At 65.8% G+C, this 115343-nt stretch carries 90 protein-coding genes (1 of these 90 running past the window's edge); 46 read left to right on the top strand and 44 right to left on the bottom strand.

Features of this window, described 5'->3' with window-relative positions; translation table 11 throughout:
* From rseP to pyrH, 6 genes are all read right to left on the bottom strand, one after another.
* On the bottom strand, positions 1–919 hold the 5' portion of the coding sequence (rseP, locus tag DESPIGER_RS10640; protein WP_072336615.1) for an RIP metalloprotease RseP. It extends 239 nt beyond the left edge of the window; 919 of the gene's 1158 nt are visible here — the first part of the coding sequence; its start codon is at positions 917–919; its stop codon lies off the left edge, out of view.
* Positions 913–2232, bottom strand: coding sequence for a 1-deoxy-D-xylulose-5-phosphate reductoisomerase (gene dxr, locus DESPIGER_RS10635; RefSeq protein ID WP_072336612.1), 1320 nt, complete (start codon positions 2230–2232; stop codon positions 913–915). The genes rseP and dxr overlap by 7 nt, the downstream gene beginning before the upstream one ends.
* Positions 2233–2827: 595 nt before the next feature.
* Positions 2828–3640, bottom strand: a complete 813-nt coding sequence (locus tag DESPIGER_RS10630) for a phosphatidate cytidylyltransferase (protein ID WP_072336609.1) — start codon at positions 3638–3640, stop codon at positions 2828–2830.
* Positions 3630–4352, bottom strand: coding sequence for an isoprenyl transferase (locus tag DESPIGER_RS10625; protein WP_072336606.1), 723 nt, complete (start codon positions 4350–4352; stop codon positions 3630–3632). The genes DESPIGER_RS10630 and DESPIGER_RS10625 overlap by 11 nt, the downstream gene beginning before the upstream one ends.
* A 137-nt stretch (positions 4353–4489) precedes the next feature.
* On the bottom strand, positions 4490–5050 hold the full coding sequence (frr, locus tag DESPIGER_RS10620; protein ID WP_072336603.1) for a ribosome recycling factor: 561 nt from the start codon (positions 5048–5050) through the stop codon (positions 4490–4492).
* A 40-nt stretch (positions 5051–5090) separates the two neighbouring features.
* Positions 5091–5807 (bottom strand): UMP kinase, encoded by a 717-nt coding sequence (gene pyrH / locus DESPIGER_RS10615; RefSeq protein WP_006007843.1) that lies wholly within the window; start codon positions 5805–5807, stop codon positions 5091–5093.
* A gap of 411 nt (positions 5808–6218) precedes the next feature.
* Between pyrH and DESPIGER_RS10610 the strand changes: the two genes are divergently transcribed.
* Positions 6219–7325, top strand: a complete 1107-nt coding sequence (locus DESPIGER_RS10610) for an AI-2E family transporter (RefSeq protein ID WP_072336600.1) — start codon at positions 6219–6221, stop codon at positions 7323–7325.
* A 297-nt stretch (positions 7326–7622) separates the two neighbouring features.
* On the opposite strand, the gene DESPIGER_RS10605 is transcribed toward DESPIGER_RS10610, so the two are convergent.
* The 3 genes from DESPIGER_RS10605 to rpsB all read right to left on the bottom strand — a co-directional run bounded on the left by DESPIGER_RS10605 (position 7623) and on the right by rpsB (position 11279).
* Entirely contained in the window at positions 7623–9236 is a 1614-nt protein-coding gene (locus tag DESPIGER_RS10605; RefSeq protein ID WP_072336597.1) for a TerC family protein, read from the bottom strand.
* Between the two features lie 188 nt (positions 9237–9424).
* Positions 9425–10279, bottom strand: a complete 855-nt coding sequence (gene tsf, locus DESPIGER_RS10600) for a translation elongation factor Ts (protein WP_072336594.1) — start codon at positions 10277–10279, stop codon at positions 9425–9427.
* A 238-nt stretch (positions 10280–10517) separates the two neighbouring features.
* Positions 10518–11279: a 30S ribosomal protein S2 gene (gene rpsB, locus DESPIGER_RS10595; protein WP_072336591.1), complete on the bottom strand. Its 762-nt coding sequence runs from the start codon at positions 11277–11279 to the stop codon at positions 10518–10520.
* Positions 11280–12686: 1407 nt separating this feature from the next.
* On the opposite strand from rpsB, the gene DESPIGER_RS10590 reads away from it, so the two are divergent.
* The 9 genes from DESPIGER_RS10590 to DESPIGER_RS10550 all read left to right on the top strand — a co-directional run bounded on the left by DESPIGER_RS10590 (position 12687) and on the right by DESPIGER_RS10550 (position 24502).
* Complete coding sequence (locus DESPIGER_RS10590; RefSeq protein ID WP_072336588.1) at positions 12687–15602, top strand: insulinase family protein; 2916 nt, start codon at positions 12687–12689, stop codon at positions 15600–15602.
* A gap of 493 nt (positions 15603–16095) precedes the next feature.
* Positions 16096–16902: a cobamide remodeling phosphodiesterase CbiR gene (gene cbiR / locus DESPIGER_RS10585; RefSeq protein ID WP_072336585.1), complete on the top strand. Its 807-nt coding sequence runs from the start codon at positions 16096–16098 to the stop codon at positions 16900–16902.
* A 7-nt stretch (positions 16903–16909) separates the two neighbouring features.
* Positions 16910–17989, top strand: a complete 1080-nt coding sequence (locus tag DESPIGER_RS10580) for a DHH family phosphoesterase (RefSeq protein ID WP_072336583.1) — start codon at positions 16910–16912, stop codon at positions 17987–17989.
* Between the two features lie 516 nt (positions 17990–18505).
* Entirely contained in the window at positions 18506–19303 is a 798-nt protein-coding gene (locus DESPIGER_RS10575) for a 2-amino-3,7-dideoxy-D-threo-hept-6-ulosonate synthase (protein ID WP_072336580.1), read from the top strand.
* Position 19304: 1 nt separating this feature from the next.
* A complete protein-coding gene (locus tag DESPIGER_RS10570) occupies positions 19305–20288 on the top strand; it encodes a 3-dehydroquinate synthase II family protein (protein WP_072336576.1) in 984 nt (327 codons plus the stop codon).
* Position 20289: 1 nt separating this feature from the next.
* Positions 20290–21471 (top strand): prephenate dehydratase, encoded by a 1182-nt coding sequence (gene pheA / locus DESPIGER_RS10565; protein ID WP_072336572.1) that lies wholly within the window; start codon positions 20290–20292, stop codon positions 21469–21471.
* Complete coding sequence (locus DESPIGER_RS10560) at positions 21464–22834, top strand: 3-phosphoshikimate 1-carboxyvinyltransferase (RefSeq protein ID WP_072336569.1); 1371 nt, start codon at positions 21464–21466, stop codon at positions 22832–22834. The genes pheA and DESPIGER_RS10560 overlap by 8 nt, the downstream gene beginning before the upstream one ends.
* A 95-nt stretch (positions 22835–22929) precedes the next feature.
* On the top strand, positions 22930–23640 hold the full coding sequence (locus tag DESPIGER_RS10555) for a prephenate dehydrogenase (protein ID WP_173783311.1): 711 nt from the start codon (positions 22930–22932) through the stop codon (positions 23638–23640).
* 358 nt (positions 23641–23998) lie between these two features.
* Positions 23999–24502, top strand: a complete 504-nt coding sequence (locus tag DESPIGER_RS10550) for an AbrB family transcriptional regulator (RefSeq protein ID WP_072336566.1) — start codon at positions 23999–24001, stop codon at positions 24500–24502.
* Positions 24503–24752: 250 nt separating this feature from the next.
* Here the strand turns inward: DESPIGER_RS10550 and DESPIGER_RS10545 are convergent, their stop codons facing one another.
* The 16 genes from DESPIGER_RS10545 to DESPIGER_RS10470 all read right to left on the bottom strand — a co-directional run bounded on the left by DESPIGER_RS10545 (position 24753) and on the right by DESPIGER_RS10470 (position 42347).
* Positions 24753–25637 carry a PHP domain-containing protein gene (locus DESPIGER_RS10545; RefSeq protein ID WP_072336563.1) on the bottom strand — a complete coding sequence of 295 codons (885 nt, stop codon included), beginning with the start codon at positions 25635–25637 and terminating at the stop codon, positions 24753–24755.
* A gap of 44 nt (positions 25638–25681) precedes the next feature.
* On the bottom strand, positions 25682–26383 hold the full coding sequence (locus DESPIGER_RS10540; RefSeq protein ID WP_072336560.1) for a Crp/Fnr family transcriptional regulator: 702 nt from the start codon (positions 26381–26383) through the stop codon (positions 25682–25684).
* Positions 26384–26518: 135 nt separating this feature from the next.
* Complete coding sequence (locus DESPIGER_RS10535; RefSeq protein WP_072336557.1) at positions 26519–26845, bottom strand: 4Fe-4S dicluster domain-containing protein; 327 nt, start codon at positions 26843–26845, stop codon at positions 26519–26521.
* Between the two features lie 14 nt (positions 26846–26859).
* The gene (locus DESPIGER_RS10530; RefSeq protein WP_072336554.1) at positions 26860–28632 is read right to left on the bottom strand and encodes an adenylyl-sulfate reductase subunit alpha; all 1773 of its coding nucleotides are present in this window, start codon (positions 28630–28632) and stop codon (positions 26860–26862) included.
* 63 nt (positions 28633–28695) lie between these two features.
* The gene (locus DESPIGER_RS10525) at positions 28696–30243 is read right to left on the bottom strand and encodes an SLC13 family permease (protein ID WP_072336551.1); all 1548 of its coding nucleotides are present in this window, start codon (positions 30241–30243) and stop codon (positions 28696–28698) included.
* Between the two features lie 332 nt (positions 30244–30575).
* Entirely contained in the window at positions 30576–31697 is a 1122-nt protein-coding gene (locus tag DESPIGER_RS10520; RefSeq protein ID WP_072336548.1) for an ABC transporter substrate-binding protein, read from the bottom strand.
* A 69-nt stretch (positions 31698–31766) separates the two neighbouring features.
* Complete coding sequence (locus tag DESPIGER_RS10515; protein WP_072336545.1) at positions 31767–32483, bottom strand: ABC transporter ATP-binding protein; 717 nt, start codon at positions 32481–32483, stop codon at positions 31767–31769.
* Positions 32470–34287: an ABC transporter permease subunit gene (locus DESPIGER_RS13455; RefSeq protein ID WP_072336542.1), complete on the bottom strand. Its 1818-nt coding sequence runs from the start codon at positions 34285–34287 to the stop codon at positions 32470–32472. The genes DESPIGER_RS10515 and DESPIGER_RS13455 overlap by 14 nt, the downstream gene beginning before the upstream one ends.
* A gap of 10 nt (positions 34288–34297) precedes the next feature.
* A complete protein-coding gene (locus tag DESPIGER_RS10505) occupies positions 34298–35179 on the bottom strand; it encodes a branched-chain amino acid ABC transporter permease (RefSeq protein WP_072336539.1) in 882 nt (293 codons plus the stop codon).
* 1 nt (position 35180) lies between these two features.
* On the bottom strand, positions 35181–35999 hold the full coding sequence (locus DESPIGER_RS10500) for a phosphosulfolactate synthase (RefSeq protein WP_083575381.1): 819 nt from the start codon (positions 35997–35999) through the stop codon (positions 35181–35183).
* On the bottom strand, positions 35996–36967 hold the full coding sequence (locus DESPIGER_RS10495) for a hypothetical protein (protein ID WP_072336537.1): 972 nt from the start codon (positions 36965–36967) through the stop codon (positions 35996–35998). Before DESPIGER_RS10495 ends, DESPIGER_RS10500 begins: the two co-directional genes overlap by 4 nt.
* A 37-nt stretch (positions 36968–37004) precedes the next feature.
* The gene (locus DESPIGER_RS10490) at positions 37005–37667 is read right to left on the bottom strand and encodes a GntR family transcriptional regulator (protein ID WP_072336535.1); all 663 of its coding nucleotides are present in this window, start codon (positions 37665–37667) and stop codon (positions 37005–37007) included.
* Positions 37664–38962 carry a DUF362 domain-containing protein gene (locus DESPIGER_RS12995; RefSeq protein WP_072336532.1) on the bottom strand — a complete coding sequence of 433 codons (1299 nt, stop codon included), beginning with the start codon at positions 38960–38962 and terminating at the stop codon, positions 37664–37666. Before DESPIGER_RS12995 ends, DESPIGER_RS10490 begins: the two co-directional genes overlap by 4 nt.
* A gap of 265 nt (positions 38963–39227) precedes the next feature.
* Complete coding sequence (locus DESPIGER_RS10480; protein WP_072336530.1) at positions 39228–40139, bottom strand: bifunctional riboflavin kinase/FAD synthetase; 912 nt, start codon at positions 40137–40139, stop codon at positions 39228–39230.
* Between the two features lie 64 nt (positions 40140–40203).
* A complete protein-coding gene (locus DESPIGER_RS10475; protein ID WP_231927569.1) occupies positions 40204–40620 on the bottom strand; it encodes a hypothetical protein in 417 nt (138 codons plus the stop codon).
* Positions 40617–42347: a DEAD/DEAH box helicase gene (locus DESPIGER_RS10470; RefSeq protein ID WP_072336527.1), complete on the bottom strand. Its 1731-nt coding sequence runs from the start codon at positions 42345–42347 to the stop codon at positions 40617–40619. The genes DESPIGER_RS10475 and DESPIGER_RS10470 overlap by 4 nt, the downstream gene beginning before the upstream one ends.
* Positions 42348–42806: 459 nt before the next feature.
* On the opposite strand from DESPIGER_RS10470, the gene hisI reads away from it, so the two are divergent.
* The 9 genes from hisI (at position 42807) to DESPIGER_RS10425 (ending at position 52121) form a co-directional block, all read left to right on the top strand.
* On the top strand, positions 42807–43199 hold the full coding sequence (gene hisI, locus DESPIGER_RS10465; RefSeq protein ID WP_072336524.1) for a phosphoribosyl-AMP cyclohydrolase: 393 nt from the start codon (positions 42807–42809) through the stop codon (positions 43197–43199).
* A gap of 114 nt (positions 43200–43313) precedes the next feature.
* Positions 43314–44207, top strand: coding sequence for an ATP phosphoribosyltransferase (gene hisG, locus DESPIGER_RS10460; RefSeq protein WP_072336521.1), 894 nt, complete (start codon positions 43314–43316; stop codon positions 44205–44207).
* Between the two features lie 378 nt (positions 44208–44585).
* Positions 44586–44909 carry a hypothetical protein gene (locus DESPIGER_RS10455; RefSeq protein WP_072336518.1) on the top strand — a complete coding sequence of 108 codons (324 nt, stop codon included), beginning with the start codon at positions 44586–44588 and terminating at the stop codon, positions 44907–44909.
* A 358-nt stretch (positions 44910–45267) separates the two neighbouring features.
* Positions 45268–46032 (top strand): YkgJ family cysteine cluster protein, encoded by a 765-nt coding sequence (locus DESPIGER_RS10450; RefSeq protein ID WP_072336515.1) that lies wholly within the window; start codon positions 45268–45270, stop codon positions 46030–46032.
* A 177-nt stretch (positions 46033–46209) separates the two neighbouring features.
* Positions 46210–47472: a sulfite exporter TauE/SafE family protein gene (locus DESPIGER_RS10445; protein ID WP_072336511.1), complete on the top strand. Its 1263-nt coding sequence runs from the start codon at positions 46210–46212 to the stop codon at positions 47470–47472.
* Positions 47473–47474: 2 nt separating this feature from the next.
* Positions 47475–48203: a hypothetical protein gene (locus tag DESPIGER_RS10440; protein WP_072336508.1), complete on the top strand. Its 729-nt coding sequence runs from the start codon at positions 47475–47477 to the stop codon at positions 48201–48203.
* Between the two features lie 498 nt (positions 48204–48701).
* Positions 48702–49901 carry a tyrosine--tRNA ligase gene (gene tyrS / locus DESPIGER_RS10435; RefSeq protein ID WP_072336506.1) on the top strand — a complete coding sequence of 400 codons (1200 nt, stop codon included), beginning with the start codon at positions 48702–48704 and terminating at the stop codon, positions 49899–49901.
* 244 nt (positions 49902–50145) lie between these two features.
* Positions 50146–50838, top strand: a complete 693-nt coding sequence (locus DESPIGER_RS10430; RefSeq protein WP_072336503.1) for a hypothetical protein — start codon at positions 50146–50148, stop codon at positions 50836–50838.
* An 80-nt stretch (positions 50839–50918) separates the two neighbouring features.
* The gene (locus DESPIGER_RS10425) at positions 50919–52121 is read left to right on the top strand and encodes a bifunctional nucleoside/nucleotide kinase/histidine phosphatase family protein (RefSeq protein WP_072336500.1); all 1203 of its coding nucleotides are present in this window, start codon (positions 50919–50921) and stop codon (positions 52119–52121) included.
* 187 nt (positions 52122–52308) lie between these two features.
* Here DESPIGER_RS10425 and DESPIGER_RS10420 read toward each other — a convergent pair whose 3' ends face one another.
* Positions 52309–52740 carry a MarR family winged helix-turn-helix transcriptional regulator gene (locus tag DESPIGER_RS10420; RefSeq protein WP_072336497.1) on the bottom strand — a complete coding sequence of 144 codons (432 nt, stop codon included), beginning with the start codon at positions 52738–52740 and terminating at the stop codon, positions 52309–52311.
* A gap of 181 nt (positions 52741–52921) precedes the next feature.
* Here DESPIGER_RS10420 and DESPIGER_RS10415 point away from each other — a divergent pair, with 181 nt between their 5' ends.
* The gene (locus tag DESPIGER_RS10415) at positions 52922–54145 is read left to right on the top strand and encodes an MFS transporter (RefSeq protein ID WP_231927568.1); all 1224 of its coding nucleotides are present in this window, start codon (positions 52922–52924) and stop codon (positions 54143–54145) included.
* 140 nt (positions 54146–54285) lie between these two features.
* Here the strand turns inward: DESPIGER_RS10415 and DESPIGER_RS10410 are convergent, their stop codons facing one another.
* A complete protein-coding gene (locus DESPIGER_RS10410) occupies positions 54286–58638 on the bottom strand; it encodes a translocation/assembly module TamB domain-containing protein (RefSeq protein WP_072336491.1) in 4353 nt (1450 codons plus the stop codon).
* A complete protein-coding gene (locus DESPIGER_RS10405; RefSeq protein ID WP_231927567.1) occupies positions 58638–60779 on the bottom strand; it encodes an autotransporter assembly complex protein TamA in 2142 nt (713 codons plus the stop codon). Before DESPIGER_RS10405 ends, DESPIGER_RS10410 begins: the two co-directional genes overlap by 1 nt.
* Before the next feature lie 94 nt (positions 60780–60873).
* On the opposite strand from DESPIGER_RS10405, the gene DESPIGER_RS10400 reads away from it, so the two are divergent.
* Positions 60874–61221, top strand: a complete 348-nt coding sequence (locus DESPIGER_RS10400) for a DsrE family protein (RefSeq protein WP_072336485.1) — start codon at positions 60874–60876, stop codon at positions 61219–61221.
* Between the two features lie 286 nt (positions 61222–61507).
* Here DESPIGER_RS10400 and typA read toward each other — a convergent pair whose 3' ends face one another.
* Both typA and DESPIGER_RS10390 read right to left on the bottom strand, forming a co-directional pair.
* Positions 61508–63337 carry a translational GTPase TypA gene (gene typA, locus DESPIGER_RS10395; RefSeq protein WP_072336482.1) on the bottom strand — a complete coding sequence of 610 codons (1830 nt, stop codon included), beginning with the start codon at positions 63335–63337 and terminating at the stop codon, positions 61508–61510.
* Between the two features lie 66 nt (positions 63338–63403).
* Positions 63404–64234, bottom strand: a complete 831-nt coding sequence (locus DESPIGER_RS10390; RefSeq protein WP_072336479.1) for a purine-nucleoside phosphorylase — start codon at positions 64232–64234, stop codon at positions 63404–63406.
* A gap of 140 nt (positions 64235–64374) precedes the next feature.
* Between DESPIGER_RS10390 and DESPIGER_RS10385 the strand changes: the two genes are divergently transcribed.
* From DESPIGER_RS10385 to rlmN, 16 genes are all read left to right on the top strand, one after another.
* Positions 64375–65814 (top strand): biotin carboxylase N-terminal domain-containing protein, encoded by a 1440-nt coding sequence (locus DESPIGER_RS10385; protein ID WP_269456890.1) that lies wholly within the window; start codon positions 64375–64377, stop codon positions 65812–65814.
* A 55-nt stretch (positions 65815–65869) separates the two neighbouring features.
* Positions 65870–68113: an acetyl-CoA carboxylase carboxyl transferase subunit alpha/beta gene (locus DESPIGER_RS10380; RefSeq protein ID WP_072336476.1), complete on the top strand. Its 2244-nt coding sequence runs from the start codon at positions 65870–65872 to the stop codon at positions 68111–68113.
* 90 nt (positions 68114–68203) lie between these two features.
* Complete coding sequence (locus tag DESPIGER_RS10375) at positions 68204–68854, top strand: biotin attachment protein (RefSeq protein ID WP_072336473.1); 651 nt, start codon at positions 68204–68206, stop codon at positions 68852–68854.
* A 6-nt stretch (positions 68855–68860) separates the two neighbouring features.
* Positions 68861–69646 (top strand): hypothetical protein, encoded by a 786-nt coding sequence (locus DESPIGER_RS10370; RefSeq protein ID WP_072336470.1) that lies wholly within the window; start codon positions 68861–68863, stop codon positions 69644–69646.
* A gap of 37 nt (positions 69647–69683) precedes the next feature.
* Entirely contained in the window at positions 69684–70205 is a 522-nt protein-coding gene (locus tag DESPIGER_RS10365; protein ID WP_072336467.1) for a single-stranded DNA-binding protein, read from the top strand.
* A gap of 432 nt (positions 70206–70637) precedes the next feature.
* Positions 70638–71999, top strand: coding sequence for a cytochrome c peroxidase (locus tag DESPIGER_RS10360; RefSeq protein ID WP_072336464.1), 1362 nt, complete (start codon positions 70638–70640; stop codon positions 71997–71999).
* A 496-nt stretch (positions 72000–72495) separates the two neighbouring features.
* Positions 72496–73767 carry a sulfate adenylyltransferase gene (sat, locus tag DESPIGER_RS10355; RefSeq protein ID WP_072336461.1) on the top strand — a complete coding sequence of 424 codons (1272 nt, stop codon included), beginning with the start codon at positions 72496–72498 and terminating at the stop codon, positions 73765–73767.
* A gap of 471 nt (positions 73768–74238) precedes the next feature.
* Positions 74239–75216 (top strand): hypothetical protein, encoded by a 978-nt coding sequence (locus tag DESPIGER_RS10350; RefSeq protein ID WP_072336458.1) that lies wholly within the window; start codon positions 74239–74241, stop codon positions 75214–75216.
* 86 nt (positions 75217–75302) lie between these two features.
* Entirely contained in the window at positions 75303–75830 is a 528-nt protein-coding gene (locus tag DESPIGER_RS10345) for an RsbRD N-terminal domain-containing protein (protein WP_072336455.1), read from the top strand.
* 23 nt (positions 75831–75853) lie between these two features.
* Complete coding sequence (gene dsrM, locus DESPIGER_RS10340) at positions 75854–76876, top strand: sulfate reduction electron transfer complex DsrMKJOP subunit DsrM (protein WP_072336452.1); 1023 nt, start codon at positions 75854–75856, stop codon at positions 76874–76876.
* Positions 76877–76888: 12 nt separating this feature from the next.
* Positions 76889–78514 (top strand): sulfate reduction electron transfer complex DsrMKJOP subunit DsrK, encoded by a 1626-nt coding sequence (gene dsrK, locus DESPIGER_RS10335; RefSeq protein WP_072336449.1) that lies wholly within the window; start codon positions 76889–76891, stop codon positions 78512–78514.
* A gap of 4 nt (positions 78515–78518) precedes the next feature.
* Entirely contained in the window at positions 78519–78902 is a 384-nt protein-coding gene (gene dsrJ, locus DESPIGER_RS10330; protein WP_072336446.1) for a sulfate reduction electron transfer complex DsrMKJOP subunit DsrJ, read from the top strand.
* Positions 78902–79684, top strand: a complete 783-nt coding sequence (dsrO, locus tag DESPIGER_RS10325) for a sulfate reduction electron transfer complex DsrMKJOP subunit DsrO (protein ID WP_072336443.1) — start codon at positions 78902–78904, stop codon at positions 79682–79684. The genes dsrJ and dsrO overlap by 1 nt, the downstream gene beginning before the upstream one ends.
* Before the next feature lie 12 nt (positions 79685–79696).
* Positions 79697–80863, top strand: coding sequence for a sulfate reduction electron transfer complex DsrMKJOP subunit DsrP (dsrP, locus tag DESPIGER_RS10320; RefSeq protein WP_072336440.1), 1167 nt, complete (start codon positions 79697–79699; stop codon positions 80861–80863).
* Between the two features lie 523 nt (positions 80864–81386).
* Positions 81387–82721 (top strand): HD domain-containing protein, encoded by a 1335-nt coding sequence (locus DESPIGER_RS10315; protein WP_072336437.1) that lies wholly within the window; start codon positions 81387–81389, stop codon positions 82719–82721.
* A gap of 223 nt (positions 82722–82944) precedes the next feature.
* Complete coding sequence (gene rlmN / locus DESPIGER_RS10310; protein WP_072336434.1) at positions 82945–84018, top strand: 23S rRNA (adenine(2503)-C(2))-methyltransferase RlmN; 1074 nt, start codon at positions 82945–82947, stop codon at positions 84016–84018.
* A 308-nt stretch (positions 84019–84326) separates the two neighbouring features.
* Here rlmN and DESPIGER_RS10305 read toward each other — a convergent pair whose 3' ends face one another.
* The 6 genes from DESPIGER_RS10305 to DESPIGER_RS10280 are packed head-to-tail and all read right to left on the bottom strand — an operon-like array spanning position 84327 to position 93044.
* The gene (locus DESPIGER_RS10305; protein WP_072336431.1) at positions 84327–84815 is read right to left on the bottom strand and encodes a hypothetical protein; all 489 of its coding nucleotides are present in this window, start codon (positions 84813–84815) and stop codon (positions 84327–84329) included.
* Positions 84805–85779: a 4Fe-4S dicluster domain-containing protein gene (locus DESPIGER_RS10300; RefSeq protein ID WP_072336428.1), complete on the bottom strand. Its 975-nt coding sequence runs from the start codon at positions 85777–85779 to the stop codon at positions 84805–84807. Before DESPIGER_RS10300 ends, DESPIGER_RS10305 begins: the two co-directional genes overlap by 11 nt.
* A gap of 2 nt (positions 85780–85781) precedes the next feature.
* A complete protein-coding gene (locus DESPIGER_RS10295) occupies positions 85782–87203 on the bottom strand; it encodes an oligosaccharide flippase family protein (RefSeq protein ID WP_072336426.1) in 1422 nt (473 codons plus the stop codon).
* Between the two features lie 3 nt (positions 87204–87206).
* Entirely contained in the window at positions 87207–88100 is an 894-nt protein-coding gene (locus tag DESPIGER_RS10290) for an HlyD family secretion protein (protein ID WP_072336423.1), read from the bottom strand.
* A complete protein-coding gene (locus DESPIGER_RS10285; RefSeq protein WP_231927566.1) occupies positions 88100–89563 on the bottom strand; it encodes a TolC family protein in 1464 nt (487 codons plus the stop codon). The genes DESPIGER_RS10290 and DESPIGER_RS10285 overlap by 1 nt, the downstream gene beginning before the upstream one ends.
* 22 nt (positions 89564–89585) lie before the next feature.
* Positions 89586–93044: an acyltransferase domain-containing protein gene (locus DESPIGER_RS10280; RefSeq protein WP_072336417.1), complete on the bottom strand. Its 3459-nt coding sequence runs from the start codon at positions 93042–93044 to the stop codon at positions 89586–89588.
* Between the two features lie 495 nt (positions 93045–93539).
* Between DESPIGER_RS10280 and DESPIGER_RS10275 the strand changes: the two genes are divergently transcribed.
* From DESPIGER_RS10275 to asnB, 3 genes are all read left to right on the top strand, one after another.
* The gene (locus tag DESPIGER_RS10275; RefSeq protein ID WP_072336414.1) at positions 93540–94829 is read left to right on the top strand and encodes an aminotransferase class I/II-fold pyridoxal phosphate-dependent enzyme; all 1290 of its coding nucleotides are present in this window, start codon (positions 93540–93542) and stop codon (positions 94827–94829) included.
* Positions 94830–94907: 78 nt separating this feature from the next.
* A complete protein-coding gene (locus DESPIGER_RS10270; protein WP_072336411.1) occupies positions 94908–96161 on the top strand; it encodes a glycosyltransferase family 4 protein in 1254 nt (417 codons plus the stop codon).
* Positions 96162–96585: 424 nt separating this feature from the next.
* Positions 96586–98487 (top strand): asparagine synthase (glutamine-hydrolyzing), encoded by a 1902-nt coding sequence (gene asnB / locus DESPIGER_RS10265; protein ID WP_072336408.1) that lies wholly within the window; start codon positions 96586–96588, stop codon positions 98485–98487.
* A gap of 357 nt (positions 98488–98844) precedes the next feature.
* On the opposite strand, the gene DESPIGER_RS10260 is transcribed toward asnB, so the two are convergent.
* From DESPIGER_RS10260 to DESPIGER_RS10250, 3 genes are all read right to left on the bottom strand, one after another.
* Positions 98845–101097: an inositol phosphate phosphatase SopB gene (locus tag DESPIGER_RS10260; RefSeq protein WP_072336405.1), complete on the bottom strand. Its 2253-nt coding sequence runs from the start codon at positions 101095–101097 to the stop codon at positions 98845–98847.
* 9 nt (positions 101098–101106) lie between these two features.
* The gene (locus DESPIGER_RS10255) at positions 101107–101562 is read right to left on the bottom strand and encodes a type III secretion system chaperone (RefSeq protein ID WP_072336403.1); all 456 of its coding nucleotides are present in this window, start codon (positions 101560–101562) and stop codon (positions 101107–101109) included.
* A 499-nt stretch (positions 101563–102061) separates the two neighbouring features.
* Positions 102062–103141: an alpha/beta hydrolase gene (locus tag DESPIGER_RS10250; protein WP_083575378.1), complete on the bottom strand. Its 1080-nt coding sequence runs from the start codon at positions 103139–103141 to the stop codon at positions 102062–102064.
* A 404-nt stretch (positions 103142–103545) separates the two neighbouring features.
* On the opposite strand from DESPIGER_RS10250, the gene DESPIGER_RS10245 reads away from it, so the two are divergent.
* Complete coding sequence (locus DESPIGER_RS10245) at positions 103546–104331, top strand: MBL fold metallo-hydrolase (protein WP_072336399.1); 786 nt, start codon at positions 103546–103548, stop codon at positions 104329–104331.
* Positions 104332–104411: 80 nt separating this feature from the next.
* Here DESPIGER_RS10245 and DESPIGER_RS13095 read toward each other — a convergent pair whose 3' ends face one another.
* From DESPIGER_RS13095 to DESPIGER_RS10230, 3 genes are all read right to left on the bottom strand, one after another.
* On the bottom strand, positions 104412–104849 hold the full coding sequence (locus DESPIGER_RS13095; RefSeq protein WP_072336396.1) for an Lrp/AsnC family transcriptional regulator: 438 nt from the start codon (positions 104847–104849) through the stop codon (positions 104412–104414).
* A gap of 282 nt (positions 104850–105131) precedes the next feature.
* Positions 105132–106166, bottom strand: coding sequence for a cytochrome d ubiquinol oxidase subunit II (gene cydB / locus DESPIGER_RS10235; protein WP_072336393.1), 1035 nt, complete (start codon positions 106164–106166; stop codon positions 105132–105134).
* 3 nt (positions 106167–106169) lie between these two features.
* Positions 106170–107483 carry a cytochrome ubiquinol oxidase subunit I gene (locus DESPIGER_RS10230; RefSeq protein WP_072336390.1) on the bottom strand — a complete coding sequence of 438 codons (1314 nt, stop codon included), beginning with the start codon at positions 107481–107483 and terminating at the stop codon, positions 106170–106172.
* Between the two features lie 123 nt (positions 107484–107606).
* Here DESPIGER_RS10230 and htpG point away from each other — a divergent pair, with 123 nt between their 5' ends.
* The gene (gene htpG, locus DESPIGER_RS10225; protein ID WP_156831691.1) at positions 107607–109553 is read left to right on the top strand and encodes a molecular chaperone HtpG; all 1947 of its coding nucleotides are present in this window, start codon (positions 107607–107609) and stop codon (positions 109551–109553) included.
* Positions 109554–109691: 138 nt separating this feature from the next.
* Here htpG and DESPIGER_RS10220 read toward each other — a convergent pair whose 3' ends face one another.
* Complete coding sequence (locus DESPIGER_RS10220; protein ID WP_072336387.1) at positions 109692–110075, bottom strand: cupin domain-containing protein; 384 nt, start codon at positions 110073–110075, stop codon at positions 109692–109694.
* A gap of 157 nt (positions 110076–110232) precedes the next feature.
* Positions 110233–110652, bottom strand: coding sequence for a MarR family winged helix-turn-helix transcriptional regulator (locus tag DESPIGER_RS10215; protein ID WP_072336384.1), 420 nt, complete (start codon positions 110650–110652; stop codon positions 110233–110235).
* A 166-nt stretch (positions 110653–110818) separates the two neighbouring features.
* Between DESPIGER_RS10215 and rpsL the strand changes: the two genes are divergently transcribed.
* The 4 genes from rpsL (at position 110819) to argJ (ending at position 115273) form a co-directional block, all read left to right on the top strand.
* Positions 110819–111190, top strand: coding sequence for a 30S ribosomal protein S12 (rpsL, locus tag DESPIGER_RS10210; RefSeq protein WP_006007654.1), 372 nt, complete (start codon positions 110819–110821; stop codon positions 111188–111190).
* Between the two features lie 118 nt (positions 111191–111308).
* On the top strand, positions 111309–111779 hold the full coding sequence (rpsG, locus tag DESPIGER_RS10205; protein WP_006007647.1) for a 30S ribosomal protein S7: 471 nt from the start codon (positions 111309–111311) through the stop codon (positions 111777–111779).
* Positions 111780–111863: 84 nt separating this feature from the next.
* A complete protein-coding gene (fusA, locus tag DESPIGER_RS10200) occupies positions 111864–113942 on the top strand; it encodes an elongation factor G (protein ID WP_072336381.1) in 2079 nt (692 codons plus the stop codon).
* 137 nt (positions 113943–114079) lie between these two features.
* Positions 114080–115273: a bifunctional glutamate N-acetyltransferase/amino-acid acetyltransferase ArgJ gene (argJ, locus tag DESPIGER_RS10195; protein ID WP_072336378.1), complete on the top strand. Its 1194-nt coding sequence runs from the start codon at positions 114080–114082 to the stop codon at positions 115271–115273.
* Positions 115274–115343: the final 70 nt, after the last annotated feature.

Here is a 115343-nt window from a genome sequence, read left to right as displayed (position 1 = left end):
GCAGCAGGTTGAGGATGGCCAGGTTGATGCTGATGAGCGCCGCCAGGCCGAGCACGCCCACAAGGCCCTGCTCCGCCTGCTGGCCCACCATCTGGGCGATCATGATGGGGCCGCCCACCTGGTCGGCGGGCACCACGCGCTGGGCCAGCTTGACGAAGCTCTGCCAGGTCAGGTCCACCAGACGCCAGGTCTGGACGAGGCCCGTCCTCAGCGCCTCGGCAAAGCCCAGTTCCTCCACGCGTACCGAGCCCAGCGGCCCGATGCCGATGAGCCAGGCTTTCTCATCCTCGCCGAAGATGGTCTTGCGCGTGCTCCACTGCGGCGTCAGGGTCAGTTCCAGTTCCGTGCCCTGGGTCATGCCCTCGGCGGGCTGCCGGGCCACGGTCAGGGTCAGGGGACGGCCGTTGGCCGCGGCCACGGTGGGGGATATCTCGTCCCACGAGCCGAGGGGGCGGCCGTCGATGCCCAGGATCAGGTCGCCTTTCTGCAGGCCGGCCTGTGCCGCCGCGCTCCGGGGCATGACGGTGCCCACCTGCGGCAGCATGACGGCATTGCCCCAGCCCCAGGCCACCACCCAGCACAGGATGCAGGCCAGCAGGATGTTGGCGAAGGGCCCGGCCGCGATCACGAGGAAGCGCTGCCACGCGGGCCGCAGGGAAAAGCATTCCTCCCGGGTGAAGCCGCTGGGGATGTCGTTCTCGTCGTTCTCGCCCACCAGGGCCACATAGCCGCCCAGAGGCACCAGCGACAGGGCGTATTCCGTCTTGCCGTGGCGGTACTTGAGCAGTTTGGGGCCAAAGCCCAGGGAAAAGGTGGACACGCCCATGCCCAGACAGCGGGCCACGGTGAAATGTCCCAGTTCATGGAAGAAGATCAGGCCGCCAAGGACAATGATGGCGGCAACGATGGTCGTCAGCACTCGTCAACTCCGGCGCGGGCCAGCTGCTTCACCAGCTCGCGAGTTTTCAGGTCAAGGCGCGACATGCGCTCTGTCAAGATAGTCACTTCCCGTTCAAGGGCAAGACTGTCATGGCCGCTGCAGGACAGCGGCGGGCAGAACGGCTCGTGTCCCGGTCCGCCGGCGGCATGGGCGTCCATGGCGGCCGCGACCAGCTCCGCGATGTCGGCAAAGGCGCACTTGCCGGACAGGAACAGCTCCACGGCGGCCTCGTTGGCGGCGTTCATCACCACCGACATGCCGCCGCGCTCCCGCAGGGCGCGACGCGCCAGCTTCAGGGCCGGGAAGGCCTCGTCGTCGGGGGCGAAGAACTGCAGGGTGCCGGCCCTGACCAGATCCAGCGGCGGCACGCCCGTATCCACACAGCGGGGCCAGAACAGGCAGGCCGCGATGGGGATGCGCATGTCCGGCGTGCCCAGCTGCGCCAGCTGGCTGCCGTCCGTGAACTGCACCAGCGAATGCACCAGCGACTGCGGATGCACCAGCACCGTGATCTTTTCCAGCGGCACGCCGTACAGGTGGAAGGCTTCCACCACTTCCAGCGCCTTGTTCATCATGGTGGCCGAGTCGATGCTGATCTTGGCGCCCATCTTCCAGTTGGGATGATCCAGGGCCTGCGCGCGGGTCACGTTGCGCAGCTCCTCGCGGCTGCGGCCGCGGAACGGGCCGCCGGAAGCCGTCAGCAGCAGGCGGTCCACCTCCTGCCCGCGTCCGGCCAGGCACTGGAAGATGGCGTTGTGTTCGGAGTCCACCGGCAGGATGCTGGCATGGGTGCGGGCGCAGACCTGGCGCAGCATGTCACCGGCCAGCACCAGCGATTCCTTGTTGGCCAGGCAGATGACCTTGCCCGCCAGCGCGGCCGCCAGCGTCCCGGCCAGTCCCGCCGCGCCCACCTGCGCCGAAAGCACGGTGTCCGCTTCGGGCAGGGCCGCCAGCCGGGCATAGCCTTGGCTTCCCACCAGGATCTCGGGCGTGTAGCCCGTGGGCAGCAATTTGCGCAGGCCCGCGGCCGAAGCCTCGTCCAGCACGGCCAGGTACGGGGGCCGGAACTCCTGCGCCTGCCCGGCCAGGGTCTTGATGTTGCGCGCGCAGGAAAGGCCCAGCACCTCGCATTCACGCCGCCGCGAACGGATGGCCGCCAGGGTGTTCCCGCCGATGGAACCGGTGGAGCCCAAAAGGACAAGCCGGCGCACGCCGTGCCGCCACGCCTCGGAAGGCGCTTCCGAAATATACCGAATCGCAGGGCCGTCCAGCCCGGGCCACAGATCTGACATGTGTTTCTCCTTTGTCTCCGGGACAAAATCGTCCACAGCATGCCAAAAATCCCTTGCCGCGTCGAGAGCGGGCCGGAAGGAGGAAGAAGGGGAAGCAGGCATGTTGCGGAGGAAAGGAGGCGCAAGATGCCGCGGCCATATCTCCCGGGAGAGTATGGGCTATCTGCCGCCCCTCCGCTCTTTCCTTCCCGGTCAACGGTCTTCGTCCCGACCGGATACCCCCTCTCCACATATCCGGGCCCTCTCCCACCCATTGCGCGCGCCGTTTGACGGCGTGCGCCGAAGGCGCGGTGCCGTCCGTCCCGGCGCGCCCCGCACAGGGCCGGGGACCAGAGGCGGGGCAGGGGGCCTGGGGCTGCCCAGGCCCCGGCCCCTTGCCGCCTCGCCGCGCAGGCGACCACGCCCGGAGGCCGGGCAGCGGCCGTCATCCGGCGGCTCACCGGAAAGCGCCAGCGCCCTCCCCATTTTCCGCGCGGGGGCCCCTTCCCTCCCCAAAAACGCCAAAGGGGCCGGTCTCCCGAAGAAGACCGGCCCCTTTGCGCAATCAGGCTCGGCACAGGCAGCCGATGCGTCCGTCAGCTGCCCGGCACAAGGGCTAAAAGAAGAAGAACCACTGGTCCACCACGGCGAACATGGGCATGGCGAACAGGATGCTGTCCGCACGGTCCAGGATGCCGCCGTGCCCGGGCAGCAGGTTGCTGGAGTCCTTCACATGCACCGCGCGCTTGAGGGCGGATTCGAACAGGTCGCCCAGCTGGGCGAAGGCATTGATGGCGATCCCCAGCAGGGCGAAGGCCCACCAGCTGGCGCTGCCCAGGCAGGCGCCGTAGATGGTGCAGAAGATGACGCAGCCCACCAGGCTGCCCACCGCGCCTTCGGAGCTCTTGTTGGGACTCACGCGGGGCCAGAGCTTGTGGTGCCCGAAACGGGTGCCCACGAAATAGGCGGACGTGTCGGAAATGGCCACGGCCGCCAGCACGAAGAGGAGCTTGGTGGTGGAAAGATAGGTGGCGGGCAGCAGCAGCAGCGGGATATAGGCCAGACCGGCCATGAAGATGCCGCTGGAGGCAAAGGCCGGCACGCCTTCTTCTTCCACTTCGTTCCAGCGGAAAAGGAAGCTCATGGCGGCCAGCACGAAGCCCGCCCCCAGGCAGACCAGGGCGTCCTGCGTGCGATGGGCCCAGGTCAGCGTCAGCATGCCCCAGCCCAGGGCGATGGCGCAGATGCGGCTGGGGATGCGCTTGTTGCCCCAGAACAGGGAAAAGAATTCCCACAGGCCCAGCGCCGCCACCAGCAGGATGATGGCAAGCAGCACCCAGCCCCGCAGGACCAGGGCAAGGATGACGATGGCGGCCAGAATGAGGCCGGTGATGGTGCGGCGGATGTCGGTGGCGTGATCAACGGCCATTGATTTGCTCCTGGGTTTTCCCGAATCGGCGCGAGCGTCCGGCATAGGCGGCCAGGGCCTCGTGCAGGGCCTCCACGCCGAAGTCGGGCCAGGGCGTGGGAGTGAAATAGAATTCGCTGTAGGCGCACTGGTAGAGCAGGTAATTGCTCAGGCGCTGTTCTCCGCTGGTGCGGATGAGGAAATCGGGGTCGGGCTGTCCGGCGGTGTACAGATGGTCGGCCAGGCTCTGTTCGGTGACGTCCCCGGGGCGCAGGCCCTCGGCCATCATGCTGCGCACGGCGCGCACCAGCTCGGCGCGGCCGCCGTAGTTGAGGGCCAGGTTGAGCACCATGTCCGTATTGGCGGCCGTGCGGCGCAGGCCGTGGCGCAGGGCCGTGCGGGCGGCCAGGGGCAGGGCCTCCATGTCGCCCAGGATGTTCAGGCGGATGCCCTCGCGCTCCATGCGGGGCACTTCCTGGCCCAGGAATTCCAGCAGCAGGGAGAACAGGGCCGAGACTTCGGCCTTGGGCCGCGACCAGTTCTCGCTGGAAAAGGTGTACAGGGTCAGGTGGCGGATGGCCAGACGGCGGCATTCGGTCACGATGGTGCGCACGGTCTCGGCCCCGGCGCGGTGCCCCGCCTCGCGCGGCAGACCGCGGGCCTGGGCCCAGCGGCCGTTGCCGTCCATGATGATGGCCAGATGTACGGGAAGATGGGTAAGCGTGTCGCTCATGGTACCTCTCTGAACCGGGGACGGCAGGCCCGGAAAAAACGGCGCCGTGCCGAAAAAAACACGGCCCGGTGCCCCTGGGGCCGGCCGGGCTGCGGAAAACGTCCGGGAGCGGCAGGGCCGCTCCCGGAAGGCGGACGCTAGATGTCCATGATTTCCTTTTCTTTGGCCTGGCTGCGCTTGTCGGCATCGGCCACGAACTTGTCGGTCAGCTTCTGCACTTCGGCTTCGGCCTTTTTCTGTTCGTCTTCGGTGATGGCCTTTTCCTTCTCCAGCTTCTTCAGGGAGTCGTTGGCATCACGGCGCACGTTGCGCACGGCCACCTTGGCGTCTTCGGTGTACTTGCGGGCCACCTTGACCAGCTCCTTGCGGCGCTCTTCGGTCAGCGGCGGGATGTTGATACGGATGATGCGGCCGTCATTGACCGGGGTCAGGCCCAGATCGGACTTGAGGATGGCCTTTTCCACCACGGAGATGCCGCCCTTGTCCCAGGGCTGGATGGTGATGGTGCGGCTGTCGGGCACGGCCACGGAAGCCATCTGGGAGATGGGGGTGGGGGTGCCGTAGTAATCGGCCTTGATGCCGTCCACCAGGGCGGTGGTGGCACGGCCGGTGCGCAGTTTCTGGAAGTCGCGTTCCAGGGCGGCCAGGGCTTTTTCCATGCGCTCTTCGGTATCCAGAAGGATGGTATCGATATCCATAAAATCTCCTTGCGGACTGTAGGGTTCGAAACGTTCGCGGCTAGCAGTCGTGCACGATGGTGCCCACCTGCTCGCCCAGGATGGCACGGCGGATGTCGCCGCCCAGCATGCGGCAGACGATGATGGGCACGTTGTTGTCGCGCACCAGGGCGAAGGCCGCCGCGTCCATGACGCCCAGATGGCGGGACAGGGTCTCGTCATAGCTCAGGCTGTCGTACTTGACGGCATCGGGGAACTTGGCGGGGTCCTTGTCGTAGATGCCGTCCACCTTGGTGGCCTTGATGATGGCATCGCACTGCAGCTCCATGCCGCGCAGGGCCGCGGTGGTGTCGGTGGTGAAATAGGGGTTGCCGGTGCCGGCGGCGCAGATGACCACACGGCCCTTTTCCAGATGGCGCATGGCACGGCGGCGGATGAAGGGCTCGCAGACTTCCTGCATGTCGATGGCTGACAGCACGCGGGTGGGGTAGCCGAATTTTTCCAGCATGTCCTGCACGGCCAGGGCATTGAGCACCGTGGCCAGCATGCCCATGTAGTCGGCGGAGGAACGCTCCATGCCCTTGGCGGAACCGGAAAGGCCGCGGAAGATGTTGCCGCCGCCGATGACCAGGGCAAGCTCCACGCCCATGTCGAGCAATCCGCCGATCTCCTTGCAGATGGTGCCCACGGTTTCGGGGTCGATACCGGTTTTCTGCTCTCCGGCCAGGGCCTCGCCGCTCAGCTTGAGCAGCACGCGCTTGTACTTGAGTTCAGCCATATGTTCCGCCTTGGTTGAAGCCGGCCACGCCGGCTGTTGCTTTCCTGTATCATCCGGTACCGCAGAGCGGGCATTCGGACGCGCTTTTTTCAGCATAGCAAAAAACATCGCCATCTCAAAGTACTTTTCCCGCGGCCGCCCCGCAGGCACACGGGCCGGGCCCCCGGACAAAAAACATGGCGCGGGCCGGGCGGCAGGACGGGACAAAAGCCGCCGGCACGCGGGGCCGGCACGGGAGGCACGCCGCCCCCCGCATCCTGGCGGCCTGCCCCGGCCGCCGCAAGCCCCCCCGGCCCGTGCGCGGTGCGCCGTCCGTGCCCGGCGGAGGGCCGCATTTGCCTGGCCCCGGCTTTTGCGGTATCGGAAAGAGTCCCGAACCGAAGCCGTGCGCAGACCCGGCAAGGAGTCCCCATGCTCGAATGCACCAACCGTTTTGAGGATCGCGCCTTCCTCCTGCTGCTGGCCGGCGTTTCGCTGGCCTTCCTCTGGATGCTGCGCCCCTTCTTCGACGTCATTTTCTGGGGCATCGTCATCGCCCTGCTCTCCACGCCCGTCTATGAGGCCCTGCAGCGCCGGAGCATGGGCCGCAACCTGGCGGCGCTGACCTGCGTGATCCTGAGCCTGGTGCTCATCATCGTGCCCTGCGCGTACATCTTCTATACCTTCATCAACGAGGTGGCCAACCTCTACGGCCGCCTGACGTCCGGCGGGCACGACATCCGCGAGACGCTGGACAGGCTGCGCGAGGTGGCGCCCGGCGTGCAGGACTGGCTCACCCGCTACGGCTACGGCCCGGAGGCCATCACCCAGAAACTTTCCGAGCTGGCGGTCAAGGTCAGCGGGCTGGTGGCGCGCAACACCGTGGCCCTGGGCGGCAGTACGGTGAACTTTCTCGTGGACCTCTGCATCATGCTCTATCTGGCCTTCTTCCTGGTGCGCGACGGCAGGCAGCTGCGCGTGCTGCTCATCCGGGCCCTGCCCTTTGGCGACCACCGCGAGGACCTGCTCTTCGCCAAGTTCGCCGAAGTGCTGCGGGCCACGGTCAAGGGCAGCCTGCTGGTGGCCATGGCCCAGGGCGCGCTGGGCGGCCTCATCTTCTGGATACTGGGCATCAAGGCCCCGGTGCTCTGGGGCGTGGTCATGACCCTGCTCTCGCTCATCCCTGTGGTGGGTGCGGGCGTGGTCTGGGCGCCGGTGGCCGGCTATCTGCTGCTCACGGGCGATTATGTGTCCGGCGTGGTGCTGCTGGCCTACGGGGTCTTCGTCATCGGCCTGGCGGACAACATCCTCCGCCCCGTCCTGGTGGGGCGCGATACCAAACTGCCGGACTTCATGGTCCTGCTCTCCACGCTGGGCGGCTTCTCGCTGTTCGGCATGGACGGCTTCGTGACCGGCCCCATGCTGGCCGTGCTCTTCGTGACGGTCTGGAAGATCTTCATGGACGAGTTCAAGCCGCCCCTGCCCCTGGACGGCAGCGGCCCCACGCGGGCTGCGGACGGGGACGGCCCCGCGGCGTGACGCAAAAGGCCACCCGCACGGGGTGGCCTTCCATACTCCTGCCCCCGGGGCAGGCAAAAAATGGGGGACGGGATCCACGGCACCCGTCCCCCGTATGCGGCAGCCTCCCACAGCTGCCGCGCCGGAAGCAAGGAAGAGGGGAAAGGAGGAGAACCTGATCCCTTGCTTCCGGTCGATCCTGCTGTCCCGGCGGGGCATGCTCCCATCCCCGGCGTCCTGCCGCGGCCCGGGACACACGGGCCGGCCGGCATGCCCTCTTTCCGGGCACCGGCGGCAGACGCCGCCCCGCCGGGACAGCTAATGTTCCAGACGGCGGACCAGCACCTCGTCGATGCGGTTGCCGTCCATCTTCACGATCTTCATCCGCCAGCCCTGGATGCGCACCCGCTCGCCTTCGTGCGGGATGTGGCCCAGGGCCTCCAGCAGCAGCCCCGCCAGCGTGGCCGAGGAACTGCGCGGCGGCAAATGGATGCCCAGCCAGGAGGTCACGGCATCCACGGTCAGGCGGCCGGGCATGAGCCACGAGCCGTCAGGCTGGCGGCAGGCTTCGGGCCCGGCGGGCATGTCGCCCATCTGGCCCGCCAGCACGCTCACCAGATCCGTGGGCGTGATGCAGCCCACCACGCTGCCGTATTCGTCACGCACGAAGGCCAGGGGCGTGGGCTCCTCACGGAACGCTTCCAGCATCTCCGTCAGGGACGCGTGCTCGAACACCGTCGGCGCGGAGCGCAGCAGGGGCCGCACGCTCCAGGCCCGCCCGCTGCCGTCGTCCTGCGGGGCCGCCGCACCGGGATGCTCCGTGCCCGTCACGGGCCCCCGGGGCGTCACGGCCGCCAGGTCCCCGGTATGGATCACGCCCAGCACTTCGTCCCTGTCCGGGTCCAGCACCGGCAGCCAGGGCGAAAGGCTCTCGCTGGCGAAGCGGCAGGCCGTGGCATAATCGGCATCGCTGTCCAGCCAGCGCACCCGGTGGCGCGGGGTCATGATGAAGCGGGCCGTGCGGCCGCTCAGGCGGATGACGCGGGCCACCATGTCGCGCTCTTCCGGCTCGAACAGGGGCTGGGCGTCGCTCTCGCTGGCCAGGGCCGCGGCGTCGCGCCGCGCTTCTTCCTCGCCGGGGCGCCCGCCGCCCAGCAGGCCCAGCACGGCCATGGCCATGGATTCACGCATGTCGCGCATGCTGATGCGCTTGCGGCGGTTGCGCAGGGCCACCTGGTTGCAGATCTCCACCAGCACCGAAAAACAGATGGCCGCGTAAAGATAGCCCTTGGGGATGTGGTAGCCCAGGCCGTCCATGAGCAGGCTCAGGCCGATCATCATCAAAAAGCCCAGGCAGAGGATGATGACCGTGGGGTGACGCTCCACAAAGCTGGTCAGCGGCGCGGCGGCCATGACCATGACCAGCATGGCCGCGATGACGGCCAGCATCATCACCGGGATATGGTCCACCATGCCCACCGAGGTGATGATGGAATCCAGCGAGAACACGGCATCCAGCACCACGATCTGGACGATGACCTGCCAGAAGCCCGAGCGTGTGGGCGCCGAGGAATATTCGGCCATGCCGCCTTCCAGGCGTTCGTGCAGTTCCATGGTCCCCTTGAGCAGCAAAAAGATGCCGCCGCCCATGAGGATGAAGTCCCTCCAGGAAAAAGCCTTGCCGAAGATCGTGACCAGGGGCTCGGTCAGACTGACGATCCAGGCGATGGCGGAAAGCAGCACCAGGCGCATGGCGAGCGCGAGGCCGAGGCCGGTGAAGAAGGCCCGGCGGCGCTGCTCCTGCGTGGACAGGCGCGAGGTGAGGATGGAGATGAAAACGAGGTTGTCGATGCCCAGCACGACCTCGAGCACGATCAGGGTGCCCAGTCCGGCCCAGGCCGAGGGATCGGCGATCCACGAGAAATCCCACATGGGAGCTTTCCGCCTCCTTGCGGCAGTGATGCTGACGTGATGTCCGGCCCTCCCGCTCCGCTGCGGAGCGCCGGACAGGATGGAAACAGCGTACGGCAGCGTCCGTCAGGAAAGCGTCGGCATATGCGGAAAAGGGCCAAAAAAAAGGAGGGGCCGGGGCCCCTCCTCGGATCATCGGAACGGACAGCTTATTCAGCGGCCAGCTGGATGCGGCTGAAGCCGGCGACCTTGATGTCGCCGCCCACGGCCTTGGCCACTTCGCGCACCACTTCGGTCATGTTCTTCTTGTCGTCGCGGATGTAGGGCTGTTCCATCAGGCAGACTTCCTTCTGGAACTTCTTCACGGCGCCCTCGGCGATCTTTTCCACGATCTGTTCGGGCTTGCCTTCTTCGCGGGCCTTCTGGCGGTAGACTTCACGCTCGCGTTCCATGGCGGCGGCATCCAGGCTGGCGCCGTCCAGGGCCATGGGATTGGTGGCGGCCACCTGCATGGCCACGTTCTTGGCCAGTTCCTGCACTTCGGGCTTGGCGGCGGTAGCGGCGCTGTCGCACACCAGGTCCACCAGCACGCCGATCTTGCGGTTGGCGTGGATGTACTGGCCGATCACCTCGTTGTCTTCACGGCTGTGACGGGTGAAGTTGCCGAGCTGCATGTTTTCGCCCACGGAGGCGATGAGCTGGGTCACGTCTTCGCCCACCAGGCCCTTCAGGGCTTCGGCGTCGGCGGGGTTGCTGTCCAGCACGCTCTGGGCCACCTTGGCGGCCAGGGCTTCGAACTGTTCGCCGCGGGCCACGAAGTCGGTCTCGCACAGCAGGGCGGACATGGCCACGGTCTTGCCGTCAGCGCTCACGGCGGCCATCACCAGGCCTTCGCTGGTGGCACGGCCGGACTTCTTGGCGGCCTTGGCCATGCCCTTCTGGCGCAGCCAGTCCACGGCCTTTTCCAGGTCGCCCTCCACTTCCACCAGGGCTTTCTTGCAGTCCATCATGCCGGCGCCGGTCTTTTCGCGCAGTTCCTTCACCATAGCGGCGGAAATAGCCATTGTATTCTCCTGTGTATCCGGCCTGGGCCGGAGCAAGATTCCAAAAAAATCGCGCAGTGCGCAGGGTGGCGGCACAGCCCGAAAGCCGCGCCGCCACCTTTGAAGCATGGGGGCCCGGAGCCTTGCCGCTCCGGTTCCTGCGTCGCCCGCCACGGGGCATCCCCGTCCGGGCGCGGACATCAGCGGGGCCGATGTCCGGGGCAACAGCGTTGCCCGGGGCCAGAAGACCGTACCGGCGCTATTCGGCGGCGGCTTCGGTCTCGGCGGCCTTCTGCATGGCCTCTTCGGCGTTGGCTTCCACGGCGGCGCCGTCCTTCATCTGGGCTTCGCCTTCCTGGCAGGCTTCGGAGAAAGCCGTCACGAACAGCTTGATGGCGCGGATGGCGTCATCGTTGCCGGGGATGATGTAGTCGATGACATCGGGGTCGCAGTTGGTGTCGGTCACGGCCACGATCGGGATGCCCAGCTTGCGGCATTCCTTCACGGCGATGTCTTCGCGATGGGGGTCGATGATGAAAGCCAGCTGGGGCAGGCGATCCATGTTCTTGATGCCGCCCAGGGTCTGTTCCAGCTTCTGCATCTCGCGTTCCAGCAGCAGGATCTCCTTCTTCTGGTAGCGGTTGATGCTGCCGTCGGCGAACATGCCTTCCAGCTTCTTCAGGCGTTCCACGCTCTTCTGGATGGTGACGAAGTTGGTCAGGGTGCCGCCCATCCAGCGGTTGGTCACATAGTACTGGTTGGCCTTGGTGGCTTCGGTGGCCACGGCTTCCTGGGCCTGGCGCTTGGTACCGATGAACAACACCTTGCCGCCCTTGGCCACGGTGTCGACCACCTTGTCATAGGCCACGCGGAACAGCTTCACGGTCTGCTGCAGGTCGATGATATGGATGCCGTTGCGGGCGCCGAAGATGTACGGACGCATCTTGGGGTTCCAACGACGGGTCTGGTGACCGAAATGCACGCCGGTTTCCAGCATCTGCTTCATGCTGACGTAAGCCATTTTCCAATCCTCCAAAAGGGTTGTGATCTTCCACACCGGCCCAGACCCTGCAACCCGGCCTGCCGCCGCCCCGGCCCCATGACCGGAAGGCAACGAAAAATGCGCCGTAGCGCATTGCCGGGCACCCCGGGCCGCTGCCGGAGTGTGCTTCGATGAACGAGCTTCCATAGACCAAAAGCCCGCAAATGGCAAGCCCCGGGAGGCAGGGAGGCGCTCCTTTCCCGGCGGGCGGGGCCGCTGCGGCCGTCGCGGCCGTCCGGCTGCGGGCGCAGGGACCGGGCCGGAGAGGCGGCGGGATGCCCGGCTCCTGCCCGGCGCCCGTGGCGGGCATTTCTCCTGACACGGCAAAAAGCGTTCGCCTGATGCGTCTGGAAGCCCCGGCGGCGTTGCCCCCAAAAGCTCCCGCCATGGGGAGTCCGGGCGCCCGGAAGATGCGGAGCCCCATATCCGGCAAAAAAAGAAAGGCTCCCCAAAGCGGGGAGCCTGACCGGGGAAGACTGCGGCGTTGCCTGCCGGCGCTTGAAGGCGACATGGCAGGGGCTGCTGCCGTTCCGTGGCCGTACCGGTAGCGGAGCCGTGACGCGGCGCGTGGCCGGGTCCGATGTTCTCCGCTAGCGGGAAATCTTTCGGGGGTCACCGGCAGCCCCTCAAAGGGGGGCGGGGCTGCCGGGGTGTATCAGGAGGAGGAAGGTCGGCATGTTCCCGGCCAGCTCCGAAGGAGGGACGAGCCGGCCGGGGAGGGACTTTTTCAGGAGGAGGAAGGTTGCTGTTTTCAGTCCCGGCCGGTCCTGGGGGGGGACAGGGCCGACCGGAGGAAGGAGGTCTCAGAAGAAGCGGAGGATGTTCGTTTCAGGATCGAAGGAGGTCCGTCAGGCTGTCCACGCTACCGCGGTCTGTCGCGGGCCGAGGCAGCAGAGAGGCCATGCGGCTGCCGCGGTAGCGCGGACGGTAAGAAAGTTGCTGTGTTCCATGACGGACCTCCATAAAGGAAGAAGATGGTATGGCATGTATATCTGTTCGGCGCTGTCCCCGTATGGGTGGCGGACCGGAGGGCCCGTCCTGGACGATGCCGTTGTTGTACGGGATACAGCAATCGCCGTGCCAAAATGTATTTTTATAATAAAAACAAACTATTATAAAAACTTGCCTTCAAAAGGCTTTTTCTTTTATCCGGCACCTGTACAGAAATTGAACACTTTTCCCCGCCATTCCGGCAGGTTGTAAAAAAATTGGACGCTTTGCCCCGTAACGGGCGGCCCGTGTGCTTTTTTTATACAGTCCGCGGCCGCCGTCACGGCAAAGGCTCCTGCGCCGGGGCACCAGCACGCTCTTTGCAAAGCGGCAGGCTCCATAGTATAGCCGAACCATATGAATCTTACCAACGAACCTTCCCTGAAAGGATCCCTCATGAACAGTCATGGTTTCGAACTCGTCACCGAGCGCCGCCTGCACGAAGTGGGCGGTACGACCCGGCTCTGGAAACACGGCGTCACCGGCGCACAGCTGCTCTCCGTCAGCAATGCCGACGAGAACAAGTGCTTCGGCGTGAGCTTCCGCACCCCGCCCACGGACTCCACGGGCGTGGCCCACATCCTGGAGCATTCCGTGCTCTGCGGCTCGGACAAATATCCGGTCAAGGAACCCTTCGTGGAGCTGCTCAAGGGCTCGCTCCAGACCTTCCTCAACGCCTTCACCTTCCCGGACAAGACCTGCTACCCCGTGGCCAGCGCCAACCTGCAGGACTTCTACAACCTCATCGACGTCTACATCGACGCGGTCTTCCATCCCCGCATCAGCGAGGACATCTTCCGTCAGGAAGGCTGGCACGTGGAGGCCGGGGACACCAAGGGCCCCTGGACCTACAAGGGCGTGGTCTACAACGAGATGAAGGGCGCCTATTCCTCCCCCGATTCCGTGCTGGCCGAGCAGAGCCAGCAGGCCGTCTTCCCGGACATGCTCTACAGCCTGGACTCCGGCGGCAACCCGGAAGCCATCCCGGACCTGACCTACGAGGCCTTCCGCGATTTCCACAGCCGCTACTATCATCCCTCCAACGCGCGTTTCTTCTTCTGGGGCGATGACCCGGAAGAAAAGCGCCTGGCGATCGTGGCCGAGGCCCTGCAGGGCTACACCGCCCGCACGGTGGATTCCGCCGTGCCCCTGCAGCCCCGCCGCGACACGCCCCGGCAGGTGGAAGTGCCCTACGCCGCCACCGACGGCCAGAAAACGGCCCTGTTCACGGTCAACTGGCTGCTGGGCGAACGCGGCGACGTGCATCAGGCCCTGCTCATGGAGATGCTGGAACACATCCTCGAAGGCCTGCCGGGCTCGCCCCTGCGCAAGGCCCTCATCAGCTCCGGCCTGGGCGAGGACACCACCGGCTGCGGCCTGGAGACCGACCTGCGCCAGATGTACTACTCCACCGGTCTCAAGGGCGTGGATCCGCGCAAGGTGCAGGACGCCGAGATGCTCATCTTCGAGACCCTCGCCGCCCTTGCCGAGGACGGCATCGACCCCGCCGCCGTGGAGGCCGCCGTCAACAGCGTGGAATTCGCCTACCGCGAAAACAATTCCGGCCGCTTCCCGCGCGGGCTCTCGGCCATGATCCAGGCCCTGTCCACCTGGCTCTATGACGGCGATCCGCTGGCCCCGCTGGCCTGGGAAGGCCCCCTGGCCCGCATCAAGGCCCGTCTGGCCGCCGGGGAGAAGGTCTTCGAGAACGCCATCCGCGACCACTTCCTCAACAACGAACACCGCGCCACCGTGGTGCTGCTGCCCGACGCCCGTCTGGCCAAGGCCCGCGAGGAGCGCGAGGCCGCCCGCCTGGCCGCCGTGCACGCGGCCTGCTCCGACGCCGAACGGCAGGAGCTAGTGGAGGCCACCCGCCGTCTGCAGGCCGCCCAGTCCGCCCCGGACAGCCCCGAGGCCCTGGCCACCATCCCCAGCCTGGGCATGGATGCCCTGCCCCTGCGCAACACGCCCGTGCCCTGCGTGCGGGAGGCCCTGAGCGGCGGCCAGACCTGGCTGGCCCACGACCTGCCCACCAGCGGCATCGCCTATACGGCCCTGCTCCTGCCCCTGAACGCTGTCCCGGCCCGTCTGGAGCCCCTGCTGCCGCTCTTTGCCCGCAGCCTCACCGAAGTGGGCACCGCCCGCCGCGACTTCAGCGAGCTGGGCGCGCGCATGGCCGCCAAGACCGGCGGCGTGGGCGCCGATCCCCTGCTGGCCACCACCCGCGGGGAACGCGGCCTGGTCAAATACCTGAGCGTGGCCGGCAAGGCCGTCTACGACAAGGTGCCCGACCTGTTCGACATCTTCCGCGAGATCCTGCTGGAGCCCCTGACCGACCGCGCCGTGCGCCTGGAGCGCCTGCGCCAGATGCTGCTGGAGGACAAGGCCCGTCTGGAACACGGTCTGGTGGCGGCCGGTCATTCGGCCGTGGGCTCCCGCCTGCGCGCCCACTTCACGCCCTCCGGCCTGCTGGCCGAGCGTCTGTCGGGCATCAGCCAGCTCATGGCCGTGCGCGGGCACCTGCAGCGCCTGGACAGCGATCCCGACAGCCTGCTGGCCGAGCTGGACGAGCTGCGCCGCCTCATCGTGGCCAGCCCCGACGTGCTGGTGGACTGCACGGCCGAGACCGCCGGCCTGGATGCCGTGCAGCGGCAGGCCGCCGGCCTGCTGGCCGCCCTGCCCGCCGGCCGTGACGCGGCCCCGGCCCTGCCGCCCTTCAGCGACGCCCTGCCCGCCGCCGAGGCCTTCCTGGCCCCGGCCCAGATCAACTACGTGGGCAAGGCGGCCAACCTCTACGACCTGGGCTACACCTACCACGGTTCGGCCAGCGTCATCCTGCGTTACATGCGCATGGGCTATCTGTGGGAGCATGTGCGCGTGCGCGGCGGTGCGTACGGCGCCTTCTGCACGCTGGACCGCATGGGCGGCACCCTGGTCTGCGCCTCCTACCGTGACCCCAACGTGGACGACACCCTGACCGCCTATGACCGGATGGCCGACTACCTGCGCTCCTTCCGTCCCGACAGGGAGCAGCTCACCAGCGCCATCGTGGGCGCCATCGGCGACCTGGACAGCTACCTGCTGCCCGACGCCCGCGGCGCGCAGGCCCTGGCCCGCCATCTGGCCGGGGACGACGAGGACGCCCGCCAGCAGATGCGTGACGAGATCCTCGGCACCACGGCCCGGCACTTCCGCGACTTCGCCGACGTGCTGGCCGAGGCAGCCCGCCACGGTGTGACCTGCGTGCTGGGCGGTGCCCGGACCCGCGCCGCTGCCGAGGCCCACGGCTGGCAGATGCAGGAACTGCTGTAGTCCCGGCCCTGAGGTCTGGATGCGTACATGACGGCTTGGGGGCGGGGAGGTTCCTGCACGGGCAGGGGCCTCCCCGTCCCGCCATGTCCGCTCCCTCCCGCCCCTTTTCCCCGGCGGTGGCAAGGGCCCTCCCGGACGCCGCCCCGCTCTTCTCCCGCAGGGCAGGGGACCCGCCGGAACAGGGCCCCTGCCCTGCCCCGCAAAAACGGGAACAGCCTGCGGCCCGGCCAAAGACGGCTTGCCGTATTGCCTTTTCCCTCTGGAATATCTACTTTTTCAGGGCAGCCTTCGGACAGGCCCCGTACGGGCACACCCCGCCCGCTGGCCGCCTTCCCGTGCTGCTGCCGTGCCTTCCGCCCCCCCGGGGACGGGACGTCCTGCCGGTCCCCGGCATCCCCGGGCCCTGCGGCATCCTTCCGGGCAACGGCGCCCCTGCCCCGCGTCCGGGAGGCCCCTCGGGGACCTTCCCCGCACCTGCTCCCAAGGAGGCTCCATGAAGCAGACCCCCGGCCCCGTCATCGGCGCCCCTTCCTTCGTCCTGCCCGCCAATGTGGCCGACAATGCCCGCTTCCTGGCCGGGCGCGTCGACGAGGTGGCCCTGTGCCTTTTCGAGGCCCGCTCCTGCCTGGACTACGGCGAGGACGACCTGCCCCCCGCGCTGGCGGACCTGCCCCTGAGCTGGCATGTGCACCTGCCCGTGGACCTGCCCTGGCCGCGCAAGAAGGATGCCGATGCCGTGCGCGTGGCCGTGGAACTGGCCCTGCGCGTCTTCGACAGGGTGGCCCGGCTCAGGCCCTGGGCCGCCGTGCTCCACGCGCCCAAGGGCAGCCCCGTGCTGCAGCGTTTCATCCTGCGGCAGGCCGCCGCCTGCTGGCAGCGCCGCAGCAGTATCCCCCTGCTGCTGGAGAACACCGACATCTGCGACATCGCCGGCCTGGGGCGCGGCTTCCCGGCCGAACACGGCCTGGGCTTCTGTCTGGACGTCGGCCATCTCATGGGCTATGCTCAGAACGCACTTTGGGCATCCCCTCTGCCCGAGACGGCGGCCCTGGTCCACTGGAGCGCCCCCGGCACCCGGGACCAGCATCTGGCCCTGCACCGGTTCACGCCCTCCCAGCGGCATCTGGCACGGCAACTGGCCGGCCGTCTGCCCCCTGCCTGCCGTCATCTGCTGGAGATCTTCCGCTGGCAGGGGGTCGAGGAATCCCTGCCCCTTCTGCGCGACCTGCTGGCCAGCCAGCCGGATACCGTGTCCCCCGGCTGCCCGCACGGCCCCCACAACGCCAAAACAGCGGAGTAAAGCGGTCATGACCAATCCCTATGTAGCGCAGATGCGACAGTGGCGGCAGACACTGACCAAGGATCAGCGCTGGGCCATCCTCATCGCGGCGGACCCTGATGCCCTGGCTTCGGCACTGGCCCTCAAGCGCATCATGGCGCATCGTGTGCGCGGTGTGGACATCTTCCGCATCAACGAGGTCACCCGGCCCGACAACCTGGCCATGATCCGCTACCTGCGCATCCCGGCCAAGCTCTGGCAGCCCGAAAAGGCCGACCTCTACACCAATTTCGCCATGGTGGATTCCCAGCCCCACCACAACCCGGCCTTCCAGGGCATCCCCTTCGATCTCATCATCGACCATCATCCCCTCACCGCGGGCCAGCTGCCGCAGGCGCCCTACTGCGACATCCGCCCCGGCTTCGGTGCCACCAGCACCATGATGACCCGCTACCTCCAGGGCCTGCGCATCAAGCCCGGGCCGCTGCTCTCCACGGCGCTGCTCTACGGCATCCGCACGGATACCGCCACCTTCGAACGCTCCGGCGGCGAGGAGGACCTGCGCGCCTACCAGTGGCTCATCAAGCACGCCGACGCCACCCTGCTGCGCCGCATCATCCGCAGCGAATACCTGCGCGCCTGGCTGCCCCTTTTCTCGCGCGCCTTCCGCTCCCTGCGCGACTGCCGGGGCGGGGCCATGGTCTGGCTCAACGAGGTGGACAGCGCCGACCTGCTGGTGGCCGTGGCGGACTTCTTCACCCGCGTGCACGGCCTCAAGTGGATCGCCGTCTGCGGCGTGGTGGACAAGACCGTGGTGGTCATCTTCCGCGGCGACGGCAGCCGCGACATCGGCCGTCTGGCCGACGCCTGCTTCTACGACGTGGGCTCCGCCGGCGGCCACCGCAACCTGGGCCGCGCGGAGTTCCCCCTGTCGGCCATCCCGGCGGGCACCAAGCCCGCGGAGTTCATCTTCCAGCGCCTGCACAGCCGCAAGCTGCGCCCGGTCACGGCCAGCGCCGCGCCCCTGGCCGAAGATGCCGGCCAGCAGGCCGTGCACAGCGAGACGCTGGAACCCGCGCCCATGCAGGCCCTGGCCCACGGGGCCTGAGCAGGACCACATACCGGCGATGAAAGCGGATGAGGGCAGATGACGTGCGCGTCAGCTGCCCTTTCTTTCTGCGCCGGCGCCGCCCCCGCAGGGCCGTCCCGTACCGCCGCGGGAGGCCCTTCCCCCCTACCCGCGCATGGCTTCCTATGCGGCGATCTTATGGAACACTATGGAATAACAGGGAAAAACGGGAAGGCAGGCCGTGTCCTCCCGCTATTTTCCGGCGGGAGGCATTTTTTTCACGAGCGACTCTTGACAAGCCCCGGGCTGCGGCGTAGCTTTCTTGGAAACTGTTGGAGTTTTGAAGATGTCCCGTTTCGTTCCTGCCACCTCCTGCTACGCTGCCACCGGCTTTTGCTTTAGCTGGTTTTATTTTGCGTACTTTAGCGGAGCCTGTGGTCAGGAGCTTTGCTGACATCTTCCGTCAGAGAGTTTCGGGGCCGCAGGCATAAGCCGGCGGCCCTTTTTTTGTACCCAGTGCCGCCGGAACGGCTCCATTCCTAAAGGAGAGATCCCATGTACCTTGGCAAACAGGTTCGTCTGGAACGCATCATCAATCGGGAAACCGGCCGCACCATCATCGTCCCCATGGACCACGGCGTGACCATCGGCGCCGTCGACGGCCTCATCGACATGCGCGAGACCGTCAACGACATGGCCCTGGGCGGTGCCGATGCCGTACTCATGCACAAGGGGCTGGTCCGCTGCTCGCACCGCAACGCCGGCAAGGACGTGGGCCTCATCGTCCACCTGTCCGCCTCCACCATGCTCTCGCCCCAGGGCAACACCAAGACCCTGGTGGGCACCGTGGAAGAAGGCATCAAGCACGGCGCCGACTGCGTCTCCGTGCATGTGAACCTGGGCGATCCCAACGAACGCCTGATGCTGGCCGACCTGGGCCGCGTGGCCGCCGCCTGTGACGACTGGCACATGCCCCTGCTGGCCATGATGTACGCCCGCGGCCCGGCCATCAAGAACGGCTACGCTCCCGACGTGGTGGCCCACTGTGCCCGCGTGGGCGTGGAACTGGGCGCGGACATCGTCAAGGTGCCCTACACCGGCGACATGGAGAGCTTCGCCGACGTGGTCTCTTCCTGCTGCGTGCCCGTGGTCATCGCCGGCGGTGAACGCATGGAATCCACCCGCGACGTGCTCCAGATGGTGCATGACGCCATCAAGGCCGGCGGCGCGGGCATCTCCATGGGCCGCAACGTGTTCCAGCATCCCAACCGCATCCAGCTCGTGCGTGCCCTGCGCGCCATCGTGCATGAGAACGCCACGGTGGAAGAAGCCCTGGCCATCGTGGGGGAATAGCATGGCCCGCATCTATTACCGTTGCGAACCGTTCAGCAAGGCCGACGTGACCCTGGCCCTGGAATCCGGTGTGGACGGGGTCATCGTGCCCCGCGCCCGGGTGGAGAACGTGGCCGCCCTTTCCCGCTGCACCGTCTGGGCCTGCGAGGACGTGGCCAGCGTGCCGCTGAACGCCAAGGCCGACGAGGAGGCCCTGCTGGCCCGCCTCAAGGCCGGTGAGACCGCCTGCCTGGCCCGGGGCTGGGAGATCATCCCCGTGGAGAACCTGCTGGCCCAGGCCGACAACGTGCTGGCCGAGGCGGGCAGCCTGGAAGAGGCCCGTCTGGCCGCCGGCATCCTGGAGCGCGGCGTGGACGGCATCGTGGTCCTGCCCGAGGCCCTGGCCGACCTCAAGGCCATCGTGGCCCAGTGCAAGATCTCCCAGGGACGCGAGGAACTGCAGAAAGCCGTCATCACCCGCGTGGAGCCCGTGGGCCTGGGGCACCGCGTCTGCGCCGACACCCTTTCCCTGCTCAAGCGCGGCCAGGGCATGCTGGTGGGCAATTCCAGCGCCTTCACCTTCCTTGTCCATGCCGAGACCGAACATAATGAATATGTGGCCGCCCGTCCCTTCAGGGTCAATGCCGGGGCCGTGCATGCCTATGTCCGCCTGCCCCATGACAAGACCTGCTATCTGGGCGAGCTGGCCGCGGGGCAGGAAGTGCTCATCGTGGGCGCCGACGGCCAGACCAGCATGACCACGGTGGGCCGGGTCAAGATCGAGGTGCGCCCCATGCTGCTGGTGGAAGCCGAGGCCGAGACCCCCGAAGGCCCCAAGCGCGGCGCCGTGTTCCTGCAGAACGCCGAGACCATCCGCCTGACCGCCCCGGACGGCACGCCCCTGAGCGTGGTCAGCCTCAAGCCCGGCGACACGGTGCTCTGCCGTCTGGATCAGGCAGGCCGCCACTTCGGCATGCGCATCCAGGAAGAGATCCGCGAGGTGTAGCATGGCCGACGCGCATTCCCCCTCCGACGCCCCCCGGCGCCTGGCCGCCATCCGCGGCGAGATCGACAGCGTGGACCAGGAACTGCTGGCCCTGTTCAACCGCCGCGCCGCCCTGAGCCTGGAAGTGGGCCGCATCAAGGCCGGTGATCCCGGCATCGTGTTCAAGCCCCTGCGCGAGCGCGAAGTGCTGGACGGCCTGGCCCGCAGGAACGGCGGCCCCCTGCCCGAAGACCACCTGCGTGCCATCTGGCGCGAGATCTTCTCCTCGTCGCGCGCCCTGCAACGCCCGCAGAACGTGGCCTATCTGGGCCCGGAAGGCACCTTCTCCTATTTTGCCGGTGTGGAATATCTGGGCCATGCCGCCAGTTTCCACCCCTGCAACGACCTGCCGCAGGTCTTCGCCGACGTGCATTCCGGCCGCTGCGAGCTGGGCGTGGTGCCGCTGGAGAACTCCCTGCAGGGCACCGTGGGCGTCAGCTTCGACCTGTTCCTCAAGTATGACGTGCACATCCAGGCCGAGCTCTTCTCGCCCATCTCGCACTGCCTGCTGAGCCACGCCGCCAGCCTGGCCGAGATCACCACGGTCTACTCGCATCCCCAGCCCCTGGCCCAGTGCGGCGGCTGGCTGCGCAGCCATCTGCCCCAGGCCGGCCTCATCCCCGTGGAGTCCACGGCCGCCGCGGCCCGCATGGCCGCCGCCACCCCGCAGTCCGCGGCCATCGGCAACGGCAAGCTGGCCGACATGACCGGCCTTTCCATCCTGGCCCGCCGCATCGAGGACGAGCCCGGCAACTGGACGCGCTTCGTCATCATCGGTCCCAGGCCCGTGGGCCAGCTGGACAAGCTGCCGCGCACCACGCCCGTGCCCGGCCATACCGGCGCGGACAAGACCTCCATGCTCTTCACCCTGCCGGACAAGTCCGGTGCGCTCTCCGGCGTGCTCTCCCTGCTGGCCGAGCACAAGATCAACATGCGCAAGCTGGAGTCCCGCCCCCTGCGCGGCCAGTGCTGGAAGTATGTCTTCTTCACGGACGTGGAATGCGACCTGACCGCCCCCCAGTATGAGGACCTGCTCCAGAAGCTGGCCGAGACCTGCACCAGTTTCCGTATCCTGGGCAGCTACGCCACCGGCCCGCAGCTGGACCGCATCGGCCTGGACGACGTGGAGGACGGCCATGCCTAGCCCCCATACCGCCTGCGTGCGGGCCCCGGCCTCCAAATCCATCTCGCACCGCTACTGCATCGGCGCGGCCCTGGCCCGCGGCAGCTCCGAGCTGCACCATGTGCTGGACAGCCGCGACCTGGAATGCACCCGCGCCATCCTCTGCGCCGCCGGTGCCCGCATGGAGCCGCTGCCCGGCGAGAAAGGCGGCTGGCGCGTCACCGGCATGGACGGCCGTCCTAGGGGCGGCACGGACACGCCCCTGAGCTGCGACGTGCACGAATCCGGCACCACCTGCCGCCTGCTGACCGCCGTGCTGGCCGCCGGTCACGGCCTGTTCCGCATCCACGGCGCGCCGCGCATGCACGAACGGCCCATCGACGAGCTGACCCGCGCCCTGGAGGCCCTGGGCACGGAGGTGCGCTTCGAGCAGCGTCCCGACTGTCCGCCCCTGCTGCTGCGGGCCGCGGGCCTGGATCCCGCCCGCAACGGCGGCCGCGTGCGCCTGGGCATGGATGCCTCCAGCCAGTATTTCTCCGGCCTGCTGCTGGCAGCGCCGCTGGCCCCGGCCCCCCTGTGTGTGGAGCTGGGCGGGCAAAAGGCCGTGTCCTGGCCCTATGTGGGCCTGACCCTGCATTGCCTGGAAGATTTCGGCATCCGCTTCCGCGTGGAGACCCGCGAACCCGGCGGTCCGTGGCAGGCCCTGCCCGACGGCGGCTGGCGCGCCCTGCGCACCGCCCGCCCCGACGGCCTGCGCATCACCGTGCGGCCCGGCACCTACCGGGCGGGCAGCTATCAGGTGGAGGGCGACTGGTCCGGGGCCTCCTACCTGCTGGCCGCCGGGGCCCTGGGCAAACGCCCCGTGCGCGTGGACGGCCTGCGGGCCGATTCCCTGCAGGGCGACCGCGCCATGCTGGACATCCTGCGCGCCATGGGCGCCCGCGCCGAGGTGGAAGGCACCTCCATCACCGTGCATCCTTCGGCCCTGCACGGCGTGGATGTGGACATGGGCCACTGCCCGGATCTGGTGCCCACGGTGGCCGTGCTGGCCGCCTTTGCCCAGGGGCCCACCCGGGTGCGCAACGTGGCCCATCTGCGCATCAAGGAATCCGACCGCATCACCGCCCCGGCCACCGAGCTGGCCCGCCTGGGCGTGCGCGTGGACGAGCATGACGACGGCCTGACCGTCCACGGCCTGGGTCCCGACGGCCCGGCCTGGGACGAGGCCGCGCGCTTCTCGGCCCACAATGACCACCGCATCGCCATGTCCCTGGCCCTGCTGGGCCTGCCCCACGGCAAGCGCATGGACGCCCTGCTGGACGATCCGCTGGTGGTGCGCAAGTCCTTCCCCACTTTCTGGAAGGTCTGGGAGCAACTGCTGTGAGCCAGGACGACACGCCGACGCCGCCCCTCACGGCCGCGGACGCCGCGGCCTCCCTGCGGGGCCGCGCCGTGCTCATCGTGGGCTGCCGGGGCCGCATGGGCGCCATGCTCTGCCGCCGCGGCACGGCCGCCGGTCTGGACATGCGGGGCGTGGACGTGCCCCTGACGGACGCGGTGCTGGCCCCGGCCTGCCGGGATGCCGCCCTGGTGCTGCTCTGCGTGCCCGCGGCCGTCTTTGCCGAGGTGGCCGCCACGGTCTGCGCCCATCTGCCCGACACGGCCATCCTGGCCGACATCACGTCGGTGAAGGTGCGCCCCCTGCAGCAGATGGAAGCCGTCTGGCCCGGCCCGGTGGTGGGCACGCATCCGCTCTTCGGCCCGGCCACGCCCGACGGGGACGGCCTGCCCGTGACCGTCACGCCCGGCCGCACGGCCCGCGAGCAGGACACGGCCCTGGTGGAGGCCTTTTTCCGGGCCCTGGGGTGCAGCACCTTCCGGGCCACGGCCGACGAGCACGACCGCGCCATGGCCCGCGTCCAGAACATGAACTTCATCACCAACCTGGCCTACTTCGCCCTGCTGGCAGGGCAGGAAGACCTGTTGCCCTACATCACCCCCTCCTTCCGCCGCCGCCTGCACGCGGCAGAGAAGATGCTCACCGAGGACGGCACCATGTTCACCGGCCTCTTCGAGGCCAATCCGTACAGCCACGAGGCCGTGCGCCAGTATCGCAAGATGCTCAACGTGGCCGCCGCCGGTGATATCGAACTGCTCTGCCGCCGCGCGCAGTGGTGGTGGAAAAAATGACAGCGGGGAAGGGAGCGTCCCGGACAGGCGCTTCCCTTCCCCTTTTCCCCGTCCCCTCCTCCGCACGCGGGGGCTGGCCTCGCAGCAGGTGGAAGAGTTGTAGCAGATGGTAGGCGCTTCCCCGCACGCGGGGGCTGGCCACCATATAAACGACGCTGCCGGCCACTTTCTTGGGCGATCCCCTGTATGCGGGGCGGGCCGCCTGCTCCGGCGTCCCGCCCCGCCGCCACTCCCGGGCCGCACGTCATGCGCTCCCGGTCGTCCCCTCCCCCCCAAAAAAATCGTTGCCCGCGCAACCTTGACCGCCTGCCCCCGTTGCCGCATCATGGGCCACTGCCCCGCAACCTACGGAGGACCCATGACCACCTTCCTGCTCCTCATCGCCTGCGGCATCGCGGGCGGCCTGCTGTTCTTCTTCCTGCACATCCCCGGCGGCGCCATGCTGGGCGCCGTGGTGGCCGTCCTGGCCGTCAAACTGCTGGGTCATGTGGAGGCCGATGCGCCGCGCCTGTTCCAGCTGGGTGCCCAGATCGCCATGGGCGTCATGGTCGGCAACATGATAACCGGTGACACCCTGCTGGAGGTCCGCGCCATGGCGCCCCTGATGTTCGGCTCCACGGCCCTGCTCATCGTGGCCGGGGCCCTGGGGGCCTGGTTCCTCTGCCGCTCGGCCGGACTGGACGCGGGCAGTGCCATCCTGGCCACCAGTCCCGGCGGTCTGCAGGCCGTGGTGGGCATGGCCTCCGACCTGGGCACCAACGCCCCCGCCGTCCTGGCCTTCCATCTGGTGCGGCTGTATACCGTCCTGCTGCTGGCACCGTTCCTGAGCTGGCTGCTGCACCGCCTGCTGCCCCACAGCTGACGGCGGCCATGAAAAACGGCCCGGGAAGCACTCCCCTCCTGGGCCGGGCCCCAGGCCAGGCCTGCGGCAACGGCGGCCCGGTCCCTGTCGGGATGGGGAGACCGCATCCCCGGCAACATGCCATGCCGGGCACCATGCAAAAACAGCTCCGGCAGCAGCCGGAGCCGTGCTGGCGTGGCGGACGCCCCGGCCGTATGCATCCCGGGCGCGGGACCGTCCGGGGAACGGGAGGAAAGGCCCGTTCCCGGCACTACAGCGCAAAACGCAGGCGCGGCAGGGGCCCGTCCAGATAGTCCAGGGCCTGCGCCAGCGCGGCGGGCCGGGCGGCGATATCGTCCGGCCGCAGGGGCAGGGTGTCGCAACGGAAGCCGAAGGAACGCGCGTAACGGGCCACGTCGGCGAGCCCGGCGCCCACATCGGCCCTGTCGTGGGCATCGGACGCCAGGCGGATGTCCGCACCGAAGTCGGCGGCCAGGCCCATGATGGCCGGGCAGGGATAAGGCTCGGCAAAGGGCTGGCGCAGCCCGGCCGACGAGACTTCCATGATGACGCCGTTATCGGTCATGGCCTGCACGGCGCGGGCCACCACGTCCAGGCTGCCCTTTTCGCGCAGCCATTCATGGAACAGGCCATAGGAGGCCCGCTTGATGAAGTCGGGGTGCGAGGCCACGTTCACCAGCCCGCTGGCCGCCATGCGGGCCATCTCTTCATAATATTCCCGGTAGCGGGCATAGGCGGCCTCCCGGCCGTCGGTCCAGGTATGGGGACGCGCCACCGGGAAGAGCCCCACATAATGCAGGGAACCGATCACATAGCTGAACGGCCAGCAGGACAAGAAGCGGCCCATGTGCCTGGGGTAGCCGGGAAGCCAGTCCAGCTCCACGCCCAGCAGGGGCAGCGGCCGGTCTTCCCGCTCCAGCTCCCGCTGCCGCAGGGCCTGCACGTCCCGGACGAAGTCCCGGAAATTGCCGGGAAAGGCCGGCACATACAGCTTGCAGGCGTATTCCTCCGGCAGGGGGGAGTGCTCGCTCAGGCCGAAAAGGTCCAGCCCGGCCGCCGCCGCTGCCTCATACATCCCGGCGGCGCTGTGGTGCCCGTGGGACGTGCTGGTGTGGGTATGCAGGTCTGCCAGCATGGTGTTTCCTCCGGCGGACACCTTATGCCGGAGCGCGGCCGGACTCAAGCGCGATCCCCGGGGGCTTCCAGGGCCGCCAGCAGGGCCTGGGGCCTTCTGATGGCGATGCAGCGGCCGCGGATGTCGATAAGGCCCTCGTCCTGCAACTGGTGCAGGGTCTCGCTGACCGTGGGCTGCGTGGAACAGACCATGGCCGCCATCTGGCCCTGGGAAAGGCTGACCGGCAGGGCCAGCGGCCGTTCCCAGGCGGCCGGGTCGCGCAGGCTCTCGTGTGCCAGCGCGAGCAGCAGGCGGCACAGTCTGTGGCGGACATCGCAGGTCTGGGCGCTGAGGCTGTCGCCCAGATAGCGCAGGCGGCTGCCCATGACGGTGATGACCCGTCGTGCCAGGGCATAATTGCGGGACAGCAGACCGTCGAAGGCCTGCCTGTCCAGACGGAAGATGACGGAAGCGGCCAGGGCCTGGGCACTGACCTTGCGGGGCAGATCCTGCAGGACCTCCGACAGGCCGAAGATCTCGCCCGCGGTGCGCAGGAAAAAGGTGGACTCCTTGCCGGCCTCGGTCACGCAGAAGATGCGCAGCAGCCCCGACGCCACATAAAAGCAGGCCCCGCCCGCGTCGCCTTCAAAAAAAACGATGTCGCTCTTCTTCAGTTCGATGCGCTGGGCACTGTGCAGGAAGTGTTCCTTGCACTCTTCTATGCCGTCGAAGAAATCCCCTTTTTCCAGATGCCAGAAACTGCGCATGCCTCCTCCCGTGCACCAGGCCCGTGAAGAGGCGTTCCCTGTCTGCCGTACAGACGCCGGAACCGGTGCGCCGCAAACCAGACTTGCGGCGCACCGGCAGCGCGTTCCCGGACCCGGCCTTAGCCGTGTCGTGTTCTAGTGACGTATCCGGTTGACATACTTATATGTATATTCATTCCCGTCAATATCACGGCATTTCCAGGTGATGCAGTCCTTGCCCATGATGGGGCGCAGGCTGGCCTTGTAGTAGCCCAGCTGGTAGGGCATGCGCGTCTGCAGGGCACCGGTGGGACAGACCTTGATGCAGGACATGCAGTCCCAGCATTCGCCGGTGGCCCGGCAGCGGGCCTTGCCCGTCCCGGGGTCCAGCATCATGAGGTCGCCGGGGCAGACCATCTCGCAGGCGGTCTCGGACTTGCCGCCGCAGCCGTTGCACTTGTTCAGATCTATTCTCGGGGGCATGGTTGGCTCCTTGCTTACGCGGTATAACGGTCACCGGGGATCAGCTGCTCGTACGGGCGGGTGAAGGTCTCCACCTTGCCCGTGGCGGGATCGCGCCGGGATTCGATGAAACAGTCGAAACGGGCATCGTCGCGTTCCGGGTAGTCGGAACGGGTCTGCCAGCCGGCCCAGCGGGTCTCCTTGCGGGCCTTGAGGTGATGGACCACGGCCTCGGCCACATCGACCCTGTCCATGGTCTCGTGGGCCTGCATGAGCTCGTGCAGGTCGCGGGCACGCAGGTAGCCGAACTGGGACTGCAGCCTGGCGATGTGCTTCAGGGCGTAGTCCAGACGTTCCTCGTTGGTGCGGTAGAACTGCGACACGCCGCCGGCGTATTCGTCCATCAGGCGCTGCAGGCGCTCCTTCATCTCCACGGGGCGCACGCCGTCCTCGTCCCGGGCCAGCAGGGGCGCGTAGACGCGGGCCTTTTCCCGCTCCACGGCCGCCATGTCCAGCGGCGGCAGCTCCAGATCCTTCATGTAGGCAATGGCCCCGCGGGCCGCCAGCTTGCCTTCGGCGCAGCAGCCGCCCACGAACTTGTTGGGGTTGCCGCCGGCGGTCTCGCCCGCGGCGAACAGGCCGGGGATGGTGGTCATGCGCTGCATGTCCACCCAGAAGCCGCCGCCGGTATGGCCGCCCAGGATGTAGGGGTCGGAGCCGTAGATCTCGATGGGTTCGCGGGTGACGTCCTGGCCGCGGCTGGCCAGGAAGAGCACGAAGGAAGGCCGCTCGTTGAGATAGTCCTCCATCATGGCCTTGGCCGTTTCGGGGCTCAGGTGGGTGGTGTCGCAATAGCAGGGCCCGCGACCGGCCAGCCATTCCTCCATGGGCGCGTTGGCGCGGATGTAGCGCGGCGCGGCGTCCCCGCCCAGATGCTCATAGCGGCTCATGACGCGCTCGCCGTGCGCGTTGATGATGGGCGCGCCGTAGCCCACGGAGATGGTGTCCACCGGGCCGCAGAAGTCCTTGGTGCGCGTGGCCACCCAGCGCTGTTCCAGGCTGGTGAGCTCGGCGCCCTGGCGGAAGCCGATGGCGTAGCCCGTGCCCACGCAGTAGGGGCACATCCAGATCTGCGCGCCGCTGTCGGTGCTGTCGGCCGTGTAGGACTTGTACAGGGTACCGGCCCCGCCGGTGCTGACCACCGTGGCCTTGGCGCGGAAAATGTAGAACTTGCCGTCACGCACGCCAAAGCCCATGGCGCCGGTGCAGCGGCCTTCGTGCATGATGAGGGCCGTGGCCGTCACGCGGTTGTAGACGTCCGCGCCGCTCTCCAGGGCCTTCTCGGCCATGATGGGCTTGAGCTGCTCGCCGTGGATGGAGATGTCCCACTTGCCGCGGTAGCGGATGCGGCCCTGCTCGTCACGCAGGATGGGCAGGCCCCAGCGCTCCAGATCGTCCACGGACTCGTTGAGCTCGCGGGCATTGGAGAGGGCCAGGTCCTCACGCAGGGGGCCGCCGCCCACCTGGGCACGGCTCCAGCGCACCAGGTCTTCGGGGGTCTTGCCTTCGGGGATGTAGGTATTGATGGCGTCCATGCCGGCGGAGCAGGCGCCGGAGCGCATGATCTCGGCCTTTTCCATGATGGTGACGCGGACGCCGGGGTCCACCAGGGCGGCCTCCGTGGCCACGAAGCAGCCGGCATTGCCGCCGCCGATGATGAGCAGGTCGGTCTCGACGACGACGGTCTCGACATCGTCCAGGTTTTCAGGGGTGAACTGGCGCATGTGCGCCGCGGGGATGTTGGCCATGATGTTCTCCTGTAAAAAGCTGTTGGCGCCGGGGCCACACCGCCCCGGCAGGTCGGCGGAAAGCTAGAAGGGCCAGGGGGCACTGGCATCCCAGACGGGCATGCCCCACAGGGCGTACCAGGGAGCCATGACCAGCAGGCCGTAGGCGATGGCGATACAGACGGAGACCCAGCCGGCGCGGGCGTAGTCCGTGGAGGAGAAGGTGTCCGTCCCGTGCGCGATGACGGCCGCGGTGATCTGGGTGGGCAGGATGTAGGCAAAGGTGTCCGTGTCGCAGACCAGCATGGTGAAGGCCACGGGATGCAGGCCCAGCTTGGGCGCCATGGCAAAGACCACCGGCGCCAGCATGGCCACGGCAGCCACGTTGGAGAGCATGCCCAGGCGGATGATGTGCGTGCCCACCATCATGGTCAGGATGGCCTGCCACCAGCTCATGCCCACCACCCAGGCGTGGATGTGGTCGGCCAGCCACTGGGCCAGGCCGGACTGGGTCATGGCCGTGGTCATGGTCATGGCGCCGCCCAGCAGCAGGAAGGTGCCCCAGATGGTCTTTTCCTGCACGGACTTCCAGGAACAGGGCATGAGGCCGGGCGCGAAGAGCACCAGCATGCCCAGCAGGCCGATGACGCCCAGGGGCTGGTGGTGCAGCTCGGCGATGAAGCTGCCCTTGCCGGTCATGAACATGATGCCCGCCAGGGCAAAGATGCCCAGCAGCACCTTTTCGGGCATGGTCATGGGGCCGAGGTCGTCGTATTTCTTCTGCAGGGCCTCCACCCCGCCGGCGATGTGCACCTTGCGCGTGCCGAAGTGCCAGCGGATCCAGGCCTGCGTCAGGGCGAACATGCCCAGATAGGGGGCCTGCAGCAGCATCCAGTTGAGATAGTTGAGGTTGCTGAAGCCCGCCTTGTCGAAGATGCCCACCATGATCATGTTGGGCAGGTGGGCGGTCATGATGAACATGCCGCAGATCATGGAGCCGTAGACCAGGGACTGGATGACGATGGCCTTTTTGGCGGCGCGTTCTTCCGGCGTGTCGCCGAGCAGGCGGCAGATGCCCTGCACCACGGGCAGCAGGGTGGCGGCGCGGGCGTTGGCCGCGGGCACCAGGAAGCCCAGCACGATGTTCACGAAGAACATGCCCCAGATGACGCGGCCCACGCTGGAGGCCTTGAGCCGGGCCAGGATGCCCAGGGCGATGCGCCTGTCCAGGCCCACCAGCTGCATGACGGCCCCCACCAGGAAGGCGAACAGGCACAGCCAGATGACGTGATTGGTGAACCCGGCGAAAATGATGGACATGGGCGGTTTGCCGCCCTGCCAGGGGATGGCCTGGGTGATGAGCAGCAGGGTGGGGATGGAGATGCCGGTGATGCCCGTGGGCATGGCCTCGCTGACCCACATGACGCTGGCCCAGAGCACGATGCCCAGCACGGCCATGCCGTTGTGGGTCAGGCCCGGGAAGGGCGGCAGCACTGTCCAGAAGAGGAAGAAGAGCGCCCAGGCGATGACGAAGCCCGTGTAGACACGCACGGGGCTGCGTCCGTTGCGGCGCAGGTTCCCGGCCAGGTACTGCAAAAACGAACCGGAACCGGCAGAGGTTTGCTCAGGCATGGCAGACTCCTTTTTTCATGACAAAACGGAACATCTGCCCTGGAATCTAGCTGGGAAAAAATTCTCAATCTATCAGCCCGCCGATAGTTCGTGAAAAAAAGACCAGGCCCCGCCTCCTTGCGGGGCTTGGCCTGCCGCAGGACGTCCTGACAGATTATCTTTAAAAAATTTCCTACGGCCTCCAGGCTGAGCTCTTCTTATTCACCGTATGACACAATGCCCTGCCATACCCAAGGACTGCAGGGACGAGGAAAACTTTCTGCAAAAATGTGCGTATCCCAATAAAAATAAATGGGATACGCACACAATCCAAAGCAGTCCCATTAAGGGGATTATTCAACAGTGACGATCTTCTTAAGCACAGGCTGCCCCTTTTTGACTTCGACCACACAGGCGGAATGGCGGCCATCTCCATTGGGAGAGAAGCTGTAGGTCCCTAGGACACCGCGGTAATCCCGCAAATTCAATATCGCCTCGCGAACCTTACTCCTGTCAGGCCCGGCCTCATGGATGGCTCTGGCAAGGATCATCAGCGCGTCATAATTCCACGCAGCCCAAGCGTCCATCTCTTCACCGTACTCCTTTTTGTAGGCTTCGCTGTAAGCCGTGTATTCGGGACTGCCGCCCGGTGTGGCATCTGCAATGGCCAAGATGCCTTCGGCGGCCTTGCCAGCCAGATGGATGGTATCCTTGACGGCACTGGAGGGAGAACCAATGTACGCATAGGGCAGGCCCAGCTGGCGGTATTGCCGCTGGCAGACGGCCACGTCCTCGGCATTCGTACCATAATGAATCATCACCTCTGCCCCGGCCACACGAAAAGCCAGCAGTTGTGCAGTATAGTCCTTGTCTTTCGTCGTGTACTTTTCACGCTTGACTACAGTCAGGCCGGCCTTGGGGGCCAGTGCGTCGATAAGATCTGCGCCTCCCGTGCCAAAAGCATCTGCATCATGCAGTACAGCGATTTTCGTCAATCCCATGTCTTCCTTGATATATTTAAGCATAACCTTGACCACGATGGAATCATCGGGACGACAACGGAAGAACCAGGGATTGCCCTGCTGTGTCAGATTGACATTGGTCCCGCCAATCAGAGTAGGCAGCTCGGTCTGCTTTACCCTATCAGAAATGGCAAGGACCTGTGTGCTTTTGATGGGGCCAAGCAGAGCAAAAATATGATCCTGCTCTATGCTTTTGTTGAGTGCAGCCAGCGCACCGGGATTCGTGGACTGATTGTCCTGAATCAGCAGCTTGATGTTGTAGCCAGCAGCATTGGCATGCTTTTCAGCCAGCTTGGCAGCTTTCATGAAGTAAACAGCCTCCCCGGCAGCCGCTCCGGTGACAGGAGTGTTCATACCGATGAGTACAGGCTCGGCAGACAGCGCGCTGCCGGTAAAACAAACGGAGATGATGCCCAGGACACCCACTAAAACATGCAGTATCTTTTTCAGCACAGGAAGCTCCTTTTGTTACAATCACATCTTTATGATGTCTTTCCTTCCATGACAAAGCATATACTCCCTCTAGACACCTCCAAGATAATGTTTCTTCATTTCAGAATTTTCCATAAGGTTGGCAGAGGTATCCTCCAGAACGATGGATCCCGTTGTCAGCACATAGGCACGCGAGGCGATCGACAGGGCCATCCTGGCATTCTGCTCCACCAGCAGGATGGTAACACCCCGCTCCACATTGATGTTTTTGATGACCTGAAAGACCTCCTGCACCAGGACAGGAGAGAGGCCCAGGCTGGGCTCATCCAAAAGGAGCAGCTTGGGATGCGCCATCAGGCCGCGCCCTATGGCCAGCATCTGCTGCTGCCCCCCGGAGAGCTGCCAGCCAGGACGCTTTCTGAATTCCGCCAGGATGGGAAAGGTCTGATAGATCGCCTCCATGTCAGCAGACAATTCACTTGCAGGCACCTTCCCGCGGGAAATGGAGCCCAGCAGCAGGTTGTCTTCAACGCTGAGGCCGGGAAAAATATGCCGCCCTTCAGGAACGCAGGCTATCCCCAGCGCGGCGACTTTTTCCGGGCGCCTGCCGGTGATGTCTTCGCCCAGGAAGGCGATGGAACCTGTCTTAGGAGAAATCAGGCCCGTTATGGCGCGGATGAGCGTCGTCTTCCCTGCGCCATTGGCTCCAAGCAGGGAGACGATCTCCCCCTGATCTATCCGCATCGTAACATCCGAAAGCGCCATGACGGCACCATACGTGGCAGTCAGTGAATCAATGCGCAGCATTGCACTCCTCCTGGCCGAGATAGGCGGAGATGACCTCGGGGTGGGTCCGGACCTGATGCTCGTTTCCCTCAGCGATCTTGCGCCCGAAGTTGATGACCGTGATCACATCGGAAACATTCATCACCAGTTCCATATCATGCTCCACCAGTAAGATAGTGATCCCCATCGCCTGGATGCGCTGCAACAGTTCACGCAAATCTGCCGTTTCCGAAGGATTGAGGCCTGCAGCCGGTTCGTCCAGCAGCAGGACCTCTGGCTGTGACATCAGGGCCCGGGCGATCTCGAGCATACGCTGCCGGCCGTAGGGAAGGCTGCCTGCCTCTTCGTTCTCCAGTCCTACCAGACCGGCAAAATGTAGCATCTCCATGGCCTGCCGCCGCAAGGCTGCCTCCTCCCTCTGCTGGGAAGCCGTATGCACGATACTGCTGAACACATTGGCATGGCTCAGGCAATGCCGTCCCACCATAACGTTCTCCAGCACTGTCATCTCAGCGAACAGGCGGATATTCTGATAGGTCCTGGCGATGCCAAGGCGGGTGATTTCATGCGGCAGGCGACCGGCGACCTCATGCCCGCAGAGGGTGATGCTTCCCCGGGTCGGCCTGTACAGTCCGCTGAGGACATTGATGACTGTCGTCTTACCGGAGCCGTTAGGCCCGATCAGGGCATGGATGGTCCCCCGCCTGACAGTCATGCTCAGGCCATCGACAGCCTTGATGCCGCCAAAGTACATGGCAAGATCCTGGATCTGTAGTACCTGACTGTCAGGGCACGCCCTTTGCAAGGGGTTTTCCAGACATACCGGCTCCCCCTCTTCTTTCGCCAGTTCCCGGCTCATGTCCTGCTGGCGCCGCTTGCGCCAGGCACGTACCTGGGGAAGCTGTGCCAGCAAATTGGCAATGCCACCGGGCATATAAATCATGATCAATACAATGGCCGCGGCAAAGAACATCATGTAGGATTCCTGCAAAAAACGCAGAGATTCAGGCAGTAGCGTCAGCAGGGTAGCACCGAACACAGCCCCCAGGGCAGAGCCGTCCCCCCCCAGGACCGTCATGGCCAGCAAAAGGACGGACTGCTCGAAGGAAAATGTGTCCGGGCTGATGTAATGCGCCCCGCCGTGAGCGAACATGGCGCCCGCCAGGCCCGCACATGCTGATGACAATGTAAAAGAGACGATCTTGCACCATGTCACGTTGATGCCATTCGTGCTTGCCGCCATCTCATTCTGGCGTACAGCGAGCATCGCCCGCCCTATACGTGAATCCTTGAGTCTGGTAATGGCCCATGTGAGCAGAACGACCATGATGCCGGAAAAGTAAAAATACTTTTCTTCGTTATCAAAGGAGATGCCGCAAAGATCGAGGACAGGTATCTGCGGGATACCGTCCGAACCGTGCGTCACTTCTATCCAGTTAATGAGGATGAGCTGGACGATGAAGCCGAAACCGATGGTCGTCACAGCAAGATAATGGCCGGAAAGCTTCAGGCTGGGGATACCCAGCAGGACGCCGCAGATCCCGCCCATGGCTGCCCCGCAGAGCATCCCGAGCCATACGGGGATACCGAAAGTCACGGTAAGCAGGGCCGAGGTATAGGCACCGATCCCCACGAAGGCCATCTGTCCCAGATTGATCTGGCCCGTATATCCCAGGAGGATGTTCAATCCCAGGCAGGCGATGCTCATCACACAGCAGTGGTTAAGCAGGTTCAGCCAGTAGTTTTCGGAAATGATGTGCGGGATAAGGAAAACGACGCACATCGCTCCCAGGACATAGAAGTACTGATGCAAGCTCCTGTTCATATGCGCCCTCCTAGGCCTTCTGGGCAATGCGTTCTCCAAACAGGCCCTGTGGCCAGAACAGCAGCACCATGATCATGATGATAAAGGCAAAGGCGTCCTTGTAGGCTGTGGACACATAGAATGCCAAATAGACTTCCATGACCCCTAGGAACAATGAACCAAGAATGGCACCGGATACCGAACCGAAGCCGCCGATGATGGCGCCGCAAAATCCCTTCAGGCCGGCCATGCCCCCCATTTCCTTGGAGACGTAGAAAAGTGGTCCTACCAGCAGGCCGGCCACACATGCCAGCATGGTGCTGAAAATGAAGGTGATGGCGATCATCCTCGCGATGGGGATGCCCATCAGTTGTGCGGCTTCCTTGTCCTGCGCTGTGGCCTGCATCATTTTTCCGAGCATGGTGCGCTCAAAGAAAAAGTGCTGCGCCACAAGAAGGATGGCTGTAGTGACGATGATGATGATGTACTGAGGATCGATCACGATATCCCCGATCACGAACAGATCAACATCCGTCGGGCGGGGCATGACAAGGGGCAGGGCCCCGAAAGCATACTGGGCGCTGTTCTTCAAAAAGATGGAAACACCGATGGTACTGATGATGACAGGCAGGAAGCTCCTGTTCCTGAGCGGGTAATAGGCTACCCTCTCAAAAACATAGCCGACTCCTCCCATGAAGACTATCACGAGCGGATAAACGACATAGGCAGGAAGTTCCCAGGAATTGAGCATGAACACCGCCACAAAAGCCGGGAGCATGACCAGTTCCCCCTGGGCAAAATTGACGATGTCCGCTGCCCGGTAAATCAGGACGATGCCCAACGCTATGAGCGCATAGATGGAGCCCATGGCCAGGCCTGTGAAAAGCAACTGGATATTGATTGTCCAATCCATATCAGGCCCCCGTCGGATTGGCGCTATAGGCCGTCATAAAGGGAATGCCTGTCATCTTCCAGCGCGTAGCCTCGACGACGAGGACTTCCATGGGGGGGATGTTGCCCAGGTTGACATTGGTACCAAGCCGGTCAATGAATATCTCCTGTTGATGACGGAGCGGAGCCTCAAAAATGACCTTTTCCGACCCGCCCGCTGCCTCGGTAAGCGCTCTGAGACCTTCCTCGCTGGGGTTCCCCTCGGCATCCATGATCCCCACACTCTGGCCTATTTCCATGGCCTCCACGATGACCTTGTCCACTCCGCAGGCAAGATCGCGCTTGAGGTCGGACACCAGATCCTCAAGCCCTGTTTGCGGCGACCACTCCTTACGGCCCACTTCGCTGAAAACACGGAAGCCGCCCGAAAGGGCCCGGTCGATGGCCTCACGACGCATGGCATCGGGCATTTCGATGGTCCCGTCGGAAATCTCTATCCCCGTAAAACCCCACTGCCCGGCTTTGGCCAGGAATGCCGGATACACCTTTTGCCACAGCATCACCTCGGCGCACGTACCGCCCACACAGACATCTATATCCGCGTCGCGCAGCAAACGGATCTTGCTCCGCAGTACGTCCGGATCGTAAAACGCGGATGTCAGGGAGGTCAGCTTGACGACATCTATATACGGACCGGCCACACTGATCAGCTCCCTGGTACCTTCGATACCGAGGTGTTTGTCGAGCACACAGGTCAAACCGCTCCGGCGAGGCTTGCTTTCACGTTGAATGGCGAGCCCGGTCAACACATCTCCCCAAACAGGCATACGGCAGCTGCTCATTGCAATACCTCCAGAAAATAACGCGGCGACGCAAGGTAGGTTTCCACAGCGGGCGAGCCTGCGGCTTCCAGGAGGTCCCTAGCGGCCGCCAAACGTCTCCGACTGAGCTCCAGGCAGTCGAATCCGTTGCAAGCCATACAGTTATACATACTGAAGGATGCCCCTATTTTTTCAGAAAGATTGTCGAAAAGAGCTTTGGTCTTGGCTCCGTCATCAAAGATCTTGTCTGAGATAACAGGCGAACGTCCGGCTTCCACCTTGGGGATGATGAGCCGTAGTCGGGGATTCGCTATCGGGCCTCTGGTTTTGAATGCCTGCATATCCAGCAAATATTTGGAGCTCGGTGAAGAGAATTCGTGAGGATCCGGGACTTCCAGCTTGCCCAGCAATTCAGGGAAATCCTCCCACACGCAGCTTGGACGGATATTGTCCATGCAGGAACTGGGATAAAAAGTGTAGCCTTGGCCGCTCAGGCGAAAATGCACAAGCTCGGTACCTACCACCTCAAGCCCGTTACAGATGCCTGCCATCAGGGCAGGACTTTTGCCCGAAGCGGCACCACCAAAAACGACGAAGAGCTCGTTCCTCTCCCTCTGATAAAGCGCATTGGCGTGAAAGCTGTAAATACCGTATTTTTTTTCCAGCTGATACAGAAGAAAGCGATACAGCAGCCCCTGGTTACCTAGCAGCGTATACCTTTTGTCCGACATGGCCTCTTCGAGCTGACCAAATGGTCCCCGCACAACTACGGTATCCCCGGCGGCATGCACTTCTGGGGCACAAGGCATGTCGAGGATGATGAGGGTCCCGTCCACTGGGACATCCGTAACAATATCCTCAATCGCCTGAAAGTCTGAATGAAGTGACTCTACATCCGTAAAGGAAAAATAATTTCCTTTACGGATGAGATCTGTGTTGGCATACAGGGCTACTACAACATCAAGAACCTTCATGATCCGGGATTCCATGCCGAACGCCTCCTCTTTCCCCTGTGGGGGCCATATATCATACGGCCAGGATCAGCCTGTGCCGCGTATTCTCAAGATGTGTATTCATTGTTTGCCGGGCCAGCTCACTGTCACCGGCAAGCAGGGCTTTCAAAATGGCGATATGTTCTTCGCGGCTTTCCGCAAATCGGATGGGAGTCCCCAAATTGCGTGCGCGCCGGCAAATGCTGCGCATGTTGTCCATCAGGTCCATAAGACGGCGATTACCGAGGGCCGCCAGTATGAGATCATGCATCTTGGTGTCCAGCTGGTTATGACGGGCAAACAGTTCGTCATCGTGCCCTTCGGCCAGCGTTGGTTCCCCCATGGCCTCAAATTGCTCCAGCAGCTCGCGCAAGGGCTCGGGGCGGAGTTTCTTTGCCGCTTCGGCAGCTGCCGGCGGTTCGATGAATTGCCGGATCTGAAAGGATTCCATGACATCCCTGAGACTCAGCTCCGCAACAACCATCCCCATTTTGGGATAGCGTTTGACCAGCCCTTCGGCCTCCAGACGCAAGAGAGCCTCCCGCACCGGCGTTCGGCTTAGTCCGTGCTGTTCAGCGATCATTCGTTCAAACAGGGAAGCACCGGGCTCCAGTCTCTGGGAGAGGATCTCTTCACGCAAAAAAAGGTACAGATCCTGAGGATGCCATTTTTCCTTGCCAGACGTCGTCTTGCTCATAAGTATTCCACCGGAAGCAAAAGGTTGTTGGAATCAAAGGCCATCGGGGCCAGCGGACGCAATATTTCCAGATCCGTGCGTCCCTCCAGTTCTTGCAATACGGCAGTGGAAACTTCAAGCTCCTCCAGATGCAGGGTATCCCTGGCATGAATGATGCGACGGTCCGTCAGGGAGCCAGCTCCAAGCAGTACGGCGGCCGCATGCATCAGCTGCCTGTCATCGGACATGACCATAGGAATCTTGCCCTGTACGGGGAATCCGCCGGAAATACTGTTCAAATAGGTGGCCTGTACATCAATGGCCTGGCAGAGACGATGTGAGATGAGGTCGGCCAGCCCCACGCCCACGGCATTGCCGTGCGAAGCCTCCGTTAGGCTCAGGACCGCCAGGAGCGCTGTCCGGGGAGAAGGTGGATCCGGCTCACCGTTGGCCATGATCCGTCCCGTAACGCTACTGTCCATGCCGGGGCCGCTGATATCCTTACCCATGCGGTCCAGGATCAGCAGATCCAGGCTTTCCACAGGCAGACGGGGCATCAGCTCGCGTGCCGTGCAGAGCAGGCGCTTTTCCTCGGAGAAAAAATCTTCCGGCGTCAAAGCACGCACGAGGGCGGTTTCATGTCTCTGGTTCTCCACCACAGCCAAGCCAAAAAGCACTTTTCCGGAATTCAGGAAAACCTCCGCGCTGCGCGGAATATATTCCACCAGACCTTTTGTGCCGTACCCATGTATGGTGGCTGCCCCCTTGGCCTTGCCGAAGCCTATGACCAGCATCTTCAAAAGACCGCTTTCCGTTGGAGCGTGAAACTGGGTGTGGGGCTTGACCCTGTTGATGGGGATGATCCAGTCTGCCTGCCAGGCAGCGGCATCACAATATACCGGTACGCCGGCGATGTTAGAGCCGATGCAGATGCTTTCTTCCCCGGCAAGGATGGGAACTCCTGCACTCTCTTCGGTAATGCCGCATGAAGCCAGTATCGCCCGCTGTCCCGCGGCAGTTCCTCCACCATGGCTGCCCATGGCAGGAACGATGAACGGTACTCCATGGCGCTTTTTCACATAGGTGACGACCTCATCTACCAAGACAGGAAGATGGGCGATTCCCCGGCTCCCCACTCCCACGGCAACACCCCTGCACCGCAAGTCGAGAGGAAGAGGCAAACACTCCAGTTCCTGTCGCACGGCAGCGCGCACATCCTTCAGGTGGGGGGCAGGAAAACGTTGCCTGATGCGGGCCATGGAAGGAAGCGGGACTTCGGGAAAATGAAGCAATGGAGGCTGGATGGATACGGACATATGTCCCCCGGTGGCGGTTTATTTGTATACCAGCTGTATTCCATACAAACACACGATAAAAATAAAGGCAAGCATAAAATAATTTTTTATATAACATACTGTAATAAAATATTTTATTGTGTATACAAAATGTATGCTCTCAGATGGCAAACATATACTTTCAGCCAGCGTCTGAAATTACGGCACAAAAAAGCGCGCAATGACTTCCATCACTGCGCGCCGTCATGGTGCGGATACGGCCGGCACTGATGCCGGTCGACCGTTATCAGAAATACATGGTCAGCAGGTCGCGGGCCCGGGCCACATCGGTGCGGATCTGGGCCACCAGGGCATCGGCGGATGCGAAGCGCTTCTCGTCGCGCAGGCGGGCCACGAAGTCCAGGCGCAGCTCATTGCCGTAGAGGTTCAGGTCCGTATCCAGCAGGAAGCTCTCGATGCTCAGGCCATGGTCCCCGAAGGTGGGCTTGCGGCCGATGTTGGTCACGGCCTGCAGGGTCCTGCCCAGATGCGGCACCACCACGCGGGTGGCGTAGACGCCCGGCGCGGGCAGCATGGTGTCCGGGATGGCGATGTTGGCCGTGGGGAACCCCAGGCCGGTGCCGCGGCCCTCGCCGTGCACCACCAGGCCCTCGCAGCCGTAGGCATGGCCCAGCAGGCTGGCGGCCGTGGCCACGTCGCCCTTGCCGATGAGCTCGCGCAGGCAGGTGGAGCTGACCACATGCCCGCCCACTTCCACCGGCGGCAGCTGGTCCACGTCAAAGCCGTACTTCGCGCCCAGGGCACGCAGCACCTCGGGCTGGCCGCTGCGACCGCGTCCCAGCGTGAAGTCATGGCCGATGACCAGATGTTTCAGCCGCAGGGGCAGCAGATGCTGCCGGACGAATTCCTCGGGCGACAGCGCGGCCAGCTCGCGGGTGAAGGGCAGCTCCAGCACACGCAGATCGCCCAGGCCCTGCAGCAGGCGCAGCCGGGCGGCCCGGCTGGTCAGGGGCTGGTGCGGCTTGCCGAAAAGCACGCGCGGATGCGGCCAGAAGGTGATGACCACACAATCCAGGCCGAACTGCTGGCTGTAGGTCAGCGCACGGCGGATGAGGACCTGATGGCCCTGGTGCACGCCGTCGAAATTGCCGATGGTGACGGCCGTGGCGCGGGGAGAGGCGGAAGGGGAAGTATCCATGATGATCCAGTTGCTCAGATGAGACGCTCGAAAATGGATTGATAGGTCTGCCGCACATGCAGCATCAGACGCAGGGCCATGGCCTGTGCGCGGGCCTCGTCCTCGAAAAAGACAGCGGCCAGGAAGCGGGACACGGGCCTGAAGTCCGCGTCGCCCTCCCGGACAGCACCTCCCAGTAGGCCGGGGCACGCTCCAGGGCCAGGGCCGATGTCCTGTCCGTGTGGCTCTGCCCGAAGCTCTCCCGGAACTGCCGGAACATGGCCTCGGCATGGTCGGGGAAGGAACGCTGCAGGGCCAGACGCCACAGGGCCATGCACAGGCCGCGCCACTCCGCCAGCAGCCGGGCACGGCGCCGGAACTGCAGACGGCCGATGCCGAGGATGTGCAGGGCCCGTCCCGCATCCAGGTCGAGGAGCAGGACGGGGAAATTGTCCAGGGCCTCCTGTACCGCATCGGCACGGACGGCCGTCAGGGGGCTCATGCCTCCGCCTGGCCTTCAGCCGCGGGCTTGCGGCGACGGCGACGACGGCGGCGCCTGGCCGTGCCCTCCCCTTCGGCGGGAGCGGGAGCGTCCCCGGCATCCGTCGCGGGCGCGGCCGCCGCTGCGGCCTCCGCAGGAGCATGGGCCCCGGGGGCGGCGGCTTCGTCGGCCCTGTCCCCGCGGTCACGGCGACGGCGGGAGGAACGCTTGCGGCCCCGGCCTTCGCCGTCACCACGGCGGGAGGACTCGTTGCGGCCTTCGGGCAGCTGCTGCACATGGCCCAGGCTCTCCTGATAGGCGGCATCCACCAGCATGGCCAGCAGCAGACCGTCCTCGTCGTCCTCGGCCTGGCCGGCCAGCTCGCGCACCAGCGGCGCATAGCGGGCCACGCGCATCTTCTCCAGACCGGTCAGCTTGCGGAAACGGCCCTCCAGCAGGGTGGTCACGCGCGCGCCGGCCACCACGGCCACATCCGCGTCCGTGGGCGCGGGGATCTCGCGCAGGGCTATCCGGTAATGGCGGGCGATGCGTTCCAGCTCCATGCGCTGCATGATGTCCACCAGCGAGATGACCGTACCGGCGGCCCCGGCGCGGCCCGTGCGTCCGGCACGGTGGATGTAGCTCTCGTGATCTTCCGGGGGCTCATACAGAAAGACGTGGGACAGGGCCGGGATGTCGATGCCGCGCGCGGCCACGTCCGTGGCCACCAGATATTGCAGGCTGCCCTGGCGGATCTTGTCCAGCACGGCCTCGCGGCGGGCCTGGGAAAGGTCGGCCGACAGCTCGTCGGCATTGTAGCCGAAGCCCTGCAGCACGCCGGTGATATAGTGGACGTTGGCCTTGGTGTTGCAGAAGATGATGGCCGAGGCCGGGTTCTCGGTCTCCAGCAGGCGCACCAGCACGCGGTCCTTGTCCATGGGGCGGCTCTGGCAGAACAGGTGCTGCACTTCGGCCACATGCACTTCCTTCTGCGACAGGGAGAGCATGGAGGGCTCGGTCAGGAATTCCCCGGCCAGCTTGAGCACATGCGGCGGATAGGTGGCCGAGAACATGCTGGTGTGGATGCGGTGGCGCGGCAGGTAGCGCTGCACTTCCTTCATGTCGGGGTAGAAGCCGATGGACAGCATGCGGTCGGCCTCGTCGAAGACCAGGGCATCCAGATCGTCCAGCGAGAGGGTGCGGCGCAGCAGATGGTCCAGCACGCGGCCGGGCGTGCCCACCACCAGCTGGGCCCCGTCACGCAGGGCGTCCATCTGCTTTTTGTAGCCCACGCCGCCATAGACGGCCACGGGACGGATGCCCGTGCCTTCGAACAGGGTGCGCGCCTCGTGCTCCACCTGCACGGCCAGCTCGCGGGTGGGCACCAGGATCAGGGCCTGGACGGCATGCAGCGCGGGATCCAGACGCGGCACCAGGGGCAGCAGGTAACAGCCCGTCTTGCCGCTGCCGGTACGGGACTGCACCATGATGTCGCGGCCTTCCAGCAGATAGGGCAGGGCCAGGGACTGCACGGGCATGAGGGACGTCCAGCCCGCACGGCCGCAGGCGGCGGCGATGGCTTCGGGCAGGGTCTCCAGCGTGGCGCGCGGCAGGGCGTTCTCGGGCTCGGCCACGGAAAAATTCTCAAGGGAAGCGCCGGGGGTGGAAAGTTCGGCCGCAGGGGCGGCCTGTTCCTGCGCGGCCTCTCCGGCGGAGGCGGGGCAGGTGGGATCGGTGATGTCGGACATGGTAGCTCGCTCTGAGGCATCGCGGCGGGGGGGCTGCCCCGTCTGCCGCCGATGCGGATTGGTTGTTCTGATGTCGGAAACGCACTAGCCTGCCACAAGCCGCGCCCATGCGCAAGGCGCCGCCGGAGAGGGCACGCGGCGGGCACTGGCGCGGCCCGCGAAGACAGACCGGCACGGCCGGAGGGACGGGCAGGCACGCGGACGGCCTTTCCGCCGGGCGCGGGGGAGCGTCCGGCCCTTCCCCTGCCGCGGGACCCTCCGCCGGAGAAGGATGCACGGGTCTTGTCACCGGGCTGTCGTCTGTCCGTCACCGGCGGCGGACAGGCTGTGAAAAAAGGCCGCCGGATGCGGGCGCCGCTTGCGTCCGGGCAAGAATGCGGCTAGCCTGAAAGGCCTCACCGGCGCGCCCGCCGTGCGGGCAGGGACGCCGGAGCATGTTTTTTTGATTCGGAGGGAGCCATGGCGCAACTACAGCCGGATTTCGGTCCCGATTTCTCCAAGGGACTGGTCCCCGCCATCGCGCAGGACGCGGCCACGGGCGAAGTGCTCATGCTGGCCTATATGAATGAAGAAGCCTGGAAACGTACCCTGGAAACCGGCGAGGCCCATTACTGGAGCCGCAGCCGCAAGGAGCTCTGGCACAAGGGCGGCACGTCCGGGAACGTGCAGAAAGTGCTTTCCATCCGCCTGGACTGCGACAGCGACACCGTGCTGCTCAAGATCGAGCAGATCGGCGGCGCGGCCTGCCACACGGGACGCCGTTCGTGCTTCTACCGGGAATGGGACAACGGCGTGGTGCGCGAATGCTCCCCCGTGGTCTTCGATCCCCGGAAGGTCTACGGCGCCCAATAGCCGGGACAGGACAACGCTTTCTTCGGGCCCCCGGGCCCGTCTCTGGGAAGGAGCCATGCGGCGCATGGCCCAAACAACACAGCAGCAGGCCTTTCGCCTGCCGGAGTAGACACGATGAGCGAAGAATCGCAGGCAATCCTCAAACTGGGCGTGCCCAAGGGCTCGCTGGAAGACGCCACCATCAACCTTTTCGAGCGCGCCGGCTGGAAGATCCGCAAGCATACGCGCAACTATTTCCCGGACATCAACGACCCCGAGATCTCGGCCTCCCTGTGCCGCGTGCAGGAGATCGGCGGCTACATCGCCGCGGGCATCCTGGATGTGGGCATCACCGGCCTGGACTGGCTCACCGAAGGCGGTCATGAGGACAAGGTGGTGCATGTGGCGGATCTGGTCTACTCCAAGACGTCCAACCGCCCCTGCCGCTGGGTGCTGGCCGTGGCCGGCGATTCCCCCTACCAGTGCCCGCAGGACCTGGCCGGCAAGCGCATCGCCACCGAGCTGGAAGGCCTGACCCGCAACTACTTCAAGCGCGTGGGCGTGGACGTGGACGTCTTCTATTCCTGGGGCGCCACGGAAGCCAAGGTGGTGGAAGGCCTGGCCGACGGTATTGTGGAAGTGACCGAGACCGGCACCACCATCCGGGCCCACGGCCTGCGCATCATCGACGAGGTGATGTGCTCCTACCCGGTCATCATCGCCAACAAGGACGCCTGGGCCGACCCGCGCAAGCGCGCCAAGATCGACCAGCTGACCCTGCTCCTGCAGGGCGCCCTGCGCGCCGAAAGCCTGGTGGCCATCAAGATGAACGCCCCGGCCTCCAACCTGGACGCCATCCTCGAGATGCTGCCCTCCCTGAACTCGCCCACGGTCTCGCCCCTGCGCGACGAGGCCTGGCTCTCGGTGGAGACCGTGGTCAACATCGACGTGGTGCGCGACCTCATCCCCCGCCTGCGCGAAGCCGGGGCCGAGGGCATCATCGAATACGCCCTGAACAAGGTCATCTAGCAGGGCCTGACAGAAAGAATGTCTGTGGGGGAGGGCCCCCTTATCTCTGCTGTCGATGCCCGTAGCTTCCTTCGTCGCAACGGGCACGGCCCTTGCGGTCCGCCTTCGGTCGCTTGCTCGCGGCAAAAAGGGGCTCCCTCCCCCACGCCCCCTCCCTCCCCCAAACCCGCCATTCGGGGCTGGATTACCGAAAGGACAGCGCAGCGGCATCTCCTGCGGAGAGGCCGCTGTTCTGTCATCCGGGACAACGGCAAGGGGCACAGGGGCTGTGGCCGCGATTTCCGGCCCCTGCCCCCGAAGCCGGATGCCCGGGCGCAGGGCCAGCCCTCAAGATGGCTGTTTTCTCTCCCCTTCTGTCCGCCTCCATGAGGTCCCGTCATGTATCGCCAGATCCTCCGTCTGCTGGCCGTCCTCTGCCTTTTGGGCCTCGCTCCCGCCTTCGCCGCCCGGGTTTCCGCAGGCAGCGGCCCTCTGCCCTCCGCCGTCACCAATGTGGCCGCCACCACCGGCCCCGCCCGGCAGCCCTCGTCCGCCGCCAGGCCCTCCGCCCGTCCGGCCCAGCGGCAATGGCAGGGCAATCCCGCACGCAAGGGCTACGACGACTTCCGCAACAAGCACTACCTGCGTCCCGAAGGTCAGCACCGCCTGCCCCGGCCCCGCATCCAGCGCGACGGCTCCTGGCGTCCGGGCCGCCGCGACTGAGGACGCCAGGCCCCAGGCCTTCCCGCACGGGTCCCCGCAGTCCCGGCGTTCCACCATGCCCTGAGCGCGCCTCTCCCCTACATGAAGGATCCGGTGGTCTCTCGCCGCGCACCTGCCCCTTCCGCACCCCAAGGAGGCATGCCCTCCCACGGAGCCGGGCAGGGAAAAACGCCGGTTCCGCTACGGCAGGGAGTTCACCCGGCTGCCCGTCCGCCGCACCGCAGCCCGCCCTCCGGAGAACGAAAAAGTTTGCAGCAAACCCCGGAAGAGGATACAAGCAATCAGGGCAACACCATATTAGGGAAATTTTTCCCAAGCGCTGCCCGGCTCCCACAACCCTCCAACAAGAGAACGCATCATGGAAAAAGACGCCAGCCGCGAATTCATGGAAAACCTGCCCGAGCTGGAACCGGGCCAGACCTTCTGCTTTGCCTGCCATCCCGAAGTTCCCTGCTTCAACCGCTGCTGTGCGGAACTGACCCTGCCCCTGACCCCCTATGACGTGCTGCGCCTGCGCCGCCATATGAACGATATGCCCAGCGAGGCCTTCCTCAACGACTTCACCCGCATGCGCACCTTCCCCGACACGGGCTTCCCCCTGCCCCTGCTGCGCATGCTGGAAGGCCCCGGCGAGCCCTGTCCCTTCGTGACGCCCGGCGGCTGCTCCGTGTACGAGAACCGCCCCGGCGCCTGCCGCTTCTACCCCCTGGGCCGCGGCACCAAGATGGGGCACGAGGGCGTGGACGAACGCTTCTTCCTGGTGCGCGAGCCCCACTGCCACGGCTTCGACGAAGGCAAGGAATGGACGGCCCAGACCTGGCTGGCCAGCCAGGAACTGGACGCGTACAATGCCGCCAATGACCGCTACATGCGCCTGATGGCCATGGTCAAGGCCACGGAAAAGCCGCTGGAACCGCGCATGGCCACCATGGCCATCCTCTGCCTCTACCAGCTGGACAAGTTCCGCGAGCTCATCCAGAAAATGGGCATCTTCCGTCGCGTGGAGGTCAGCGAGGAACGCCAGCAGGCCGTCATGGAATCCGATGAGGCCACGCTGGACTTTGCGCTGGACTGGCTGGAACTGGTCATCTTCGGACAGAGCGAAGGTTTGAACAAAAAGTAGCTTTTTTTTGCAACTGTAAAAAAAACTGACATGCGACAGCCTGCTTCCCCCCGGGAGAGCAGGCTGTCTGTTTTTTGGGTATTCCTTTTGGTTACAGCATGTTAGCTTGCGATTGAGATTTTTTGCACAAATGGCATGTTTTTTGCTGTTTTCTCGGCAAACATACCGGGAGGAGTTATGAGTTTTGGCAGATCACTGTATCAATTTCTGTTAAGCAGCTCGCAGGCGTATGCCAAATGGGACCTGGAAGTCTCCACGTCCATCATCAAGAACCGCAAAAAGATGCTGTTCCTGCTGGCCCTGGCCGCGCCCATCCTGCTTGTGTGCGGTGCCGAAGCCTATGAAGCCCACGAGATGCTGGGCGGCAAAAGCGCGTATGCGCCGGCCTTCTACACCACCACCATTTTCCTGGCCTCCATCGCCGTCGGCCTGGCGGCCGGCCTCATCACCGGCTGCATCGGCGCCGGTGGCGGCTTCATCATCACCCCGGCCCTGATGGCCGCGGGCGTCAAGGGCATCCTGGCCGTCGGTACGGACCTGTTCCACATCTTCGCCAAGGCCATCATGGGCACCACGGTCCACAAAAAGCTGGGCAACGTGTCCGTCAAGCTGGCCATCGCGTTCCTGGTGGGCTCCGGTGCCGGTACCTTCGTGGGCGGCGCCATCAACAAGGGCCTGTACAATGCCGACCCGCTGCTGTCCGAAATGTTCATCAGCACCATCTATGCCGTGCTGCTGGGCTTCCTGGGCTTCTATGCCCTGTTCGACTTCCTGAAAGCCACCCGCGGCACCCAGGCCGACAGCGGCGACGCCCACGGCGGCACCGCCGGCATGACCGGCCTTTCCGTCAAGCTGCAGAGCCTGACCGTGCCGCCCATGATCACCTTTGACGAAGACCTGGTGCCCGGCGGCCGCCGCATCTCCGGCTGGATCGTCGCCGCCGGCGGCGTGGTCGTGGGCATGCTGGCCGCCATCATGGGTGTGGGCGGCGGTTTCGTGACCTTCCCCATGTTCGTGTACATCTTCGGCGTGTCCTCCATGACCACCGTGGGTACCGACATCCTGCAGATCATCTTCACCGCCGGTCTGGCTTCCGTGGGCCAGTACGCCATCTACGGCTATGTGTTCTACACCCTGGCCGTGGGCATGCTGCTGGGCTCCCTGCTGGGCATCCAGGTGGGCGCCCTGACCACCAAGGTCGTCAAGGGCGTGCACATCCGCGGTTTCTATGCCGTGTCCATCATCTCCGGTTTCATCAACCGCGCCGCCACCCTGCCCAAGAAGCTGGTCGAAATGGAATACCTCGACTGGTCCATGTCCGTGGTGAACGTCATCGAGGACGTGGGCAACGTGATCTTCTGGGTGGTCGTCGCTTTCTTCGGCCTCTGGGTGTTCAGCAAGTTCTTCCTTAATCTCGGCAAGCTCAGAGGGGAGGCCTAATTATGCTTATTCATGAAAAAGGCCCCTTTATCCGGGGTTCCATCCTGCTGATCTCGTTCCTGGTCCTGTTCTGTGTGCTGCTCACCCCCGTCATGCGCGACGAAAAGGGCAACCACCTGACCGGCCTGCAGTACGCCGACAACGTGTTCAACGAACTTTCCAAGGGCTCTTCCTACTTCATCCCCAGCGTGCGTGAGCATGTGAAGACCGTGGAAAAGACCAACGTCAAGGTCACCGTGACCATGAAAAAGGCCGATCTGGCCGAGACCGCCGTGCAGGTGCTGACCAAGGCCGGCATGACCGCCAGCGCCGACGGCGCCAGGGTCACCTACGAAGGCAACCTGGCCGCCATGCTGAACGCCGCCACCACCGACGCCGACAGCCTGTACCACAACGACGCCGCCACCGTGACCGCCCGTTACGACGGCACCCACGCCCTCAAGGCCGCCGCGGCCTGGTGGTATGTGCTGAGCCCCTCCATCAAGGAACTGCAGAAGCAGCGCCTCATCGCCGAGGCCCAGGTGGTTGACCAGGTCCTGCGCCGCGCCGTGGAACCCGGCAACAACTTCTACAGCGTGGAGCCCGTGAAGGTGTCGGACCACATCTGGCTCATGAGCGGCATGCTGATCTTCTACGTCATCTACACGCTCTGGTATGGCTTCGCCATCTTCGAGCTGTTTGAAGGCGTTGGCCTTGCCATGACCAAGTCCAAGGTCAAGCAGGAAGGCTAGTTCCCGGTCTGGCCTTTCCAGGCGGGCAACGTCAGGCGCCGGCGGGCAACGTCAGGCGCCGGCGGGCAACCGCCGGCGCCTTTTCCGTGGCCGCGGCCCGGCGCACCCGGCATGCGGGCGGCCCCTTCGTTTCCCCTTCGGGACGGCATCCGGCCCGGCGGCCCTCCGCGTTTCCGCCGCTCCCCCGTCCTGCCCCGCCGGAGGATCGCTCCCCCGCCCACGGCGGCCCGCTGTCCCCTGTTGCCTCATTCATCCCGCCGCACGGGCCCCACCCGCCACAGGGCCGGAGCGGAGCGGGGCGCCCGATCACGCCACGCCGCGCTCTCCCGCTGCTCCCTGCCGTCCGCACGGGACCGCGCATGCCTGCCCTTCCGGCCCTGCGCCGCGGCTTCCTTTTTCGTCCTTTCCTCCTGCAGAACATTGACACCCCCGCTTTGCCGAGGCTATCCTGCCGGGATAACGCCCGTGACGGGCCAACTCCACGCAAGGACTAGTTCGATGATGGATATTGATCGCCAGATGGCCGTGATCAAGCGCGGCGTGGCGGAGCTGATTGACGAGAAGGAACTGCGCAAGAAACTGGAACGCGGCACGCCCCTGCGCGTGAAGGTGGGCTTTGACCCCACCGCTCCCGACCTGCATCTGGGCCACACCGTGGTCATGCACAAGATGCGCCACTTTCAGGAACTGGGCCACCAGATCATCTTCCTGATCGGTGACTTCACCGGCCGCATCGGCGACCCCTCCGGCCGCTCCGAGACCCGTCCTCCCCTGACCGAGGAACAGGTCATCGCCAATGCCGAGACCTACAAGAAGCAGGTCTTCAAGATCCTCGATCCCGAAAAGACCATCGTGGAATTCAATTCCCACTGGCTGGGCAAGATGGACGCCTCGGACTTCATCCGCCTGGCCTCCAGCTACACCGTGGCCCGCATGATGGAGCGCGACGACTTTGAAAAGCGCTTCCGCGAGCAGCGCCCCATCTCCATCCACGAATTCATCTATCCCCTCTGCCAGGGCTATGACTCCGTGGCCCTCAAGGCCGATGTGGAAATGGGCGGTACCGACCAGAAGTTCAACCTGCTGGTGGGCCGCAACCTCCAGGCCCACTACGGCATGGAAAGCCAGTGCATCCTGACCATGCCCCTGCTGGAAGGCCTGGACGGCGTGCGCAAGATGTCCAAGTCCTACGGCAACTATATCGGCATCGACGAAGCCCCGTCCGAGATCTTCGGCAAGGTCATGGCCATCTCCGACGATCTCATGTGGCGTTATTACGAATTGCTGTCCTCCAAGTCCCTGGAAGACATCGCCGGCCTCAAGGAAGACGTGGCCCGGGGCCGCGTGCACCCCAAGGCCGCCAAGGAGATGCTGGCCCACGAGATGGTCAGCCGCTACCACAGCGAAAAGGACGCCGACGAGGCCCGCCAGGGCTTCAATGCCGTCTTCGCCAGCGGCGGCGTACCGGACGACGCCCCCTGCCACACCTGCGCCCAGGGCGACGACAGCACCCCGCCCGCCTTCCTGGAAGCCGCCGGTCTGGTCAAGAGCCGCGGCGAAGCCAAGCGCCTCATCAAGGAAGGCGCCCTGTCCGTGGACGGCCAGCGCTGCGACGACGCCCTGTCGCCCCTGGCTGCCGGTGAATACGTCATCAAGCTGGGCAAGAAGCGCTTCCTGCGCCTGACCGTCACGGCCTAGGCTGCCACAGCTTTTTTTTGCAAGGAGGCGGAGGGACGTTTGTGAACCAAAATCCCTCCGCCTCCTCGCGCTCCCCCACCCTTTCAAAAAAACCTGCTCTGGTCTGCGCACCGGCCCCCCAGCAAGGTCCCTGCGGGGGAGCGTGGAGAAGGGGCCGTTTTACCCCCCAAAACGCCCTTCCCCCCTCACAAACCTGCTTCCAATCCCCGGGCAGGCGATGCTATCCTCCGGCAGGAGAAAATCTATGCGAAACATGCCCTTCAGCCCGCTGTGCGCGGCTTGCCTGCTGGTGATGCTGCTGTGCCCCCCTGCCGCCGGCGCGGCGCAGCCCCCAAAAGAGATGTCGTCCCCCCTGACCATCACGGTACAGGAGGCAGAGCCCGGCCAGATGCTGCGCCTGGGCAGCCGTCCTGACGACGGCGATCTGCGCGTGGGGGCCCTGATCTGCCGTCCGCTGGCCGAACAGGCGGTGGACAGGAACAAACCCGGGGGCGGCCTGCGCCTGGACGTGCCGCTGGAATGGCTGGACGGCTATGTGGCGGCCCGCAGCGGCAAAGAAGACCTTCCCTTCCGGCTCTGGCAGCAGGGCGGGCGGTGGACCTCCAGCCTCATACGCCTGCGTGATGCCTGCGCCGCGGCCCCCACGGCCCGCCTGGTGGAACGCTGGCAGATGGTGCGGGAAAAGCTGTCGCGGCAAACGCTCTCCCTGCCCTGCCGCAGCTTCCGCCAGCAGGGCGAAAACTGGCTGCCCCTGGTCCTCTGGTGGGACGGCCATCAGGCCTTCAGGGAAAACCGGCCCTATCGCCCCCTGGAACTGGGGAGCCTGGCGGCCCAAAGCGATGCCCTGCTGGACTGGTGCGGCAAACACCCCGGCAAGCCGCTGCAAAAGGCCCTGGAGCAGCTTGCGGCCCCCACGGCGGCCCCCGCGACACGCTGAACCGGCATGACGGCCCGCCCCGTGCCCGTCCGCGCGGCGGGGCCGGCCACCCGGACGGACCAACGCCCCACAGGAGTCACATGCACAAGCTCTATCTCGTCATGGTGGGCCTGCCCGCACGCGGCAAGTCCCGTCTGGCCCGGCGCATCTGCGGCGGCCTGGCGGCCGACGGCTTCCGTTCGGCCATCTTCAACAACGGCGACGTCCGCCGCCAGCTGCTGGGGGCGGAGTCCACCCTGCCGGAGTTCTATTCCCCGGACAATGCCGAAGGCCGCAGGATACGCGAGGAGATCTGCCAGCGGAACCTGGCCCGGGCCAGGGAATGGCTGAACCGGGAAGGGGACGTGGCCATCCTGGATGCCACCAATGTCAGCCGGACACGGCGGGCCTTCATCGAGCGCAGCCTCACGGACCATCCCGTGCTCTTCCTGGAATGCGTCAACGAAGATCCCGTCCTGCTCAATGCCTGCATCCGCAACAAGACCAGACTGCCGGAATACGCGGGCTATACCGAGGACGAGGCCCTGGCGAGCTTCGTGGGCCGCATCGGCTATTACGAAGCCATCTACGAACCCGTGGGCAGGGAACAGTACTGGCTGTGCGTGGACACCATGGCCGGCCGCATCCTGGCGGAGCGGCCCTGCGAAGGCTCGCCCTATTATCCGGCCATCCGCGAGATCGTGGTCAGCTGGTGGGTGCAGAGCCTGTATCTGGCCCGGCACGGACAGACGGAATACAACGTGCAGGGACGCATCGGCGGCGATCCGCCCCTGACGGCCAGGGGACGGATGCAGGCCGAGGCCCTGGCCCTGCACCTGCGCGACCAGAAACTGGACTGGGTGTTCACCTCCACGCGCATGCGCTCGCACGAGACGGCGGCGCCCCTGCTGCGCGGGCGGTACGATACCCATGTGATGGCCTTCAAGGAATTCGACGAGATCTGGGCAGGGGACTGCGAGGGCATGTGCTACAGCGAGATCCGCGAGACCATGCCCGAGGTGACGGCGGGCCGCAACGCGGACAAGTACCACTACGCCTATCCGCACGGTGAAAGCTATGCCATGCTGCGCGAGCGCGTGCGGCGCGGCCTGCAGCGGGCCCTGTTCCTGGCCGGGGAGCTGCCCGTGATGCTGGTGGGCCACCAGGCCATCAACCGGGTCATCCTCTCCCTGTTCCTGCGCCAGCGCGAAGAGGACATCCCCTACATCAACGTGCCGCAGAACCAGTATTACCACATCTCGCTCACGCCCCGCCGCAAGCTCATCGAGCGCATCAGCTATTAGGGCGGAACGTCCCGCCCACGGCACGGTGACGGTTCCTGACACGGGCGGCGGGGGCCTGGGTCCGCGCCGCTCCCTGTATTTGCCGGTACTGTTCCCCAAGTGCCCGGACTGCCTGCGGCAGGGCGCCAGCCTCCCGCCGGAGCGCGCCTGGGGGAAGGTGGGGCCTTGCCCCGGGGACCGGCAGGGCCTAGCCTTCGCTGCTGCGGTACTCGTGGGCCGAGGCCACCACGCGCTTGAGCAGGCCCTGCAGGGTGTGCTTCTCGTCCTCCGTCAGGGGGCTGGTCACCGAGGCATCCCAGCCCCGGATGATCTCCATCACGTGCGGGTACACGTCCAGGGCCTTCTGCGTCGGGAAGACGGCGGCCGTGCGCTTGTCCTGCGGGTTGACCTCGCGCCGGATGAAGCCGCGCTTCTCCAGATGGGCCAGGGCACGGGTGACGTTGCTCTTGTTGATGTGGATGATGTCCGGCAGCTTGTCCTGGGTCAGGCCCGGCTGGCGGCAGATGTTCAGGATGAAAAGATACTGGCTGCCGCTGAGGCCGTACGAGGCAAGGCGCTTGTTCAGGTACATGAGGTAATGCCGGTTGGCCAGCGCGATCCACTTATAGGTCAGTTCCACAGCAGCTCCAGGAAAATGATGCAGGTAGGATACATCGTTTTGTCATAGTCAGCCTTGCAGCGCCTGGCAAGCGCAAAAGCGCGCCCCCCGCGGGGCGGGTTTTCCGCTTGACAAGGGAAAGCCGCCGGACGTATATCGTTGCACACGCAACGGTATGGCGATATTTCGCCCAGGATGTCCTATGCCCAGCCAACACAAATCCCGTCCGCGGACGCGGGAGCGCAGCACCGCCAGCACCGCCGAAGCCCTGCGCTCCATCTTCAACCGCAATTTCAATGTGGTCGCCTGCATCAACCTGCTGGTCATGACGGCCTATTACCTGATGTTCGTCACCAGCACGGCCTATGCGCAGGCCACATACGGCGCCAGCCTCAGCAGCGCCGGGCTCACTGCGGGCATCATGGTCATCGGCTGCCTGATCGGCCGTTTCCTCACCGGCAACCTGCTCTCCCTGTTCGGTTTCCGCATCATCCTCTTCGCCGGCCTGCTGCTCTATTCGGCCAGCATCGCGGCCTTCTTCTGGGTCCCCAGCCTGGCCCTGCTCTTCGTGCAGCGCCTGTGCATGGGCCTGGGCGTGGGCATCATGGGCACGGCCACCGGCACCATCGTGGCCTATGTGGTGCCCCACCAGCATCACGGGCTGGGCATCAGCCTGTTCAGCATGAGCACGGCCTTTGCCCTGGCCCTGGGCCCCTTTCTGGGCATCCTCATCTCCCACTATTTCAGCTATACCGCCCTGGCGCAGACCTGCCTGGGCATCGGCCTGGCCTGCATCGGCATCTTTTTCGGCCTGCACCACCTGCCGGAGATGCATCACCGCCACCGCCCCTTCCTGGAGCTCAACAGCTACATCGACCCGCGCGTGGTGCGCTTTTCGCTGGTGGCGCTCATCACCTGCCTGAGCTACGGCTGCATCCAGGCCTTCATGACCTCCTACGCGGCGGAACGCGGCCTGACCGGCGCAGCCAGCCTCTTCTTCCTGCTCTACGCCCTGGCCGCCCTGGTGACACGGCCCCTGACCGGCCGCCTGTTCGACCTGCGCGGCGAGAACATCATCTTCTATCCCGCCCTGCTGCTGACGGCCCTTTCCCTGACCATGATGGCCCACGCCAGCAGCGGCTGGATGCTGCTGGCCGCCGGGCTGGTCCTGGGCGTGGGTTTCGGCAATTTCCAGTCCGCCGGGCAGGCGGTCTCGCTCTCGCTGGTGTCCAGGTCCCGCTTTGCCCAGGCCACCACGACCTTTTTCATCTTCTTCGATCTGGGCATCGGCCTGGGGCCCTACCTGTTCGGCTTCATGGTCCCCAGCGCGGGCTATGACGGCATGTACCAGACCCTGGCCTTCGTGGTCCTCGGCGCGGTGGCGCTGTATTACGTCCTCCACGGCCGCCGCGCGGCAGCCGCATAGAGATCTCCTTCCCCAGAGAGACGGCATCGTCATTCTCCCGGACGATGCCAAAAACGCCGGGCATGCCCCGGCGTTTCCTTTTTTGCGCGGCCGCACCGCCGCCCGCGCCCAGGGGCGGCGGGCTGCCCCACGCTGCCGCATCAGTAGTTCATCTTCCACTGGATGCCGGCGCTGGTGTTGTCCTGCTCCGTGCGGATGCCCGCCTTGCTGTGCGGGGTCAGTTCCAGTTCCATGATGACGGCGGTGCTGTCCGGCTCCAGGCCCTGCTCCACGCCAAGATAGATCTTCTCGCCGATGAACTTGCCCACTTCCAGGCTGCTTTCCTCATCGCCGCTTTCCTTGTCCGTGGAGGAATTGACGCGCAGCACGTCCACGCCCAGCACGGCACGGCCCAGATCCAGGACGCCCAGCCCGCCGGAACCGAAACCGGCCAGACGCGCCACGGCGGCGGCCAGGCGCAGGCTTTCGAAACGGCCCAGCTCGCTGGAGCCGCGACCGAACATGACCCGCGAGATGATCTCTTCCTGCGGCAGGGACGGCGTGCTGGTCAGTTCCAGCTTCATGCGCCGCACGGAGCCGCTGACGCGCACGTCGGCCGTGATGTCCGGCACCTCGTACCGCAGGGTCACATCCAGAAGAGGATTGGACACAGGCCCGCCGTTGAAGGAAATGGTGCTGGGCCGCAGGGTGAAGATCTTGGAGAGCAGGTCGAACTGCCCCCGCACCGAGCGCACGCTGCCGATGACCAGCGGATCGTTGAGGGCCCCGCGCACGCGCAGGCCGGCCTGCCATTCGCTCTCCAGCCCGTGGCCGTTGACCGCGATATGCCCCGGCGCCCGGACGCTCACGTCCAGGGAGCCGCGCCCTTCCTTCTTTTCCGGCGCAGGTTCCGGGGCCTCGCTGGTGCCTTCCACGGGCAGGGTGGTCACGCTGCTGCCGGTGAGGCGGTTGAGGTTGACCAGGGCCTCGTCGATGGTGATGTCCGCCGCCACCTGGGGCGCCATGAGCGTGCCCTTGACCGAGGCCGTGCCCGACAGGGTCGCCTGGATGTCCGTGCGCCGCAGGGGGCGCAGGCGCTTCATGGCGGCATCCAGGGCCAGCCTGCCGCCTTCGGGATGCAGGCTGCCCGCGGCCGTCACCAGACCGCCGCGTCCGTCGCTCATGGAGGCCTCCAGGTGCACGGGCTCCAGCTTCAGGCCCTTGCCGCTGCCCGCAGACACCGTGGCCTTGATGTCCGTCAGCAGGATGCCCAGGGCCAGGTCCTCATAGCGCCCGCCCGAGATCTCCAGCCGTCCCCTGGCCGTGGGCACGGCAAGGCTGCCGGCCAGGGCCAGATGCATGTCCAGCCGCCCGGTCACGCGGCGGTCGGCCACGGGCACCAGACGCCAGAGCGGGGCCAGCTCGCCCTGCCAGTCCAGGCGCCCGGCAAGCGGGGCCGCCATGTCCGGCAGGGGCAGGCCGTTGGCGGAAAAATGCAGGGGCAGGCGGACTTCCAGACCGGCCTGCTCCGCCCCCAGGGCCTGCCGTGTGGACGGCGGCAGTTCCAGGCGCGTGTCCAGGTGTCCTTTGCCGTTGCTGCCGCCCAGTGTGCCCGTCAGGGCCAGATCCAGGGGCGGCAGGGAACTTTGCGGGACCTCGAGACGCCGCACGTCCAGCCGGAAGGTCCCGGCAGGGGCCGCAGGACTGCCGTGCAGGCGGCTCTGGAAGGCCAGGGCGGCGGAAGGCAGGCCCGGCACGACCGCCCGCCACGGGGCCAGATCCATGCTGTCCAGCGTCAGGCGCACGTCCATGCCCACGGGCTTCAGGGCCGCTGAGGCCCGGACGCGGCCCGCGGGAGCGATGCGGGCATCCAGACCGCGCAGGGAAAGGCCCTCCCTGTCCAGCACAAGGGCCGTCCCCGCCTGCAGGCGCAGGCCCACGCCCTGCCTGAGATGCAGGTCGCACACGGGGATGTCCAGCCTGTCGCCCTGCCAGCGGAGGCGGACCCTGGCCCGCACGTCACCGGCGCAGGCCAGTTCCGCTTCCAGCGGGGTCGCCAGCTCGCCTTTCAGGCCCACCAGCACCCCTTCCAGGCGCAAACCGGCCACATGGAGCTGCCGCACGTCCAGGCGCTGCTCCAGCCGGCCCTGGCCGAAAATATCGTCGATGCGCAGATGCTGGCGCAGCTCGCGCAGCAGCAGCCGCTCCCCGCTCCTGTCATGCAGACGGACAAGGTCCACGCCGGCATCCAGGCTGAACCACTGTCGCCAGTCCCGTCCGCCCAGGACAGCCGGATCGACCGGGCCGGTGCCCGCGGACGGCGGCACGTCCCCGGGAGCGTCCTGCGCCGGGGGCATCCCCCCGGCACGCAGGCTCAGGCGGGCCGGACTGTCCCTTTTTTCCAGGCGCAGGCCAGGCGACCAGTAGTCCAGCACCCGGCCCAGAGCCTCCCAGTCCGACAGTTCACCGTCCAGCGCGGCCCACAGGCGCGGCCGGGCCCCGGGATCGGGGAACAGACGTGCCAGCAGCCGCGCGGGGACGAAATCGCTGCCCACGATGGCCGGGGCGGGAGACACAGCGGAAGCGGCAGGGTCCGACTGAGGCGGCACGGCGGCCCCTCCCGCAGCGGCCGCAGGGGCCAGGCCCCCGGCGGCGTCACCGTCCGCAGGGGCCGGAGCCTGCGCGGTCTGCGCATCCGCCGGAGCGGGAGACGCCGGGAGAGGCGCCGCCTGCGGGGCATCGGGCAGCAGGGCCAGCAGGGCACCGCCCAGACGGGCACCGGCGCCGTGCAGCTCCAGCTGCGGCAGGCCCAGCAGCCAGGCCATACCGTCGTGCCCGGCCAGCAGGCGCAGTTTCGTGGAGATGTGGTCCTGCCCGGTACGCATCTGCAGGGAGAGCGGCAGCTCCACCCTGCCTTTGGAAGCCAGCCGCGGCCACGGCAGGGCCTCTCCGCCTGCCAGCAGGGAAAGATCGTTGATGACATGCCCGCCCAGGTCCAGCGCGGCGCAGGCCAGCTCCAGCCGGGGTTCGGGCGCAGCGGGGCTGCCCTTCACGCCGATGTCCAGACGCAGGGCATCGCCCAGGGGCGCCAGCAGGGCGCGTGCCTGGGGCAGCAGGGCCGCCGCACCGGCGGCGGAAGCCACGGACAGCGAACAGTCCAGGGCCAGCGGCGAGGCCAGCACGTCCGCGGCGGTCACGAGCTCCAGCGTGCCCGTGCCGCGCAGTCGCAAGGCCCCGGCGTCCGCCTGAAGATCCTCCAGGGCCAGCACGGGCCGCTCACCGGGCCGCAGGGCCAGCTCCACCCGCAGGGTGGAGGCCTGCCCGGGCGTCAGGAGCAGGGCCAGCGGCGCGGGCAGCCAGCTGCCTGCCGCTTCCGGCAGGAGGGGGGCCGTGCCCGCACCGTTTGGCTGTGACGGGGCCGTCCCGGCCTCTTGCGCCGGAGCCGTCGCCGGAGCTTTCCCGGTCGCTGCCGCGTCACGCGCAGGAGCCGGGGCAGCAATGGAAGGCGCCGCCGGCCCGGCGGTCGGGGTACCGGCTGCCGTCGCGGGAGCCAGCTGCCACGAGGCCTGGAGACCGGCCCGGGCCGTGGTCCCGCTCAGGGAAAAATCGGCATCGGCCGTCAGGACGAGCGAGACGTCCAGCCCCTCACCGGCGCGGAGGGCGCTTTCCGCGGCAGCCACAGCTACGGGCGGGAGCGGCGCCGGAGCGGCACCGGGCGTCGTCGCGTCCTGCGCAGGAACAGGTGAGGCGGGGGGCACCGGAGGCGTTTTCGCGTCCGCAGGCGCGCTGTCCGCTTTTGCCGGAGCCTCGGCGGGTCCCTCGTGGCCCCTGGCCGCCGGGGCCTTTCCGGTATCCCCTGCCCCGCCGTCCTCCGCCGCCGGGACGGCCGGACTGCCGTCCAGCACGGCCTGTCCCAGCCACAGGCCCTCCAGCGCCACCTCACGCACATGCAGGGAAGGCAGCCAGCCCGGCAGGGCGGCCATGCTTTCCAGCGCGCTCCGCAGGCCTGCCTCCACCCCGGCCAGCGTCTCAGCCAGCGGCAGGGAAGGTTCGCCGGGCGAAGGGGGCAGCTGGGGCAGACGATACAGGGAGGGACGCTCCAGGCGCAGGTCGAGGGAGACGCAGGGCGGAAAGAGGGACAGGCCCGCATCCACGCGCGCCCGGGGCACGTCCAGCCAGAGGCCGCGGGCATCCCGCAGGCGCAGGGCGCATTCCACTTCCAGCGGCAGGGCCCCCTCCAGACGGGTCAGCTCCAGGGAAAGCCCCTGCTCGGCCAGGGGCGGGGCCAGCAGCGCGCCGGCCTCCTGCCGCAGCCAGTCCTGCCCAGCGGGCGTGCGCAGCCAGAAGACCGCCCCGGCCCCGGCCAGCAGCGGCAGGAGCACGAGCAGCAGCAGGCACGGCAGGACACGGCGCCGGAAAACGCTCCTGCGCGCGGGCGCCGCGCCTTCCGAGGGAGCAGGGCCCGACGGCCGGCCGTCAGGGACAACAGGGGGAGTTCCGGGTACGCTGGGCATCAGAAGCTCTGTCCTATGCTGATATAGAGTTGCAGGGGGGGATCGCCGTCCACGGGATTGAGGGGCGTGGCCACGTCCAGGCGTACCGGACCGATGGGCGTGTAATAGCGCAGGCCCAGGCCCGCGCCCCAGCGCATGTCCCCGAAGATCCGCGGCAGGGCGTCCTCGTAGACCATGCCGCCGTCCAGGAAGGGCACGATGCCTATCTCGTCGGTGATCTTGTAGCGGGCCTCCAGATTGACGATCTGGTACGAGCGGCCGCCGCTGGGGTCGTCCTTGTGGTTGCGGGGCCCGATGGCCTGGTAGGAATAGCCGCGCACCGAGCCGGCACCACCGGCGTAATAGCGCAGCGTGCTGGGCAGGTTGTTCATCTCCGCCCCAGCCATGCTGCCGCCGCGCACGCGGGCCGCCAGCACGAGCTTGTCGTCGATGACCCCCTTGCGCGGGCCCTTGCGGAAGGGCGCGTAGTAGAACATGCCTTCCACTTCCGTGCCCAGGGCCGTGAAGAAGCCGTCATAATAGCCGAAGATGGGCTTGGAGTTGATCTCCAGCACCGAGCCGCGCTTAGGGTTGATCTTGTTGTTGCGGCTGTCGCGCACGATGCGCAGGTGCGGGCCCGCGAAACTGTAAGGCTCGTTGGTGTGGCCGTCATCGCTGAGGGTGCCGCTGTCGGAAGAGGCCCCCACCCCCACCCACCAGTACGGGCTCAGGCGGCGCTCGATACCGGCGCCCACGCGCAGGCCGCGCCGGTCGTAGGCATCGGTGAACTCCTGCAGCAGGGAGGCTTCGCCCACCAGCTTCTGGTCGCGGTCCAGGAAGGCCGGTTTTTCGAATGAAGCGCGCAGGCCCTGCTTTTCGGGCGTGATGGGCAGGGAGACCACCAGCTTTTCCCCGTTGCCGAAGAAATTGCGGTGTTCCCACTCCCCTTCCACACCGATGCCGGAATCGGTCTCATAGCGGGCAGCGGCGCTGACCGAGCGCGGCGGCCCCTCGCGCACCACCAGGCGCACGGGCAGGACCACCATGCCGTCCTTGCGCGGCGGCGGCACGTCCTTGATGGTGCGCTGGCGCACCATGCTGAACAGGCCCAGGCCGCGGAGCTCGTCCACATAGTCCTGCACCCGGCTCTCGTCCCAGGGCTCCGTCCCGGCCTTCCAGGGGGCGCGCTCGCGGATGTAGGTGGCGCTCACGTCCTTGTTGCCTTCCACCACGATCCCGCCCAGCAGGGCCGGAGGACCGGTATCCACCACGATCTCGGCATTGAGCGTACGGGCCGCGCGGTCGAGGAAGTAGCGCTGGCTGCTCACCTGGGCCAGGGGATAGCCCCGGCGGCGCAGACGTTCGGGCAGTTTTTCCACGGCTTCCAGCATCTGGTCGGCCGTCACGGCTTCACCGGGAGTGACCCCGCGCAGGGTATCGGGAAAACGCGGGGGCGGGGTCGCTTCGCGGGCCTCGTCGCCCCACAGGGCCCCCAGGCCGCTGTACGGCGCCCGCCGCTTGCCGTGCTTGAGGGCCGCGGGCACCACGGGCGCAGGATCATAGCGCACCGAGGCCCGGCCCAGCACATAGCGGGGGCCCGGCGTCAGGTGCAGGCGCACCGTGACCGGTTTGGTCGTGCTGTCCATACGGAAGGTCGCCGTACCGTCATAATAGCCCTGGGAATGCAGCAGTTTGACCGCCGTCTCCACATCGCCCCGGGCCCGGCGTTCCAGGCCCAGCAGGCTGTCCGGCGGATCGGAACGCAGCTGCTCCAGCTGGCTCAGGGCCCGCATCTTGTCCGACAGGCCCGAGTTCCCGGAGGCAGGGGGCCTGGTTCCCGTGCCCCCGTTCCCGGGAGCGCCTGCCTGCGGCGCTTCCTGCCCGGCCTCGCCGCTGTCCGCCGGGCTGCCGTCCAGGGGCACGCCCTCGGACTCCTCGTCGGGATCCGCGGCCGCGGCACGTTTTTCATCCGCCGTGGCACGACGCTCGCCGTCCACCTCGATGGACAGTTTGTAGGGGATGCGTTCGCCCTGTCCGGCGGGCATCTTGGTCCCGCCGTCATCGCGCAGTTCTCCGGCGGCATCGCCGAACAACAGGCCGCAGCCGCCCAGCAGCAGGCAGGCCATGAGCAAGAAAGAAAAAAGGATATCTGTTCGGCGCATAATAATCCCATAGCCGCAGAGGGACAGCTTGGCAAGACAAATCCCCTCTGTTACCATGAGTCCGTTAGATCCTTTTTTTTCAGGAGCCTGTCTCATGTCATATGATCTCTGCCTCCATGTGGACGCCAATGATCCCGCCCTGCTGGCCTTTGCCTTCGTCAATGCCCTCAACTATATGAACGGCCTGCCCGGCAAGGAATTCGAGCTGGTGCTGGTGGCCAACGGCCCGGCCGTCAAGCTGTTCGTGCCTGCCCAGGCCGAACTGCAGAAGACCGCCGAAGAGCTCATGGCCCGCGGCCTCAAGCTGCGTCTGTGCAAGAACGCCCTGGATGCCAACAAGATGACCGCGGCCGACCTCTGGCCCGGTTGCGAAGTGGTGCCCGCCGGCCTGGTGGAGATCGTGGAGCTGCAGAACAGGGGCTTCGCCTACATCCGGCCGTAACCCCGCCATTTTTGCCCGCTGCCCGCCCCCTCCTTCAGGCAGCGCACCACCCAGACCAGACCGTCCCCCTTCCGGCAGGGCATGGCCATGTGCGACCTGCCGTCTTGCAAAGACCGGGACAGCAGGGATCCTGCCTGTCCCTTCCGGGCCTGTGCGCCTGAAAGATACGGCCCTCCGGCATGGCGGGCGGTCCTGTCAGGCGCTCCTCAGACTGACGCCCATACGAAAAGGGCCGGCAGACATGCGAACATGTCTGCCGGCCCTTCATGCTTCCGGGAAAGGATATCTAGCCTTTCTTCTTGGCCCCGGCCATCTGGTAGCGCTTCTGGGCGGAGAGTTCCACCTTGCGCAGGCGCAGGGAGAGCGGGGTCACTTCCACCAGCTCGTCCTCACGCACGAAGTGCAGGGCGTGTTCCAGGGTCATCTTCTTCACGGGGGTGAGGATGACGTTCTCGTCCTTGCCGGCGGCGCGCAGGTTGGTGAGCTTCTTTTCCTTGGTGGCGTTGACGTCGATGTCGTTGTCACGGTTGTGCTCGCCCACGATCATGCCCTCGTAGACCGGATCGCCGGGCTCCACGAACAGGGTGCCGCGGGGCTCCAGGTTGAACAGGGCGTAGGCCACGGCATTGCCGGGACGGTCGGCCACGATGGAACCGGAATAGCGGGTGGGGAAGTCGCCGCGCCATTCTTCATAGCCTTCCAGGTAGGAGTTCATGATGCCGGTGCCCTTGGTATCGGTGAGGAACTCGTCGCGGTAGCCGATGAGGCCGCGGGAAGGCACGGAGAACTCCAGACGCACGCGGCCGGTGCCGTTGTTGGTGCAGTTGAGCATGCGGCCCTTGCGCTGGTTGAGCTTGTCGGTGACCACGCCCATGAAGACCTCGTCGCAGTCCACGTACAGGTGCTCGATGGGCTCCAGGGTCTTGCCGTTCTCGTCCTTCTTGAGGATGACCTCGGGACGGCCCACGGAAAGCTCGAAACCTTCGCGGCGCATGGTCTCGATGAGGATGGCCATCTGGAACTCGCCGCGGCCCTTGACCAGGAAGGCGTCCTTGTCGGCGGTGTCTTCCACGCGCACGGCCACGTTGCGCAGGCATTCGCGCTCCAGGCGGTCACGGATCATGCGGCTCTGCACCAGCTTGCCTTCACGGCCGGCCAGGGGAGAGGTGTTGATGCCGAAGCGCATGGCCACGGTGGGCTCGTCCACGCGGATGCGCGGCAGGGCGCGGGGGTTCTCGCGGGTGCAGATGGTGTCGCCGATGGTCACGTCCTCGATGCCGGCCACCACCACGATGTCGCCGGGCTGGGCCTTGTCCACCTCGGCCAGCTGCAGGCCTTCATAGACCTGGATCTTGGAGGCGCGCAGGGGACGGGCCTGACCGTCCTCGCCGATGCAGGCCAGGCTCTCGTTGGCGTAGATGCTGCCGTGCATGATGCGGCCCACCGCCAGACGGCCCAGATAGTCGGAGTAGTCCAGGTCGGCCACCAGCATCTGGAAAGGCTGTTCGGGATCGTAGGAAGGACCGGGGATCTTTTCGAGGATGGTCTCGAACAGGGGGGTCAGGTCCTTCTGTTCGTCATCGATGTTGCGCATGGCCACACCGGCGCGGCCGATGGCGTAGAGCACGGGGAATTCCAGCTGCTCGTCGCTGGCGTCCAGGTCGATGAACAGGTCGTAGACCTCGTTGAGCACTTCCTGGGGACGGGCGTCCTTGCGGTCGATCTTGTTGATGACCACGACCACGGGCAGACCGGCCTCCAGGGTCTTGCGCAGTACGAAGCGGGTCTGGGGCAGCGGGCCTTCGGAGGCGTCCACCAGCAGGATGGCGCCGCTGGCCATGGAGAGCGAACGTTCCACCTCACCGCCGAAATCGGCGTGACCGGGGGTGTCGATGATGTTGATCTTCACGCCGTTCCAGTGCACGGCGCAGTTCTTGGCCGCGATGGTGATGCCGCGTTCGCGTTCCAGATCCATGCTGTCCATGACGCGGTCATCGACCTGCTGGTCTGCTCGAAACACGCCGCTCTGACGGAAAAGGGCGTCCACCAGGGTCGTTTTGCCGTGGTCAACGTGGGCGATGATGGCCACGTTACGAAGTTTGTCATTCTGCTGCATAGTTCTGTCTCGCTCTGGTAAAAAATCGCCCCGGAACATTGCCGGGGCGCATGGTTTACGCAATTTTTACAACTTTGTCACCACCGCTTCCACAAGGCGGCCCAGGTCCTTCCCGGCCCGGCCGGCCACGGCGATGACTTCTTCCAGCGGCGCGGGCCGCATGCAGTCGGGCAGGTTCTTGTTGGTGAGGCAGGAGATGCCCAGCACGCGCATGCCCAGATGGCGGGCGGCGATGACCTCCAGCACGGAGCTCATGCCCACGGCATCGGCGCCCCACCGGCGGAACATGCGGGTCTCGGCGGGGCTTTCCATCTGCGGGCCGCGCACGCCGATGTAGACGCCGCGCTCCAGGCGGATGCCCAGTTCGAGCGCGCACGCACAGGCAAGGTCGCGCAGGCCGGCGTCATAGATGGCGCTCATGTCGGGGAAGCGCTCGCCCCAGGCCTCATGGTTGGGCCCGCTCAGGGGGGAGGCGCCGGTGAAGTTGATCTGGTCGCTGATGCACATGAGCCCGCCCGCGTCGAACTGCGGATCCAGGGCGCCCGCGGCATTGGTGAGGATCAGCGTGTCCGCCCCCAGCCCGGCCATGACCCGCACGCCCATGCAGACCTTGTCCGGCCCGAAACCTTCGTACAGATGGCAGCGGCCCTGCTGCACCAGCACCGTGCGGCCGCCCAGACGCCCCAGCACGAAGGCCCCGGCATGGGAGGCCACCGTGAACACCGGGAAGCCCGGCAGGTCGGCATAGGGGACGCTGCGCGTGTCCTCCATGCGCTCCACCAGTCCCGAAAGGCCGGTGCCCAGGATGATGGCCGCATCGGGCCGTGAGGGCAGCGCGGCCCCCAGACGCCGGCGCAGCGCCGCCACCGCAAGCTGGACTTCTTTCCAGTTTTGCATAGAATTGACCCCCTCAGATATTGAAGACCAAGCCGATATGCTGTAGTAGCTCTTGTTTTTCAGTCGCAAAAGCGAACCGCTTTATAGCGTGCTGGAGCCCATTCCACAAGAGCGGCACAGCACGCCCTCAGGAGACCGCCTTGGAGACCAGCCAGAAAGACTCTTTGCAACACCATAAGGTTCTCGTCGCCAACCGCGGCGAGATCGCCATACGCATCATGCGGGCCTGCCGCAAGCTGGGTGTGGCCTTTACCGCCATCTTTACCGCCGAAGACGCCGCTTCGGGCCATGTGCGCTACGCCCGCGAGAACGGCGGCGAACGCAGCCTGTTCCGGGTTTCTTCCTACCATGACGCCAACGAGCTGATGTCCGTGGCCGACCAGGCCGGCTGCACGGCCGTGCATCCCGGCTACGGTTTCTTTGCCGAGGACTTCCGCTTTGCCCGCCGCGTGACCAAGCGCGACCGCAAGATGATCTTCATCGGTCCCTCGTGGAAGATCATCCGCGAGCTGGGCGACAAGATCAACACCAAGCGCCTGGCCCGCAGCCTGGACGTGCCCACCGTGCCCGGTTCCGACCGCCCCATCTATGACGAGATGGAAGCCGAGCGCATCGCCCGCAGCGTGTTCGAGTTCCAGGTGCAGCAGGGCATCCAGCGTCCGCTGGTGCTGGTCAAGGCATCGGCCGGCGGTGGCGGCATGGGCATCGAGGAAGTGTACGACATCGACAACTTCCGCTCCGTGTACCGCCGCATCCGCAACTACGCCCTGCGCCAGTTCAAGGACGAGGGCGTGCTCATCGAGCAGCGCATCACGGACTTCAACCACCTGGAAGTGCAGATCGTGTCCGACCGCAGCGGCAAGAACCCCGTGCACTTCGGCACCCGCAACTGCTCCATCCAGTCCACCGGCCTGCAGAAGCGCGTGGAAGTGGCCCCCGGCTTCGTGCCCGCCCAGATGGACTACAGCTTCGATGCCGCCAAGGTCCTGCAGGACATCGTCCACTATTCCCTGACCATGGCCCGCAAGGTGGGCTATGACAACGTGGGCACCTGGGAATGGATCGTCACCCGCCGGGGCGAGCCTTTCCTCATGGAAGTGAACACCCGCATCCAGGTGGAGAACGGCGTCTCGGCCCGCATCTCCAGCATCCGCAACCACGAGGGCCCCGTGGACCTCATCGCCGAACAGATCCGCATCGGCCTGGGCGAACCTCTGGGCTACACCCAGGACGACGTGACCTTCGACGGCGTGGGCATCGAATACCGCCTCATCGCCGAAGACCCCGAACACGGCTTCACCCCCTGGGTGGGGCGCATCGAGCGTTTCTCCTGGAAGGAAGAGCCCTGGCTCACCGTGCTGACCCACGTGCCCACCGACACGCCTTACGAGATCCCCACCGAATTCGACCCCAACCTGGCCCTGGCCATCATCTGGGGCAAGGATCTGGCCGAGGCCCGGGAACGCGGCGTCTCCTTCCTGGACAACCTGCACCTGGAAGGCAGGAACAACGCCGGTGAGGCCCTCAAGTCCAACGTGGCCTTCCTGCGGGCCAACACCGCCCGCACCCTGCGCTTCTAGCGGACGGGCCGCCCCGGCGGTCCCCTTCCATCAACGTCAAACGGCGCAAGAGATTATGGACAACACTATCGAAAAACGCATCCAAAGCCTGAACGACAGGCTCTCGTATACGCGCGACATCTTCGCCGGCAAACACGAGGACAGCATCCGCCTGCTGGACGAGAAGCTGGCCGAGTTCACCGCCCGCGTCCGCAACGGCGAGGTCGAGGACCCCCATACCGAGATCGTCTCCCTGGAAGACCTTTTCGTCTTCGTGGAAAAACGCCTGGAAAAGCTCATCACGCCCATGGACCGCGTGCGCATCGTGCGCCATCCCCAGCGCATCTGCCTGCGCGACATCCTGGAGAACGTCTACGACAACTTCACCGAAGTGGGCGGGCAGGACGAACACAGCCTCGACCCCAGCATGCTCATCGCCCGGGCGGTCATCACCCGCCGCCGCGGCAAGAAGATGCACACCCAGTCCGTCATGGTCATCGGGCAGGAAAAGGGCCACGGCGCCGAGTTCCGCAACGGCGGCTCCGTGAAGCCCTGGGGCAATGCCAAGGCCCTGCAGTACATGCGCGTGGCCGAGACCGAAGGCATCCCCATCCACTGCTACATCTTCACGCCCGGCTCCTACCCCATCGAGGACTATCCCGGCGCGGCCCAGCAGATCGCCCGCAACATCTACACCATGGCCGGTCTGCGCGTGCCCGTCATCTCCATCATCTCCGAGGGCGGTTCCGGCGGTGCCGAGGCCATCGGCCTGGCCGACAAGCGCCTCATGCTCTCCCACGGCTACTACTCGGTCATCTCGCCCGAAGGCGCAGCCGCCATCGAAGGCCGCCTCAAGGCCGGCCAGCGCGCCGCGCCCGAGCTCATCGAGCATTGCGCCCAGAACCTGCACATCACCGCGCAGGACAACCTCTCCTTCGGCTATATCGACAGCGTGGTGCAGGAACCCGCCCTGGGCGCCCGCCCGTACCACTTCGACTTTTTCCGCTCCCTGCGGCAGGAAGTGCTGCGCGCCACCGACGAAGTGGTCATCACCAACACCAAGCCGCCCATGATCCGCGGCCTGGCCCTGGCGCGCCTGCGCAACCCCGAAGCCAACCTGGACGAGATGTATGTGCGCTGGGGCATGTCCGGCGCGGCCAAGAACCGCATGCGCGAACGCCGCCAGCAGAAGTTCCTGCGCCTTTCGCGCGCGGCCGCCATCGACAACCGCCCCTTCCTGTCCAAGAACGCCGCCGCCCTGCGCGACTGGGTGACCAAGCCCTGGATGCACTTCAAGTACGACTTCGTGCGCCGTCACCAGCGCAAGCTGCACAACATCATGGAAGAGCTGGGCAGCGAATGGGACGTGTTCAAGGGCCGCCTCCTCAGCCCCTGGAAGCGCATCGCCGGCCCGGCGGAAAAAAAGGCCACGGCCAAGGAGCTGACCACCCTCTCCAACTGGGTGGAAGACAACCGCGTGAGCAAGTGGAACTACCTCTCGCCGCGCTACAAGATCGACCGCGCCATCACCTGCCCCAACAGCGCCTCGTACGGCTGCCTGGACCTCTGGGGCCCCGACCTGTTCGCCGAGTTCGCGGGCGTGTGCAGCCATTGCGGCTACCACTTCCCCATGGAGCCCGAATGGTATGTGCAGAACGTCTTCGACAAGGGCTCGGTCTTTGAGTTCAACCGCGAGATCGAAGCCGGCAACCCGCTGAACTTCCCCAACTTCGACGAACGCATCAAGGCCGCCCAGGAAAAGACCGGCTGCCGCAGCGGCTGCATGACCTTCGAGGCCCGCATCGACGGCACCAAGCTGGTGGTGGCCATGCTCATGGGCACCTTCCGCGGCGGTTCCTTCGGTGCCGCCGAAGGCTACAAGTTCGTGGAGGCCGCCGCCCTGGCCGCCAAAAAGCGCTATCCCTTCCTGGCCTATGTGCACGGCACCGCCGGCATCCGCATCCAGGAAGGCACCCACGGCGTCATCCAGATGCCCCGCTGCACCGTGGCCGTGCGCCGCTACATCGAGTCCGGCGGCCTGTACCTGGTGCTGTACGATACCAACTCCTTCGCCGGGCCCGTGGCCAGTTTCCTGGGCTGCGCGCCCTACCAGTTCGCGGTGCGCTCCTCCAACATCGGCTTTGCCGGTCCCGGCGTCATCAAGGAGACCACGGGCATGGACATCCCGCCCAAGTACCACCGCTCCTACCGGGCCCTGTCCCGCGGCCATATCCAGGGCATCTGGGACCGCCGCCAGATCCGTGCCAACCTCAAGCAGGCCCTGCTCACCATGGGCGGCCGCAACCTGTATTACCGTTAAGCAGACGGCGGGGCGGACTTGCCGCCCCGCCTTTCGCCGCCCCCAGCGGTGCGGCCCCACCCACGACAAACGAAAAAGCGGGAAAACCACATGATCAACATTTCCGCATTGCTGGACGAGATAAAAGCCTCCCCTTACCGCGAGATCGTCATCCGCACGCCCCACACCGGCGTGGTGACCTTCGCCGACATCAAGGAAGGCGACGAGGTCCTCGGTCCCCAGGGACAGTGGAAGGAAAAGCCCGGCACCCGCCTGGCCACCCTGGAACGCGAACGCAACCCCAAACCCATCTGCTCCCCTGAAAAGGGCATCATCAGCAGGATCCACAACCAGCTGGAGGGCATGTTCGTGGAAGCGGGCACGCCCCTGATGGTCATCCGCCACATGCTCACCCGCAGCGAGGTGGAACACCAGATCCTCAAGAAGGCCCTGCATCTGTTCCGCGCGCCCGAGCGGGCCAAGTACTACTTCACCCCCGAAGTGGACAAGAAGATCCGCGCCTCGGACGCCCATTCCGTGGTGGTGCGCGACGGCATGGAGCTGTTCATCATGTCGCGCATGAAGCGCGAGGTGCCCCTGCACTACAGCGGCCCCACGGGCGTCATCTACGCCGTCTACTTCAGCTACAACGAGAACATGGACGCGGACGCCCCCCTCATCGGGGTCTGCCCCGAGGACCAGCTGCCCGTCATCCAGGACGTCATCATGCGCGTCCAGACCGAGTGGACGGAAAAGGGCTAGGCCGTCATGGGCAAGGCACTGCAGATCCGCCAGGAAGCCGCCGACAGCCCCCGGGGCCTCACGGCCCGGCGCTGGCCCGCCCTGCTGGCCCTGGCCCGCAAGGCCGCCGGCCCCTATGGCGAGGACGTGGCGGCCTGGCTGGCCGTGCCCGGGGCCCCGGCCGAGCCCTGCCTGCTGGAGCTGGCACGATGCCTGAGCCGCCTGGCCATGCGCAACGTGGACGACCTCGCGCCCCTGACGCTGGACAGCCTGCGCCCCCTGTGCGACCTGACGCGCCGCTGCGAGGACGCCCTGGGCAGCTGGCAGGCCGAGGACGCCGCCGCGGGCCTCCAGGCCCTGGCCGCCCTGCTGGACACGCTGGAGGCCACGCTCACGCAATCCGCCATCCGGCCCCCGCTGACCGCGCCCGTGGCCCGCATCACCACCGTGGACGTCACCTGGAACCCCGGCCTGCTGGAAAAATGCTGGCCCGGGCTCAGCCTGCTGGCCTTCGGCCATGCCGGTGTGGGCACGGCCGGTGTCCGCGACCTGCTGGACCGTCTGGAACGGGGCATGGCCGAGGACCGCTGGCCCGGGCAGCAGGCCCCTTTCAAACGGGCCCTGGCCGATGCCCTTGCGCAGCGCGGCGCCCTGGACGCGGCCCTGCGCGCCAATGATCCCCGGGCCGCCCACCGCGCCAGCGAGGCCCTGGAGGACGCCCTGACCGAAATGGAAGACAGCCTGCTTGCCGCAGGCTCCGGCCCCAAACGCAAAAAGCCGTCCCTCTTCCGGCGCCTTTTCGGCCTGCGCTGAGACGGCACAACGAACAACCGTTCGAGGAACAGAATCTATGCTGAACAAAGTCATGCTCATCGGTCGCCTTGGCCGCGACCCCGAACTGCGCTATACCCAGAGCGGTTCCCCTGTGGCCACCCTCAACGTGGCCACCGACGAATCCTATGTGGACCGCGACGGCAACAAGGTGGAACGCACCGAATGGCACCGTGTGTCCGTGTTCCAGCGCCAGGCCGAGAACTGCGCCAACTTCCTGGCCAAGGGCAGCCTTGTCTATGTGGAAGGCAGCCTGCAGACCCGCAAGTGGCAGGACCAGAACGGCCAGGACCGCTACACCACCGAGATCAAGGCCCAGCGCGTCCAGTTCCTGGACCGCCGCAGCGACGGCCCCCGTTCCGACATGGGCGGCTATGAGGACGATTACGGCGCGCCCGCTCCGGCCGCCCGCGCTCCCCGCGGCGGCAACACCGGCGGACAGCGCCAGGCTCCGCGCCGCCCCGCGCCCCAGCAGCGCGACGATGACCTGGGCCCCGCCTTCCCCTCCGAGGCTTCCAACATGGACGAAGTGCCCTTCTAGGCACGGATGCCGCATACAGACACACGGCAGGGCGTCTCCCCCACGGGAGGCGCCCTGCTTTTTTTGTGCCCCATGACCGCCGCTCCGCGCGGGCGCCTCGCCCCGCTGCCTCCCGCCTGCTCCGGGCCGCTCCGGCGGCCGCGGGACAGCGCGGATCGCCGCAAGCCGGATGCCGGCATACCGGGAGCCGCTCCGGGGGCACAGGCGGCCCGCCTGTTCCGGGCCGGAACAGCATATGCTATCTCATTGAAACCATTGTGCAATAGAATGGGCAGTCCTGATATCGTCCATAAAAATATACAAAAAATAATATGTTATCTTGGTAATAGTAAAAATTACTGTTGACATTATGCACCACTTGTGAAAAAAAGCTCCTGCTATCCCGGCAAAACCCGTGATGCCGTCCCGGCATCGCCCCCCAAGGAGGACGATATGAAGGAAAAACTGCTGGCTTCCGCAGCCCTCGTGCTGCTGGCCTGTGCCCCCGCCACGGCGCAGGGGCTGGACGATGTGCAGCACAAGTTCGCCAGTGTCTCGGGCATCGTGCAGGACAAGTGCATGGCCTGCCATTCCCGCGGCTATGACCTGCCGTTCTACGCCAAGGTCCCCGGCATCCGCGGCATCATCGAAAAGGATTACAGGGACGGCATCCGTGCCCTGGACCTCAACCAGGAGCTGGTGCAGCGCAAGGACCGCCCCGTGGGCGAGACCGTGCTGGCCAAGATGGAATGGGTCATCCTCAATGACACCATGCCGCCCGCCAAGTTCGCCGTGGTGCACTGGGGCAGCCGCCTTTCCGACCAGGACAAGAAGGACATCCTGACCTGGGTGGCCGAGAGCCGCAAAGCCCACTACGCCACGGATGCCGCCCCCGAACATGCCAACGAGCCCATCCAGCCCATCCCCCGCCGCCTGCCCGTGGACGAGGCCAAGGTGGCCCTGGGCAAGGCCCTGTTCAACGATGCCCGCCTGTCCGCCGACAGCACCGTGGCCTGCGCCACCTGCCATGCCATGGACAAGGCCGGCACGGACAACGGCCGCTTCTCCGAAGGCATCCGCAAGCAGCTGGGCGATGTGAACGCGCCCACCACCTTCAATGCCGTGTTCAACTTCGTGCAGTTCTGGGACGGCCGCGCGGCCGACCTGCAGGAGCAGGCCGGCGGCCCGCCGCTGAACCCCATCGAGATGGGCAGCAGGGACTGGGACGAGATCGTGGCCCGTCTGGCCGCCGATGCCGCACTGACCGCCAAGTTCCGCGCCGTCTATCCTGACGGCTGGTCCGGCAGGAACATCACGGACGCCATTGCCGAATACGAAAAGACCCTCATCTCGCCCGACAGCCGTTTCGACCGCTGGCTGCGCGGCGACAAGAGCGCCCTGACCGCCGCCGAAGCGGAAGGCTACGAGCGCTTCAAGGCCTACCGCTGCGCCTCCTGCCATGTGGGCAAGAGCATGGGCGGCCAGTCCTATGAATATCTGGATCTCAAGAAGGATTACTTCGCCGACCGCGGCGGCAAGCCCCTGGGCTCGGACAAGGGCCGCTTCAATGCCAGCGGCAGGGAAGAGGACATGCACCGCTTCAAAGTGCCCAACCTGCGCAACGTGGAGCTGACCCATCCCTACCTGCACGACGGCACCGTGACCACGCTGGACGAGGCCGTGCGCATCATGGGCGTCTACTGCTCCGGTCTGGACGTGCCCCAGAAGGACCGCGCCCTCATCGTGGGCTTCCTGCGCACCCTGACCGGCCGTCATGAAGGCCGTCCCGTGCAGGGCGAGGCCGTGGCCCGCTAACTTGACCTGATCCAGTCCGCGGCATCCCCGGCCCGGTACCACAAGGTGCCGGGCCTTTTTTTATCCGGCCGGCGGGACCGGGCCCCAGGCCACCGGACAGGACACGAAGAATTTGTCCTTGTTTTCCGCACGGCTGGGCAAAGGACAGGGCAGCAGGCCCGCAGGCCCCCTTTTCATGCCCCGCCGGCCGTGCTATGTTCCGCCCAAACTCCGGCAGGGAGCCCCGGCCATGACCGTGCCGGGCTCTTGCGGCCGGACCGGCATGGGGCCCGAGTGCGCGTCAATTTTCACAATAAAAAATTTTCCGCACTCTTTGTGTTGTAAATCAATGTGATAGCCGTTTCCCGCCACGTCTTTTTCGTGTCGTTTCCGTGAAAAATCCCGAAAGGTGGTTGACTTTTTGTTAGATTATTCACAAGATGCAATTCACAAAGAGACGTTACGGATGCGCCATTTGCGCAACGGTATAGCAACAAATCAAATGGAGGATTTCTCAATGTCCAAACTGGTACCCCCTCATGGCGGCAAGGGCCTGGTGTGTTGTCTTCTGGAAGGCGCGGCGTTGGAAGAAGAACTGAAAAAGGCTGCCGGCCTGAAGCAGATTGAGATCTCCTCTCGCGCCAAGGGCGACCTGATCATGATGGGCATCGGCGGCTTCTCTCCCCTGAACGGCTTCATGAACAAGGCCGACTGGAAGAGCGTGTGCGAAAAGATGCTGCTCTCCGACGGCACCTTCTGGCCCGTGCCGGTGACCCTGGACGTGTCCGCCGACGACGCCAAGGCCCTGAAGGTCGGCGAAGAAGTCGCCCTGGTCCGCAAGGGTCAGATCATGGCCACCATGAAGGTGGAAGACATCTATGAAATGACCGAAGCCGACAAGAAGTGGGAATGCGAACTGGTGTTCAAGGGCTGCGGCCCCGACTCCGAAAAGTTCTGGGAAGTGGCCCCCACCGACCATCCCGGCGTGAAGATGGTCCTGGGCCAGAAGGAATACAACATCGGTGGCCCCGTGAAAGTCCTGTCCCAGGGCGAATTCCCCGAAAAGTTCCCCGGCGTGTACATGACCCCCGCCCAGCTGCGTGCCAAGATGGACGAACGCGGCTGGAAGAACGTGGCCGCCCTGCAGCTGCGTAACCCCATGCACCGCTCCCACGAATACCTGGCCAAGCTGGGCGTGGAAGTGTGCGACGGCGTCGTGATCCACTCCCTGGTGGGCGCCCTGAAACCCGGTGACATCCCGGCCGAAGTCCGCGTGAAATGCATCGACACCCTGGTGCAGAAGTACTTCGTGCCCGAGCATGTGATCCAGGCCGGCTATCCTCTGGACATGCGCTACGCCGGTCCCCGTGAAGCCCTGCTGCACGCCACCTTCCGCCAGAACTACGGCATCAACCGCCAGCTGGTGGGCCGCGACCACGCCGGTGTGGGCGACTTCTACGGCATGTTCGAAGCCCAGGAAATCTTCGACAAGATCCCCATGCCCGCCGAAGAAGGCAAGCGCCTGCTCTGCGAACCCATGAAGATCGACTGGACCTTCTACTGCAAGAAGTGCGACGGCATGGCCTCCATGCGTACCTGCCCCCACAGCAAGGAAGACCGCGTCATCCTGTCCGGTACCAAGCTGCGCAAGATGCTGTCCGAAGGCGCTGAAGTGCCGGATCATTTCGGTCGTGAAGAAGTGCTCGCCATCCTGCGCGAATACTATGGCGGCCTGACCGAAAAGGTCGAAATCAAGATGCAGCGCGCTGCTTCCGGTTCCACCATGTAAGCATCGCCGGGTTTTCCCAGCGAAATCCTGATAGCGGGCGCCCCCTTGGGGGCGCCCCTTCTTTTTTCGTGCATGGCCGCCCTTTCCATATTGGGGGCATCGTGCACAGAATCACAATGTTCTCTTGCAGGACAGCCATTCCATGACAGGCATGAACAGGAAAAAACGATGCCTGTTCCATGATGTTTTTCTGCGTTTCGCAGAGCAACCTTCTTGTATGGATGGCCTTTTTTCATCGTAATGGCAAAATTTTTTTGCTTTTTTCTCTCTTTCTTGCAGTAGTGTACCCTGTATGTCCTTGTCTTTTTTCCCGGCAAGAGAGCCCTGCAAGTCTTTTTATCCCCCCGATGGCGCATTGCACAGCACAACTTCAGGCAGGCGGGACAAGATGCCTTTACCTAGCCGGGATTATGGAGTATACAAAGTGTGCGTCTGCATCTGCCGGACGTAGTCCCCTTACCAAGGAGAGCCATGAAACAGGCCTACGGGATCCCTGGCGGCGCACTGGCGGCCGCCCTTCTGGGCATGCTCTTCTGCATCTGGACGGCATTGGGCAACGAAGTGGCCTTTTGCGTCACTGCAGGCTGCTCCCTGTACCAGGACCTCGTCATCGGCGGTCTCTCCATGTGGTGGATCGGTACGGCCGCCTTCGGCGCCCTGGTCTTCCTGGCGCTGCTGGGGGCTGTCCCGGCAGGGCATCTGCTGGCGGGACTGATCCTGCTGGGCGATATTTTTCTGCTGCTGCTCATGGCGCTGACCTCTCCCTGCGTCAGCTGCCTGGTGGTGGCCTGTTTTTTTGCCCTGGCCTACTGGCTTTTCTGGCGGGCGCTGCACCGGGCCGGCAAACGCCCGCCAGAGCGTCCGCTGCTGCTGTATGCCTGGCTGCTGCTGTTCGTGGTCAACGCGGGCCAGGTGATGCGCACGCAGGGCGAGGTCTGGAGCATCAGCGAGAACCCCGGACAGGCCACGGTGCGCATGTTCTTCTCGCCGTCCTGCTCGGCCTGCCGCGAAGGCATCGACATCCTGTCGGGCAGCGTGGACGTGGCCTTCTGCCCGGTGGCGGAGAACGACACCGACGTGGCCCGCGTGGAGCGCATGCTGCTCCTGCTGGAAGAAGGCAGGTCCCTCAGGGAGGCCGTGGCCGCCTGCCAGAACGTGGAGGAACCGGGCCCCTGGGCATTCCTGCATCCGGGGCAATGGGGCCTGCGTCTGCGCCTGCAGCGCAACCGGGCCCATATTTTCAATGCCGGCTCCCGCACGGTCCCCTTTTTCGAGTATCGCGGCCTGCCGGCCATGCTCAAAAAACAGGCCCGGCCCGCCGCCCCTGCCCGCGCGCAGGAACCGGTCATCGAATTTTCACCGGCCGGCGGCCAGGCGTTCCCGGACGCCGCCCTGCCCCTGGAACCGCAGGTGGCCGGGCAATGCGGCGGCCCGGCGCCCTGCCCCTAGCTGTCGCCGCCGGACGATGAAAGCTTGACGAGAACAGCCGGGCACTTTATAGGAAAGCCCGTTTACCCTTTTGCCAAACGACTGCCATGAACGCACAAAAAATTTTCCGTGAACAGCGCGCCGTCATCGTGGAGGGCTGGATCAACGCGGTCTATTCGACCTATCCCCTGCAAACGACTGGCTTTTTGCGCACCAAGAACGATCCTTTCACCAATCCGGTGGGGGATATGACCAAGGAAGCCGCCGGCCTCATCTATGACGTGATCGCCGGCGAACATGTGACGCCGCAAAAGATCAAGCACGCCCTGGACCGCTTCGTGCGCCTGCGTGCCGTGCAGCAGTACACGCCCAGCCAGGGCCTGGGGGTCTTCTTCCTCATGAAGCCCCTGCTGCGTGAACACATCCTCCCCCTCTGCCAGGAAAAAGAAGACCTGGCGGAATATCTGGACGCGGAATCCCGGCTGGACAGCGTCACGCTGCTGGCCTTCGATTTGTATTCGGCCGCGCGCGAGACCCTGGCGGAAACGCGCATCGCCGAAATACGCAACCAACATGCCCAGCTGGTGCGCTGGGCGCAATCGGTGGATGGCAGCCCGGTTTCGGGCAAAGGCTAACACTCTTCGAAGCGAGGTAGGGAATGTTCGCATCATTGCTGGTGGTGGCGCTCATCGGGGCCATTGCCTGGGCAGGTTCGGCCGTTGGTCTGTCGTACCTGTTCGGCGTGGTTTTGCCCTATGTGGCGGTAGTCACCTTCTTCCTGGGCGTCATCTGGCGCATGGTTTACTGGGCCAAATCGCCCGTGCCTTTCAGCATCCCCACGACCGGGGGTCAGGAAAAGTCGCTGGACTTCATCAAACAGGAAAAGTGGGACTGCCCCAACACCAAGTTCGGTGTGGTGGTCCGCATGTTCCTGGAAGTCTGCTTCTTCCGTTCGCTGTTCCGCAACACCGCGGCCGACGTGCGTGAATTCGACCCTGTGAACAAGGGCCCCCGCACCATCTACTACTCTTCCAAGTGGTTGTGGTTCTTTGCCCTGCTGTTCCATTACTGCTTCCTGCTGGTCTTCATCCGCCACTTCCGTTTCTTTATGGATCCGGTGCCCGGCTGGCTGACCTTCATGGAAAGCATCGACGGCATCATGCAGATCGGCAGCCCGCGCTTCTACTGGACCGGCGGCCTGCTGCTGGTGGCCGTGCTCTTCCTGCTGGCCCGCCGCCTGTTCAACCAGCGCCTGCGCTACATCTCCCTGATGAACGACTACTTCCCCCTGCTCCTCATCCTGGGCATCGTTCTGAGCGGCATCTGCATGCGCTACTTCGACAAGACCGACATCGCCCAGGTCAAGGTCTTCATCATGGGTCTGGTGCACTTCTCGCCCGTGGCCCCCGACGGCATCAGCCCGCTCTTCTTCATGCATCTGACCTTCGTCAGCGTGCTGCTGCTGTACTTCCCCTTCTCCAAGCTCATGCACATGCCCGGCGTGTTCTTCAGCCCCACGCGCAACCTTCCCACCAATACCCGCGAAGTGCGCCATGTGAACCCCTGGAACCCGCCCAAGCAGTACTTCACCTATGCCGAATATGAGGACGTTTACCGCGATGCCATGGCCGAAGCCGGCCTGCCGCTGGAAAAGCAGCCCTCTTCCAAGGCCGCCGAGTAAGGAGCTGACATCATGGCTAAATTACCTACGCCACAAGAACTCATCGCCAGCCGTCCCGAGTTCCCCTCGGAACCCTGGCTGGACATCAAGCCCAAGTTCGCGCCGGGCAGCTTCTGCTATCCGGCCAAGAAGGAAACCATGGAGCTGCTGCACATGCCCAATCCCCATGATTGGGATCCGGCGGCCGAAGACTGGAACCTGCCCGAAAACTGGGAACAGATCCTTTGTGACGCCTTCGAGGACCGCCTGCAGAAGCACCGCTCCCTCAAGCTGTTCATGGACATCTGTGTGCGCTGCGGCGCCTGCGCCGACAAGTGCCACTTCTTCCTGGGCACCAACGACCCCAAGAACATGCCCGTGCTGCGTGCCGAGCTGCTGCGCTCCCTGTACCGCCGCGACTACACCAAGCTGGGCAAGATCCTCGGCAAGCGCGCCGGCGCCCGCGGCTGGGACAAGGACGTGGTGAAGGAACTCTTCTACTACGCCTACCAGTGCACCGAATGCCGCCGCTGCTCCCTGTTCTGCCCCTACGGCATCGACACCGCCGAGATCACGGCCATCGTGCGCGAACTGCTGCACGAAGTGGGCCTGGGCATCCACTGGATCATGGACCCGGTGAAAAACTGCTCCTTCACGGGCAACCACCTGGGCATCCAGCCCCACTCCTTCGTGGAGATCGTGGACATGCTGGCCGATGACTGCGAGACCATCACCGGCATCCGCCCCAAGACCCCCTTCAACGAAAAGGGCCACGAGATCCTGTTCATCACGCCTTCCGGCGACGTGTTCGCGGACCCCGGCATCTACACCTTCATGGGCTACCTGATGCTGTTCCACGAGCTGGATCTGGACTACACCTTCTCCACCTATGCCTCTGAAGGCGGCAACTTCGGTTCGTTCACCTCCTTCAACATGGCCAAGAAGCTCAACGCCAAGATGTACGCCGAAGCCGAACGCCTGGGCTCCAAGTGGATCCTGGGGGGCGAATGCGGCCACATGTGGCGCGTCATCAACCAGTACATGGCCACCTACAACGGCCCGGCCCCGTCCTGCATGATGGATGTGCCCACCTCCCCCATCACCGGCACCAAGTTCACCAACGCGGCCGCCACCAAGATGGTGCACATCACCGAGTTCACGGCCGACCTCATCAAGCACAACAAGCTGAACCTGGACCCCAGCCGTAACGACCACATCATCACCACCTTCCACGACTCCTGTAACCCCGCCCGCGGCATGGGTCTGCTGGAAGAGCCCCGTTACGTGCTCAAGGCCGTGTGCAACAACTTCGTGGAAATGCCCGAGAACACCATCCGCGAGCAGACCTTCTGCTGCGGCGCCGGTTCCGGTCTGAACACCGAAGAGATCATGGAACTGCGCATGCGTTCCGGTATGCCTCGCGGCAACGCCCTGCGCTATGTGCAGGAAAAGTACGGCGTCAACCACATGGCCTGCGTCTGCGCCATCGACCGCGCCACCCTGCCGCCCCTGGCCGACTACTGGGCCCCCGGCGTGACCGTGAGCGGCGTGCACGAGCTGGTGGCCAATGCCCTGGTCATGAAGGGCGAATGCAAGCGCACCATGGACCTGCGCCAGGAAGACCTGCCCAATGTGACCGCCGAGGCCGAGGAGGAATAACAACATGTACAACGCCAAAGCTGTCATTCTCGGGATCCTCGTTTTCGCGGTCCTGTTCTCCACCCCCTTCTGGGCCAACTTCGGCGGCACCAAGGACTACAAGCGTCCCGCCATCGTCCTGCCCCAGAACGAAAAGGAATGCGTGGAACCCGTCGAGTACATGCGCGCCGAGCATATGTACCTGCTCAACGAATGGCGCGATCAGGCCCTGCGCTATGAGAACCGCACCTATGTGTCGTCCACCGGCAAAAAGTGGACCATCAGCCTGCAGAACACCTGCCTGAAGTGCCACAGCAACTACGAAGAGTTCTGCGACAAGTGCCACGTGTCCAACAGCGTCGATCCCTACTGCTGGACCTGCCACATTCTTCCCAAGGGGAACAAGTAATGAACAAAAGCAGAAGATCCTTTCTGAAGGTGGCGGGCCTTTCGGTCTTTGCCCTGAGCAGCGGCCTGGCGACCATGGCCGGTTCTGCCCAGGCCGGTGCGCGCATCGGCTCCTATGAACCCAACGCCAAGGCCCTCAAGGCCAAGCGCTGGGCCATGGTCATCGACACCCGCGCCTTCAAGAGCGCCAGGGAATACGCCCCCATCATCGAAGCCTGCCACAAGGCCCACAACGTGCCCACCATGGAAGGCCATCAGGACATCAAGTGGATGTGGCTCGAAAAGTTCGACCACGCCTTCCCCGACGACCTGAACGAACACCTGACCTCCCGTGTGAAGGATGCCAGCTATCCCCTGCTGTGCAACCACTGCACCAACCCGCCGTGCGTGCGCGTGTGCCCCACCCAGGCCACCTACCAGATGGAAGACGGCATCATCGCCATGGACTACCATCGCTGCATCGGCTGCCGTTTCTGCATGGCCGGCTGTCCCTTCGGCGCCCGCTCCTTCAACTTCGTGGATCCCCGCAAGTACCTGAGCGATCCCGTGCCGAACCCCGCCTACCCCACCCGCATGATCGGTGTGGTGGAAAAATGCACCTTCTGCGCCGAGCGCCTGGCCGTGGGCCAGATGCCCGCCTGCGTGGAAGCTGCCGGCGGCCGCATCCTCTTCGGCGATCTCAACGATCCCAAGTCCGATGTGTGCAAGGCCCTCGCCTCCAACTACAGCATTCGCCGCAAGCCCAATCTGGGCACCCAGCCCGGCGTTTACTACCTCATCTAGGGAGAACAGGCCATGCTTGAAAAATTGCTTACCGGTCCCAAGACCTACTATCTGTGGCTGCTCTTCCTGCTCGCAGTCATCGCCGGTTGCGGCCTGGTCTACCTGCAGCAGCTGCAGGAAGGCCTCTCCATCACCGGCATGAGCCGCGATGTCTCGTGGGGCCTCTACATCTCGCAGTTCACCTATCTCGTGGGCGTGGCCGCCTCCGCCGTCATGCTGGTGCTGCCCGCCTACTTCCACCACTACAAGAAGTTCAAGCGCATGATCATCTTCGGTGAGTTCATGGCCATCTCGGCCGTGGTCATGTGCGCCCTCTTCATCGTGGTGGACCTGGGCCAGCCCCAGCGCATGATGAACGTGCTGCTGCATCCCACGCCCAATTCGGTCATGTTCTATGACATGATCGTGCTCATCGGCTACCTGACCCTCAACGCCATCATCGGCTGGGTCACCCTGGAAGCCGAACGCCATGACGTGGAGCCGCCCAAGTGGATCAAGCCCCTGATCTACCTCTCGATCCTGTGGGCCTTCTCCATCCACACCGTGACCGCCTTCCTCTATGCCGGCATCCCCGGCCGCCATTACTGGCTCACCGCCATCATGGCCGCCCGCTTCCTGTCCTCGGCGTTCTGCTCCGGTCCCGCCATCCTGCTGCTGCTGATCTTCATCGTGCGCCGCCTCACCGGCTTCGATCCCGGCCGCGACGCCGTCAAGACCCTGACCACCATCATCACCTATGCCATGTGCATCAACGTGTTCTTCTACCTGCTGGAAGTCTTCACCGCGTTCTACAGTGGCATCCCCGGTCATCAGCATCCCCTGGTCTTCCTGTTCGCCGGCCATGAAGGCCACGTTTCCTGGGTGACCAACTGGATGTGGGCCGCTGTGGTCATGGCCGCCGCTTCCCTGATCATCCTGATCCCGCCGCAGTGGCGCACCGGTCCCCTGCTGCCCCTGGCCCTGGTGATGCTGGTGGCCGCCTCCTGGATCGACAAGGGCCTCGGCCTGCTCATCGGCGGTTTCACCCCCAACATGTTCGAGACCGTCACCGAATACGCTCCCACCGGCCGTGAGATCATCGTGGCCCTGGGCGTGTACGCCGTGGGCGCCCTGGTGCTCTCCCTGCTCTGGAAGATCGCCCTGGGCGTGAAGCGCGAGACCGGTCACTTCGGCGACTAGGTCCGCGATCCCGCACTCCGGAGGCCCCGTGTCCGCACGGGGCCTTTTTTGTTGCCCAGCCTGCCGCGCACGCAAGGCTGCCGTCCCGGCAGCCCCCGGCGGCATCACGGATTATGGCTGCATCCAGGCACGTGAGGCTGCCGGACATCACCGGCAAAAGCGGTACGGCAGCGCCCGGCCCGGCGACAGCCGCAGCTCCCCATGCGCATGTCCCGCCCATGAAGGAAGCCCGCCTGATGGCGGGCCCCGTGAACGTTCGTCCGGCCCCGCAAGCCTTCCCGAAACAGCTGGGGTGTGCCCGGGGGAGCCCTGCCGGGTATCCGGGCATGGCTTCCCGCAGGCCCGGGCATCGGTTCCCGTCCTTTCCGGCCCGGAAGGCAGCGTGCCCGGAGCGCACGGTTGCTTGACTTTGCCCCCGTTGCCGCCGATACTGAAATCAGCGGCCTGCACTGCGGGCAGGCCTTCACAACGCATGTATGCCGGGGTCTTCCCTGGATGCGGCTCTGCCGCTTGAGGAGTTTTCATGGAAAAAGCGCTGAAAGACGCCATCACCATCTGCAAAACCCTGCTGCGCAACGGCTATGACGCCCATGTCATCAATGCGCCCGTGCAGGAACATCTTTTGAAGCACAGCAAACAGCTGGCTGTGGACATCGCCTGTGAGCCCGACCTCGAGACGCTTCTCAAGCTCTTCCCCGAAGCCCGCGTCGAGCCGGACCAGCGTGCCATCGCCCAGATGGAAAAAGACGGCGTGCTTTTCCGTTTCTATGCCCTGGAAGTGGAGGATGCCAGCCATCCCGAGCTTTCCCTGCTGCGCATCACCCCCACCATGGCCAGCATGATGGATCCCCAGGAGCGCCTGCAGCTGCGCATGACCGGCTTCGGCAGCCCGGCCCCCACCGGCGATGTCTATGACGGCTTCATGGACGTCAAGGGCGGCCTCATCCAGCTCACCGGCCTGCCGGACGAGACCCTGCGCCACAACTACCTGCTGGCCATCCGCGCCCTGCGCTTCGCCGCCAACTTCGACATCCCCATCGAGCCCAACACCTGGCTGGCCATCGTGCGCTCGTCCACCCGCGTGCTGGACTACGTGCCCGCCGCCGACATCATGGACGAATGGCGCAAGGTGGCCGCCGAGTCCATGTACCGCTTCGTGAAGCTCATGTTCGATGCCCACATCCTCCAGGGCCTCATCCCCGAAGTGGCGGCCCTGGCCTGCATCCGCCAGCGCCGCAACGATGACGAGGACACCGAGGAGACGGTCTTCGACCATACCCTGGAGTGCATGCGCCACTACCCCGAGGAAGGCTTCCACTATGACTGGCTGGGCACCATGGCCATGCTCTTCCATGATGTGGGCAAGCTCTTCACCGGCGAATACTTCGACGGCCAGTGGACCTTCTACCAGCACCACCGCGTGGGCGCCAAGGTCACCCGCAAGATCCTGCGCCGCCTGCACTTCAGCCCCGAGGACATCGACCTGCTCTGCCATCTGGTGCGCTACCACATGCGCTTCCACTTCATGCTCACGGACCGCGGCATCCGCCGTTTCAAGGCCCTGGACGAGTACCCGCGCCTCATCGCCATGTCCCGTGCCGACATCCAGGCCCGCGACGGCAGCTACACCTACTTCAACCACAACATGAAGTACCTGGAGCGTGCCGAGACCCCCGAACAGATGCTGGAGCCCCTGCTCAACGGCAACGAGATCATGAGCGAGACCAGGCTGGCCCCCGGCCCGCTGGTGGGCGTCATCCGCGATGCCCTGCTCCAGGCCCAGATCGCGGGCGAAGTCACGGACCGCGCCTCGGCCCTGCACTTCGTGTGCGAGTACGCCCGCAAGTCCGTGGGCTAGACGCGCTCCCGCGTCCTGCGGCGCCCGCCCGCAAACGGGCCGCCCCGGCAAGACCATCCAGGGAGAGGAAGCACGGCGCCCTGCCGTCTCCCTCTCCCTCTCGTATTCCCGCGCCGGCATGTCTCCGGCAGGCGGCCGCGCCGGGCACGGGGCCCCGTCGTCCCGCCGCCCTGCCTGTCCCTCCAACCCACGGCCGAGCCCTGCCGTGGCATCCCCGAAGACCATGATCAACCTCCTCGACTATACCCTGCCCGAACTCACCGACTGGATGCAGAACGAGCTGGGCGAGCCCAAGTTCCGGGCCGTCCAGGTCTGGCAATGGATCTGGCAGAAGATGGCCCGCGATTTCGACGCCATGACCAATGTCTCCAAAGCCTGCCGGGAACGTCTGGCCCAGTGCGCCGAGATCCGCTGGCCCGAGATCGTCACCGTGGAACAGAGCAGCGACGATACCACCAAGTTCCTGCTCCGTCTCCAGGACGGCGCCGAAGTGGAGACCGTGCTCATCCCCAGCGACTCCCGCGAAGGCGTGCGCCGCTGGACCCAGTGCCTCTCCTCGCAGGTGGGCTGCGCCATGGCCTGCACCTTCTGCAGCACCGGCACCATGGGCTTCGAACGCAACATGAGCATGGGCGAGATCCTGGGCCAGATCCTGGTGGCCCGCGAGCATCTGGGCGATACCCGTCCCGACTGGCCCGTGCTGCGCAACCTGGTCTTCATGGGCATGGGCGAGCCCCTGCTCAACCTCAAGAACGTCATGCGCGCCCTGGAGAGCCTCAACAACGACAAGGGCCTGAACTTCTCGCCCCGCCGCATCACGGTCTCCACCTGCGGCATCGAGAAGGGCCTGCGCGAACTGGGCGAAAGCGGCCTGGCCTATCTGGCCGTGTCCCTGCACGCCCCCACCCAGGAGCTGCGCGCCCGCATCATGCCCAAGGCCGCCCGCTGGCCCCTCGAAGACCTGCTCCAGGCCCTCAAGTCCTATCCGCTCAAGACCCGCGAGCGCATCACCTTCGAATACCTGCTGCTGGGCGGCGTCAACGACGGCCTGGAACAGGCCCGGCAGCTGGCCCGTGTGGTCAGCGACGTCAAGGGCAAACTCAACCTCATCGTCTACAACCCCTCCGAAGGCGATCCCTACAAGGCCCCCTCGCCGGAACGTGTGCTGGCCTTCGAGCAGTACCTCTGGGACCGCAACATCACGGCCATCATCCGCAAGAGCAAGGGACAGGACATCAAGGCCGCCTGTGGCCAGCTCAAGGCCGCCCGCCAGAACGAGGCCGGGGAACAGGCTTAGGCGGAAAGCGTTTTCCGGGGGAAGGAGGCCCTTTGCTCGCGCCCCTGGGACCTCCTTCCCCCGTCCCCCCATCCTCCCCAGACGCGCTTCCTTCCGGGGCGGGCAAAAAGAACACCGGTCCCGGGCATCGGCGACGGCCCGGCGAAGACCGTCCCCAGGCTCTTGCCGTGCCTCTCCGGGCGCTGAAAACAGATGTCCGAATGGACTGGGCCAGATAACGCAAAAAGACGCCCTGAGGGCGTCTTTTTGCGTTATCTGGAACCATGAGTGTTGTGCTCTGGGCGTATCGCCGGGCATGGCCGGCGAGCTCACGCGCGGGCCCGGCGGCCCGTGCCCCGGCGACGGTCCCACCAGAGACCGCGGCGGGCCAGACGGACGAGCACCAGCAGCGCCCAGAGCAGGGCACAGCCCAGATGGCAGTGCTTGATGAGGGTATAGACGGGCCCGTAGAAGGAAAAATCCTGGAAGTTGTGCAGGATCAGGCCCAGACCGGAGAGCATGAGCAGGGCCAGCAGGACCAGGCGCAGCATGCCGAAGGGGGTCAGGCTGTAGCTGCGCGTCCCCCTGAGCAGCCAGACGATGGCCGCATAGCTGGTCAGGCAGAGCATGGCCGCCGCCGCCCAGTAATGGGCCACCGTGCCCGAATAGGCCGCGGGCCGCAGCCAGGGGAAAAGGCCCTCGGCATAGCGGTAGATCACGGGCAGGTGCGCGAAACCGCTGACCACAGCCCAGACCACGCTGATCCGCCACAGCAGACGGAACAGGAAACCGAACAGCGGACGGCGCTCAGTCTTCATCCTTGTCCCTCCAGTGGTCGCGCAGCAGACGCAGGCCGGCCAGGGCGGCCCCGGCCAGCGGTGCGGCCAGCACGGTGCCCACGAGCCTGTTCTCGCGTTCCAGACTGGCCCCGGCCGGGCGCAGGCTGGGCCGTCCGGCGGAGACAAGCCCCTGCCGCAGCAGGGAGGCCTCGATATCCCGGAAGGGGACGGACGAGACATAGATCAGGCAGGTGCCGCCGTTCTCCTGCAGGCCGAAAAGATCGCCGTGCCGTTCCTCCGCCATGCGGCGGGCCAGGGCCGTCATCTCCGCATGGGGGCCGAAATGCTGGGCGCCGTGCGGGCAGGCCGCCACGCAGAGCGGGGGCCGGCCGTCGCTGATGATGTCTTCGCAAAAATCGCACTTGAAGGTCTGGCCATAGCCCAGATAGCCGGGCGCCAGGTGCAGGTACGGCCCCACCCCGGCCTGGAGGCGCGGGATATGCCACGGACAGACGGCGATGCACTGGCTGTCGCCGAAGCACAGCGAGGTCTCCGTATAGACGGCGCCCGTGGGACGCTGCCGGGCGGCCCCCAGGGGACACAGGCTGACACAGGGCGGGTTGAGGCATTGCAGGCAGCGGCGGGGCATGAAGATCCGGCGCTCGCCCCGGGCCGTCTGCACGGTGCAGGATTGCAGGTACAGCCAGTTGTAGGGGGTCAGGCGGTCCGTGACGCTGCGCCGCCCCCACCAGTCGGACTTCCTGTCCCGGCCCCAGCGCGAGACCGGGATGGGCGACACCGGCTGGGGCACCCGGGCGGCCGTCCGCTCATGGCAGGCCCGCACACAGGCCCCGCAGCCCGTACAGGCATCCACGTCCACGACCACAGCAAGGCAATCCTCCACACCGGCCGCCTGTGCCGGGGCCGCAGCTCCCCACGCCGGGAGCATCCCCAGCCCCAGGCCGGCACCTGCCAGTGATTTGAGAAAGCCGCGTCGTTCCATGTTCAGGCCTCCTGGCGCTGCTCCTTCTCAAAGGCCGGCGGCGGCCGCCAGTACCAGAACAGTGCCAGCAGGGGCAGCAGCCCGGCCAGTTCCGCCACTTCGCGCGGCAGGCCCAAAACCATGCCCAGCGACCACCACAGGCCCACGGCCACGGCGATGGCGGCCAGCATCAGCAGCCACTGTCCCGGGCTCATGGGGCGGGCCACCCACTGGAAATACCCCACGGTGAGGATGGCCACCCAGACCTTGGTGGCGGTCAGGGAAAGCGCGGCCCCTTCCAGCGGCATGGGCTCGATGATGGTCAGGCAGCAAACGATGTTGACCACCAGCCCGCTCAGATAGAAGAAGAGCAGCAGGGTATGCTTCCTCATGCCGATCATGGCGTAGGCGGCCAGGTTGTGCAGGAAGGCCGTGGCCAGGCAGGGCGTCAGCAGGCGCTGGGCCGTGGCGGCCATCTCGTAGCCCGGGCCGTAGATGGTGGGCAGGAAGCGGTCGCTCTCCACGCAGATCAGGAAGATCAGCGGCAGGGAGGCCGCCCAGAGCGAGCGGGCCGTCTGCCCCGCCAGCTGGCGGAACGCGGCCCTGTCCTGCGCCCAGTAGCGGGCCAGCAGGGGGAAGATGACCTTGCCGAGCAGCGCGCTGGAGACCAGCACGGACAGGCCCTCCACGGTCTCCCAGGCCACGTTGTAGCCGCCCACGGCGGCGTCGCCGCCGTAGTTCTTGAGGAAGAAGACGTTGATCTTGTTGTAGAACATGGCGCAGGCGGCCATGATGGTGAAGATGAAACCGCTCTTCATCTTCACGGCCAGGTCCCGCACGTTGTCGTAACCAAAACCCACGAAGGGGTTGCGCCCCAGGGCACGGAAGGCGAAGCCCGTGCAGAGGACGGATTCGATGAGCTTGTAGAGGGCGATGAAGATCAGGGGCGCCCCGGCCACCACGCAGACGATGCCGTAGCCTATGCCCAGCAGTGCCGAAGGCACGCGGATGCGCATCTCCACGTCCTGCCGTCCGCGGGCCTGGCAGAGGGCGAAGAAGGAATCCGTCACCCCGTCGAGGCCGAAACCGGTGGCGATGAACAGGACGATGAGCCGCAGCTCGAAGCTGTAGCCCAGCCAGCCCGTCACGAACCAGGTGACGACCAGGGCCAGCAGCATGAAACAGGTCTTGAGGCCCGTCACCTCGCCCAGCAGGGTCCGGGGGCGCTCCTCGCGGCGGGCGAAGGTGGACAGCAAAAAGTCGTTGAGCCCCACGTCCGAGACGGTCTTGACCAGATAGCCGCAGGAAAGGGCCACGGCGATCTGCCCCAGCATCTCGGGGCTGCGCCGTGCCAGCAGGATGGTGAAGATGGTCCAGGAAAGGTCCCTGGTCCACTGGGCCCCCAGGATGTACCCCAGCTGGCGCGGCAGGCTTTTCAGCTTCATGGGCTACTCGGCAGCGCCAAAGCGCACCAGCGCCTTGAAGCCGGGCTTGAGCTCAAGCTGGCTGTTGGGCACGGTCAGTTCCACCGTATAGTAGGAGGGCTGGGCCACGTCCATGTTGGTCGAGATCCACGAGATCTCCGTGATGGTGGCCGAGAACACCTTGTCGCCCAGCGAGGGGATCTCCACCCGGGCATGGCCGCCTTCCTTGATGCGGCCCAGGTCGCCTTCATAGACCGGCACCTGGATCAGCACGGGGTCCAGCTGGCCCACGGTCACGGGCGTGGCCTGGGCGGGCAGGAGCACATCGGGGTTGAGGTTGGGCATGAGCTGCAGCACATAGCCGTCGATGGGCGAGGTCAGCACCAGCTGGTCCGGCAGCATCTCGCCTTCCCGGATGGGCTGGCCGTAATAGCCTTCCAGTTCCTTCAGGCGGGCCCGGAAGCTCTCTTCGCTCTTCTTGATGGAGAGCTGGGTCAGTTCGATGCGGTGCTGCAGGGAGCGCACGTTTTCCTCCAGGCGTCCCAGGGCCTGGCGCGAGCCCAGACCGGACGCGGCCAGCTGGCTGGCGCGGTTGCGCTCGGCGCGGGTCTGCACCAGCTCGCGTTCCAGATCGAGGATCTGGCCGCGCAGGCTCTCGGTGGCGGCACCGGTGGTCACCTCGCGCTGCAGCACGCGCTCGGCCTCGTCCTGCAGATGATAGCGCACCAGCGGATCACCGGACTTGACGGCGTCACCGGGACGGACCAGCACCTCGTCGATGACGGCATTGAAGGGCAGGCGCACGTCACGCGTCACGGTGGCCACCACCTTGCCGGTGGCGGTGGTCTCCACGGCCATGGCCGGGACGGCCAGCAGCAGACAGGCCAGCAGGGCCCAGGATACGGTCAGTCTCTTCATTATTTTTCAATCTCCGTGGCAGGCAGGCCCAGGAAGCGCTCCTGCAAGAGGTTGGCGACATACATCCATTCCAGATTGGCCAGCTTGAGCTCCAGTTCGGCCTCCACCAGCTTGATGCGGCTCTGCACCATGGCCTCATGGGCGGAGGTCATGGCGGGCATGTCGCCCAGGCCGGTCTCGAAGGAGATGCGCGCTTCCTTGTAGCGCATCTCGGCCGTCTCGAAATGGACCTTGGCCAGACGCCGGTTGGTCTCGGCCAGGGCCACGCGCTGTTCGCACTGCAGCCAGGTGTTGGAATAGTCCGTGCGCTTGCGCGACAGCTCGTGGAACGCCTGGGCCTTCTTCATGCGGGCCGCCTGCACGCCGCGGTAACGGCGGTTCCAGTCGATGAGCGGGAAGTCGAAGGTCAGGCGCCAGAAATAGTCTTCCCGGCCGTCAGCGGGCTGATACTGGCCGGCGGGCGGGTTCTTGTCCACGCGGATGGTCATGTCGGGCACATATTCGGCCCAGGCCAGCATGATGTTGTAATCGCCCAGACGGATCTGGGAACGCAGCAGCAGGTTGTCCTCCGTGACCAGCCAGCGGTCTTCCCAGCGGTAATCCTTGCCGTTGAAGCCGCGCAGGATGTCGTTGGCGCTCTTGCTGTCGATGTTCAGGCGCTGCTGCGGCTCCACACCGGCCAGGATCTTGAGGCTGGTGCGTTCCATGACCTCTTCCATGGTCATGCGCTCGCTGGTCAGCTCCACTTCGCGCTCGTGCTGCTGGGCCAGGTTGAGGGACACGCCCTGCCGGCCGTCGGCCGACTCCAGCTGCTGCCAGTAGCGGGTCGTTTCCCTGGCCAGGGGGGCCACTTCCTTCTGGATGCGCAGGATCTCGCCCTTGGCTTCCAGGCGCAGATAGGACTGGGCCACGTTGTAGATGGCCTCGCCCACGGCCTTGCGGTGCGTGGAGATGGCCAGGTTCACAAGGATCTTCTGGGCCTGGTGGTTGAAATAGGATTCCAGGGGATTGGGGAATGCGGCGTAAAAGCCGATGCGGGGCACGACCTTGCCGTAATTGCTGGGCACGTCGTCGCGGCCCGAGTTGTAATAGGTCAGGGTATTGCCCACTTCCACGGTCATGCGCGGCTCGGGCAGGTATTTCCAGACAGCGTCGGTCAGGGCCAGGCGCTTGATCTCCAGTTCCACGGCGCTGTTGACCAGCAGGGGCGACTGCTGGATGGTCAGGAACACGCAATCCTCGAACGAGAATTTCTTGGCCGGGTCATAAAGGTTGGGGATGACGGCCTCGAGCTTGCTCTTGTTCTCCACCGGCACACCGGGCACGTTTTCCAGCCAGTGCTTGGCGGGCAGCTCCGGGGCATCCGACCCGGCTTTCTGCGACGCGCATCCCGAAAGTGCCAGCCCGGCGCACAAGGCCGTCACGGCCAGTCCCTGTTTCCAGCGAACCATTTTTTTCGTCATGGTCATTCCCTTGCGAAAAACATTAGGCACCGGCGCCTTCCTGCGGCCGGACGTCCTTTTCGAATTCCATCTGGTGCAATGTCAGCAGCACCCGGCCGTCCGCATCGACGACCTGGGCGTCATAGCGCTGCAGGCGGTCATCATCCCAGCCGCGCCGCAACTGGAGGCGCCAGGGCATCAGGGCGCCGCACAGCAGCGCGGCATCCGCGAAACGGATGAAACCGATGCCGCTCAGGCGCCATTCCTGCGGCCAGAGCGTCCCCCCTTCCGGGGCCCCCGCCCGGGGGACGGTCTCTTCCATGATGCGGCAGGCAGCCTGCACAATGGCATCCACAGCGGCCAGCAAGCTACAATAGCCGGATTTTCCAGCAGGGGCAATGCCTTGCGCCGCGCCGTCGAACCTGCCTTGCCACATGTCCGGGCCTGCCGGAGCCAGGTGCTCCAGCAAGCGCCAGCCTTCCGCCATGCCGCAGTCCGCATAGAAGCCGTCCAGCGGCAGGTCGGGGCCCGTGGCCGCCATCTCTCCGGGCCACAGGGGCGGCAGGCTCCCCGCCGCGGCGGCCAGGAAGACCATGCCCCGCGCCAGGGGGGAAAAATGGTTGATGCGCCGCAGATTGGGAGCCAGGTCACGGCTGTGCAGGCGCACGCGGCACATGCGCGTCATCACGCCGTCCTGCAGCAGCCAGGACTGGGAACGTGCCGAGATGCGGCACTCACGGGTCACGCCCCGGGGCAGGGGCAGGGGCGCCGCGAAGCGCAGGTCGGAAAAGCCGGTGGCTTCCAGCCAGGGCAGCTGCAGGCGGCCGCTCTCCAGCATGGTCTGCAAGATCTCGCTCAGGGGCAGCCAGGGCCGCCCGTCCGGCGGCAGGGCGCCATGCCCGGCCAGGCGCGGATCGGCATAACGGGAAAACTGGGCACAGGCCAGCATCTGCCGGGACGAGGGCCGGGCGGCTTCGGGCCAGGGCATGGCCTCGTGCGCCACGGCGGCGGAAAAGACCCGCGGGAACAGGTCCGGCCGCTCCAGCCACTGCCAGTCACGGACAGGCGCACCGGCCGGGGCACGCCGCCAGAGCACCCTGTCGGACGTCCCGTGCGTCAGGGCCCTGGCCAGCAGGTCCCCCAGTTCGCGCGGGATGGGGGGACGGCCGCCGTCGTCCACGCAGACCACCCGCCAGGGCAGGTCCAGCTCGCGGGCGGCCGCCTCGCCGGCCTCCTGCCAGGGGGCGGCATGGGCCGCGCCACCGGCATGCAGCCAGCGCAGGGCATACACATAGCGCACCCCGCAGGCCCTGGCCGAACGGCACAGCGCCTCCATCGCGTCAGCGGGCAGGTCCCCGCCGGCGGGCGCGCACAGCAGGATGCCGTCCAGGCGCCCGCAGGCCCGGTGCACCGCCTCGGGCAGGGCCGTGAAAGAGGTCAGGGCGGGCAGGCCGTACAGATGGCCGCCCAGTTTCTCCAGCGGCAGGCAGGCCTCCAGCGCGGCCTCGGGCAGGGCAAAGGTCATGCCCAGGGGCGCCAGCGAACCCAGCAGCTCGGCCAGGGGCAGGCGATGGGCCTCGGGCCCCCAGACCGCCACCACGTCACCGGCATGGGCGCCCATGCCGCGGGCCGCCGGGTCCAGGGCCAGGGGCAGCGGCTGCCCGTCCTCGTCGCAGCAGCCCAGGTCGAAGCAGCACAGGGGCGGCAGATCCTCCCCGGAGCCGTGCCGCGGCGCGCTCAGGGGCGCGGCCTCTCCGGGCGCTTCCTCCGCCGGGGCAAGGCTGGCCAGGACCCGCAGCAGATCGCCCACGGTGGCCACATGCAGCAGGGCCTCGAAATCCACGGTGATGCCCAGGGCCTCCTCCACTTCCTGCACGATGAGCGGGAAGCGGCTGGAGCGCAGGGCCAGGTCGTAGCGCAGATCCATCTCCGGCTTCAGGGAGGCCGCCTCACGGCCGCAGGCGGCGGCCAGGATACCCATCACCGTGCGGGCGGCCTCGGGCAGCTCGTCCCGGGCGGGGGCGGACGCCGCCGGGGCGGCGGGGACCTCGGGCGCGGCCGCCGGAGCGGGGGCCGCGTCCAGCCAGCGCTGGCGGTGGCGGGCCACGCCGTCATGCGTCAGGTGCCCGAGGGCATAGAGGCGCGCGCAGGTCTGGCGCATGCCTTCGGCCTCCTTGCCCTTGCGGCCGGCGGCCAGGCACAGGGCCTGCGGCTCGATGTCGTTCACCAGGCCGCACAGGGTATCCTGCGGGCCCATCTCCACGAAATGCCGGATGCCGTCGCGCTGCCACATGGCCTGCACGCATTCCACCCAGCGCACGGAATTCTCGTCCAGGTCGCCGATGTGTTCGCAGATGCCGGGCTGGTCGTCGGGATAGGGGCGCGTGGTGATGCAGCTGAGCAGGGGGATCTGCGGCGCCTGCATGGCCAGGGCGTTGAGGCGGCGCAGGGACATGTCGCGCAGCACGCGCATGCTGGGATGGTGGAACGCCAGGCTCACGTTGAGCATGATGGCCGGGATGCGGCGCTTGCGCAGGCTCTTGCGGGCCTCCAGCAACACGTCGCGGGGGCCGCTGATGATGAACTGGCGCGGGGAATTGTAATTGGAGACGTAGAGCTGGGGCCAGGTCCTGCGGGCCTCCTCGATGACCGAGGCCTCGGCGGGCACGGCCATCATGCCGGTCTCGCGGGTGGCGCGGGCCTCCAGTTCGGCCATGTGGGTGGAGCGGGTGTCCAGGATGTACCAGGCCACTTCCGGCTCGTAGACGCCGGCCAGGCACAGGGCGATGAGCTCGCCCAGGCTGTGCCCGCAGATGAGGGAGGGCCGCAGCCCCAGCGAGGCCAGATGGCTCCACTGGGCATATTCCAGCAGGAAAAGGTAGGGCTGCTGCCAGCGGGTCAGGCCGATCTTTTCCACATCGGTCTCGTCCAGCAGGGCCAGCACGTCCCAGTCGGCGGCGCGGGCGATGCGGTCCATGGCGGCCCGGGCCGCCGGGAAGTGGTCGTAGAGCTCGCGGCCCATGCCGGGCCATACGGCCCCCTGGCCGCAGCACATGACGGCCAGCGGCGGCACGTCGCCCTGCGGCTGCAGCCAGATGCCCCGCTGCCCCATGACGTCGAGGGCCGCGGCATCGGGACGGGCCCCGAGGGCCAGCAGTTCCTGGCGCCAGGCAGGCACCAGGGACCCGGCATGCCAGATGCTCCCGCCATGCGGCAGATCGGCGAAGCGCACGCCGTCGCAGGCGATCTCCCCGTCCCCGGGCTCACAGGACGGCGCGGGCGTGCCGGGCACGTCCACCACGGCCGCTTCCGCCTCGGGGGCCGCCGCCTCGTCCCTGCGGGCCAGCAGCATGCCTTCCCAGGGGCCTTCGGCACGGGGCTGGAGGAGCAGCACGGGGCGGCCTTCCGCGGCCAGCCGGGCCAGATCGGCGGGACCGGGGACGGCCGGGAGGACCTCGGGCTCAAGGCCGGGCCGGAGAGCGGCGGCCAGAGGACGGAGCATGTCCAGCGCGGCGGCTGTGGCCTGTTCGCTTCCGGCGGGACTGAGGACGAGACGGGGCGCCCGGCCCCGGAGCGGGGGCAGGCACAGAGCTTCTTGGAGGAGCAGGCGGCAGGAGGCGCCGCTGTCGGCGTCCCCGTGGCCGGGAAGGGGCCAGAGTTCGAGAGCCGCAGACGCTCCGCACGATTCGGGTCGTTGCATCACAGGATACCGGGAATACCGCCACCGGCGGGTAGGGGACCCGGAGGGGGTCCGGTATGTACAGCCCGCTGCCCAGGGGAGCCGCGGCCATGCTATCACAATGTAAAAGCAAATTTTAGGCCATCTTGGGCCTCTTGTCCAGCCCGCGCCGCCCGGGCGCCTTTCCCGCTTGCCTTGGTGCGCCTCTTGGGATATGGTGAGCCGTTAAAAACAATTTCTGCGGGCAGTTTGCCCGGAACGTTTACTGTACGTCACCTGTAACGTACGGTTTTTATACTATATCTGAGAGGATCCGGAATGAAAGAAAACCACTCCAGCCAGAACGCCCAGGAGAGCGGCACCAGCAGTTTCACACGGTTACGCTCCAAACTGTCGTTTGAGCGCATGGTGGAAATGGGTGCCAAGATGGGCATGGAAAACCCGCTCTTCCTGTGTCACGAGCGGGCGGCTAAGGCCACCACTGTGATCAATGGCAAGGAGTACATCAACTTCTCCACCTACGATTATCTGGACCTCAATACCCACCCCGAGATCACCGAGGCCGTCACCGAGGCCGCCAGGGTCTTCGGCAGCTCCGCCGGCGCCAGCCGCCTGGTGGGCGGCGAACGTCCGCCCCACCGCCAGCTCGAACGCGCCCTGGCCGACTTCTACGGCGTCGAGGACTGCATCGCCTATGTGAGCGGCCACGCCACCAACGTCTCCACCCTGGGCTTCCTCTTCGGCCACCGCGACGCCATCTTCTATGACGGCCTTGCCCACAACTCCCTGATGCAGGGCGCCCGGCTTTCCGGCGCCGACCGCTACTCCTACGAGCACAACGACTGCGATGCCCTGGAGAAGATGCTCAAGGAACACCGCGGCAAGCACAAGCGCGCCTGCATCGTCACCGAAGGCCTGTTCAGCATGGACGGCAACATCCCCGACCTGCCGCGCATCATCGAGCTGAAGAAGAAATACGACTGCATGCTGCTGGTGGACGAGGCCCACTCCTTCGGCGTGCTGGGCGCCACCGGCCGCGGCGTGCACGAATACTTCGGCATCGACCCCAGCGAAGTGGACATGTGGATGAGCACCCTCAGCAAGGCCATGTGCGGGTGCGGCGGTTTCATCGCCGGCCGCAAGGAGCTGGTGGAATACCTCAAGTACGGTTCCCCGGGCTTCGTCTTCAGCGTGGGCATGCCCCCCATCGTGGCCGCCGCCTGCCACAAGGCCCTGGAACTCATGCAGCGCGAGCCCGAGCGCGTGCACAAGCTCCAGAGCATCTCCCAGTACTTCCTGAACTACGCCCAGGAAAAGGGCCTGGATACCGGCGCCGCCCAGGGCTACGCCATCGTGCCCATCATGGTGGGCGACTCCATGGTCAGCGGCTTCCTGGCCACCCGCCTTTTCGCCCGCGGCATCTATGTGATGCCCATCACCTTCCCCGCCGTGAAGGAAGGCGCCGCCCGCCTGCGCTTCTTCCTTTCCGCCTCCCACACGGAAGAACAGATCCGCAAGACCATCGACACCGTGGTCGAAGAGATCCCCGTGGCCCGGGAGATCGTGGAGAAATTCCGCCGCGAGCACCAGGACGACCAGAACGCCTAGTCTGTCGCGCAGCACGAGGCCGGGCACCCTGCCCGGCCTTTTTTTTCTTCCCCAACATCCTGCCCATCCGAGGTCCCTATGCTGTCCCCCCGTATGGCCTATGTCCTGCTCTGGTTCCCCCTCTCCTCCGAGACCTTCGTCTTCCGCGAGATCCAGCAGCTGGTCCGGCGCGGCATGGATATCCGCGTCTATACCATGTACGGCGAAAAGCTGCGCGGTTGCAGCGACGAGATGAAGAACTACGCCGGGCCCGTCAAACGCTTCGGCGCCGGGGCGACCCTGCGCCTGCTCAAGGCCTTCTGGCGCGCCTGGAAGCGCGACCGCGAGACCGTCAAGACCCTGCTGCGCCGGGGCCTGTTCCGCAAGATGCGCAATCTGGAAGCCTATGCCGAGAACCTCTGGTGCTTCCTGGCCGGTTTCCTGCTGGCCGAAGAGGCCCGGCGTGACGGCATCGAGCTTTTGCACTCCTCCTGGGGCAACGGTCCCGCCACCGCCGTCTGGGTGGCCTCGCGCCTGTCGGGCATCCCCTTCGCCTTCACCGGCCGCGCGGGCGACATCTATCCGCAGGACGGCATCCTGGCCGAAAAATCCCGCGACGCCCTCTTCATCCGCACCAACAACATGGCCAACAGGCCCTGGCTCCAGAGCTTCTGCCCCGCCGGACAGAAGGACAAGGTGCACGTCATCTACAACGGCCTGACCCTGGGCCGCCGCGTGGACTGCCGCGCCCCCTTCCAGAAGCCCTACCGCCTGCTGGCCATCGGCCGCTTTGCCCGCACCAAGGGCTTCCCCGAGCTGCTCACGGCCGTGGCCCGTCTGCGTGACGACGGCTTCCCCGTGCGCCTGACCCTGGTGGGCGACGGCAGCTGGAAGCGCAAGCTGGTGGAGATGCGCAAGCGCCTGCATCTGGAAGATCTGGTGGACATGCCCGGCTTCGTGCCCAATGACCGCATCCGTACCTTCATGGAAGAACACGACATGCTGGTGGTGCCCAGCGTGGTGCACACCAACGGCGACCGCGACGGCATCCCCAATGTCATCATGGAGGCCCTTTCCTGCGGCATGCCCGTGGTGGCCACCGATGTCTGCGGCGTGAGCGAGGTCATCCGTGACGGCGAGACCGGCTACCTCATCCCCCAGCGCGACCCCGCCGCCCTGGCCGATGCCGTCCGCCGCATGCTCTCCGACCGCGAGGCGGCCCTGCGCATGGCCCGGGCCGGGCGCGAGCTGGTCTTCCGCATGTTCGATACCGAGACCAACATCGCGGCCCTGCAGGAGCTCTACTGCCGGCAGTACACGCAGTGGCGCACCACGCACGGCCCGGGCGTTTAGGGAGGGATCAGCCGAGCCGGAAGGGGCCCTGCCGCCGTGCGGGAGGCCCTTCCCCGGCCCCGTCGGTCCCCCAGCGCGTTTTTTGCCGGATGCCCTGCCGGGGCGTCCCCTCCTGCGGCGGTCCCGGCCGCCGGGAGACGGGCCCCGACGCGGGGCTGTACTCCCCGGGCAAAGGCCGTGTCCCCAGCCCGGCGGCATCGCATGACAGGCCCCGCAGGGATGCCTGCCGCTGCCGGACGCCGCCCGTCGTCTTTCCGGCCACCCCGGCCGGACGCCTGGCGCGGGAGCAGGCGCTCCCCCTGCCGGGGGCGCACGCGGCTCCCCTGTTTCCCGCTCCGTGACGGCCTGCCTGACGGAGCCCTTTCCCGACACCTGCAACCGGCGGCCGGCGGCCTGACCCTCCGGTACGCCCTGTGGATATGCCATGTGCGGAATAGCCGGTATCTGCCGTCTTGACGGCCAGCCCCTGAACGAGGACGCCCGGGCCCATGTCCGGGCCATGACCGACGTCATCACCTACCGCGGCCCCGACGGCAGCGGCATCTGGCAGGAAGGGCCCGTCTGCCTGGGGCACCGCCGCCTGTCCATCATCGACCTTTCCGGCGGCAGCCAGCCCATGCAGGACGTGGACGGCGAGCTCTGCATCGTCTTCAACGGCGAGATCTACAATTTCGCCGAGCTCCGGCAGGAGCTGCTGCAGGCGGGCGCCCGCTTCCACAGCAGCCATTCCGACACGGAGGTCATCCTCCAGGCCTACCGCGTCTGGGGCACGGACTGCCTCCAGCGCTTCGACGGCATGTTCGCCTTCGCCCTCTGGGACGCCCCCCGCCGCCGTCTGTTCTGCGCCCGTGACCGCTTCGGCAAAAAGCCCTTCTTCTACACCCTGCAGCAGGGCAGCCTGTTCTTCGGCTCGGAGCTCAACTGCCTGGCCGCCGTGCCGGGGCTGGAGCTCACCCTCGATCCGCAGGCCGTCATGCGTTACCTGGCCTACGAATATGTGCCCACCCCGGACACCATGTACCGCGAGGCCAAAAGCCTGCCGCCCTCGCACTGGCTGCTGGTGGAGGACGGACGCCTGAGCATCCGCCGCTACTGGGACCTGCCCCCGGCCGATGAGTCCGACCGCCGCTCCGAGGCCGACATCTGCGCCGACGTGCACGAGCTGCTCACCCGTGCCGTGGCCCGCCGCATGGTCAGTGACGTGCCCCTGGGGGTCTTCCTCTCCGGCGGCATCGACTCGTCCATCGTGGCCGGTCTCATGGCCCGGCAGTCTGCCACGCCCATCAAGACCTTTTCCATCGGCTTCACCGAGGCCAGCTACGACGAGAGCCGCTACGCCCGCGTGGTGGCCCGGCGCTGGAGCACCGACCATCACGAGCGCGTGCTCTCGGCCGAAGACTGCGCCGAGCATCTGCCGGACATCATCAGCCGCATGGACGTGCCCATGGCCGACGCCTCGGTGGCGCCCACCTGGCTGCTTTCGGGCGTGACCCGCGAAAAAGTCACCGTGGCCCTGGGCGGCGACGGTGCCGACGAGCTCTGGGCCGGGTACGAGCATTACATCGCCTTCAAAATCGCCGAATGGTACAACGCCCTCCCCGGCATCGTGCGCCGCGGCGTCATCGAACCCCTGACCCGGCTCCTGCCCGCCTCGGCCGGCTACATCAATCCCCGTCTGGCGGTGGAGACCTTCTTGCGCGGCGCCCACGCCCCGGCCTGGGAACGGGTGCAGACCCTGCTCACCTCCTTCACGCCCGAGATGCAGGCCGAACTGCTGGCCCGGCCCGACCGCGACTTCCTGCGCCGCGAGAACCTCTTCGCGCCCACGCGGGAACAGTTCGAGCACTGGCCCGCCGGTCCCTCGCCCCTGGCGCGGGCCTTCCACGTCTATGCCCGCCAGTACATGCTGGACGACATCCTGGTCAAGGTGGACCGCTGCTCCATGCTCCACTCGCTGGAAGTGCGCGCGCCTTTCCTGGACAAGGATTTTGCCGAATATGTGGCCCGCCTGCCCATCCGGCACAAGCTGCACGGTTTCCAGCGCAAATACCTGCTCAAGAAGGCCTTCACCGATGTGCTGCCGCCCGAGATCCTGCACCGCAACAAGCGCGGCTTCCAGATCCCCGTGGCGGCCTGGCTGCGCGGGCGCATGCGGCCGCTCATGGAAGAGCTCTTCGCTCCCGATCGCCTGCGTGCCCAGGGCCTGTTCCGGCCCGAGGCCGTGCGCTCCCTGGTGGACGCCCACTGCTCCGGCAAGGCCGACCTGCGCAAGCCGCTCTGGACGCTGCTCGTGCTCCAGCTCTGGCTGCGCGCCCGGGGGATGTAACGGGGGGTGTACCCGCTGAAGATATGGGCCCGGTACGGCAGGCCCGCCTGCCGGGATGGACGAGGGGGCGGAGGAACTTTTCCTGGCGGAAAAAAGTTCCCCCGCCCCCTCGCGCTCCCCCACCCCTTCAAAAACCGCTCATAAGGGGTGGGAAAACAGACAAGAGCAAGCCGCAGGCCCGGGAAAGAATCCGGTAGGATGGATGACATTCGGACCGGCCAATATAAAAACGACAGGGGCAGGCCCAAGCCCGCCCCTGGATGTGGATCGGAAAAGAAGGGATGCGTGGAGAAGGCAGAGGGACGCACAGCGCTGCGTCCAGAAGCCGGCGACAGGGCGCCTGCTGGTGCCGGCGGCTCACGCCTTCACATAGCTGCTGAGGCCCCGGTGGATCTCCCGGGCCTCATCCGTGAACAGGGCATCAAGACCGTCCACGCCCTTGGTCTTGAAGCCTGCCAGACCGGTGTTCAGGCGCTGCATCTCCAGATTGCCGCCGTTGATGGCCACCTGCTGGAAGATCTGCTGATCCATGCGGCTGCGCGGCGCATCGAAGGGCGGCAGCAGGCCGCCGTTCTCGTGCATCTGCAGGGCCAGGGTCTTGCAGGCCACGTCCATCTGCCCGGTGCGGTCCTTGCCGCTCTTGCAGTTGAACAGCGGCATCATGCCCATGATGTGCCCCAGCATGGCCAGGCGCGCAGGCAGGCGATAGGGGTCGGCCCCGCTCATCCTGTAGCCCCTGGCGGCCCAGAGGGCGTGGATCTCGTAGCGCAGGGCCTGCACGTTCTGCCTGTCCCGGGCGGAGATGTCCGACCGGGCAAGATACGTCGCCACCATCCCGCCGAACATGTCGTCCCCGAAAAGCAGTGTCATGGCTTCCCTGTTGTACCGGTCGGACGTGCCCCAGCCGCCGATCAGGCCCTGGAGCCCGCCCTGCGCGCCGGTGTTCACGCCGAAATTGAAGGTGAGCACCTGCGGCCTGACCTTGACCGCCCTTCCCTGCCCGTCAGGCAGGACCACGTTCACCGTGCAGGTGCCGTCAGGCCCGCAGGCATCCTTCCACGAGGCGCACTGCTCGGCCAGATAGGTCTTTTCCGACGTGCCGAAGATCTCGCGCGGCACATCGGGCGTGACCAGGCTGGTGGAGAGCAGGGGCAGGTCGATGACGGCATCGGCATCCGCCGCCAGCCTGCGCTGGACGTCCGCCAGCTTCGGGGAGCTTTGCAGGGCCGCCGCGAAGATCTCTCTGGCGCGGGTGGCGTTGGCCGCCCTTCTGGCCGCGGGATCCTTGATGGAATAGGCGCTGTTGATGCCGTGCCGGATGCCCCGGAACAGGGTGCCGCCGCCCGCGGCTATCTCCGTGCGGGCCAGGTTCAGGGCATGATCGGGCCGGCCCCTGTCCTCGCAGGAGACGCCGTTGATGCCGTGCCGGGCCATCTCCCGGCCGATGGGGCCGGGCTGGCCGCCCACGGCCCCGATATGGCGGGCCGGCGTGATGGTGGAGGTGGCTGTCACGCCCGCGCCCCCGCGCCCCAGATATTGCAGGTCGCGCCGGATGACGCCCCAGTCCTGTTCGTTGAGCACCTGGATATGGGCCTCCTTGATCGCCTTGGCCAGCTTCCCCGCCGACAGGTCGGGCAGCAGCCGGTGCAGCTCCTTGCCCAGCTCTCCGGGGAGAGCGTTGAAGGTCTCCATCACGGCATCGGGGACGCGTTCCCCATCGGCCAGGCCCCGCAGCCCGGGCGGATCGGCCATCTTGTCCTGCATGGCCGCCATCAGCCTGTTGAGGTCCCGGGCCCGTTCCGCCAGGCGCATGCCCGTGCCCGAAGCGGGATCCAGACTGCCCAGCTCCTTATCGGTCTGGCGCACATGCTCCCCGATGACCCGCTCGCAGGCGGCATAGATCTGCCGGAAGGCAAGGCGCACGTTCCCGGCCGTGAAGGGGCTCTGCGCCTTCTGGGCGGCCATGATGTCCCGCTTGGTATCCAGCTGTGCCCTGAGCCCTTCCAGACAATGGAGCACCCCGGCCACGCCCTCCGCGCCTGCGGGCAGGCTTGCCTGGAAGGTGTCCAGATCCCCGCGCATGGCGTCCACCGCCCAGGAGACCGAGGCAAGCTCCCGCTCGGCCTCCGCAACGGCCTGCTGCCCCCAGGAATCGTTCCCCACCAGACGCACGCCCCGGCTCACGAGGCTGACGAAATAGTCGGGATCCACACCGGCCCGGCCCAGCTCCGCCATGAGCTCCGGCCGGAGGGCCCGCCGCCCCGTGGCCACCATGCCGCGCCCCAGACAGGCAAGATTGCGCTCCGCGGCCGCATCCAGAAGCCTGGACAGGTTGGCGCCGGTAAAGGCCCTGCCCTCCAGGGACTTCCTGCCGATGTACTGGTTGAACAAACGCGTGCCCTCGGCCTTGCCGCAATAGGCGCAGACGCTGTCGCGCACGCGCTCGGCCGCGGCCCTGTTCCCGGCCTTTTCCTGGCTGCGTTGCGACCACTGCCAGAAGCGGGCCCTGACGGTCGTCGTCTGGAGCCTGTCCGTGCCCTGCTCGAGGCGGACGAAGCTGCCCCGGGCCTGGCTCAGATGGCGCAGGTTGGCTATGGAATCGATAGGCATGGCTCCCTCCTAGACCTTCACATAAAAGGGCTGCTCGCTCTCCATCACGGTGTCGCCCAGGGTCGCGCAGCGCTGCGTCCAGAAGTCCAGCGACAGGGCGAAGGATTGCAGGAAGGCATCCAGTTTGTCCGCCGTGGCCTGCTCGGGCAGCCACATCTGCTGCAACAGCACGGTGTCGCTCTCCGGGGCCAGGGTGATGGTGGCGCCCTGGGTATCCTGCCACATGAGGTTGGCGGTGAGCAGGGCCCGCAGCTCCCGCAGGGCCACTTCCTCATCCCCGGAAAGCGCGCCTATGCTGCCGAAGGCGATGAACGTGCCCTGCCCCTCGTCGAAACGCAGGTGCACCACATGGTCGTCGGCCGATGCCAGGGCGCAGTAATTGTCCTCATCGAGCTGCAGGGGTCCGATCTCCTGCTGGCGGGCAAATTCTTCCAGAAGCGTGTTGGCGGTCTCGCGGCTTATCATGATGCCTCCTTGGCAGAGGGCTAAAAAAGTTCAGGGCATATCTCCGGCCCGTCCGTGGCAGTGGCGGTGCCGCCAATAGCGTTGGCAGCGGACAGGAGGCATAGACGGATCAGCAAAAAAGGTGCCAGAGGACAGCGCGGCACGGCGTTAAGGACCGGCGCGCCCTCCCTGCCTGCGCAGGCAGAGCGCCCTCCCCCGCAGGCATGGTGAACGTCCGCACGCTCCCACGGCAGGAACACGGGGCATGGATACGCCGATTATCTCCCAGGGACACGAACTTTTCAATGTGCCTGTCTCCCGGTGCCCCTGCCCGCGTGACGGCCGCATGCGTCCGTCACGGTGCCCGGCAGGCAGTTCCCGGGCAGCGTTTCCGGCAGTCCGGCCCCCTGCCCGGAACATCCTGCGGCAGGGCCGCCGTCCGCTGCCCGGGGGCAGGCACGAAAAAAGCGAAGCCCCGGCAACGGAGCTTCGCATGTGCGGCCGCAGAAGGAGGAAAGGATCAGAGGTTGGCCCTGAAAAAGGCCTCGATCCTGTCAAAGGGGATGATGTCCACCCGGTCGTACAGATCCGTGTGCGAGGCCCCGGGCACGATCAGCAGTTCCTTGTTGTCCCCGTTGAGTTTTTTGAAGGCATCCTCGCTGAAGTAGCGGGAATGGGCCTTTTCCCCGTGGACCAGCAGGACCGCGCTGCGGATCTCGCCCGCATAGGCCAGCAGCGGCATGTTCAGGAAGGACAGGGCCGAGGTGGCGTTCCAGGCGCCGTTGGAATTGATGGAACGGGGATGGAAGCCGCGCCCGGTCTTGTAATAGGCGAAATAATCCTTGACGAACTGCGGCTCGTCGCCCGTCAGGGCCTCGGGCAGGCCCGCGGCGGAGGGCGCGATGCTGCCGGAGCGTGCGTCCCGGGTGCGCTGCGCGTTCAGCTGCTGCCGGAGGGCGTAGCGGGCATCGGCGTCCATGCTGTCGAAATAGCCGTTGGCCGTGACGCGGCTCATGTCGTACATGGTGACGGCCACGGTGGCCTTGATGCGGGTGTCCATGGCGGCGGCGTTCAGGCCCATGCCGCCAAAGCCGCAGATGCCGATGATGCCGATGCGCTCCGCATCCACCGCGTCCAGCGTGGTGAGGAAGTCCACCGCAGCGCTGAAGTCCTCGGTATTGATGTCGGGCGAGGCCACATGGCGCGGCTCGCCGCTGCTCTCGCCCGTATAGGAGGGGTCGAAGGCCAGCGTCAGGAAGCCGCGTTCGGCCATGGTCTGGGCATAGAGCCCGGATGCCTGCTCCTTCACCGCACCAAAGGGGCCGCTCACGGCCAGGGCCGCCCATTTGCCCCCGGCGTCCCGGGGCATGTAAAGGTCGCCCGCCAGAACGGTGCCGTAGCGGGTGCGGAAGGTCACCTTGCGGTGTTCCACCCTGTCGCTCCTGGGAAAGACCTTGTCCCATTCCTGTACCAGTTCCATAGCATCACCGTCCTTGAAAGTATCCCTGCCGGAGGGGGCCGTGTCCGCTGCGGCCGCATCCCCCGCAAACAGCATCGTGCCTGCCAGGATCCCCGCCATCAGTGTCTTGACTGCGCTCATGATGTCGCTCCGGTTGGAGGTTGTCCGGCGGGAGAGGCCGCCGGTGTTCCTTCCTGTGTAGCCGCAGCGATGATCCATGACAAATACTTATATCGAATGCTTTATCATAGAGATAAAGCATACTTTGACCGGCATGCGCACCAGCAGGGCGGCAGGGCCCGCTCCCTGCGGCGGACACGCGCCCGCCACGCCGCAGCCATCACGGAAGGCCCCGGCAGCCGCGCCAGGGAACCCGGCCCGCCCGCGGTCCTGCATGCCGGACGCCGCGCGGAGCACTTGATTTTTTCAAGAAAACGGCGCGCATTTCTTGTCCCGGCTTCTGGCCCGGCCCGGCCGTCCCTGCTACCTTCCCCCGCAGTCACACACATCATCCCCCCGGGGACATACCAATGAGGTACCATCGCATGAAGATCCAGCAGATACGCAACGCCATGCTCCGCATCCGGTACGCCGGAAAGACCTTCCTCACCGACCCCTGGCTGGCGCCCAGGGGCAGCATGGGGACGTTTCGCGACCATCCCATGTTCCGCTGCCGCCCCGAACAGCTGGACCTGGCCATGCCCCTCTGCGACCTGCCCATGCCGGTGGCCGACATCCTGGCCGGCGTGGACGCCTATATCGTGACCCATGTGCATCCCGACCATATCGACATGGCCGCCGACGGCAGCGTGGGAGCGCCGCTGGACAAGACGGTGCCCGTGTTCGTGCAGAGCGACGAGGACGCCGCCGTGCTCCGGCGCTCCGGCTTCGCCCGGGTGGAAGTGCTGGGAGAGGAGACCGTCTTCGCGGGCATCCGTCTCAGCAGGACGCCCGGACGCCACGGCACCATCATCCCCTGCGGACCGTCCTGCGGCGTGGTCTTCCGGCATCCTGACGAAAAGACGCTCTATGTGGCCGGCGATACCATCTGGTACGAGGACGTGGCCGAAAGCATGCGCCGTTTCCGGCCTGATGTGGTCGTGGTCAATGCCTGCGCGGCCGAACTGCTCGACGAGGGGCGCCTCATCATGGACGACGCGGATGTGGCCGCCCTGCACGCCGCCTGCCCGGAAGCGCGGATCATCGTCAGCCATATGGACACCGTGGCCCATGCCTCCCTGACCCGGCAAAGCATGGACCAGGCCCTGCGCCGTCGCGGCATCCGGGAGGCCATCCTCATGCCCGACGACGGCCAGAGCTACAGCTTTTAGCCGCCGCTTCCCGTATCAGGTCCCCGCCGGTCCCCACAGGCAAAACGCCTTCCTTCCTCTTCCCCCTCCGGCGGGGGCCTTCATTCCGCCAGGTCCTCCGCTTCCCGAAGGACCACATGCAGCTCGTAGCCGCCCAGCGGCTCCACCTCGGCCAGAAAGGCGTCCAGGGCCTCCATGTCCGGGAAATACATGTCGAGGAAATACAGGTTGTCGCCCGTGGTCCGGTAGCAGTGGATGGTGCGCCTGCCCTCCCTGCGGCAGCAGGCCTTCAGGGCCTCCACCGGCCCGTGCCTGAGCTGCACCCTGATGACGGCATGGACCTTGTAGCCGAAGACCGGGCAATTGACGTTGATGGTGTAGCGCTGGAGGATGCCCATGTCCTCCAGCCGTTCCACCCTGTTCCTGACGGCCTGCCCGGTGAGGAAGACCCGCGCGCCCAGCTCCTTCATGGTGATGCGCGCGTTCTTCCTGAGCTCTTCGACGATCCTCACATCCGTTGCATCTATCCTGGTCTTCATACGGCCTCCGCTCTGTCCCGGCATTGTCCCGGATATGTGCCCCAAAAGCAATTATCCATGCCCCGTCATGGCGGCACGGCCGCCATCACCGGCCCCTCCGCTCCTCCTGCCTGCCCTCCGCCCTTCCGTGGCGCGGCCCGCCTTTGTCGCGCAGCTGACGGCAGACGGCCCGGCCGCGAAGACCGGTCTTTTTCCGGCGCATCCCGGCAGCGGACACGAAAAAAGCCCGGCGGACAGGGCATGCCTGTCTGCCGGGCCCGATGAGGCGGACGGATCGGCGCCCTAGTAGGCGTGCTCGTCCTTCAGGTCCTCGGCGCTCAGGCTGTGGGAGAACAGGCGGTAGACCCAGAACTGGTACAGCAGCACGATGGGCACCATGACCAGGGCCACGCCCAGCATGATCTTGAGGGTCAGCTCGGACGAGGAGGCATTGAAGGCCGTCAGGGTGGCGGTAGGATCGACGGACGAGATGAGCATGCGCGGGAACATGCCCATGACGCCGAAGAAGGTCACGCCGATGATGTACACGGCGCTGCACATCCAGGCCTTCCACAGCTGGCCGCGGCGCAGCATGCAGCGCACGCCCAGCAGGCCGGCCAGGGCCACCACGGGCAGCAGGAGCAGCAGCGGGTTGCTCCAGTAGTTGTTGAACAGGTCCGTGTTGAAGAAGGTCAGCACCAGGAAGGCCACCAGCAGGATGAGCATCACGGGCCAGAGCAGGGTGGCGCTGGCCACGGCGCGGGTCTGCAGTTCGCCCTGGCTCTTGATGGCCAGCCACAGGGAACCGTGCAGCATGAACATCACCAGGAAGAAGATGGCGCCGGCGATGCCGTAGCCGTTGACCAGGCCCATGAGCGTGCCGTGGAACACGCCTTCGCCGTCGATGGGGATGCCCATGAAAAGGTTGGCGAAGGTCACGCCCAGCAGCAGGGCGGGCACCAGATTGGACAGGAAGTGGACCAGATCCCAGAAGCCGCGCCACACGCCGCTTTCCACCTTGCCGCGGAACTCGAAGGACACGGCGCGGAAGATCAGGGCGAACAGCAGGACCAGCAGGGGCGCGTACAGGGCGCTGAACATGACGGCATAGACCTTGGGGAAGGCCGCGAAGGTCACGCCGCCGGCGGAGATCAGCCACACCTCGTTGCCGTCCCAGAAGGGACCGGCCGCATTGTACATGATGCGGCGTTCTTCCTCATTGCTGCCGATGAAGGGCAGCAGGCTGCCCAGGCCCAGGTCGAAGCCGTCCAGGACGAAATACACGGCCCAGAGCAGCGCCCACAGGATGAACCAGATTACTTGCAAGGTTTCCAGCATGACTTAGTCCTCCTGCCCCTGCGGGCCCTTGATGGCGTACTTGCGCAGCAGGAAAATGTCCAGAAGGCCCAGCACGCTGTAAACGATGATGAAGGCCAGCAGCGACGTGGACACATGCTCGGCGGGCACCGGCGACACGGCGTCGCTGGTGCGCATCAGGCCGTAGACGATCCAGGGCTGACGGCCCATTTCCGCCACCAGCCAGCCCATGGCGATGCTGATGTAGGGCAGCGGGATGCACCACACCAGGGCACGCATGAGCGTGGGGTTGATGGTCTCGCGGTTACGCTGCAGCGTGGCCCAGGCGGCCAGGGCCAGGAAGATGACGCCAAAGAAGATCATGGCGCGGAAGCCCCAGAACACGGGCGTGACCGGCGGACGGTCTTCCTTGGGGAAGTCCTTGAGGCCCTTCACTTCGGCATCGGCATCGCCGTAGGAGATCCAGCTCAGCAGACCGGGGATGCCGATGGCTTCCACGGAGTTGGTCTCGTTGGCCTCGTCCGGCACCACGGCCAGATAGAAGGGGGCGTTCCTGGTGGTCTCCCAGTGGGATTCCATGGCGGCCAGCTTGGCGGGCTGCAGCCCGGCCACCACCTTGCCCTGGATGTCGCCGCTCAGGGCGAGCGCCAGCACCAGCACCAGGCAGATGGGGGCGGTCATGCGGAAGGAGCGGCGGAAGAATTCCACATTGCTCTTGCGCAGCAGATGCCAGGAAGACACGCCCAGCACGAAGAAACAGGACAGCGTCCAGGCCGAGAGCAGAGTGTGGGCGTACATGCCCCAGGCGTAGGGGTTGGTGACCACGGCCATGAAGTCGGCCAGTTCGGCGCGGCCGTTCTGGATCACATAGCCCAGCGGGTTCTGCATGAAGCCGTTGGCCAGGATGATCCACAGGGCGGACAGGTTGCCGGCCAGCACCACCAGCCAGATGGCCAGCAGGTGGGTCTTCTTGCCCACGCGGTGCCAGCCGAAATGCCAGACGGCCAGGAAGGTGGACTCCAGGAAGAAGGCCACCGTGGCCTCGATGGCCAGCAGGGAGCCGAAGATGTCGCCCACATATTCCGAATAGCGGGCCCAGTTGGTCCCGAACTGGAATTCCAGGGTGATGCCCGTCACCACGCCCAGGGTGAAGTTGATGATGAAAAGTTTGCCCCAGAACTTGGCATGCTTGCGCCAGACCTCGTCACCGGTGCGCACATAGCGGGTCTCCATCAGGGCGATGAGCAGGGACAGGCCCAGCGTCAGCGGCACGAAGATGAAGTGGAAAAAGACGGCCACGGCGAATTGTAGCCGTGAAAGCAGAATGACATCATCCATAATCGTCCTCCTTATGGAGCGACCTGCATACCGTTATCCTTGGTGAAAAGCAAGGCAAAGTTTAGGCCCCGCAAGGCCTTGACGGCTGATTGGGAAAGATTACTTATTCCCCAGCAAGTATCCATGGAGGTTGTCACCATGCCGGAAACCACGGCTCAATCCTGTGAATTTCGCGCCGAAGTGCGCAAAGTCCTGAGCATTCTCACCAATTCCCTCTACACCAATCGCGAGATCTTCCTCCGCGAACTCATCTCCAACGCTTCCGACGCCCTGGACAAGCTGCGCTTCCGCAGCAACCGGGGCGAGACCCCGCGCCATGACGACCTGCCCCTGGAGATCCGCATCCATCTCGACAAGGACGCCAGGACCCTGACCGTCGAGGACACGGGCCTTGGCATGACCGCCGCCGAACTGGCCGAGAACCTGGGCACCATCGCCAAGTCCGGCACCGAGGCCTTCCGCGCCCAGCTGGCCGCCGAGGAGGCCAAGGCCGACGGTGAAAAAGCCGATGCCGCCAACATCATCGGCCGCTTCGGCGTGGGCTTCTATTCCGTGTTCATGGTGGCCGACAGGGTGGACGTGACCTCGCGCCCGGCCTTCGGTGATGACGACAGTGCCGCCACCTGGACCAGCGACGGCCTGGGCACCTATACCGTGGCCCCCGCCGGTGACGACGCCCCGCAGCGCGGCACGCGCATCGTGGCCCACCTCAAGGAAGACGCCGCGGAATTCCTCGAAAAGTTCCGTGTGGAATCCGTCATCCGCAAGCATTCCGCCTTCGTGCCCTTCCCCGTGCTGGTGGACGGCGAGCAGGTCAACACCCAGCCCGCCCTGTGGCGCGAGCCCAGGTCCTCGGTCACCAAGGAACAGTACGATGCCTTCTACCAGGCCCTGACCTATGACAGCAAGGCGCCGCTGGACGTGCTGCACATCTCCGTGGATGCGCCCGTGCAGTTCAACGCCCTGCTCTACATCCCCGACGTGCGCCAGGACCTCTTCGGCCTCGACCGTGATTTCTGGGGCCTGGACCTCTACGCCAGCCGCGTGCTCATCCAGCACCGCAACAAGGAACTGATCCCCGACTGGCTGGCCTTCCTCAAGGGCGTGGTGGACACCGAGGACCTGCCCCTCAACATCTCCCGCGAGACCCTTCAGGAAAACGTGGTCCTGCGCAAGATCAACCAGACCATCATCAAGCAGACCCTGGGCCACCTGGAAAAGATGGCCGCCCAGGATGCCGCGAAGTACGCCGCCTTCTGGCGCCTGCACGGCCGCATCTTCAAGCTCGCCTACCAGGACTTCGCCAACCGCGAACGCATCGCCGGCCTGCTGCGCTTCAACACTTCGGCCCTGGACGACGGCGAGGCCCTCTCCAGCCTGGACGACTACATCGCCCGCGCCCCCGAAGGCCAGAAGACCTTCTGGTACGTCTCCGCGCCCAACCGCGAAGCCGCCCGCCTGAGCCCGCATCTGGAACGCTTCACCCGCAAGGGCATCGAGGTGCTCTTCCTCTACGAGCCCGTGGACGAGTTCGTCATGGAAGGCATGGGCAAATACAAGGACTGGGAATTCAAGGCCATCGAGAACGCGGCCGATGACGCCCTGGACGCCTTCGCCGACAAGGCCGACAGCGAAAAGCCCGCCGCCGCGCCCCTTTCCGACGACGACAGCGCCAGCTTCGACAAGCTGCTGGAACGCATCAAGGAGATCCTGGGCCAACGCGTGGCCGACGTGCGCGTCTCCCACCGTCTGGCCGACAGCCCGGCCGTGCTGGTCTCGCCCGACGGCATGACCTCGTCCATGGAAAAGCTCATGCGTGCCATGCAGAAGGACGACTCCCTGCCCGTCAAGGTGATGGAAGTCAACCGCGACCATGCGCTGCTGCGCAGCCTGCTCAAAATGTTCAAGGCCGATCCCCAGGACAAGACCCTGGCAGGCATGGTGGAGAACCTTTTCGACGCCTGCATGCTCCAGGAAGGCTACCTGCGTGACGCCCAGATGCTGGCCGGCCGCAGCAGCCATCTGCTGGAACAGGCCGCGGCCTGGTATGTGGAAGTGAAAAAACTCTAACCCTCGGCATACCCCGCCCGCCGGCAGGACACCGGCGGACGTTCCTCCTCGCAGGATGCCCGGTCCCGGCGGCCCGCCGCCGGAGCCGGGCATCTCCTGTACCGGGCATGGCCGCTGGCCATGCCCGCGGCCATGCGGCTACAGCCAGCCGGGCTTTCCTTCCTCCTCCGGGACAGGCAGGCCATCCGTCCCGGTGAAGCCTTCCAGGCTGCCGGCCCGGGCCTGCACGCAGATGAAGGAAAGCGGGCTGTCATCGGCGGCCCGCAGGCAGCGCGCCCCCGCGGGATCGATACGGAAACAGTCCCCGGCCCTCAGGGGCAGTTCCTCGCCGTCGATGTACAGCGTGCCCCGGCCGTCGAGCACCAGATAGATCTCCTCGTTCTTCCGGTGCCGGTGCACGAAGGGCACGGAGCCCCCTGCCGGCAGGGTGTTGCGCGAGATCTCTGCGGCGGTGAGATGCAGCAGATCGTGCAGTTCATTGCGCGGGGCCTCTTCCAGATGTGCCAGGGTGTAGTGGGACATGATACGCTCCTTTTTGCGTGTTTTTTTGTTTGATATCGAACTAAAACGGCATCCCGATCCATCCCGCGCCCGGGCGGGCAGACGGCACGCGAGCAAAAGACAGCTCCCGACGCAGCGGGACAGCCCCGGGCACTTCGGCCAGCGGGGCGGAGAGAGCCTACTCCCCGACGCAGCGGGACAGCAGACGTTCCAGCGCGTCGGCCTCCTCCGCCGAAAGACGGCTGGCCACCAGCGCTTCCAGAGCACGGGAGACACCATCCATCACCGGGGCCAGGGCCTTGCCCCGGTCTGTCAGACAGACAAGCACCCCGCGCGCATCAGCGGGATCGGGGCGACGCTCCACATAACCGGCGCGCTCCAGCTTCTCGACCAGGGCCGTCATGGTGGACCGGGTCCGGCGGATGCGCCGGGCCAGCACGCCCATATGGCAGGGCCCCCCGGCCAGCAGGTGGGCCAGTATATCCCCGTGGCTGGGGGCGATGTCCGTGAGTCCCGCTTCCTTGAGCGCGCCGATGATGAGCCTGTTGCCTTCGTCGCGCAGGCGGCTCGCATAGAAAAAGATGGCTCGGTACCGCATGGCCTCTTTTAGTTCGATATCGAATTTTTTGTCAAGACCTTTCCCTGCACGGATACGCGCGGCCAGGGCTTGACAAGCGCGTCCGCGCATTGTATGTGTTGCCGCTCTACGGCATTCATGCGCTGCCTGTCCGTCTTGGGCAGGCAGTGAAACTTTGGAGGAAACTATGCCTACTATCAACCAGCTCATCCGCATCGAGCGGACTGCGGTGGTGAAGCGCAAGAAGACCCCGGCCCTGCAGGCTTGCCCCCAGCGCCGCGGCGTGTGCACCCGTGTGTACACCACCACCCCCAAGAAGCCTAACTCCGCCCTGCGTAAGGTCGCCCGTGTGCGCCTGACCAACGGCATCGAAGTGACGGCCTACATCCCCGGCGAAGGCCACAACCTGCAGGAACACTCCGTGGTGCTCATCCGCGGCGGCCGTGTGAAAGACTTGCCCGGTGTCCGTTACCACATCGTGCGCGGCACCCTGGATACCTCCGGCGTGGCCGACCGCCGCAAGAGCCGTTCCAAGTACGGCGCCAAGCGTCCCAAATAGGTCATTTTTTCAACACCGGCGTACGTCATGCAACGCACCCAGGCTGCCCGTCCCGCGGCGCGCCGGGGCGCTGCGGGGCTGGTGACGCCGAAACACAGAGATTCTCAAGGAGAATATCATGCCCCGTAAAGGTCCTGTCCCGAAGAGGGAAGTGCTGCCCGATCCGCTGTACAACAGCCGTCTGGTCACCAAGTTCGTGAACCGTCTCATGTACGACGGCAAGAAGGGCGCCGCTGAAAAGATTTTCTACAGCTCGCTGGAAACCCTGGGCGAAAAGACCGGTGAAGAGCCCATGCGCGCCTTTGAAAAGGCCCTGGACAACGTCAAGCCCCATCTGGAAGTCAAGGCCCGCCGCGTGGGCGGCGCCACCTACCAGGTGCCCATGGAAGTCCGGCCCGAACGCCAGATTTCCCTGTCCATCCGCTGGCTGATCAACTATGCCCGTTCGCGCGGCGAAAAGGGCATGACCTCCAAGCTTTCCGCTGAACTGCTGGACGCCTACAACGGTCGCGGCGGCGCGGTGAAAAAGCGCGAAGATACCCACCGTATGGCCGAAGCCAACAAGGCTTTCGCCCACTACCGCTGGTAAGCCCGCTTCCGAGTGACTGCTGCCGCGCCCGCAAGGGCGCGGCGCTTTTCCCCCCGCCCCACTGCCCCTTTTCTGGAGGATACCGTGTCCCGCACCACCCCCGTAGACAAACAGCGCAATATCGGCATCATGGCCCATATTGACGCCGGCAAAACCACCACCACCGAACGCATCCTTTTCTACACCGGTGTTTCCCACAAGATCGGCGAAACCCACGACGGTGAGTCCACCATGGACTGGATGGAACAGGAACAGGAGCGCGGCATCACCATCACCTCCGCCGCCACCACCTGCTTCTGGAAGGACTGCCGCATCAACATCATCGACACCCCCGGCCACGTGGACTTCACCATCGAAGTGGAACGTTCCCTGCGCGTGCTGGACGGTGCCGTGTGCGTGTTCGACGCCGTGGCCGGCGTCGAGCCCCAGTCCGAGACCGTGTGGCGCCAGGCCGACCGCTACCACGTGCCCCGCATCTGCTTCGTGAACAAGATGGACCGCATCGGCGCCAACTTCTTCCGCTGCGTGAGCATGATCCACGAACGCCTGGGCGCCAAGGCCGTGCCCCTGCAGCTGCCCATCGGCTCCGAAGACAAATTTGAAGGCGTCGTGGACCTCATCGAAGGCAAGGCCCACCGCTTCGACAAGAGCTCCAAGGGCGCCCAGTTCACTGACGAAGCCGTGCCCGCCGAACTGAAGGACCTCTTCGAGGAAAAGCGCCACGAACTCATCGAAGCCGTGGCCGAAGAAGATGAGGCCCTGCTGGAAAAGTACCTGGGCGGCGAAGACCTGACCCGCGACGAGATCGTTTCCTGCATCCGCAAGGCCACCATCGCCCGCAACATCGTGCCCGTGCTCTGCGGTTCCGCTTTCCGCAACATGGGCGTGCAGCCCCTGCTGGACGCCGTGGTGGACTACCTGCCCTCTCCCGTGGACATCGCCGTCATGACCGGCCATGAGCCCGGCAACGAAGAACATCTCATCGAATGCCCCTGCGACGACAAGGAACCCCTTGCCGGCCTGGTGTTCAAGCTGTTCTCCGACCCCTTCATCGGCCACCTGTCCTTCTTCCGCATCTACTCCGGCTGCCTGGAGTCCGGCACCAGCGTGTACAACGCCAACACCGGCAAGAAGGAACGCATCGGCCGCATCCTGAAGATGCACGCCAACAAGCGTGAAGACATCAAGTGGGCCGGCGCCGGTGACATCGTGGCCCTGGTGGGCCTGAAGAACGCTTCCACCGGCGACACCCTGTGCGACGAAAAGCGCCCGGTGATCCTGGAATCCCTGAACATCCCCGAGCCCGTCATCGAAGTGGCCATCGAGCCCAAGACCAAGGCCGACCGTGACGCCCTGTCCGCCGCCCTCAACAAGCTGGCCAAGGAAGACCCCTCCTTCCGCGTCAAGGGCGACGAGGAGACCAACCAGACCCTCATCGCCGGCATGGGCGAACTGCATCTGGAGATCATCGTTGACCGCCTGACCCGCGAATTCAACGTCAACGCCAACGTGGGCAAGCCCCAGGTGGCCTACCGCGAAACCATCTCCAAGCCCGCCAAGTCCGACATGAAGCATGCCAAGCAGTCCGGCGGCCGCGGCCAGTACGGTCACTGCGTGATCGAGGTGGAACCCAACCCGGGCAAGGGCTACGAGTTCATCAACTCCATCACCGGCGGCGTGATCCCCAAGGAATACATCCCCGCCATCGACAAGGGTATCCAGGATGCCATGAAGTCCGGCGTGCTGGCCGGCTTCCCCTGCGTGGACCTGAAGGTCAACCTGGTCTTCGGTAGCTACCACGAAGTGGACTCCTCCGAACAGGCCTTCTACGTGGCCGGTTCCATGGCCATCAAGGACGCCATGCAGAAGGCCGGCCCGGTCCTGCTGGAACCCGTCATGGACGTGGAAGTGGTCACCCCCGAAGAATACCTCGGCGACGTGATGGGCGACCTCAACGGCCGCCGCGGCCGCGTGCAGAGCATGGAAGCCCGCGCCGGCGGTGCCCAAAGCGTGCGTGCCCAGGTGCCCCTGGCCTCCATGTTCGGCTACGCCACCGACCTGCGCTCCCGTACCCAGGGCCGCGCCACCTTCACCATGCAGTTCGATCACTACGAACGTGTGCCCCAGGCCATCGCCGACGAGATCCAGAAGAGCAAGAACTAGCGTCCTGAACGTCCGTTCCCACCAAGACCGGACAGCGCTGGTTGCCTGATATGACGGCGGGGATTTTGCAAGGCAAGATCCCCGCCTTTTTTTCATCGTTTTCCTCCCGGAAGCCCATGACCGGAAAGGATGTTCCCATGAGCGATACGCGCAACGACCTGCCCCTCGGCTTCTCCGCCGGGACCGCTGCCGCCGGTTTCAAAAAAGCCGGCCGCGATGACCTGGGGCTGATTGTTTCCGACCGTCCCGCCGTGCTGGCGGGCCTGTTCACCACCAATGCCTTCAAGGCCGCTCCCGTGCAGGTCTGCCAGCAGACCCTGCGCGAATACGGCACCTGCCGCGCCGTGCTGGCCAATTCCGGCCAGGCCAACGCCTGCACCGGTGACGAAGGCCTGGAGAATTGCCTTGAGACCCGCCGCATGGTCGCCGCCCTCACCGGGCTGGCCCCGCATGAGATCATGCCCATGTCCACCGGCGTCATCGGCGACCAGCTCAGGATGGACCGCTGGCGCGAGGCCGTGCCCGCCCTGGTGGAAAGCCTGGGCAGCCGCGATGCCGAAGGCTTCACCCGCGCGTTCATGACCACCGACGCCTTTCCCAAGTTCGCCAGCATCACGGTGCCCCTGTCCGGCGGCACCGTGCGCCTCACCGGCATGGCCAAGGGCGCGGGCATGATCTGCCCCAACATGGCCACCATGCTGGCCGTCATGCTCACCGACGCCGAGGTGGACCGCGAGACCTGGCAGGCCATGTTCGCCCGCGCCGTGGACAGGACCTTCAACCGCGTCAGCGTTGACGGCGACACCTCCACCAACGACACCATCCTCGGGCTCGCCAACGGCGCTTCCGGCATCCGGGCCGAAGGCGGGGACGCCGCCCTGCTGGAAAAGGGCCTTACCGACATCCTGGGCCGGATCTCCTACATGCTGGTCAAGGACGGCGAGGGCGCCAGCAAGGTCATGCACATCACGGTGAGCGGCGCCGCCTCCGATGAGGACGCCTGCCGCATCGCCCGTACCGTGGGCCACTCCCAGCTGGTCAAGACCGCCATCTACGGGCAGGACGCCAACTGGGGCCGCATCGTGGCCGCCGTGGGCCGCAGCGGGGCCCGGGTGGATCCCGCCCGCGTGCGCCTGGTGCTCTGCGGCATCGAACGCTTCCGCGACGGCCGGCCCGTCAACGGCAACAAGGAAGCCGAGCTTGCCGAGCTGCTCAAGGCCACCGACATCCCGGTGGAGATCCATATGGGGCTCGGTGACGGCTGCTACGACCTGCGCGCCTCGGACCTCGGCCACGAATACGTCAGCCTCAACGCCGATTACCGCTCGTAAGCGGGGAAGGAGCTTTTTGCCGAGGGGGAAGGAGGCCCTTTGCCAGCGCCCAAAGGGCCTCCTTCCCCCC

Origin of the sequence: Desulfovibrio piger (assembly GCF_900116045.1) — a bacterium.
Lineage (GTDB): Bacteria > Desulfobacterota > Desulfovibrionia > Desulfovibrionales > Desulfovibrionaceae > Desulfovibrio > Desulfovibrio piger_A.
This window is presented reverse-complemented; position numbering and strand designations above follow the sequence as displayed.

What these genes read in the sequence shown, in the direction of transcription:
- htpG (WP_156831691.1), top strand. Translation starts at nt 107,607, where the DNA reads ATGGAGGTTGTCACCATGCCGGAAACCACGGCTCAATCCTGTGAATTT.
- sat (WP_072336461.1), top strand. Translation starts at nt 72,496, where the DNA reads ATGTCCAAACTGGTACCCCCTCATGGCGGCAAGGGCCTGGTGTGTTGT.
- DESPIGER_RS10400 (WP_072336485.1), top strand. Translation starts at nt 60,874, where the DNA reads ATGTCATATGATCTCTGCCTCCATGTGGACGCCAATGATCCCGCCCTG.
- DESPIGER_RS10525 (WP_072336551.1), bottom strand. Translation starts at nt 30,243, where the DNA reads ATGCCTGAGCAAACCTCTGCCGGTTCCGGTTCGTTTTTGCAGTACCTG.
- DESPIGER_RS10495 (WP_072336537.1), bottom strand. Translation starts at nt 36,967, where the DNA reads ATGGAATCCCGGATCATGAAGGTTCTTGATGTTGTAGTAGCCCTGTAT.
- hisI (WP_072336524.1), top strand. Translation starts at nt 42,807, where the DNA reads ATGGCGCAACTACAGCCGGATTTCGGTCCCGATTTCTCCAAGGGACTG.
- DESPIGER_RS10290 (WP_072336423.1), bottom strand. Translation starts at nt 88,100, where the DNA reads ATGAAGAGACTGACCGTATCCTGGGCCCTGCTGGCCTGTCTGCTGCTG.
- DESPIGER_RS10540 (WP_072336560.1), bottom strand. Translation starts at nt 26,383, where the DNA reads ATGCGCAGTTTCTGGCATCTGGAAAAAGGGGATTTCTTCGACGGCATA.
- dsrK (WP_072336449.1), top strand. Translation starts at nt 76,889, where the DNA reads ATGGCTAAATTACCTACGCCACAAGAACTCATCGCCAGCCGTCCCGAG.
- DESPIGER_RS10550 (WP_072336566.1), top strand. Translation starts at nt 23,999, where the DNA reads ATGACCACCTTCCTGCTCCTCATCGCCTGCGGCATCGCGGGCGGCCTG.
- DESPIGER_RS10350 (WP_072336458.1), top strand. Translation starts at nt 74,239, where the DNA reads ATGAAACAGGCCTACGGGATCCCTGGCGGCGCACTGGCGGCCGCCCTT.
- DESPIGER_RS10215 (WP_072336384.1), bottom strand. Translation starts at nt 110,652, where the DNA reads ATGCGGTACCGAGCCATCTTTTTCTATGCGAGCCGCCTGCGCGACGAA.
- DESPIGER_RS10275 (WP_072336414.1), top strand. Translation starts at nt 93,540, where the DNA reads ATGAAAGAAAACCACTCCAGCCAGAACGCCCAGGAGAGCGGCACCAGC.
- DESPIGER_RS10470 (WP_072336527.1), bottom strand. Translation starts at nt 42,347, where the DNA reads ATGTCCGACATCACCGATCCCACCTGCCCCGCCTCCGCCGGAGAGGCC.
- DESPIGER_RS10560 (WP_072336569.1), top strand. Translation starts at nt 21,464, where the DNA reads ATGCCTAGCCCCCATACCGCCTGCGTGCGGGCCCCGGCCTCCAAATCC.
- rlmN (WP_072336434.1), top strand. Translation starts at nt 82,945, where the DNA reads ATGATCAACCTCCTCGACTATACCCTGCCCGAACTCACCGACTGGATG.
- DESPIGER_RS10445 (WP_072336511.1), top strand. Translation starts at nt 46,210, where the DNA reads ATGAGTTTTGGCAGATCACTGTATCAATTTCTGTTAAGCAGCTCGCAG.
- DESPIGER_RS10575 (WP_072336580.1), top strand. Translation starts at nt 18,506, where the DNA reads ATGTACCTTGGCAAACAGGTTCGTCTGGAACGCATCATCAATCGGGAA.
- cydB (WP_072336393.1), bottom strand. Translation starts at nt 106,166, where the DNA reads ATGCTGGAAACCTTGCAAGTAATCTGGTTCATCCTGTGGGCGCTGCTC.
- DESPIGER_RS13095 (WP_072336396.1), bottom strand. Translation starts at nt 104,849, where the DNA reads ATGAAGACCAGGATAGATGCAACGGATGTGAGGATCGTCGAAGAGCTC.
- DESPIGER_RS10605 (WP_072336597.1), bottom strand. Translation starts at nt 9,236, where the DNA reads ATGTGGGATTTCTCGTGGATCGCCGATCCCTCGGCCTGGGCCGGACTG.
- DESPIGER_RS10345 (WP_072336455.1), top strand. Translation starts at nt 75,303, where the DNA reads ATGAACGCACAAAAAATTTTCCGTGAACAGCGCGCCGTCATCGTGGAG.
- DESPIGER_RS10245 (WP_072336399.1), top strand. Translation starts at nt 103,546, where the DNA reads ATGAAGATCCAGCAGATACGCAACGCCATGCTCCGCATCCGGTACGCC.
- DESPIGER_RS12995 (WP_072336532.1), bottom strand. Translation starts at nt 38,962, where the DNA reads ATGTCCGTATCCATCCAGCCTCCATTGCTTCATTTTCCCGAAGTCCCG.
- DESPIGER_RS10590 (WP_072336588.1), top strand. Translation starts at nt 12,687, where the DNA reads ATGAACAGTCATGGTTTCGAACTCGTCACCGAGCGCCGCCTGCACGAA.
- DESPIGER_RS10270 (WP_072336411.1), top strand. Translation starts at nt 94,908, where the DNA reads ATGCTGTCCCCCCGTATGGCCTATGTCCTGCTCTGGTTCCCCCTCTCC.
- pheA (WP_072336572.1), top strand. Translation starts at nt 20,290, where the DNA reads ATGGCCGACGCGCATTCCCCCTCCGACGCCCCCCGGCGCCTGGCCGCC.
- DESPIGER_RS10285 (WP_231927566.1), bottom strand. Translation starts at nt 89,563, where the DNA reads ATGACGAAAAAAATGGTTCGCTGGAAACAGGGACTGGCCGTGACGGCC.
- asnB (WP_072336408.1), top strand. Translation starts at nt 96,586, where the DNA reads ATGTGCGGAATAGCCGGTATCTGCCGTCTTGACGGCCAGCCCCTGAAC.
- DESPIGER_RS10375 (WP_072336473.1), top strand. Translation starts at nt 68,204, where the DNA reads ATGATCAACATTTCCGCATTGCTGGACGAGATAAAAGCCTCCCCTTAC.
- DESPIGER_RS10390 (WP_072336479.1), bottom strand. Translation starts at nt 64,234, where the DNA reads ATGCAAAACTGGAAAGAAGTCCAGCTTGCGGTGGCGGCGCTGCGCCGG.
- DESPIGER_RS10370 (WP_072336470.1), top strand. Translation starts at nt 68,861, where the DNA reads ATGGGCAAGGCACTGCAGATCCGCCAGGAAGCCGCCGACAGCCCCCGG.
- DESPIGER_RS10450 (WP_072336515.1), top strand. Translation starts at nt 45,268, where the DNA reads ATGGAAAAAGACGCCAGCCGCGAATTCATGGAAAACCTGCCCGAGCTG.
- frr (WP_072336603.1), bottom strand. Translation starts at nt 5,050, where the DNA reads ATGGATATCGATACCATCCTTCTGGATACCGAAGAGCGCATGGAAAAA.
- DESPIGER_RS10255 (WP_072336403.1), bottom strand. Translation starts at nt 101,562, where the DNA reads ATGATAAGCCGCGAGACCGCCAACACGCTTCTGGAAGAATTTGCCCGC.
- DESPIGER_RS10570 (WP_072336576.1), top strand. Translation starts at nt 19,305, where the DNA reads ATGGCCCGCATCTATTACCGTTGCGAACCGTTCAGCAAGGCCGACGTG.
- cbiR (WP_072336585.1), top strand. Translation starts at nt 16,096, where the DNA reads ATGAAGCAGACCCCCGGCCCCGTCATCGGCGCCCCTTCCTTCGTCCTG.
- DESPIGER_RS10405 (WP_231927567.1), bottom strand. Translation starts at nt 60,779, where the DNA reads ATGCGCCGAACAGATATCCTTTTTTCTTTCTTGCTCATGGCCTGCCTG.
- DESPIGER_RS10555 (WP_173783311.1), top strand. Translation starts at nt 22,930, where the DNA reads ATGGGCGCCATGCTCTGCCGCCGCGGCACGGCCGCCGGTCTGGACATG.
- dsrP (WP_072336440.1), top strand. Translation starts at nt 79,697, where the DNA reads ATGCTTGAAAAATTGCTTACCGGTCCCAAGACCTACTATCTGTGGCTG.
- DESPIGER_RS10230 (WP_072336390.1), bottom strand. Translation starts at nt 107,483, where the DNA reads ATGGATGATGTCATTCTGCTTTCACGGCTACAATTCGCCGTGGCCGTC.
- DESPIGER_RS10220 (WP_072336387.1), bottom strand. Translation starts at nt 110,075, where the DNA reads ATGTCCCACTACACCCTGGCACATCTGGAAGAGGCCCCGCGCAATGAA.
- DESPIGER_RS10440 (WP_072336508.1), top strand. Translation starts at nt 47,475, where the DNA reads ATGCTTATTCATGAAAAAGGCCCCTTTATCCGGGGTTCCATCCTGCTG.
- DESPIGER_RS10610 (WP_072336600.1), top strand. Translation starts at nt 6,219, where the DNA reads ATGCTCGAATGCACCAACCGTTTTGAGGATCGCGCCTTCCTCCTGCTG.
- dsrO (WP_072336443.1), top strand. Translation starts at nt 78,902, where the DNA reads ATGAACAAAAGCAGAAGATCCTTTCTGAAGGTGGCGGGCCTTTCGGTC.
- DESPIGER_RS10380 (WP_072336476.1), top strand. Translation starts at nt 65,870, where the DNA reads ATGGACAACACTATCGAAAAACGCATCCAAAGCCTGAACGACAGGCTC.
- tsf (WP_072336594.1), bottom strand. Translation starts at nt 10,279, where the DNA reads ATGGCTATTTCCGCCGCTATGGTGAAGGAACTGCGCGAAAAGACCGGC.
- DESPIGER_RS10455 (WP_072336518.1), top strand. Translation starts at nt 44,586, where the DNA reads ATGTATCGCCAGATCCTCCGTCTGCTGGCCGTCCTCTGCCTTTTGGGC.
- dsrJ (WP_072336446.1), top strand. Translation starts at nt 78,519, where the DNA reads ATGTACAACGCCAAAGCTGTCATTCTCGGGATCCTCGTTTTCGCGGTC.
- DESPIGER_RS10545 (WP_072336563.1), bottom strand. Translation starts at nt 25,637, where the DNA reads ATGCTGGCAGACCTGCATACCCACACCAGCACGTCCCACGGGCACCAC.
- DESPIGER_RS10365 (WP_072336467.1), top strand. Translation starts at nt 69,684, where the DNA reads ATGCTGAACAAAGTCATGCTCATCGGTCGCCTTGGCCGCGACCCCGAA.
- DESPIGER_RS10515 (WP_072336545.1), bottom strand. Translation starts at nt 32,483, where the DNA reads ATGCTGCGCATTGATTCACTGACTGCCACGTATGGTGCCGTCATGGCG.
- DESPIGER_RS10300 (WP_072336428.1), bottom strand. Translation starts at nt 85,779, where the DNA reads ATGGAACGACGCGGCTTTCTCAAATCACTGGCAGGTGCCGGCCTGGGG.
- rpsL (WP_006007654.1), top strand. Translation starts at nt 110,819, where the DNA reads ATGCCTACTATCAACCAGCTCATCCGCATCGAGCGGACTGCGGTGGTG.
- DESPIGER_RS10410 (WP_072336491.1), bottom strand. Translation starts at nt 58,638, where the DNA reads ATGCCCAGCGTACCCGGAACTCCCCCTGTTGTCCCTGACGGCCGGCCG.
- DESPIGER_RS10430 (WP_072336503.1), top strand. Translation starts at nt 50,146, where the DNA reads ATGCGAAACATGCCCTTCAGCCCGCTGTGCGCGGCTTGCCTGCTGGTG.
- DESPIGER_RS10630 (WP_072336609.1), bottom strand. Translation starts at nt 3,640, where the DNA reads ATGGCCGTTGATCACGCCACCGACATCCGCCGCACCATCACCGGCCTC.
- DESPIGER_RS10530 (WP_072336554.1), bottom strand. Translation starts at nt 28,632, where the DNA reads ATGGCCAACATCCCCGCGGCGCACATGCGCCAGTTCACCCCTGAAAAC.
- tyrS (WP_072336506.1), top strand. Translation starts at nt 48,702, where the DNA reads ATGATGGATATTGATCGCCAGATGGCCGTGATCAAGCGCGGCGTGGCG.
- DESPIGER_RS10295 (WP_072336426.1), bottom strand. Translation starts at nt 87,203, where the DNA reads ATGAAGCTGAAAAGCCTGCCGCGCCAGCTGGGGTACATCCTGGGGGCC.
- dsrM (WP_072336452.1), top strand. Translation starts at nt 75,854, where the DNA reads ATGTTCGCATCATTGCTGGTGGTGGCGCTCATCGGGGCCATTGCCTGG.
- DESPIGER_RS10425 (WP_072336500.1), top strand. Translation starts at nt 50,919, where the DNA reads ATGCACAAGCTCTATCTCGTCATGGTGGGCCTGCCCGCACGCGGCAAG.
- pyrH (WP_006007843.1), bottom strand. Translation starts at nt 5,807, where the DNA reads ATGGCTGAACTCAAGTACAAGCGCGTGCTGCTCAAGCTGAGCGGCGAG.
- argJ (WP_072336378.1), top strand. Translation starts at nt 114,080, where the DNA reads ATGAGCGATACGCGCAACGACCTGCCCCTCGGCTTCTCCGCCGGGACC.
- DESPIGER_RS10360 (WP_072336464.1), top strand. Translation starts at nt 70,638, where the DNA reads ATGAAGGAAAAACTGCTGGCTTCCGCAGCCCTCGTGCTGCTGGCCTGT.
- DESPIGER_RS10580 (WP_072336583.1), top strand. Translation starts at nt 16,910, where the DNA reads ATGACCAATCCCTATGTAGCGCAGATGCGACAGTGGCGGCAGACACTG.
- typA (WP_072336482.1), bottom strand. Translation starts at nt 63,337, where the DNA reads ATGCAGCAGAATGACAAACTTCGTAACGTGGCCATCATCGCCCACGTT.
- DESPIGER_RS10305 (WP_072336431.1), bottom strand. Translation starts at nt 84,815, where the DNA reads ATGAAGACTGAGCGCCGTCCGCTGTTCGGTTTCCTGTTCCGTCTGCTG.
- DESPIGER_RS10260 (WP_072336405.1), bottom strand. Translation starts at nt 101,097, where the DNA reads ATGCCTATCGATTCCATAGCCAACCTGCGCCATCTGAGCCAGGCCCGG.
- DESPIGER_RS13455 (WP_072336542.1), bottom strand. Translation starts at nt 34,287, where the DNA reads ATGAACAGGAGCTTGCATCAGTACTTCTATGTCCTGGGAGCGATGTGC.
- DESPIGER_RS10505 (WP_072336539.1), bottom strand. Translation starts at nt 35,179, where the DNA reads ATGGATTGGACAATCAATATCCAGTTGCTTTTCACAGGCCTGGCCATG.
- DESPIGER_RS10625 (WP_072336606.1), bottom strand. Translation starts at nt 4,352, where the DNA reads ATGAGCGACACGCTTACCCATCTTCCCGTACATCTGGCCATCATCATG.
- DESPIGER_RS10415 (WP_231927568.1), top strand. Translation starts at nt 52,922, where the DNA reads ATGCCCAGCCAACACAAATCCCGTCCGCGGACGCGGGAGCGCAGCACC.
- DESPIGER_RS10535 (WP_072336557.1), bottom strand. Translation starts at nt 26,845, where the DNA reads ATGCCCCCGAGAATAGATCTGAACAAGTGCAACGGCTGCGGCGGCAAG.
- rpsG (WP_006007647.1), top strand. Translation starts at nt 111,309, where the DNA reads ATGCCCCGTAAAGGTCCTGTCCCGAAGAGGGAAGTGCTGCCCGATCCG.
- rpsB (WP_072336591.1), bottom strand. Translation starts at nt 11,279, where the DNA reads ATGGCTTACGTCAGCATGAAGCAGATGCTGGAAACCGGCGTGCATTTC.
- hisG (WP_072336521.1), top strand. Translation starts at nt 43,314, where the DNA reads ATGAGCGAAGAATCGCAGGCAATCCTCAAACTGGGCGTGCCCAAGGGC.
- DESPIGER_RS10500 (WP_083575381.1), bottom strand. Translation starts at nt 35,999, where the DNA reads ATGAGCAGCTGCCGTATGCCTGTTTGGGGAGATGTGTTGACCGGGCTC.
- DESPIGER_RS10250 (WP_083575378.1), bottom strand. Translation starts at nt 103,141, where the DNA reads ATGAGCGCAGTCAAGACACTGATGGCGGGGATCCTGGCAGGCACGATG.
- dxr (WP_072336612.1), bottom strand. Translation starts at nt 2,232, where the DNA reads ATGTCAGATCTGTGGCCCGGGCTGGACGGCCCTGCGATTCGGTATATT.
- DESPIGER_RS10315 (WP_072336437.1), top strand. Translation starts at nt 81,387, where the DNA reads ATGGAAAAAGCGCTGAAAGACGCCATCACCATCTGCAAAACCCTGCTG.
- DESPIGER_RS10490 (WP_072336535.1), bottom strand. Translation starts at nt 37,667, where the DNA reads ATGAGCAAGACGACGTCTGGCAAGGAAAAATGGCATCCTCAGGATCTG.
- DESPIGER_RS10475 (WP_231927569.1), bottom strand. Translation starts at nt 40,620, where the DNA reads ATGAGCCCCCTGACGGCCGTCCGTGCCGATGCGGTACAGGAGGCCCTG.
- DESPIGER_RS10280 (WP_072336417.1), bottom strand. Translation starts at nt 93,044, where the DNA reads ATGCTCCGTCCTCTGGCCGCCGCTCTCCGGCCCGGCCTTGAGCCCGAG.
- DESPIGER_RS10480 (WP_072336530.1), bottom strand. Translation starts at nt 40,139, where the DNA reads ATGGATACTTCCCCTTCCGCCTCTCCCCGCGCCACGGCCGTCACCATC.